104 protein-coding genes, 7 tRNA genes and 4 pseudogenes (2 of these 115 cut by a window edge) are annotated in these 115,343 nt (G+C 52.3%); 43 read left to right on the top strand and 72 right to left on the bottom strand.

Annotated features, from left to right (window positions below; translation table 11 throughout):
- A protein-coding gene (locus O1Q74_RS03240) for a D-threonate 4-phosphate dehydrogenase (protein ID WP_271876054.1) crosses the window boundary here: on the bottom strand, nucleotides 1-53 show its start. 928 nt of this gene lie to the left of the window's left edge; 53 of the gene's 981 nt are visible here — the first part of the coding sequence; its start codon is at nucleotides 51-53; its stop codon lies beyond the left edge, outside the window.
- Nucleotides 46-1,374 carry a D-threonate kinase gene (gene dtnK, locus O1Q74_RS03235; RefSeq protein WP_271876053.1) on the bottom strand — a complete coding sequence of 443 codons (1,329 nt, stop codon included), beginning with the start codon at nucleotides 1,372-1,374 and terminating at the stop codon, nucleotides 46-48. Before dtnK ends, O1Q74_RS03240 begins: the two co-directional genes overlap by 8 nt.
- Before the next feature lie 235 nt (nucleotides 1,375-1,609).
- On the opposite strand from dtnK, the gene O1Q74_RS03230 reads away from it, so the two are divergent.
- From O1Q74_RS03230 to O1Q74_RS03205, 6 genes are all read left to right on the top strand, one after another.
- Nucleotides 1,610-2,746: an iron-containing alcohol dehydrogenase gene (locus tag O1Q74_RS03230; RefSeq protein ID WP_271876052.1), complete on the top strand. Its 1,137-nt coding sequence runs from the start codon at nucleotides 1,610-1,612 to the stop codon at nucleotides 2,744-2,746.
- Between the two features lie 203 nt (nucleotides 2,747-2,949).
- Entirely contained in the window at nucleotides 2,950-3,834 is an 885-nt protein-coding gene (locus O1Q74_RS03225; RefSeq protein ID WP_110162421.1) for a dihydrodipicolinate synthase family protein, read from the top strand.
- A gap of 37 nt (nucleotides 3,835-3,871) precedes the next feature.
- Nucleotides 3,872-5,287: a sodium:solute symporter family protein gene (locus tag O1Q74_RS03220; RefSeq protein WP_271876051.1), complete on the top strand. Its 1,416-nt coding sequence runs from the start codon at nucleotides 3,872-3,874 to the stop codon at nucleotides 5,285-5,287.
- A gap of 3 nt (nucleotides 5,288-5,290) precedes the next feature.
- The gene (locus O1Q74_RS03215; RefSeq protein ID WP_271876050.1) at nucleotides 5,291-6,478 is read left to right on the top strand and encodes a sialidase family protein; all 1,188 of its coding nucleotides are present in this window, start codon (nucleotides 5,291-5,293) and stop codon (nucleotides 6,476-6,478) included.
- Between the two features lie 183 nt (nucleotides 6,479-6,661).
- The gene (locus tag O1Q74_RS03210; protein WP_271876049.1) at nucleotides 6,662-7,141 is read left to right on the top strand and encodes a YhcH/YjgK/YiaL family protein; all 480 of its coding nucleotides are present in this window, start codon (nucleotides 6,662-6,664) and stop codon (nucleotides 7,139-7,141) included.
- Between the two features lie 216 nt (nucleotides 7,142-7,357).
- Nucleotides 7,358-8,047, top strand: coding sequence for an SDR family NAD(P)-dependent oxidoreductase (locus O1Q74_RS03205; RefSeq protein WP_271876048.1), 690 nt, complete (start codon nucleotides 7,358-7,360; stop codon nucleotides 8,045-8,047).
- Between the two features lie 667 nt (nucleotides 8,048-8,714).
- On the opposite strand, the pseudogene O1Q74_RS03200 reads toward O1Q74_RS03205, so the two are convergent.
- The 11 genes and pseudogenes from O1Q74_RS03200 to xerD all read right to left on the bottom strand — a co-directional run.
- Nucleotides 8,715-9,194: pseudogene (locus tag O1Q74_RS03200) on the bottom strand (IS630 family transposase); the annotation flags it as partial.
- Between the two features lie 24 nt (nucleotides 9,195-9,218).
- A pseudogene (locus O1Q74_RS03195) lies at nucleotides 9,219-9,629 on the bottom strand (hypothetical protein).
- Between the two features lie 342 nt (nucleotides 9,630-9,971).
- Nucleotides 9,972-10,343: pseudogene (locus O1Q74_RS03190) on the bottom strand (Arm DNA-binding domain-containing protein); the annotation flags it as partial.
- Between the two features lie 208 nt (nucleotides 10,344-10,551).
- Nucleotides 10,552-10,625 (bottom strand) — tRNA-Gly (locus O1Q74_RS03185).
- Nucleotides 10,626-10,706: 81 nt separating this feature from the next.
- On the bottom strand, nucleotides 10,707-11,390 hold the full coding sequence (locus tag O1Q74_RS03180) for a LysE family translocator (RefSeq protein WP_271876047.1): 684 nt from the start codon (nucleotides 11,388-11,390) through the stop codon (nucleotides 10,707-10,709).
- 62 nt (nucleotides 11,391-11,452) lie between these two features.
- A complete protein-coding gene (locus tag O1Q74_RS03175) occupies nucleotides 11,453-12,208 on the bottom strand; it encodes a helix-turn-helix transcriptional regulator (protein WP_271876046.1) in 756 nt (251 codons plus the stop codon).
- A gap of 339 nt (nucleotides 12,209-12,547) precedes the next feature.
- Nucleotides 12,548-14,065: a lysine--tRNA ligase gene (gene lysS / locus O1Q74_RS03170; protein WP_271876045.1), complete on the bottom strand. Its 1,518-nt coding sequence runs from the start codon at nucleotides 14,063-14,065 to the stop codon at nucleotides 12,548-12,550.
- 8 nt (nucleotides 14,066-14,073) lie between these two features.
- Nucleotides 14,074-15,172 (bottom strand): peptide chain release factor 2 gene (gene prfB, locus O1Q74_RS03165; protein ID WP_271876044.1). Its coding sequence is split into 2 segments (ribosomal slippage): nucleotides 14,074-15,096 and nucleotides 15,098-15,172, totalling 1,098 coding nucleotides; the frame shifts between segments, so codons are not numbered across the junction.
- Between the two features lie 106 nt (nucleotides 15,173-15,278).
- A complete protein-coding gene (gene recJ / locus O1Q74_RS03160) occupies nucleotides 15,279-17,042 on the bottom strand; it encodes a single-stranded-DNA-specific exonuclease RecJ (protein WP_271876043.1) in 1,764 nt (587 codons plus the stop codon).
- Between the two features lie 6 nt (nucleotides 17,043-17,048).
- On the bottom strand, nucleotides 17,049-17,765 hold the full coding sequence (dsbC, locus tag O1Q74_RS03155; protein WP_263058772.1) for a bifunctional protein-disulfide isomerase/oxidoreductase DsbC: 717 nt from the start codon (nucleotides 17,763-17,765) through the stop codon (nucleotides 17,049-17,051).
- A gap of 140 nt (nucleotides 17,766-17,905) precedes the next feature.
- Nucleotides 17,906-18,805 (bottom strand): site-specific tyrosine recombinase XerD, encoded by a 900-nt coding sequence (gene xerD / locus O1Q74_RS03150; protein ID WP_271876042.1) that lies wholly within the window; start codon nucleotides 18,803-18,805, stop codon nucleotides 17,906-17,908.
- 311 nt (nucleotides 18,806-19,116) lie between these two features.
- Between xerD and O1Q74_RS03145 the strand changes: the two genes are divergently transcribed.
- The 3 genes from O1Q74_RS03145 (at nucleotide 19,117) to O1Q74_RS03135 (ending at nucleotide 21,474) form a co-directional block, all read left to right on the top strand.
- A complete protein-coding gene (locus O1Q74_RS03145; RefSeq protein ID WP_271876041.1) occupies nucleotides 19,117-20,442 on the top strand; it encodes an MFS transporter in 1,326 nt (441 codons plus the stop codon).
- Nucleotides 20,443-20,603: 161 nt separating this feature from the next.
- Nucleotides 20,604-21,122: a flavodoxin FldB gene (gene fldB / locus O1Q74_RS03140; RefSeq protein WP_271876040.1), complete on the top strand. Its 519-nt coding sequence runs from the start codon at nucleotides 20,604-20,606 to the stop codon at nucleotides 21,120-21,122.
- A 28-nt stretch (nucleotides 21,123-21,150) separates the two neighbouring features.
- Nucleotides 21,151-21,474, top strand: coding sequence for a hypothetical protein (locus tag O1Q74_RS03135; protein ID WP_271876039.1), 324 nt, complete (start codon nucleotides 21,151-21,153; stop codon nucleotides 21,472-21,474).
- Between the two features lie 49 nt (nucleotides 21,475-21,523).
- Here O1Q74_RS03135 and rlmF read toward each other — a convergent pair whose 3' ends face one another.
- The 3 genes from rlmF to sdhE form a co-directional block, all read right to left on the bottom strand.
- Nucleotides 21,524-22,459 carry a 23S rRNA (adenine(1618)-N(6))-methyltransferase RlmF gene (rlmF, locus tag O1Q74_RS03130; RefSeq protein WP_271876038.1) on the bottom strand — a complete coding sequence of 312 codons (936 nt, stop codon included), beginning with the start codon at nucleotides 22,457-22,459 and terminating at the stop codon, nucleotides 21,524-21,526.
- Nucleotides 22,460-22,527: 68 nt separating this feature from the next.
- The gene (locus tag O1Q74_RS03125) at nucleotides 22,528-22,902 is read right to left on the bottom strand and encodes a protein YgfX (protein WP_271876037.1); all 375 of its coding nucleotides are present in this window, start codon (nucleotides 22,900-22,902) and stop codon (nucleotides 22,528-22,530) included.
- A gap of 19 nt (nucleotides 22,903-22,921) precedes the next feature.
- On the bottom strand, nucleotides 22,922-23,188 hold the full coding sequence (gene sdhE / locus O1Q74_RS03120) for an FAD assembly factor SdhE (RefSeq protein ID WP_012773340.1): 267 nt from the start codon (nucleotides 23,186-23,188) through the stop codon (nucleotides 22,922-22,924).
- A 235-nt stretch (nucleotides 23,189-23,423) separates the two neighbouring features.
- Between sdhE and ygfZ the strand changes: the two genes are divergently transcribed.
- Nucleotides 23,424-24,425 carry a tRNA-modifying protein YgfZ gene (gene ygfZ / locus O1Q74_RS03115; protein WP_271876036.1) on the top strand — a complete coding sequence of 334 codons (1,002 nt, stop codon included), beginning with the start codon at nucleotides 23,424-23,426 and terminating at the stop codon, nucleotides 24,423-24,425.
- Nucleotides 24,426-24,478: 53 nt separating this feature from the next.
- On the opposite strand, the gene trhA is transcribed toward ygfZ, so the two are convergent.
- Entirely contained in the window at nucleotides 24,479-25,126 is a 648-nt protein-coding gene (gene trhA / locus O1Q74_RS03110; RefSeq protein WP_271876035.1) for a PAQR family membrane homeostasis protein TrhA, read from the bottom strand.
- Between the two features lie 378 nt (nucleotides 25,127-25,504).
- On the opposite strand from trhA, the gene O1Q74_RS03105 reads away from it, so the two are divergent.
- From O1Q74_RS03105 to O1Q74_RS03095, 3 genes are all read left to right on the top strand, one after another.
- Nucleotides 25,505-26,113, top strand: coding sequence for an HD domain-containing protein (locus O1Q74_RS03105; protein ID WP_271876034.1), 609 nt, complete (start codon nucleotides 25,505-25,507; stop codon nucleotides 26,111-26,113).
- A gap of 54 nt (nucleotides 26,114-26,167) precedes the next feature.
- Nucleotides 26,168-27,172, top strand: coding sequence for a LacI family DNA-binding transcriptional regulator (locus O1Q74_RS03100; protein WP_271876033.1), 1,005 nt, complete (start codon nucleotides 26,168-26,170; stop codon nucleotides 27,170-27,172).
- Nucleotides 27,173-27,401: 229 nt separating this feature from the next.
- A complete protein-coding gene (locus O1Q74_RS03095) occupies nucleotides 27,402-29,546 on the top strand; it encodes an alpha-galactosidase (RefSeq protein ID WP_271876032.1) in 2,145 nt (714 codons plus the stop codon).
- Nucleotides 29,547-29,591: 45 nt separating this feature from the next.
- On the opposite strand, the gene O1Q74_RS03090 is transcribed toward O1Q74_RS03095, so the two are convergent.
- Genes O1Q74_RS03090 through O1Q74_RS03070 form a run of 5 tightly spaced genes read right to left on the bottom strand, consistent with a single transcriptional unit; the run spans nucleotide 29,592 to nucleotide 34,601 of the window.
- Nucleotides 29,592-30,899: an ABC transporter substrate-binding protein gene (locus O1Q74_RS03090; protein ID WP_271876031.1), complete on the bottom strand. Its 1,308-nt coding sequence runs from the start codon at nucleotides 30,897-30,899 to the stop codon at nucleotides 29,592-29,594.
- The gene (locus tag O1Q74_RS03085; protein ID WP_271876030.1) at nucleotides 30,892-31,980 is read right to left on the bottom strand and encodes an ABC transporter ATP-binding protein; all 1,089 of its coding nucleotides are present in this window, start codon (nucleotides 31,978-31,980) and stop codon (nucleotides 30,892-30,894) included. Before O1Q74_RS03085 ends, O1Q74_RS03090 begins: the two co-directional genes overlap by 8 nt.
- Complete coding sequence (locus O1Q74_RS03080) at nucleotides 31,980-32,804, bottom strand: phosphodiesterase (RefSeq protein WP_271876029.1); 825 nt, start codon at nucleotides 32,802-32,804, stop codon at nucleotides 31,980-31,982. The genes O1Q74_RS03085 and O1Q74_RS03080 overlap by 1 nt, the downstream gene beginning before the upstream one ends.
- Before the next feature lie 35 nt (nucleotides 32,805-32,839).
- Nucleotides 32,840-33,739, bottom strand: a complete 900-nt coding sequence (locus O1Q74_RS03075; RefSeq protein ID WP_271876028.1) for a carbohydrate ABC transporter permease — start codon at nucleotides 33,737-33,739, stop codon at nucleotides 32,840-32,842.
- Nucleotides 33,729-34,601: a carbohydrate ABC transporter permease gene (locus O1Q74_RS03070; RefSeq protein ID WP_271876027.1), complete on the bottom strand. Its 873-nt coding sequence runs from the start codon at nucleotides 34,599-34,601 to the stop codon at nucleotides 33,729-33,731. The genes O1Q74_RS03075 and O1Q74_RS03070 overlap by 11 nt, the downstream gene beginning before the upstream one ends.
- Nucleotides 34,602-34,838: 237 nt before the next feature.
- Here O1Q74_RS03070 and O1Q74_RS03065 point away from each other — a divergent pair, with 237 nt between their 5' ends.
- Entirely contained in the window at nucleotides 34,839-35,438 is a 600-nt protein-coding gene (locus O1Q74_RS03065; protein WP_271876026.1) for a hypothetical protein, read from the top strand.
- The gene (locus tag O1Q74_RS03060; RefSeq protein ID WP_271876025.1) at nucleotides 35,423-35,842 is read left to right on the top strand and encodes a type II toxin-antitoxin system YafO family toxin; all 420 of its coding nucleotides are present in this window, start codon (nucleotides 35,423-35,425) and stop codon (nucleotides 35,840-35,842) included. Before O1Q74_RS03065 ends, O1Q74_RS03060 begins: the two co-directional genes overlap by 16 nt.
- 138 nt (nucleotides 35,843-35,980) lie before the next feature.
- Here O1Q74_RS03060 and gcvP read toward each other — a convergent pair whose 3' ends face one another.
- From gcvP to gcvT, 3 genes are all read right to left on the bottom strand, one after another.
- A complete protein-coding gene (gene gcvP, locus O1Q74_RS03055; RefSeq protein ID WP_271876024.1) occupies nucleotides 35,981-38,851 on the bottom strand; it encodes an aminomethyl-transferring glycine dehydrogenase in 2,871 nt (956 codons plus the stop codon).
- 133 nt (nucleotides 38,852-38,984) lie between these two features.
- On the bottom strand, nucleotides 38,985-39,377 hold the full coding sequence (gene gcvH, locus O1Q74_RS03050; protein ID WP_271876023.1) for a glycine cleavage system protein GcvH: 393 nt from the start codon (nucleotides 39,375-39,377) through the stop codon (nucleotides 38,985-38,987).
- A gap of 59 nt (nucleotides 39,378-39,436) precedes the next feature.
- Nucleotides 39,437-40,552 carry a glycine cleavage system aminomethyltransferase GcvT gene (gene gcvT / locus O1Q74_RS03045; protein WP_271876022.1) on the bottom strand — a complete coding sequence of 372 codons (1,116 nt, stop codon included), beginning with the start codon at nucleotides 40,550-40,552 and terminating at the stop codon, nucleotides 39,437-39,439.
- A gap of 770 nt (nucleotides 40,553-41,322) precedes the next feature.
- Between gcvT and O1Q74_RS03040 the strand changes: the two genes are divergently transcribed.
- Nucleotides 41,323-41,688: a hypothetical protein gene (locus tag O1Q74_RS03040; RefSeq protein WP_271876021.1), complete on the top strand. Its 366-nt coding sequence runs from the start codon at nucleotides 41,323-41,325 to the stop codon at nucleotides 41,686-41,688.
- A gap of 174 nt (nucleotides 41,689-41,862) precedes the next feature.
- On the opposite strand, the gene alsS is transcribed toward O1Q74_RS03040, so the two are convergent.
- Together alsS and budA are read right to left on the bottom strand one after the other, a co-directional pair.
- A complete protein-coding gene (alsS, locus tag O1Q74_RS03035; RefSeq protein WP_271876020.1) occupies nucleotides 41,863-43,542 on the bottom strand; it encodes an acetolactate synthase AlsS in 1,680 nt (559 codons plus the stop codon).
- 21 nt (nucleotides 43,543-43,563) lie between these two features.
- Nucleotides 43,564-44,346: an acetolactate decarboxylase gene (gene budA, locus O1Q74_RS03030; RefSeq protein WP_271876019.1), complete on the bottom strand. Its 783-nt coding sequence runs from the start codon at nucleotides 44,344-44,346 to the stop codon at nucleotides 43,564-43,566.
- Between the two features lie 129 nt (nucleotides 44,347-44,475).
- On the opposite strand from budA, the gene O1Q74_RS03025 reads away from it, so the two are divergent.
- Nucleotides 44,476-45,378, top strand: coding sequence for a LysR family transcriptional regulator (locus O1Q74_RS03025; protein ID WP_271876018.1), 903 nt, complete (start codon nucleotides 44,476-44,478; stop codon nucleotides 45,376-45,378).
- A gap of 106 nt (nucleotides 45,379-45,484) precedes the next feature.
- Complete coding sequence (locus O1Q74_RS03020) at nucleotides 45,485-45,775, top strand: DUF1435 domain-containing protein (protein ID WP_180743972.1); 291 nt, start codon at nucleotides 45,485-45,487, stop codon at nucleotides 45,773-45,775.
- A gap of 119 nt (nucleotides 45,776-45,894) precedes the next feature.
- Here the strand turns inward: O1Q74_RS03020 and O1Q74_RS03015 are convergent.
- The 4 genes from O1Q74_RS03015 to O1Q74_RS03000 all read right to left on the bottom strand — a co-directional run bounded on the left by O1Q74_RS03015 (nucleotide 45,895) and on the right by O1Q74_RS03000 (nucleotide 47,297).
- Nucleotides 45,895-45,981, bottom strand: a tRNA-Leu gene (locus O1Q74_RS03015).
- A 61-nt stretch (nucleotides 45,982-46,042) separates the two neighbouring features.
- Nucleotides 46,043-46,129 (bottom strand) — tRNA-Leu (locus O1Q74_RS03010).
- Nucleotides 46,130-46,201: 72 nt separating this feature from the next.
- Nucleotides 46,202-46,288: transfer RNA gene (locus O1Q74_RS03005), tRNA-Leu, on the bottom strand.
- 103 nt (nucleotides 46,289-46,391) lie between these two features.
- Nucleotides 46,392-47,297: a LysR family transcriptional regulator gene (locus O1Q74_RS03000; RefSeq protein WP_271876017.1), complete on the bottom strand. Its 906-nt coding sequence runs from the start codon at nucleotides 47,295-47,297 to the stop codon at nucleotides 46,392-46,394.
- 113 nt (nucleotides 47,298-47,410) lie between these two features.
- Between O1Q74_RS03000 and O1Q74_RS02995 the strand changes: the two genes are divergently transcribed.
- Nucleotides 47,411-48,403 (top strand): aldo/keto reductase, encoded by a 993-nt coding sequence (locus tag O1Q74_RS02995; protein WP_271876016.1) that lies wholly within the window; start codon nucleotides 47,411-47,413, stop codon nucleotides 48,401-48,403.
- 4 nt (nucleotides 48,404-48,407) lie between these two features.
- Here O1Q74_RS02995 and rsmC read toward each other — a convergent pair whose 3' ends face one another.
- Nucleotides 48,408-49,454, bottom strand: a complete 1,047-nt coding sequence (gene rsmC, locus O1Q74_RS02990) for a 16S rRNA (guanine(1207)-N(2))-methyltransferase RsmC (protein ID WP_271876015.1) — start codon at nucleotides 49,452-49,454, stop codon at nucleotides 48,408-48,410.
- Between the two features lie 159 nt (nucleotides 49,455-49,613).
- On the opposite strand from rsmC, the gene O1Q74_RS02985 reads away from it, so the two are divergent.
- The 7 genes from O1Q74_RS02985 (at nucleotide 49,614) to O1Q74_RS02955 (ending at nucleotide 57,289) form a co-directional block, all read left to right on the top strand.
- On the top strand, nucleotides 49,614-50,045 hold the full coding sequence (locus tag O1Q74_RS02985; RefSeq protein WP_271876014.1) for a DNA polymerase III subunit psi: 432 nt from the start codon (nucleotides 49,614-49,616) through the stop codon (nucleotides 50,043-50,045).
- Nucleotides 49,996-50,439 carry a ribosomal protein S18-alanine N-acetyltransferase gene (gene rimI, locus O1Q74_RS02980; protein ID WP_271876013.1) on the top strand — a complete coding sequence of 148 codons (444 nt, stop codon included), beginning with the start codon at nucleotides 49,996-49,998 and terminating at the stop codon, nucleotides 50,437-50,439. Before O1Q74_RS02985 ends, rimI begins: the two co-directional genes overlap by 50 nt.
- Nucleotides 50,440-50,642: 203 nt before the next feature.
- Complete coding sequence (locus O1Q74_RS02975; RefSeq protein ID WP_271876012.1) at nucleotides 50,643-51,122, top strand: discoidin domain-containing protein; 480 nt, start codon at nucleotides 50,643-50,645, stop codon at nucleotides 51,120-51,122.
- A gap of 207 nt (nucleotides 51,123-51,329) precedes the next feature.
- Nucleotides 51,330-51,872 (top strand): sigma-70 family RNA polymerase sigma factor, encoded by a 543-nt coding sequence (locus tag O1Q74_RS02970; RefSeq protein WP_271876011.1) that lies wholly within the window; start codon nucleotides 51,330-51,332, stop codon nucleotides 51,870-51,872.
- Nucleotides 51,869-52,846: a FecR domain-containing protein gene (locus O1Q74_RS02965; protein ID WP_271876010.1), complete on the top strand. Its 978-nt coding sequence runs from the start codon at nucleotides 51,869-51,871 to the stop codon at nucleotides 52,844-52,846. The genes O1Q74_RS02970 and O1Q74_RS02965 overlap by 4 nt, the downstream gene beginning before the upstream one ends.
- Before the next feature lie 150 nt (nucleotides 52,847-52,996).
- On the top strand, nucleotides 52,997-55,492 hold the full coding sequence (locus tag O1Q74_RS02960) for a TonB-dependent siderophore receptor (RefSeq protein WP_271876009.1): 2,496 nt from the start codon (nucleotides 52,997-52,999) through the stop codon (nucleotides 55,490-55,492).
- A 48-nt stretch (nucleotides 55,493-55,540) separates the two neighbouring features.
- Nucleotides 55,541-57,289, top strand: a complete 1,749-nt coding sequence (locus O1Q74_RS02955) for an ABC transporter ATP-binding protein/permease (protein WP_271876008.1) — start codon at nucleotides 55,541-55,543, stop codon at nucleotides 57,287-57,289.
- A gap of 79 nt (nucleotides 57,290-57,368) precedes the next feature.
- Here O1Q74_RS02955 and deoD read toward each other — a convergent pair whose 3' ends face one another.
- The 4 genes from deoD to deoC all read right to left on the bottom strand — a co-directional run bounded on the left by deoD (nucleotide 57,369) and on the right by deoC (nucleotide 61,682).
- On the bottom strand, nucleotides 57,369-58,088 hold the full coding sequence (gene deoD / locus O1Q74_RS02950) for a purine-nucleoside phosphorylase (protein WP_271876007.1): 720 nt from the start codon (nucleotides 58,086-58,088) through the stop codon (nucleotides 57,369-57,371).
- A 45-nt stretch (nucleotides 58,089-58,133) separates the two neighbouring features.
- Nucleotides 58,134-59,357, bottom strand: coding sequence for a phosphopentomutase (gene deoB, locus O1Q74_RS02945; RefSeq protein WP_271876006.1), 1,224 nt, complete (start codon nucleotides 59,355-59,357; stop codon nucleotides 58,134-58,136).
- Between the two features lie 88 nt (nucleotides 59,358-59,445).
- Nucleotides 59,446-60,774 carry a thymidine phosphorylase gene (gene deoA, locus O1Q74_RS02940; RefSeq protein ID WP_271876005.1) on the bottom strand — a complete coding sequence of 443 codons (1,329 nt, stop codon included), beginning with the start codon at nucleotides 60,772-60,774 and terminating at the stop codon, nucleotides 59,446-59,448.
- A 128-nt stretch (nucleotides 60,775-60,902) separates the two neighbouring features.
- Entirely contained in the window at nucleotides 60,903-61,682 is a 780-nt protein-coding gene (gene deoC, locus O1Q74_RS02935; RefSeq protein WP_271876004.1) for a deoxyribose-phosphate aldolase, read from the bottom strand.
- Nucleotides 61,683-62,194: 512 nt separating this feature from the next.
- On the opposite strand from deoC, the gene O1Q74_RS02930 reads away from it, so the two are divergent.
- Nucleotides 62,195-62,491: a GIY-YIG nuclease family protein gene (locus O1Q74_RS02930; protein WP_442953135.1), complete on the top strand. Its 297-nt coding sequence runs from the start codon at nucleotides 62,195-62,197 to the stop codon at nucleotides 62,489-62,491.
- Between the two features lie 11 nt (nucleotides 62,492-62,502).
- On the opposite strand, the gene O1Q74_RS02925 is transcribed toward O1Q74_RS02930, so the two are convergent.
- Nucleotides 62,503-63,045, bottom strand: coding sequence for a GNAT family N-acetyltransferase (locus O1Q74_RS02925; protein ID WP_263058741.1), 543 nt, complete (start codon nucleotides 63,043-63,045; stop codon nucleotides 62,503-62,505).
- Entirely contained in the window at nucleotides 63,039-63,563 is a 525-nt protein-coding gene (ubiT, locus tag O1Q74_RS02920; RefSeq protein WP_271876003.1) for a ubiquinone anaerobic biosynthesis accessory factor UbiT, read from the bottom strand. Before ubiT ends, O1Q74_RS02925 begins: the two co-directional genes overlap by 7 nt.
- 375 nt (nucleotides 63,564-63,938) lie before the next feature.
- Between ubiT and ubiU the strand changes: the two genes are divergently transcribed.
- From ubiU to O1Q74_RS02905, 3 genes are all read left to right on the top strand, one after another.
- The gene (ubiU, locus tag O1Q74_RS02915) at nucleotides 63,939-64,934 is read left to right on the top strand and encodes a ubiquinone anaerobic biosynthesis protein UbiU (RefSeq protein WP_039502133.1); all 996 of its coding nucleotides are present in this window, start codon (nucleotides 63,939-63,941) and stop codon (nucleotides 64,932-64,934) included.
- Nucleotides 64,935-64,945: 11 nt separating this feature from the next.
- Entirely contained in the window at nucleotides 64,946-65,824 is an 879-nt protein-coding gene (locus O1Q74_RS02910; protein WP_271876002.1) for a U32 family peptidase, read from the top strand.
- 164 nt (nucleotides 65,825-65,988) lie between these two features.
- Entirely contained in the window at nucleotides 65,989-66,996 is a 1,008-nt protein-coding gene (locus O1Q74_RS02905) for a luciferase-like monooxygenase (protein ID WP_271876001.1), read from the top strand.
- A gap of 111 nt (nucleotides 66,997-67,107) precedes the next feature.
- Here the strand turns inward: O1Q74_RS02905 and O1Q74_RS02900 are convergent, their stop codons facing one another.
- The 11 genes from O1Q74_RS02900 to O1Q74_RS02855 all read right to left on the bottom strand — a co-directional run bounded on the left by O1Q74_RS02900 (nucleotide 67,108) and on the right by O1Q74_RS02855 (nucleotide 79,397).
- Nucleotides 67,108-68,997, bottom strand: a complete 1,890-nt coding sequence (locus O1Q74_RS02900; protein ID WP_271876000.1) for a DEAD/DEAH family ATP-dependent RNA helicase — start codon at nucleotides 68,995-68,997, stop codon at nucleotides 67,108-67,110.
- On the bottom strand, nucleotides 68,990-69,061 hold the full coding sequence (yrbN, locus tag O1Q74_RS20330; protein ID WP_225088091.1) for a protein YrbN: 72 nt from the start codon (nucleotides 69,059-69,061) through the stop codon (nucleotides 68,990-68,992). Before yrbN ends, O1Q74_RS02900 begins: the two co-directional genes overlap by 8 nt.
- Before the next feature lie 110 nt (nucleotides 69,062-69,171).
- Nucleotides 69,172-70,056 (bottom strand): lipoprotein NlpI, encoded by an 885-nt coding sequence (gene nlpI / locus O1Q74_RS02895; protein ID WP_012773292.1) that lies wholly within the window; start codon nucleotides 70,054-70,056, stop codon nucleotides 69,172-69,174.
- A 140-nt stretch (nucleotides 70,057-70,196) separates the two neighbouring features.
- Nucleotides 70,197-72,317, bottom strand: coding sequence for a polyribonucleotide nucleotidyltransferase (gene pnp, locus O1Q74_RS02890; RefSeq protein WP_271875999.1), 2,121 nt, complete (start codon nucleotides 72,315-72,317; stop codon nucleotides 70,197-70,199).
- 249 nt (nucleotides 72,318-72,566) lie between these two features.
- A complete protein-coding gene (rpsO, locus tag O1Q74_RS02885) occupies nucleotides 72,567-72,836 on the bottom strand; it encodes a 30S ribosomal protein S15 (protein ID WP_010279698.1) in 270 nt (89 codons plus the stop codon).
- Between the two features lie 122 nt (nucleotides 72,837-72,958).
- Complete coding sequence (gene truB, locus O1Q74_RS02880; protein ID WP_271875998.1) at nucleotides 72,959-73,903, bottom strand: tRNA pseudouridine(55) synthase TruB; 945 nt, start codon at nucleotides 73,901-73,903, stop codon at nucleotides 72,959-72,961.
- The gene (rbfA, locus tag O1Q74_RS02875; RefSeq protein ID WP_180742916.1) at nucleotides 73,903-74,301 is read right to left on the bottom strand and encodes a 30S ribosome-binding factor RbfA; all 399 of its coding nucleotides are present in this window, start codon (nucleotides 74,299-74,301) and stop codon (nucleotides 73,903-73,905) included. The genes truB and rbfA overlap by 1 nt, the downstream gene beginning before the upstream one ends.
- A 74-nt stretch (nucleotides 74,302-74,375) precedes the next feature.
- A complete protein-coding gene (gene infB, locus O1Q74_RS02870; protein ID WP_271875997.1) occupies nucleotides 74,376-77,075 on the bottom strand; it encodes a translation initiation factor IF-2 in 2,700 nt (899 codons plus the stop codon).
- A gap of 25 nt (nucleotides 77,076-77,100) precedes the next feature.
- Nucleotides 77,101-78,630: a transcription termination factor NusA gene (gene nusA, locus O1Q74_RS02865; protein WP_271875996.1), complete on the bottom strand. Its 1,530-nt coding sequence runs from the start codon at nucleotides 78,628-78,630 to the stop codon at nucleotides 77,101-77,103.
- 21 nt (nucleotides 78,631-78,651) lie between these two features.
- Nucleotides 78,652-79,104, bottom strand: coding sequence for a ribosome maturation factor RimP (gene rimP, locus O1Q74_RS02860; protein WP_271875995.1), 453 nt, complete (start codon nucleotides 79,102-79,104; stop codon nucleotides 78,652-78,654).
- A 216-nt stretch (nucleotides 79,105-79,320) separates the two neighbouring features.
- Nucleotides 79,321-79,397, bottom strand: a tRNA-Met gene (locus tag O1Q74_RS02855).
- Nucleotides 79,398-80,184: 787 nt separating this feature from the next.
- Between O1Q74_RS02855 and O1Q74_RS02850 the strand changes: the two genes are divergently transcribed.
- Together O1Q74_RS02850 and O1Q74_RS02845 are read left to right on the top strand one after the other, a co-directional pair.
- The gene (locus O1Q74_RS02850; RefSeq protein WP_271875994.1) at nucleotides 80,185-80,670 is read left to right on the top strand and encodes an acyltransferase domain-containing protein; all 486 of its coding nucleotides are present in this window, start codon (nucleotides 80,185-80,187) and stop codon (nucleotides 80,668-80,670) included.
- Between the two features lie 49 nt (nucleotides 80,671-80,719).
- Nucleotides 80,720-81,265 carry a thioesterase II family protein gene (locus O1Q74_RS02845; protein ID WP_271875993.1) on the top strand — a complete coding sequence of 182 codons (546 nt, stop codon included), beginning with the start codon at nucleotides 80,720-80,722 and terminating at the stop codon, nucleotides 81,263-81,265.
- Nucleotides 81,266-81,303: 38 nt separating this feature from the next.
- Here the strand turns inward: O1Q74_RS02845 and O1Q74_RS02840 are convergent.
- The 7 genes and pseudogenes from O1Q74_RS02840 to rlmE all read right to left on the bottom strand — a co-directional run.
- Nucleotides 81,304-81,704, bottom strand: a pseudogene (locus tag O1Q74_RS02840) (Arm DNA-binding domain-containing protein); the annotation flags it as partial.
- Between the two features lie 274 nt (nucleotides 81,705-81,978).
- Nucleotides 81,979-82,065: transfer RNA gene (locus O1Q74_RS02835), tRNA-Leu, on the bottom strand.
- A gap of 24 nt (nucleotides 82,066-82,089) precedes the next feature.
- Nucleotides 82,090-82,422 carry a preprotein translocase subunit SecG gene (secG, locus tag O1Q74_RS02830; RefSeq protein ID WP_271875992.1) on the bottom strand — a complete coding sequence of 111 codons (333 nt, stop codon included), beginning with the start codon at nucleotides 82,420-82,422 and terminating at the stop codon, nucleotides 82,090-82,092.
- A gap of 250 nt (nucleotides 82,423-82,672) precedes the next feature.
- Nucleotides 82,673-84,010 (bottom strand): phosphoglucosamine mutase, encoded by a 1,338-nt coding sequence (glmM, locus tag O1Q74_RS02825; protein WP_271875991.1) that lies wholly within the window; start codon nucleotides 84,008-84,010, stop codon nucleotides 82,673-82,675.
- Nucleotides 84,011-84,017: 7 nt separating this feature from the next.
- Nucleotides 84,018-84,851, bottom strand: a complete 834-nt coding sequence (gene folP, locus O1Q74_RS02820) for a dihydropteroate synthase (protein WP_271875990.1) — start codon at nucleotides 84,849-84,851, stop codon at nucleotides 84,018-84,020.
- Nucleotides 84,852-84,968: 117 nt separating this feature from the next.
- Complete coding sequence (gene ftsH, locus O1Q74_RS02815) at nucleotides 84,969-86,909, bottom strand: ATP-dependent zinc metalloprotease FtsH (protein WP_181829698.1); 1,941 nt, start codon at nucleotides 86,907-86,909, stop codon at nucleotides 84,969-84,971.
- A 56-nt stretch (nucleotides 86,910-86,965) separates the two neighbouring features.
- On the bottom strand, nucleotides 86,966-87,595 hold the full coding sequence (rlmE, locus tag O1Q74_RS02810) for a 23S rRNA (uridine(2552)-2'-O)-methyltransferase RlmE (protein ID WP_271875989.1): 630 nt from the start codon (nucleotides 87,593-87,595) through the stop codon (nucleotides 86,966-86,968).
- 143 nt (nucleotides 87,596-87,738) lie between these two features.
- On the opposite strand from rlmE, the gene yhbY reads away from it, so the two are divergent.
- The gene (yhbY, locus tag O1Q74_RS02805; RefSeq protein WP_010283039.1) at nucleotides 87,739-88,032 is read left to right on the top strand and encodes a ribosome assembly RNA-binding protein YhbY; all 294 of its coding nucleotides are present in this window, start codon (nucleotides 87,739-87,741) and stop codon (nucleotides 88,030-88,032) included.
- Between the two features lie 128 nt (nucleotides 88,033-88,160).
- Here the strand turns inward: yhbY and greA are convergent, their stop codons facing one another.
- Nucleotides 88,161-88,637, bottom strand: a complete 477-nt coding sequence (gene greA, locus O1Q74_RS02800) for a transcription elongation factor GreA (protein WP_012773267.1) — start codon at nucleotides 88,635-88,637, stop codon at nucleotides 88,161-88,163.
- Nucleotides 88,638-88,905: 268 nt separating this feature from the next.
- Between greA and dacB the strand changes: the two genes are divergently transcribed.
- A complete protein-coding gene (gene dacB, locus O1Q74_RS02795) occupies nucleotides 88,906-90,339 on the top strand; it encodes a serine-type D-Ala-D-Ala carboxypeptidase (protein WP_271875988.1) in 1,434 nt (477 codons plus the stop codon).
- Nucleotides 90,340-90,409: 70 nt separating this feature from the next.
- On the opposite strand, the gene cgtA is transcribed toward dacB, so the two are convergent.
- From cgtA to rplU, 4 genes are all read right to left on the bottom strand, one after another.
- Nucleotides 90,410-91,582, bottom strand: a complete 1,173-nt coding sequence (gene cgtA, locus O1Q74_RS02790; RefSeq protein WP_012773265.1) for an Obg family GTPase CgtA — start codon at nucleotides 91,580-91,582, stop codon at nucleotides 90,410-90,412.
- Between the two features lie 261 nt (nucleotides 91,583-91,843).
- Complete coding sequence (locus tag O1Q74_RS02785; RefSeq protein WP_271875987.1) at nucleotides 91,844-92,806, bottom strand: DMT family transporter; 963 nt, start codon at nucleotides 92,804-92,806, stop codon at nucleotides 91,844-91,846.
- Nucleotides 92,807-92,895: 89 nt separating this feature from the next.
- Nucleotides 92,896-93,153 carry a 50S ribosomal protein L27 gene (rpmA, locus tag O1Q74_RS02780; RefSeq protein WP_012773263.1) on the bottom strand — a complete coding sequence of 86 codons (258 nt, stop codon included), beginning with the start codon at nucleotides 93,151-93,153 and terminating at the stop codon, nucleotides 92,896-92,898.
- A 19-nt stretch (nucleotides 93,154-93,172) separates the two neighbouring features.
- On the bottom strand, nucleotides 93,173-93,484 hold the full coding sequence (gene rplU / locus O1Q74_RS02775; protein ID WP_010283026.1) for a 50S ribosomal protein L21: 312 nt from the start codon (nucleotides 93,482-93,484) through the stop codon (nucleotides 93,173-93,175).
- A gap of 256 nt (nucleotides 93,485-93,740) precedes the next feature.
- Here rplU and ispB point away from each other — a divergent pair, with 256 nt between their 5' ends.
- Complete coding sequence (gene ispB / locus O1Q74_RS02770) at nucleotides 93,741-94,712, top strand: octaprenyl diphosphate synthase (protein WP_271875986.1); 972 nt, start codon at nucleotides 93,741-93,743, stop codon at nucleotides 94,710-94,712.
- Between the two features lie 87 nt (nucleotides 94,713-94,799).
- Here the strand turns inward: ispB and O1Q74_RS02765 are convergent, their stop codons facing one another.
- Nucleotides 94,800-95,174, bottom strand: a complete 375-nt coding sequence (locus O1Q74_RS02765) for a DNA-binding protein (RefSeq protein WP_271875985.1) — start codon at nucleotides 95,172-95,174, stop codon at nucleotides 94,800-94,802.
- 250 nt (nucleotides 95,175-95,424) lie between these two features.
- Entirely contained in the window at nucleotides 95,425-95,808 is a 384-nt protein-coding gene (locus O1Q74_RS02760; protein WP_271875984.1) for a DNA-binding protein, read from the bottom strand.
- Between the two features lie 187 nt (nucleotides 95,809-95,995).
- Between O1Q74_RS02760 and O1Q74_RS02755 the strand changes: the two genes are divergently transcribed.
- A complete protein-coding gene (locus O1Q74_RS02755) occupies nucleotides 95,996-96,259 on the top strand; it encodes a helix-turn-helix domain-containing protein (protein WP_012773260.1) in 264 nt (87 codons plus the stop codon).
- Between the two features lie 69 nt (nucleotides 96,260-96,328).
- Here the strand turns inward: O1Q74_RS02755 and mdh are convergent, their stop codons facing one another.
- On the bottom strand, nucleotides 96,329-97,267 hold the full coding sequence (gene mdh, locus O1Q74_RS02750; protein ID WP_271875983.1) for a malate dehydrogenase: 939 nt from the start codon (nucleotides 97,265-97,267) through the stop codon (nucleotides 96,329-96,331).
- 469 nt (nucleotides 97,268-97,736) lie between these two features.
- Here mdh and argR point away from each other — a divergent pair, with 469 nt between their 5' ends.
- Entirely contained in the window at nucleotides 97,737-98,207 is a 471-nt protein-coding gene (argR, locus tag O1Q74_RS02745; RefSeq protein ID WP_012773258.1) for a transcriptional regulator ArgR, read from the top strand.
- Between the two features lie 108 nt (nucleotides 98,208-98,315).
- On the opposite strand, the gene tsaD is transcribed toward argR, so the two are convergent.
- Nucleotides 98,316-99,329: a tRNA (adenosine(37)-N6)-threonylcarbamoyltransferase complex transferase subunit TsaD gene (gene tsaD / locus O1Q74_RS02740; RefSeq protein WP_271875982.1), complete on the bottom strand. Its 1,014-nt coding sequence runs from the start codon at nucleotides 99,327-99,329 to the stop codon at nucleotides 98,316-98,318.
- A gap of 227 nt (nucleotides 99,330-99,556) precedes the next feature.
- Here tsaD and rpsU point away from each other — a divergent pair, with 227 nt between their 5' ends.
- The 3 genes from rpsU (at nucleotide 99,557) to rpoD (ending at nucleotide 103,673) form a co-directional block, all read left to right on the top strand.
- Nucleotides 99,557-99,772, top strand: a complete 216-nt coding sequence (gene rpsU / locus O1Q74_RS02735; protein ID WP_001144069.1) for a 30S ribosomal protein S21 — start codon at nucleotides 99,557-99,559, stop codon at nucleotides 99,770-99,772.
- Nucleotides 99,773-99,925: 153 nt separating this feature from the next.
- On the top strand, nucleotides 99,926-101,680 hold the full coding sequence (dnaG, locus tag O1Q74_RS02730; protein WP_271875981.1) for a DNA primase: 1,755 nt from the start codon (nucleotides 99,926-99,928) through the stop codon (nucleotides 101,678-101,680).
- 154 nt (nucleotides 101,681-101,834) lie between these two features.
- Nucleotides 101,835-103,673, top strand: coding sequence for an RNA polymerase sigma factor RpoD (gene rpoD, locus O1Q74_RS02725; protein ID WP_180742888.1), 1,839 nt, complete (start codon nucleotides 101,835-101,837; stop codon nucleotides 103,671-103,673).
- Nucleotides 103,674-103,759: 86 nt separating this feature from the next.
- Here the strand turns inward: rpoD and mug are convergent, their stop codons facing one another.
- Nucleotides 103,760-104,263 carry a G/U mismatch-specific DNA glycosylase gene (gene mug, locus O1Q74_RS02720; RefSeq protein ID WP_271878713.1) on the bottom strand — a complete coding sequence of 168 codons (504 nt, stop codon included), beginning with the start codon at nucleotides 104,261-104,263 and terminating at the stop codon, nucleotides 103,760-103,762.
- 142 nt (nucleotides 104,264-104,405) lie between these two features.
- Here mug and O1Q74_RS02715 point away from each other — a divergent pair.
- Nucleotides 104,406-104,481 (top strand) — tRNA-Ile (locus tag O1Q74_RS02715).
- Nucleotides 104,482-104,974: 493 nt separating this feature from the next.
- Nucleotides 104,975-105,346, top strand: coding sequence for a type 1 glutamine amidotransferase domain-containing protein (locus O1Q74_RS02710; protein WP_271875980.1), 372 nt, complete (start codon nucleotides 104,975-104,977; stop codon nucleotides 105,344-105,346).
- A 94-nt stretch (nucleotides 105,347-105,440) separates the two neighbouring features.
- Here the strand turns inward: O1Q74_RS02710 and O1Q74_RS02705 are convergent, their stop codons facing one another.
- The 6 genes from O1Q74_RS02705 to O1Q74_RS02680 all read right to left on the bottom strand — a co-directional run bounded on the left by O1Q74_RS02705 (nucleotide 105,441) and on the right by O1Q74_RS02680 (nucleotide 113,697).
- Nucleotides 105,441-109,670: a sulfite reductase subunit alpha gene (locus O1Q74_RS02705; protein WP_271875979.1), complete on the bottom strand. Its 4,230-nt coding sequence runs from the start codon at nucleotides 109,668-109,670 to the stop codon at nucleotides 105,441-105,443.
- 190 nt (nucleotides 109,671-109,860) lie between these two features.
- Nucleotides 109,861-110,112, bottom strand: a complete 252-nt coding sequence (locus tag O1Q74_RS02700) for a hypothetical protein (RefSeq protein ID WP_271875978.1) — start codon at nucleotides 110,110-110,112, stop codon at nucleotides 109,861-109,863.
- Nucleotides 110,082-110,585, bottom strand: coding sequence for a DUF1543 domain-containing protein (locus O1Q74_RS02695; protein WP_271875977.1), 504 nt, complete (start codon nucleotides 110,583-110,585; stop codon nucleotides 110,082-110,084). The genes O1Q74_RS02700 and O1Q74_RS02695 overlap by 31 nt, the downstream gene beginning before the upstream one ends.
- A gap of 401 nt (nucleotides 110,586-110,986) precedes the next feature.
- On the bottom strand, nucleotides 110,987-112,450 hold the full coding sequence (locus O1Q74_RS02690) for a GGDEF domain-containing protein (RefSeq protein ID WP_271878711.1): 1,464 nt from the start codon (nucleotides 112,448-112,450) through the stop codon (nucleotides 110,987-110,989).
- A 209-nt stretch (nucleotides 112,451-112,659) separates the two neighbouring features.
- On the bottom strand, nucleotides 112,660-113,148 hold the full coding sequence (gene spy, locus O1Q74_RS02685; RefSeq protein ID WP_271875976.1) for an ATP-independent periplasmic protein-refolding chaperone Spy: 489 nt from the start codon (nucleotides 113,146-113,148) through the stop codon (nucleotides 112,660-112,662).
- Between the two features lie 252 nt (nucleotides 113,149-113,400).
- Nucleotides 113,401-113,697: a hypothetical protein gene (locus O1Q74_RS02680; RefSeq protein WP_271875975.1), complete on the bottom strand. Its 297-nt coding sequence runs from the start codon at nucleotides 113,695-113,697 to the stop codon at nucleotides 113,401-113,403.
- A 215-nt stretch (nucleotides 113,698-113,912) separates the two neighbouring features.
- Between O1Q74_RS02680 and O1Q74_RS02675 the strand changes: the two genes are divergently transcribed.
- Nucleotides 113,913-115,343, top strand: the 5' portion of a protein-coding gene (locus tag O1Q74_RS02675) for an NADPH-dependent 2,4-dienoyl-CoA reductase (protein WP_271875974.1). It continues 624 nt past the right edge of the window; only the first 1,431 of its 2,055 coding nucleotides appear in the window; its start codon is at nucleotides 113,913-113,915; its stop codon lies beyond the right edge, outside the window.

The following is a 115,343-nucleotide window of genomic DNA, read 5'->3' as shown; positions in this document are numbered from 1 at the left end:
TCCGGTCCAATCCCTGCCGGATCCCCCATCGTTACCGCAATAATTTTACTCACTGACCTTCTCCTCAATAAAACGTAAAACGTCGCGCAAAGTAGTTTCGTTGCCAAAACCCCCCGCTTTAGTCATCACAAGGGTCGTGCCGATAACGCTGTTCAGCAGGTATCCCCAGGGCACGCAGGATGCGATTTGCCCTTTAATCTGAAAGCCGGTCGCACCCAGTGCTGTTGCCACGGCAATCGCAATGTCACCACCGGATAAATACAACCCACCCGGCAAAAACCGGTTAGATTTGCCCACTCCCGGGCCATCGAGAGCCTGAACAATGCTGCGCGTAAGTTCCCCCAGATAGTGGCTGATCGTTTCGCCAAGCTGCTGTCGGCTAAGCCCAAGCTGCTGGCACCGCGCGTCGATCTCGAAGCGCTGATGTTCGTTATGACAGGTACGAATAATGCAATGCTGACCGTTCATCAATGCCTTCACCGCCTCCTCACATAGGGAAACCATGACAGTCGATGAATGGGGTGAAAATATCGCGTTGATATCGATCTCAACCAGCGTGACATCGCCGCGAAGTCTGGCGGCTGCAATCTGTTTTTGAGCGATATCGCTCATTGACCCAACGACAGCCAGTAGCGGCCTCTCCGTTTTGCGCGTAAAATCCTGCGCGTTCGCCAGCGCTTCACTCAGGCCTGCCGAACCGACCAGTAAAGGACGGAACGGTAACGCCCTGGCGGCGTCAACAATATGCGTCAGATCGTCCTGCACATCCGTATCAAGAATAATCAGACGTACGCCCTCATCCGCCAACTGCTGCAAACGGTGGGCTAAATTGGCCTGACGGACATCATCAAGGTGTATTTCCGCCACAGCTAAGGCAGTTTGCTCCGCCAGACGGGCTGCGATAGAAGCTGAGGCCACCGGTGTTTTGGGATCGCTGGCAAATTCCGTGTCGGTAAGCAAACGACCATTCACCCAGACCTCCCCTTTGCGGGTCACACGTCCCAGCGTCGGTGAAGCGGCGGCAATCAACGCAATGGGTATCCCTGTGGCAAAGAGAGCAGCGGTCACTTCTGCGCCCAGATTCCCACGCAGCGTCGAATCAATTTTCTTAACAATCCAGCCCTGACCACCGACGGTCAACCATGCTTCAACCGCTGCGGTAGTGCGCTGGAATGCTGTCTCTTCACTCGCCGCACGGCTATCGGTGTTAATCACCACCGCGTCACCCAGTAAATCTGCATGCAGTTTATTAACGTCAAAAACGACGCTAACCCGCGCGCCATGCTGCGCCAGACCGACACCCGCATCATTGGCACCCGTAAAGTCATCAGCGACCACTAATACCTGTTCTGCTGATTGCTGCACGTTCGACATACTCCATCCCCGGTTCATGATTGCCTGACAATGATTATATTGAATCACATTTGATTATATGTGAGCAATATCAAATTATTTAAAAGGAATTTCACCTATAAATTATCACCACGATGTGGCAAATGGCGTTTGGTTATGATGAAAACCGCACCATTTGACTGAAATTAATCACCATCGCAACCATTATCATCGCGATAACGCTCTGGCGAAGAAGAGAAAAGGCAAGGTAATAAGCATGAACATCAATAGCACTATCCTCAGCGGTTACCGGGTACTTCAGGACATTAGTCACCTGTTGACGGGGAAACAGCACGTTTTATTTGTCACCGACAAAAACATCGTCGGGCTGCCTGACGTTCAGGCGCTGATCGCACAAATTAAGCAAGCCGTTCCGCAGGTTCTGTTGGTTGATAATGTTCCTGCCGAGCCAAGCCAGCATGACGTAGCCCAGATACTGAGCCAACTCACGCAAACCCAGACCGATCTGGTGATCGGCGTCGGTGGCGGTAGCGTGCTGGATGTCGCCAAACTGCTTTCCGTACTGTGCGCGGGCGATGATACCGTCACGCTGGATAGCCTGCTGGCAGGAGAGAAGCCGACTCGCCGCACGACATCTCTGCTCATCCCGACCACCGCAGGAACCGGCTCAGAAGCCACGCCGAATGCCATTCTGGCGATCCCGGAAAAAGAGACCAAAGTCGGTATTATCACGCCAGTGATGCTGCCAGATTACGTTGCACTGGTGCCGGAGCTGACCATCAGCATGCCGTCACATATCGCCGCGTCAACGGGTATTGATGCGCTCTGCCACCTGATTGAGTGTTTCACTTCAACGATTGCCAACCCGGTCAGCGACAACTACGCACTGATTGGCCTGAAAAAGCTGTTCGCCAACCTCGAAACCTCCGTGCGCGAACCGAACAATATGGAAGCCAAGCTGAATATGCTGTGGGCGTCCTATTACGGCGGGGCTGCTATTGCCCACTCCGGTACGCATCTGGTTCACGCCATGTCTTACCCGCTGGGCGGCAAGTACCACATCCCACACGGCGTGGCGAACGCCATCCTGCTCGCCCCTTGCATGCGCTTCGTGCAGGACGCTGCACAGGACAAATTCGCACAGGCGTATGACCTGCTGCCGGATGCCGATCTGACGCTGAGTACCGCGGAAAAAGCACAGGCGCTGGTGACCTATTTCAGCGAGTTGGTCAAACGCCTCAACCTTCCCAACACCTTACAACAGCTCGGCGTGGAAAAAGATCACCTGCCTTATCTGGTTGATGCCGCGTTACAGGTTCAGCGCCTGATGAAAAACGTGCCGACACAGGTCAGTGCCGACGATGTGCGTGAGGTCTATCTGACCCTGTTTTAACCGCATGGCGCTAAATACTACCGATCGTTTAAGCATCGAGATACACGGGACGACCACAGGGGTGAGGCGTCCCTACGGGAACCTCCTCCGGTGTTTCCCCTAACAACGGACTTAAGTGTAAGTATTCGGTTTTAAATAATGTGGTTTTAAGTAGAACAGTTTTAAGTTTTCACCTTTTTGATTACGTGTCACGAGGAAGAACAATGAGTAAAAACATTACCGGCGTCCTGACCGCCATCGTCACGCCGTTTGATAACCAGGGCGAATTTAACCCCGCTGCCATGCGCCTTCAGGTGCAGCGCCAGATGCGCTACGGCAACGGTATTTTTTGTAACGGCACCAACGGTGAGTTTTTCGTCCTGCACACCGATGAGAAAGTCGCCGTCACTGAAACCTGCGTTGATGAAGTCGCCGGAAAAGTGCCGGTTGTCGGCCACATCGGTGAAATCTCCACGCGGGAAACCATCAAGCTCGGTAAGCGCATCGCCGCGCTGGGTGTTGATGCCGTTTCGGTCATCACCCCGTATTTCATCCCACTCAAACAGGAAGAACTGATTGCCCACTACACCGCCGTCGCCGATGCGCTGACTGTGCCGGTGTTTCTCTACAACATTCCTGCACGCACGGGGAATACGCTGGCGCCGGAAACCGTCCGCACGCTGGCGGATCACCCGAACATCATCGGCATCAAAGACAGCGCAGGCAGCTATGAAAGCCTGAGCGGTTATGTGCAAGCGGTGAAAGGTGTGCAGGGCTTTAACGTACTGAATGGCCCAGACTCGCTCATTCACCAGGGCTTTGTTGACGGCTGCTCCGCCTGTATTTCCGGGCTGGCTAACGTGGCACCGGAACCGATCAGCCAGATCTGGCATCGCTTCCATGCGGGTGACATTGAAGGCTCCCGTCAGGCACAAGAACAGGTTGCCGAACTGCGTAAGACACTGTACGCCATCGCGTTCTCACCGGCCGTGGTGAAGAAAGCGCTTGCGATCATGGGTGAAGATGTCGGCGTCAGCCGCTATCCGATCCAGTTTTCCGCACAGGATGAAGACAACATCCGTAACATCCTTAATCAATTCTCGCAGTAACAGAGAAATATCAATTTCCATTTAAGGCCGAGAAGATATGAACCATTTTAACTTTACCGATACCCTCATCATCATTGGGATGATTGTGTTTTATATCGCATTCACCTCATGGTTAACGCTCAAATTACGCAGTAAATCAAGTACTGAATTCATGGAAGGGTCACGCGCGCTACCGGCGTTTATCGTCGGTATCCTGCTGATGACCGAATTCATCGGCGCCAAATCAACGGTCGGTACGGCACAGTCGGCCTTTGAGAACGGCATCGCCGCTTCCTGGTCAGTCATTGGTGCCGCTATCGGTTTCCTGCTGTTTGGGATGATTCTGGTTAAGAAAATCTACAATACAGGAAAGGTCACCATCTCTGGCGCCATCGCCGAGAAATACGGTACGTCTACCAAGAACATCATTTCGATCATCATGATCTATGCCCTGCTGCTGGTAAACGTAGGTAACTACGTCAGCGGTGCGGCAGCCATCTCCACCGTACTGCACATCTCCCTGCCAGTTGCCGCGCTGATCACCGCGATCGTGAGTACCTTCTACTTCTACTTTGGTGGTTTAAAAGGCGTGGCTTATGTCACGTTGATCCACAGTGCCGTGAAGTACGTTGGCGTGATGATTATTCTGTACGTTGCATTGAAAATGACTGGCGGCTTCAAGCCAATGATCGAACAAATGCCGGATTACTACTGGACGTGGGACGGTAAAATCGGCGCCAGCACCATTTTCGCCTGGCTGATCGGGACTATCGGTTCTATCTTCTGTACCCAGTTCGTTATTCAGGCTATTTCTGCCACCAAAGATGCTACCTCTGCAAAACGTGCAACCTGGGTCGCCTTCCTCTTCTGTATGCCGATTGCCATCGCTATCGCGATTATCGGTGTGGCGGCGAAGTTTGCTCACCCTGAAATCAATAGCCTGTACGCCATGCCAATCTTCCTTCAGGATATGAATCCTTGGGTTGCGGGTCTGGTTACCACATCACTGGTTGCATCAATATTTATCAGTGTGAGTACCGTCGCACTGGCGATTGCCTCACTGATTGTTAAAGACTTTTATGTTCCGTATTACAACCCAACACCAGAAAAAGAGATGAAGATGACGCGCGTATTCTCGCTCATCATCGGATTCCTGCCGCTGGTCTTCGTTTTACTGGTACCTGAAGTTCTGAAATTGTCATTCTTTACCCGTGCCATCCGCCTTTCTATCTCGGTGGTCGCCATCATTGCCTTCTATTTGCCGTTCTTTAACAGCACTCGCGGTGCCAACGCCAGCCTGATATCAGCCTGTGTCGTCACCTCCGTCTGGTACATTCTCGGCAACCCGTACGGTATCGATAACATGTATGTCGCACTGGTAACCCCAGCTATCGTCATGGCGATCGATAGCATCATTCCGAACAAAGCGAAAAAAATCCAAACTTCTCCAACTGAAAATAAATCAGGAGCCTGAGTCATGAGTAGCGAAACCATTACCGTAGAACGTAGCGGAAAAATTCATCACGCAGAAGGCGATGCCGTGCGTCTGGATGCCTACATTCCATCGGAATGCCCGCAGAACCATGCCGCTAATCTGCTCCATCTGCCGAACGGCGATGTGCTGTGCGTCTGGTTTGGTGGCACTCAGGAAGGCATTGCAGATATCTCTATCTACATGTCCCGCCTGGTGAAAGGCAGCGATGGCTGGAGTAAAGCCGTTAAGTTGTCCGAAGACGCGACCCGTTCCGAGCAAAACCCGGTGCTGTTCCTCGCACCTGATAACGTGCTGTGGCTGCTGTATACCGCGCAGAAATCTGGTAATCAGGACACCGCTATTGTGCGCTACCGCCAGTCCACGGATTTCGGCGCTACCTGGGGCGAAATCGGCACGCTGCTCGATCAGCCGGGCACCTTCATCCGCCAGCCCATCACCGTGCTGGCAAACGGTGACTGGCTGTTGCCGGTGTTTTACTGCCGCGTTCAGCCGGGTGAGAAGTGGGTTGGTAACAACGATGACAGCGCCGTGAAAATCTCCAGCGATCAGGGCAAGACCTGGCGGGAATATCCGGTGCCAAACAGCACGGGCTGCGTACACATGAACATCACGCCGTTGCAGGACGGCACGCTGCTGGCGCTGTACCGCAGCCGCTGGGCGGATTTCATCTACCAAAGTCGTTCAACGGATGGCGGTAAAACCTGGTCAGACCCTGTGCCAACCGATTTGCCGAACAACAACTCCTCCATTCAGGTGACCACGCTGGAGAATGGCCATCTGGCGCTGGTGTTTAACCATATGAGCGCCGCCGATGCCACCGAACGCCGTCTGTCGCTGTACGATGAAATCGAGGATGAAGAGGACAAAGCCAGCAATGCCAAAATGCCGGAAGTGCAAGCAGGCAGCCGCAGCGCTTTCTGGGGTGCTCCGCGCGCGCCGATGACGCTCGCCATTTCGGAAGACGGCGGCAAGAGCTGGCCGTGGCAGCGTAATATCGAAGTGGGTGACGGCTACTGCATGACCAATAACTCCACAGAGAAGCTGAACCGCGAGTTCTCTTACCCCAGCGTCAAGCAGGCGCAGGACGGTAAGCTGCACGTCGCGTTCACCTACTTCCGTCAGGCGATCAAGCACGTCGTGGTGAGTGAGGAGTGGGTCAAGGCAGGTTAAGGCTGTAGATCGTTTAAAACCTGAGATACACGGAGCGACCACGGGGCGAGGCTTCCCTACGGGAACCTCATCCCGTGTTTCTCCTAAAAATTGTTTCTCCTAAAAATAGGCTTAAGGTGAAATCACGCGGCTTTTTCTCTTTGTCAGCGGGGGGATCTCCCCCGCTATACCCAGGACACGATAATGATTGCAGGAAACCTCACCACCCTCAAACTCGCCACGCTGCCCGATGCACTGTGGGCGATTCTGTCCGCGCCGGGCATGTCACTGGCTGAGTTGAATGCGCTACCTGAAGGCCGCTATCAGCCGGAAGGGGCCGAATGGTTCTACAACATCGGCACCGTGAACACCGCACCGCGCGCCACGCGACACACCGAATTTCACAGTAACTATCTCGATATCCAATTGATTCTGGAAGGCGAGGAAATTATCGGTTACGGTCTGAATGATGTACATGGCCAGCCCGCGACCGAGCGTAAACCGGATCTCTACATTTTGGATAACCCACAGGTGCCGCATCAGATCCATCTGCGGGCAGGCGACTTCGTCACGTTTTATCCGGGCGAAGCCCATCAGGCGCTGTGTGCGATTAACGACAGCCCTGCACCGGTCAAAAAAGCCGTGTTTAAAATCCCCGTTACGTTGTTAATGCCGATCGTTTAAAGATCGAGATACCGGGGGCTACCACGGTGCGAGGTATCCCTGCGGGAACCTCATCACCGTGTTTCCCCCTATAAAATGCAAACGCATTTTAAATGCCACTTGTGGCAGCCCGTCAGGGCGAGCGCAGGAACTGGGCGAGTAAATCCATATTTAAGTGAACAGCATTACGTCACGTTGTTGCAATAAGAACGGTTGAATATTAAGGAGACGTATTTCATGTCAGCTACAGCCCCTAAACACGCCCTGATTACCGGTAGCAGCTCAGGGATCGGTGCCGCCATCACACAAAAATTACTGGCGGAAGGCTGGCGGGTAACCGGCCTGTCACGCAAGCCGGGTGACTATTCACATCCATACTTTACCCACCGCGCGGTGGATATCATGGATACGCCCGCGCTGACGGCTATTCTGGACGACATTGCGCAGGTTGATGCCGTCATCCATGCCGCTGGCATTATGAAAGCGGCCCCGCTCGGCCAGCTTTCGCTGGAAGACGGTGAAACGCTATGGCGCTTGCATATTCAGGCAGCACAGGTGCTCGCCGACCGTCTGGTCGATAAGCTGCCGCAAGGGGGCCGCATCGTGTTGCTGGGCAGCCGCACCTCCAGCGGTTCAGCAGGACGCAGCCAATACGTCACGACAAAATCCGCGATGATCGGCATGGCAAGAAGCTGGGCAGCGGAACTGGCTCCGCGTGGCATTACGGTAAACATCGTCGCGCCGGGTGCCACAGAAACCCCGATGCTGACGATGCCGGGCCGCCAAAGCTCACCGCCGAAGCTGCCACCGATTGGGCGCTTCATCCAACCGCAGGAAGTGGCCGATCTGGTAGGTTACCTGCTCTCCCCTTCCGCTTCAGCCATTACTGGCCAGCAGTTGGTGATATGTGGCGGTGCTTCGCTGTAATGCGTCACGATTTCCATAACTCATTCTCATCACTCATCCTCATAACTACAGGCCAATATTCTTAAATGGAGATTGGCCTTAATTATTCCCCCGCTTCTTGCCCCCATGTCACTCGCATGATGTAGAGGGATATTATTCTTTTTCATTGCCGTGGATGCATCCGTTCGAAATAATTGATAAAAGAATAATACAAAAACCATCGTCTAATAAAATAGATTAACCTGATTTCAATCAATTTATTAACACTATTATTTAAATAGTACCCACACTATCTTTAACGTATAAAAACAGAAACTATAAAAACATTTTTAACTAATTATAATTCACAATCCTTATTTAAAGAAATAGGGGAATAAAAACAATACATTGATAATTAAAAATTAAATATATAAAAATCAAATAACCCAAAGAACACAGTAAAACCATGAATTGCCATACCAACATTCAGGGGCCGTATTCCCCTGCCTGTTACACCATTCAGACACGACATATCGAATTTACCCTATCGCTCTTTATTGGAGCAGACAAATAACAACAGGAGATTTTCGTATGGATAATGGTACGTTAGCTCCAGAAAAAAACTTTCCCGCTTAATAACAGCTTATTGAATGATGAAAAAATGATTACGCCAGATGGCCTAGAAAAATCATCTAAATAGCTTCGCATATTACCGCTCCACTTTAGCCAGACCATGCTGATTGCCGGGGAATGGTGAAGCGGCATTCATAAATAGCTTTACCTGTTCCAGTAACTGCCGCATATATCGGCACCGATGGTTACGCGTTATGGTTTCGTGTAACGACAACCAGAGCAACTCGATTGGATTCAGCCACGGCGAATTCGTGGGCAGGAACAACAACCGGAACTTCGTATTTTTTTCCAGCCACCGTTCCACCTTGCGGCTTTTATGAATGATGTAGTTATCAACGACCAGCGTAATGGTTTTCGCTCGCCGATATGTCCGTCGTAACGTCTCTAACAGATTGATAAATAAATCAGAACACTTTTTACTGCCGCCAACGTAATGGACCCGTCCCGTATCCGAATGCAGTGCTCCTGCCAGATAATACTTTTGATTATGTCCCGGCGTAGTAATACGTTTCTGTTGCCCTTTGAGCATCCAGTCTGCACCGATTTTTGGGTTCAGTCCACGAAACTACGGGCTTTTTCATCACATCCTACAACTACTTCTCTTAACGCTCGTTGAAGCTCTTATCAGCTTGTTGGCGTCATACTTCTTTTTCTCATGCACGTAGATCCGTTCGGTTCTTCCACCGTTGTTGGTGATGAAACTGATGATGGAAAGAAAGACTTTATTCAGACGGGCTTTATCAATCAAATCATCACTGATTTTTTCGATATGAGAATAGTAAGAGAGAAGTAAAAAACTTAGCACCACATCTCAGTTTGAAAATGTCAGATTTTCTATGTCCTGCTGATATTTAATATAAAATCCGGCACAAAAAAGATAAGACTGCTCAGTGATTTCTGCTTCTGAAAAGCCCGATTCATCGAGTTTGTCAACGAACCTGTCCAGCAACAGCAGATACCTTTCCATTAAACTCATATTTATTTTTTTCATAACTATGCATCCTTGCATTAAAATGATTAATTTTGTCATCCTGACAAAGTATAAATATCACCATTAAATTAAAAATCAAGCACTCCGTAAAAATATATTTACAGTGGAATATTAAATTTACATAAAATATATTCATTGAATAGTGATCAATTAAATGGCTCGTAATTTTGTTTTTATTAAAAAATTCATGAAATACTTTACAAAAAAGTATCGGTGTCACATATATTAAAAAACCGAGAATATACTTTACAAAATAAAAATCGTTAAAAACCAACTTAATCATTCTGATTCGGGCTGAACCAGCCTAAATAATTTACATTTAGGTATCAGGTGTGCATAATTCATCATTTCTGCGCCATAAGACTCAGACCAGCGATCTACCCGTTTTTGATACCATTCTCTGGTGATCACCTCAAAGGTGTTGCCAAGGCGTCCCTCCTTAGCCAGTTTTACCTCTTTACGCACTTCGCTGGGATTGATGCCTGCGGCAACCAGTTTCTTGGCCTCGTCGCGTTTCTGTCTGGCTTCAGCTAAAGAAATGGTGGGGTAAGTCCCAAGTGACAACAATTTTGCTTTGCCATCGAAACGGTAACGATAACACCATCCCTTCGATCCGTTAGGTTCAACCAGTAGTGAAAGACCATGACCATCGTTTTTGGTGTAGGACTTGTCTTCTGGCTTGGCACGGCGGATCTCAAGGTCTGTAAGCGGCATGTGTATAGTTTCCTACCTGTGTTGAGAGCAAATGTGTATAGGATTTCAGATTTCATCCTGCCCTATACACATTACTATACACATTGACCGGTAGATTTAGATAGACGCGGGTTTTCCCTGAACGACTGAGAAATCGACTGAGAAATCGTGGAAAGCCTTGTGGTTACTGGATTTATTGGATTTGGGTAGACATTGAGAGAAGTGTGTTTGGAGCGAGTGAAGGGAATCGAACCCTCGTATGCAGCTTGGGAAGCTGCCGTTCTACCATTGAACTACACTCGCACAGAGAAGCGAATGGCATTATAGCGCTATGCCGTTGCCGAGCAAGTAAAAAACCCGGCAACATGTTGATGTTTTAGCCAGTTATGCAGCCGTAGAGAGCGGCAGAAACAGCGTCTCATACCCATTGGAAATAACGTGCCAGGCAAAGTAGGCAAATAGCAGCGCGGAGAGCAGGCTGCAATAGAATGAGATACGCTCTTTCAGCAGTCGCTGACCGTACTTCACCAGCGCGGCAAGGAAGAACGTCCACAGCACGCCGCCCACGAAAAAGCCCAGCAGAAACAGGCTAATCATGAAGGCTGAGCCATCGGTAGACTGCGCGATAATGGTGCCACCAATCGCCGCAAACCACAGTAACGCCGTTGGTGACGCCAGCGCCATGCCGACGCCGCTGAAAAACTCGGTATAGCGGGCAGGTGGCGCAGTAAAATCCGCCCCGTTCGCTGTCGCAGAAAGGTCGGCGAAGCGTTTAACCTGATAGTCACGCCATGCTGCGCGCGCCATACTGAACGTCATCCAGATCAGAATCAGCCCGCCGCCAATCCACAGCACCCAGCGCACGGGAGTCAGATTAAAGACGACCGCCAGACCCAGTACCGACAGCGTGGCATAAAACAGATCGCCGAAACAGGATCCCAGCCCGATATAAAACGCCGAGCGCGGTCCATGCCGCAGCCCACGGTTAATAATCGCGGTATTGACCATCCCCAAATCGAGACACAGCGACAGGGATAGCAGCATCCCCGTAAACACAACCAACAGCATGGCATTCCCTTCGAACAATAAGCAATAACGCGAGTCTAGAGCTCAAAGGACACGCTGTATTGTCAAAAATTGATACGGCGGAACTGCCCCGGCGTCATGGCGTTATAGCGGTTGAAGGCTTTCGTGAAATGCGCCTGATCGGCAAACCCGACATCGCCCGCGACCTGACTAATCGCAGTCCCCTGCCGCAGCAGTTCCCGCGCTTTACACATGCGTCGCTGCATCAGCCATGCCAGCGGCGGCAAGCCAACCGCCTGATTAAACGAGCGTACCAGATGGGCGACTGACAGATTTTCCTGCTGCGCGAGTTGATCGAGTGTGGGAACATCGCTGAGATCGTTCAGCAACCCGTCTTTGATCCGCGTGATCCGCTCTGCTTCTTTGAGCTGCACCTGAGACGGCATAGGATGCTGGTTTTCCATCAACGCAGCCAACAACAGGATAATGCGTTCCTGACGTGTGCTGTCGTCCACATCAGAGATGACCAACTGTTTTAGCTCAGACGCCAATTGCGGCGATGGATTCCTGCCCCGTGAGAACCGAAAAGTTTGGTGAAAATAATGCTCGAACGCCTGCGGATGCACGTACAGCGATGCACACTGCCAACGGTCAAACGCATTATCACTGCCTTGTAGCTGATCGGGATTGTAGGTCGTCACCATATCATTAGTGACAACAAAGGTCTCTCCATCCAGCCAAACCGTCTCCAACCCGCTGAGATTGGCGCTGATGACGAACTCATCGTGCGTATGCCGTGGAAAACTGCGGCCGTTGGTTAACAGCGCCAGTTCGAACCAGGCATCGCGGTACGTTATCATGATAGTGTTCCGGCAGTGAATGAATGCCCGAAAATAGCATCTTCCCCCATCGGGCGACAATCACAGAATGACGGCAAGAATGCGGAAGTAAAACGTGGTTATGTCGTGCCTGATAGTTAGTAAACCCATTCGCCGAAAAAAAACGGTAGTAACGGAATAGAAGAGTAAAGCGTTTGCGCCATGGATGGCGCAAGCCGAGCGCACAGGGATGTGTTTACAGCGTCTTTACGATCTATCCGTTATTACCGCTCGACGACCTTTGTCGATAATAAAAAAAACCGGTGCAGTTGCACCGGTTCAATAAAGCATGACAACAATATCAGGCTGACTTTCTCTGCCTTACTTCTGTGGACGCATCGCCGGGAACAGGATCACGTCGCGGATGGTGTGGCTGTTAGTGAACAACATCACCATACGGTCAATACCGATACCCAAACCTGCTGTTGGCGGCAGGCCGTGCTCCAGTGCGGTCACGTAGTCTTCGTCGTAGAACATCGCTTCGTCATCGCCCGCGTCTTTCGCATTCACCTGCTGAGCAAAACGCTCTGCCTGATCTTCGGCATCATTCAGCTCGGAGAAGCCGTTACCGATTTCACGGCCGCCGATGAAGAACTCAAAGCGATCGGTGATTTCTGGGTTCTGATCGTTACGACGTGCCAGCGGCGACACTTCAGCTGGATATTCAGTGATGAAGGTCGGTTGGATCAGGCTGCTTTCTGCTGTTTCTTCGAAGATCTCGGTAACGATACGGCCCAGGCCCCAGCTTTTCTCGATCTTGATGCCCAGAGACTGTGCGATCGCGGTCGCTTTCTCCAGATCGTCAAGATCGGCAACGTTGGTTTCAGGACGGTATTTGCAGATCGCTTCGCGCATCGTCAGCTTCTCGAACGGCTTACCGAAGTCGAATGTCTGGTCGCCGTATTCCACCGTCGTCGAGCCCAGCACGTCCTGCGTCAGCGTACGGAACAGGTTTTCCGTCAACACAATCAGGTCTTTATAATCGGCATACGCCATATAAAGTTCCATCATGGTGAATTCAGGGTTGTGACGCGGGGAAACGCCTTCGTTACGGAAGTTACGGTTGATCTCGAACACACGCTCAAAACCACCCACAACCAGACGCTTCAGGTACAGTTCCGGCGCGATGCGCAGATACATGTCGATGTCCAGCGCATTATGGTGCGTGATGAACGGACGGGCAGACGCGCCGCCAGGGATCACCTGCATCATTGGCGTTTCGACTTCCATAAAGCCGTGATCGACCATGAAGCTACGGATCGCCGCCATCACTTTGGAACGAATGCGGAAGGTATTGCGTGACTCGTCGTTGGCAATCAGATCCAGATAGCGTTGACGATAGCGGGTTTCCTGATCGGCCAGACCGTGGAACTTATCCGGCAGCGGACGCAGCGCTTTGGTCAGCAGACGCAGTTCGGTACAGTGGATAGACAGCTCGCCAGTTTTGGTTTTGAACAGCTTACCGCGCGCGCCCAGGATATCGCCCAGATCCCATTTCTTGAACTGCTCGTTATAGATGCCTTCCGCCAGATCGTCGCGGGAAACATACAGCTGAATACGGCCACCGACGTCCTGCAAGGTCACAAAAGAGGCTTTACCCATGATGCGACGGGTCATCATACGGCCCGCAACGGTCACTTCGATGCCCAGTTCTTCCAGCTCTTCGTTCTCTTTGGCATCGAACTCAGCGTGCAGACGATCGGACGTGCTGTCACGGCGGAAATCATTCGGGAAGGCAATCCCGGTTTCACGCAGCGCCACCAGCTTCTCACGACGCGTTTTTAATTCGTTATTCAGATCCTGCGCCTGATCGGCACCCTGTGATTGTGATTCAGCCATGTGAATTCTTATAACCCCGCTTTTAAACTTGCTTCAATAAATTTGTCCAGATCGCCATCCAGTACGGCCTGAGTGTTACGTGTTTCCACTCCGGTACGTAAGTCTTTGATGCGCGAATCATCCAGAACATAGGAACGAATCTGGCTGCCCCAGCCGATATCAGATTTGTTGTCTTCCATCGCCTGTTTCTCAGCATTTTTCTTTTGCATCTCAAACTCGTACAGCTTGGCTTTCAGCTGTTTCATCGCCTGATCTTTGTTTTTATGCTGGGAACGGTCGTTCTGACACTGCGTGACAATACCGGTAGGCATGTGGGTAATACGCACCGCAGATTCTGTCCGGTTAACGTGCTGACCACCCGCACCGGATGCGCGGTAAACGTCAATACGCAGGTCTGCCGGATTGATTTCGATATCGATATCGTCCTCAACTTCCGGGTAGACGAACGCGGAGCTGAATGAGGTGTGGCGACGGCCGCCGGAATCGAACGGGCTCTTACGCACCAAACGGTGTACGCCGGTTTCGGTACGCAGCCAGCCAAATGCATAGTCACCGATGATCTTGATGGTGGCGGATTTCGTACCGGCCACGTCACCGTCTGACTCTTCAATAATTTCGGTTTTAAACCCTTTGGCTTCCGCCCAACGCAGGTACATACGCACCAGCATGCTGGCCCAGTCCTGCGCTTCCGTACCGCCAGAACCCGCCTGAATATCCAGGTAGCAATCCGCACTGTCGTACTGGCCGGAGAACATGCGGCGGAATTCGAGCTGGCCTAATTTATTTTCCAGCGCGTCCAGTTCTACCGACGTCTCATTAAAGGTGTCTTCGTCGTCTTCTTCCACCGCGAGCTCAAGCAGACCAGCCACATCTTCCAGACCCTGAGTCAGTTGATCGATAGTGTCTACGATGGCTTCCAGCGAGGAGCGTTCTTTTCCCAATGCCTGAGCACGTTCAGGCTCATTCCAGACATCAGGCTGTTCCAGTTCGGCGTTTACTTCTTCAAGGCGTTCTTTCTTGGCATCATAGTCAAAGATACCCCCTAAGAACGGCGCTACGTTCAGACAGATCCTGAATGCGGTTTTTTACCGGATTAATTTCAAACATGATTTTTTATATTCTTACGTTAAGTCGTTGACAACGGAATGATGTAACCCGCCATTCTAGCGGATAAAACGCCCAGTTTATAGACTTTCTGCCCACCGTATTCCGTTCACGCGCGCGGCCACAAATGTTGAATCATCAATTGCACCGAACGTTTACCGCGAAACTCGTTAATATCCAGCCGATACACCATTTCCACTTCTTTAATGCTCGGATCCGGCCAAATGGTGGTATCGACATTAAACGCGATGCCATCTAACAGCGGCACCTTCCCTGTTGCACCAATCGGTTCGAACATCGCTTTCAAATGGCGCTCTTTGAGTAGGCGAGGTTGCAGAATACGGAAGCAGCCATCGAACGTCGGTTCAGGGAATGACTGACCCCACGGCCCCGCGTAGCGCAGCATTTCTGCCGTTGAGAGCAAATCCAGTTCCGGCAGCAGCAGTTCACCATCAGACCAGACGACGCCTTCAAGCTGAGACGGATCGAGCCATTCGCCAACCAGTTCGCCGAAGCGCTGACGGAAATCCTCAAACCGATCTTCATGCAACGATAGTCCTGCTGCCATCGCATGCCCGCCGAATTTCTGTATCATTCCGGGATACAGCGTATCCAGCCGTTCCAGCGCATCGCGCAGATGCAAGCCAGCAATGGAACGCCCTGACCCTTTCAGCATGCCGTCGCCCGCGGGAGCAAAGGCAATCACTGGGCGATGGAAACGTTCTTTAATACGCGACGCCAAAATACCGACAACGCCCTGATGCCATTCCGGGTGGTACATCGCCAGGCCGTAAGGCAGTGAATCACGGGTGCGTTCCAGCGATTCACACAGGCGCAGCGCTTCTGCCTGCATCCCTTGTTCGATCTCCCGCCGGTCCTGATTCATGTCATTCAGTTCGTTGGCAAGGATACGTGCTTGTACGATGTCATCGCTGAGCAGCAACTCGACACCGATTTTCATGTCATGTAATCGCCCGGCGGCGTTCAGCCGTGGGCCTAACGCAAAGCCTAAATCGCTGGAGACCAGTTGACTGGCATCGCGGTTCGCCACTTCCAGCAGCGCCCGAATACCCGGACGACATTCGCCTGCACGAATGCGATTTAGCCCCTGCGCGACCAGAATCCGGTTGTTGGCATCCAGCGGCACCACGTCAGCGACCGTGCCCAGCGCCACTAAATCCAGTAATTCGGTGAGATTCGGTTTCGCCAGCCCCTGTTGAGTAAAAAAGGGTTGTGTAAACCAGTCACTATCACGCAGGCGCACGAACAACGCCATCATCAGGTAAAACGCGACGCCTACGCCAGCCAGTGCCTTGGAGGGAAACTGACAGTCGGGCAGATTGGGATTAATCATGGCGTCAGCGTCAGGCAGAATTTCACCCGGCAGGTGGTGATCGGTCACCAGCACGGCAATACCACGCCGATGAGCATCCTCGACCCCCGCGAGAGAAGAGATCCCGTTATCCACGGTCACAATCACTTCAGCACCCAGCGCGGCGGCCTGCGCCACCACTTCCGGGCTGAGCCCGTAGCCGTTTTCAAAACGGTTCGGCACCAGATATTTCACGTTCACGCCGCCCATACTGCGCAGCGCTAATACGGTGAGCGCGGTGCTGGTAGCACCATCGGCATCAAAATCGCCGACGATGACCATGCAGCGCTTCTCGGCCAGCGTCTGTTGCAGCAAATCGACCGCTTTATCAATCCCGCTTAACAACCGGTAATTGAGCAAACCGCTCAGGCTACGTTCCAGCTCCTGCGCACCTTTCACGCCGCGCTGTGCATAGAGGCGGCGCAGCAAAGGCGGAACGGTGTCGGGTAAATCAATGTCCTCCGCCAGCGGACGCCGACGGAGTTGGGTAATCATATCCACGTAGCATTAACCGCCGGTTTTCTTGGAGGCTTTATGTGCTTCCAGCATCGCCAGCATTTCTTTCGGCCCTTGGTATCCCGGCACAACCAAACCGTCTTGCAGCACAATGGCGGGAGTCCCCTGCACGCCAAACTGAATGCCCAGTTGATAATGCGCGGCGATATCGGTTTTACACGTTGCTGGCGAAATCGCGTCACCCTTCATCGCGCTATCAAACGCTTTATTGCGATCGGCCACGCACCAGATGGACTGCATATCTTTCGCGGCTGGCGATTTCATACCCTGACGCGGGAAAGCCAGATAGCGCACGGTAATGCCCAGCGCGTTGTAATCTTTCATCTGCTCATGCAATTTGTGGCAATAGCCGCAGGTAATGTCAGTGAAAACGGTAATAACGTGTTTTTCCTGTGCGGCTTTATACACAATCATCTGTTCCTGTAGCGCATCCATCTTGCCGATCAGGATCTTATTGGTGGTGTTGACTGGCATGGTGCCGCTCACGTCATAAAGCGGACCTTGCAGCAAATGCTTGCCGTCTTCACTGATGTACAGCACGCCGCTGTCGGTAATCACCGTTTTCATGCCCGCCATCGGCGAAGGCAGGATTTCCGCCCCCTGCATATCCAGACGCGTCAACGTCTGTTTGATCGCGGCATCATCGGCGTGGGCAAAATTGGTTGCCGTCGCGACCAGTAAAGAAAGCAGTAATAACCCTTTTTTCATTTCATCAATCCTGTGTTTTCGCAACATTGTCCGCAGCAAATCGCTTGTGACAACGATGCGCCGTGATAGTAAGCGGGAAATCCCGCCAGCCAGATAACATCCTGTTACTCTGTATAATGACTCGATTGGTTACGCTATCCCTACGCGCGCGGATGGTGCTGCTGATGCAGCTGCTTCAGCCGCTCCGTCGCCACATGGGTGTAAATCTGCGTCGTGGAAAGATCGCTATGCCCCAAGAGCATCTGTACGACCCGTAAATCCGCGCCGTGGTTCAATAAATGGGTAGCAAACGCGTGTCGTAAGACGTGCGGCGAGAGCTTTTCGCTATCAATCGACGCCAGTACCGCATAATACTTGATGCGGTGCCAGAACGTCTGGCGCGTCATTTGCCGGGCGCGGTTGCTGGGAAACAGCACATCCAGCGTTTGCCCATTCAGCAGCCACGGGCGACCATGTTCCAGATAATACTCGATCCAATACACCGCTTCTTCACCAAGCGGCACCAGTCGTTCTTTATTGCCTTTTCCCAGCACGCGTACCACGCCCTGCCGCAGGCTGACATCACTCATCGTCAAACCGACCAGTTCGGAAACACGCAGCCCCGTCGCATACAATACCTCAAGCATGGCCTTATCGCGTAATTCCAGCGGTTGTTCAATGCTTGGCGCGTTGAGCAACGCATCCACCTGCGCCTCGCTCAAATCTTTGGGCAAACGCTGCGGCAGTTTCGGGGACGATAGCACCGCGCTGGGATCGTCGCTGCGCCGCTTTTCCCGATAAAGGTACTGGAAGAAGCGACGCATCGCGCTCAACAAACGGGCTGAACTGGTCGCCTTGTAGCCGCCATCAACCCTATCGGCGAGAAATGCCTGAAGATCGAGCGCCTGCGCCTGCAATAAGCCGTTATCATGATGTGCAAGCCACTCCGCGAGCGTTCGCAAATCCAACCGATAAGACGCCAGCGTATTCTCGGCCAGATTTCTTTCCAGCCACAGCGCATCGAGAAACTGCTCGATAAGTGCCTGATCGTGTTCTTGCATCGCCGTGTCCCTCTTCACTGATTGGCAATATTATGCCGATGAAGCGGCGACTTTACATCTTCATCAAGACCGTATTCTCACGCAAACAGAATTGTGTGCGATCTCACATATTCCGTGAACTTCAACATCGCCATAACATTCTCCGGCAAAAATCAGGCTGTGGCACATTATATTTTATGTATCGATAATATATCGGAACAGGCTCCTTGAAGCCGCGTGCCGACTGGCATTGCCCTTACTCAATCAACGTTGAAAAGCCAATTTTTCTGTGCGTAGAATGGCTGTTCGTGTTGTTAAAATAAAGAAACATTATGCAAGCCACCGTCACTCCCACTCTCGATGCCGAAGCGGAAACCCCACCCGTAAACTCACGCAACAAAGTGATTGTTGCGTCACTCATTGGCACCGCTATCGAATTTTTCGATTTTTATATCTATGCCACTGCTGCGGTGTTGGTTTTCCCGCACATTTTCTTCCCACAGGGCGACCCGACGGCCGCGACGCTACAGTCGCTAGCGACCTTTGCGATTGCCTTTGTCGCCCGCCCTATCGGTTCGGCAGTCTTCGGTCACTTCGGTGACCGTGTCGGACGTAAAGTTACGCTGGTCGCTTCTCTGCTGACCATGGGGGTTTCAACCGTTCTGATTGGGCTGTTACCGACCTACGAAACCATTGGGATTTTTGCACCGATTCTGCTGGCACTGGCGCGCTTCGGTCAGGGGCTGGGGCTGGGTGGTGAATGGGGCGGCGCGGCGCTGCTGGCGACCGAAAATGCCCCCTCCCATAAACGTGCGCTGTACGGGTCGTTCCCCCAGCTTGGCGCACCGATTGGCTTCTTCTTCGCGAACGGTACCTTCCTGCTGTTGTCCTGGCTGCTGACGGAAGAGCAGTTCATGACCTGGGGCTGGCGCGTGCCGTTCGTCGCGTCCGCCGCACTGGTGCTGGTTGGCCTGTATGTCCGTATCTCTCTGCATGAAGCCCCAGTCTTTACCAAAGCGGTCAAAGCTGGCAAACAAGTGCGTATGCCGCTGGGAACGCTGCTTAGCAAGCATATGAAAGTCACAATCCTCGGCACCTTCATCATGCTGGCGACCTACACGCTGTTCTATATCATGACCGTTTACTCCATGACGTACGGAACGACGCCAGAACCTAAGGGGCTTGGCTTCTCGCGTAACAGCTTCCTATTGATGCTGATGATTGCGGTGATCGGCTTTGGTCTGATGGTGCCGGTCGCAGGCTATCTGGCTGATGCTTTTGGCCGCCGCAAGACCATGATTACCATCACCTGCCTCATGATCGTCTTCGCTATGCTGTTCCCTTACATGCTCGGCTCAGGTAATCAGGCGCTGGTAATGGGCTTTCTGGTGCTGGGTCTGAGCATCATGGGGCTGACGTTCGGCCCAATGGGCGCCCTGCTGCCAGAGCTGTTCCCGACGGAAGTGCGCTACACCGGCGCATCATTCTCCTATAACGTCTCGTCAATTCTGGGTGCATCGGTCGCCCCCTATATCGCAGCGTGGCTGACGGCTAACTACGGCCTGTTCTACGTCGGTGTTTATCTGGCCGCTATGGCGTCACTGACGCTGATTGCCCTGCTGGCGACCAGAGAAACACGTCACCAGTCTCTGGGATAAACGTCTCCTCAGTGAGGGCCTTGGCCCTCACTGCACCTTTCCTTACTCCTGTTCTCCTTTTAGAATACCGACATCCTGCGGCATCATTCGCCCGCCACGTTATCTCTGTGGCCTGAAGCGAACATGCCCTTACTGATAAAAATTGTTTATAAGCACTCACTATGAAAATCGGTCTGTTTTACGGCTCAAGCACCTGCTACACCGAAATGGCGGCGGAAAAAATTCGCGACATTCTGGGTGAAGAACTGGTAGATCTGCACAACATTAAGGATGTCGAACCTCAGCGTATGGAAGACTACAGTACGTTGATTCTCGGCATCCCAACCTGGGATTTCGGTGAGATTCAGGAAGACTGGGAGAACATCTGGGATCAATTAGCGACGCTAAACCTTAAAGGAAAAGTGGTGGCGCTCTACGGCATGGGCGACCAGCTTGGCTACAGCGAATGGTTCCTTGATGCGCTGGGCATGCTGCATGAACAACTGCTGCCGCTGGGTGTCACATTCATTGGGTACTGGCCGACAGAAGGCTATGATTTCATCAGCCCAAAGCCACTGGCCGCTGACGGAAAACACTTTGTCGGGCTGGCGCTGGACGAAGTGAACCAATACGATCTCAGCGATGAACGTCTGGAACAGTGGTGCGAACAGATCCTGCAAGAAATGGCGTCATTACTGTAAAAAGTACGACTCAACAGAGGTAAGCACGATGAAAAGGTTACTCATAGCGGTCGCGGGGTTGTTGCTTGCAGGTTGTACTCAAACAGGCACGCAGCAATACGCCAGAAATCTGGGCGGCAAATGCGATGTCCCACAATATTATGCTATCGATTTTTCAAGGTTTGATGAGACGGCACAGCAAATCGCACACGCAACGGGCTGTGGCATTATCACCGATACTGCGCTGACGGGCGCGATTAAACCGCATCCCGTCAAAGGCTATCTGACCCGACGGGAAGCGGTGTTTATGGCGATTCAGGGAACATCGTTGAAGGTGACCCAGCAGGAACCGGATACGGTTACCGTCGAATAACACGTGCGCGGATACCTTTGTTACGGGTATCCGCATTCGTTGAAGTGGCTTAGCGCTTTTGTAACCAGCGGGTACGCGCGGTAGTATCAAGGAAACTCCACGCGACAAATCGGCTTTGCTTCTGGCCTTGCGCCATCTCGATGGTTCTGACCTTTTCCGCATCAACCGCTTCCAGTGCGCGATAAATCTCCGGCAGGTTCTCTTTGCGCGACACCAGCGACGTAAACCACAGGCACTGACGGGCAAAACCGGCGCTCTCTTTGATCATCTGGCCAATAAACGCCGACTCGCCACCCTCACACCACAGCTCATCCTGCTGGCCGCCGAAATTCAGCGGTGAGCGCTTATCCAGCCCCAGATTATGCAGTTTGCGCTGCGTTCCCTGACGCGCATCCTCAGCGGAAGCGTGGAACGGTGGATTACACATGACCGCATCAAACGTGTCGTTCTTGTGAATAATACCCGCGAGTATCGCTTTGCTGCTTTTCTGACGACGCAGGCGAATCGCGCGATTCAAACCGGGATTCGCCTCAATCGTCTGATTGGCCGCTTTCATTGCGAGTGGATTAATTTCGCTGCCGGTAAAACGCCAGCCGTATTCGCGATACCCAATCAGCGGATAAATGCAGTTAGCGCCGCAGCCGATATCCAGCACGGAAGCCTCGCGTGGTACCACCGAGCGGTTATCTTCCGCCAGCAAGTCAGCCAGATGGTGAATATAGTCGGCACGGCCTGGAATCGGCGGGCACAGAAAACCGTACGGAATCGTCCAGTGTTCAATCTGATAAAAATGCTGCAACAGCGCCTGATTCAGCGCTTTCACCGCTTCGGGATTGGCAAAGTCCACTGACTCATCGCCGTAGGCATTCACCGTGACAAACGGAGTCAGCGCAGGATAGCTCTGTTTGAGCGCGGGAAAATCATAACGATCGCGATGGCGATTACGAGGATGCAGACCATTTTTTTGCACTGCGAGCTTAGTCATCAGTATATCCAATCAATTTCAAAGTACGGCCAGACGATGACCAAATAAAAAATATCTCTAACGCGCGACTATCTCGCCCAGTATTTCTGCTGCAAAAGAAGCTGACGCAGATGACGCCACTCGTCATTGCCCATACTGTCCGATGCCAGCCAAAGCTGTTGTCTGTCTTTACCGTTAACGGTCTGCAATGACAGCAACACGCCATTTTTCAGCAACCACGGTCGTTTGACGATCTGCCATTCCTGCTGCCGCCAGTTCAGGGTCGTTTCGCTGAGCAGAACGATTTCCCCCTGTCGGGATTTGATATTCCTTTGGCTACGGATAAAACCGAACATCACCATCGTGACCAGGCACAGCCACAGCCAAGCATAGCCGTCCGGCCACGGTGCCAGAAGAATGAGCAATACTAAGAGGCCATGCACAACCAATGACAACAGTTGCATGCGCCAGGAAACGCGAAGATCACATTGCCACTGGGCCACGATCTTTATTTCGCGTCTGAATAAGAGAAATCATGCGTTTCAGCTCTCCGTCTTTCGGCTCACCGTGGTTCATCAGCCAGTTAAATAAATCGGGATCGTCGCTTTGTAACAGGCGTACAAACGTGCGCTTATCGCTGTCACTGAGTGTGTCATAGTCATGCTCAAAAAACGGCATGATCGCGATATCCAGTTCGCGCATACCACGGCGGCATGCCCAATGAATGCGTGATTTATTATCGATCTCCATGTTTCATGTCCACCTTGTTATCGCAACGTGCCGCTAGTGTACTCCGATTCCGGTAGCGGGCATCAACTAATAGTAACATTTTGACATAGTTTACCAGCGTGCACCGCGCCGAGTGTGCCGAACAGCATCAGGGAGTGCTATGCAATAACGCTGCGTGAATAACCACTTGCAAACCCTGAGCGCTCTTTTACCATTAAGCCATTCGGGTATCGCCCTTAGCGCAGGATTGTACTATATGGTTAACCAACATACGGCTCATCAACGTCCTTTTGCCTCACAACCCCCATTGGCTTCAGACCAACTGGCCGCCACGCTCATCTCGTTGGATGACTGGGCGCTGGCCACGATGGTTGGGCCGGATACCGTCAAATACCTTCAGGGGCAGGTCACCGCTGATGTCAGCGCGCTTGCTGACGATCGGCATGTCCTTTGCGCGCACTGCGATGCGAAAGGGAAAATGTGGAGCAACCTGCGTCTGTTCCATCACGGCGAAGGCTTTGCTTTCATTGAGCGTCGTAACCTACGCGACACTCAGCTTAGCGAACTGAAAAAATACGCCGTTTTCTCGAAAACCACCATCGCACCGGACGACAACGCCGTACTGCTGGGCGCGGCAGGTGCAGGCATCCGTGAACTGCTGGCCTCTGCCTTTAGCCAGTTGCCAGACGCCGATCACCCTGTCGTGCAGCACGAAGGGGCAACCTTACTGCATTTTGCCCATCCCGCAGAACGTTTCCTGCTGGTGCTGTCGCCTGAGCAAAGCGCTTCGCTGCTTGAGCAGCTCGGCGATAAAGTCCGTCTGAACGACAGCCGCCAGTGGCTGACGCTGGATATAGAAGCAGGCCAACCCATCATTGACAACGCAAACAGTGCGCAGTTCATCCCGCAAGCGACTAATTTACAGGCATTAAATGGGATTAGCTTCAGCAAAGGGTGCTATGCCGGTCAGGAAATGGTGGCTCGTGCAAAATATCGTGGGGCGAACAAGCGTGCGCTTTACTGGCTGGCAGGTAAGGCCAATCAGCTCCCGCAAGCGGGGGACGATCTCGAATTACAGCTCGGCGAGAATTGGCGCCGTACCGGTACGGTACTGGCCGCCAGCCAATTGCAGAACGGAGAGGTGTGGGTACAGGCCGTGTTGAATAACGATCTCACCGCGGAGAACGTCCTGCGCGTACGCGAAGATGCCGACAGCCAACTCACAGTTCAACCTTTGCCGTATGAAATAACGGATTAATTCGAGAATGATACTGCGCATGAGCCAAACGGGTTCATGCGCTTTATGCAGGCTCAAATATAAAGATAAATCGCCAGAAAGTGGCAGACGCTGCCGCCCAACACGAACCCGTGCCAAATTGCGTGATTATAGGGAATACGCTTGCAGGCGTAGAAAATCACCCCTAGCGTGTACACCACGCCGCCCACCGCCAGCAGCGTCACGCTCCCTGCTGCCAGTTTTATCACCATCTGATAAATCACCACCAGCGACAGCCAGCCCATCACCAGATAGGTAATCAATGACAGCACTTCAAAACGGTGGGCAAACGCCAGTTTGAAGATCACACCCAACAGCGCCATTCCCCAGATAACGACCATCAGACCATGCGCCAACGGTGAATCCAGCCCCACCAGCAAAAACGGCGTATAGGTTCCGGCAATCAACAGGTAGATGGCACAGTGGTCGAATTTTTTCAGCCACGGCTTAATACGCTGAGAGGGAATCGCGTGATACAGCGTCGAGGCCAAAAACAGCAGGATAATGCTGCCGCCATACAGGCTGTAGCTGGTAATCGCCACGCTGCCGGCGTCATTGTTGACCGCCTGAACCAGTAATAAAACCAGACCCACAATCCCGAAAATCACACCGATTCCATGACTTATGCTGTTCGCAATTTCCTCTGCCAGAGAGTAATCCGGCATCTGTGCATTTTTTGACATCAATCGATTCCGCAGTATTCAACCGTACACGTCGCGTGCTGACCTTATCCGCCTTGCCTTTCCCATTTTCATGCAGGAGACGCTGGCGCAGGTGTTTAACCTTTGAGCAGAGTAACTGAGAATAGTTTCAGTGTACACGTGTAAGCTAAAATAATTATCCTCCCTGTTCTCTCTGATTCAGAGTGCAATCATACATGTCAATCTCGCGCGACATCCCCTACAATAATCGACCTCGATATCTCCCTGTTTTTTGAAGGGCTCTGCCGTTTTTACCGGTTATTCGCATGAGCGGCTATCCGGTTCTGACGCTCACAGCACCTTAATCTGTCGTTTTCACCACATATCGTTTTGGTTTTCACTGCAAGAGGTAAGCGTTTCATGTCATCTTCCCTATCCACGCTGAATTTCGGTTCCATGACCGATGTCTTCGGCTTTCTGATAGAAATCGATAAGTTAAAAAGCGTGCAGCGCCGTAACAAGATCATCGGTAGCGAACGTCACGAAGATTCTGCCGAACACAGTTGGCATTTTGCCGTCGCCGCGATGGCGCTGTCACCTTATGCAGGTGAAGGCGTAGATATCCAGCGCGTAATCCAAATGGCGCTGATTCACGACATCGTCGAAATCGATGCTGGCGATGTGATCGTTTACGATCTTTCCGCTCGTCTGGCGATTCACGATCAGGAAGTCGCTGCCGCCGCCCGCATCTTTGGCCTGCTGCCGGAGCCGCAGCGTCAACGATTCCACGATCTGTGGGAAGAGTACGAAGCCAACGAAACGCCCAGCGCCCAGTTCGCCATGATGCTCGATCGCGTCATGCCGATGCTGATGAATCTTTACAACGGCGGGCAAAGCTGGGTAGAAAACGGCATTCGTCTGGAACAGGTTCTTGAACGCGCCGAATTCATCGCCACGATCAACCCAGAGCTATGGCACTACCTGAAGCAGCATCTGGACGACGCCAAAGCCAAAGGCTGGTTGCTATAATTCGATTTTCCCGATAGACGCCCCGTCGCCGGGCATTCACGTCAGGAGAGGGTGATGTCGTTAAAAACAATCGCGAATAATCTGGGTTTGTCCGTGGCGGCGGTGAGCCGTGCGCTGAACGGTCATCGGGATATCTCCGACGCCACACGCCAACGTATTCAGGAAGAAGCAGAACGTATCGGTTATCGTCCCAATACCCACGCGCGTCGCCTGAAAATGGGTAAAAGCAACGCTGTCGGGCTGGTCTATCCCTACGCCTCCTCTCTGAGTAACGATATCTTTTTTGAGATGATTGGCGCGATCAGCCACAAGCTGGCACAGCATGAGGTCGATTTTCTCCTGCTGGCTGACGAGCAAGACGCCTGCCAAGGCGCAGCCCGACTGATCGCCAGCCACCGCATTGATGCGCTGATTGTGGCGCATACGTGCGAACAGGACGAGCGGCTGGCGCTCCTGCAACGCCACAACGTACCTTTTCTGGCGCTGGGGCGCAGTCAGCTCCCCCACCCATACGCCTGGTTCGATTTTGACAATCACGCGGGCATGGCGCTGGCGACCGAACACCTGATCGCGCTCGGCCATCGCCGTATCGCCATGTTAAGTGAAGATCATCCGCAGGCGTTCATCATGCAGCGTCGTCAGGGCTATCGCGATGCTCTGCAACGCCATGGCCTGCCGTTTCACGAAACCTATCTGCGTTGTGTCAACCCCACGCGTCGCACGGGATATCAGGCTATGCTCGACCTTCTGGCGCTGCCTGAACCGCCCACCGCGCTGGTGATCGATGGCAACGTCCACGGCGACGGCGCGGTTGCCGCATTACAGCAAGCGGGCCGGCTTTCTGATTCACACCCTATCGCGTTAGTGATGTATGACGGCTTGCCGCAGGATAGCCTGACCGACCTCAACGTGACCGCTATACAGCAGGAGACGCGTGAGCAGGTCGGTGAACAGATTGCCAACATGACGCAGGCGCTTATCGCAGGGGAAACCGTAGAAAATTTGCAGGTGTTATGGCAGCCGACGTTACGCGTGGGTAAAACAAGCTTTCCCGCTTAATCTATTCCCCCTCTGTCGCCTTTCACCGTTCTATCGGTAGAAATGCTATCGGTGGGTTTGTTGGCACCCGCCGCCAGCGAGACATCCTTCACATCTTCATCGCAACTGCTCTTCTTTCCGTAACGATTTTTTTAACAAAATCACATTTCTTAAACGTTTAAGTTGATGACTTAAACGTTTAAGATTTCACTAATAGGCACTAATCAGGTTGTAATTGGGAGCCTTCCTCATGGTGCGTGATATTGTTCAATTAACCAGCGCGCAGTGCGATGTCATCGTTCGCTGTGCTCCGGCGGCGGAAATTCTCTACTGGGGGCCACGGTTACGTGGTTTTTCGCCAGAAGATATCGTGTCGCTGCAACGCCCTGTTGCAAACGGTCGTCTGGATGTGGATCTTCCTCTGACGCTGGCGATGGAATACGGGCGTGGCCAGTTTGGTTCACCGGGTATTGAAGGGCACCGTTCAGGCTACGACGCCGCGCCGATTTTCACGACGACGCAGGCAGACGTTCAGGACAATACGCTCATCATCACGGCGGACGATGCGCAGGCCGGGCTGCGCCTGACCAGCGAACTGCGTCTGGATCTACAAACCGATGTCCTGCAACTGCGTCACACGCTACAGAACCTGCACGATGATGCCTGGCAAGTACAGCGCCTCGCCGTCACCCTGCCCATTCCGGAACGGGCAAGCGACGTCATGGCGTTTCACGGTCGCTGGCTGCGTGAATTTCAGACTCACCGCCTCACGTTACAGCACGGTGGTTTTATTCAGGAAAGCCGTCGCGGAAGAAGCTCCCACGAGTATTTCCCCGCGTTTATCCTCGGAGAATCCGCGTTCAACGAGCAGCATGGTGCAGTCTGGGGCGTGCATTTAGGCTGGAGCGGCAACCACCGTCTGCGTGCCGATATTAAAACGGACGGACGCCGCGTCGTGCAGGCTGAAGCCCTGTATTTGCCGGGCGAAATCACGCTGGCGCAGTCAGAATCCCTCACCACGCCGTGGGTCTACGCCGCCTTCTCCGATACCGGTTTGAACGGCATGAGCCAGCGTTATCACACCTTCTTGCGTCAGTCCCTGATCCAATTCAGCGGCGATAAACCGCGTCCGGTACACCTCAATACGTGGGAAGGGATCTATTTCGATCACAACCCTGACTACATCATGCAAATGGCAAGCAAGGCCGCCGACGTCGGCGTAGAGCGCTTCATTATCGACGACGGCTGGTTCCGCGGTCGCCATCACGACAGAGCCGCACTGGGCGACTGGTATCTGGACGAGGAAAAATACCCGAACGGGCTGATGCCAGTCATTGAGCATGTCAAAGCGCTAGGGATGGAATTCGGCATCTGGGTCGAACCGGAGATGATTAACCCCGATTCCGACCTGTTCCGCGCCCATCCCGATTGGGTACTGCAATTGCCCGGCTACGCGCAGCCAACGGGGCGCTACCAGTACGTGCTGAATTTAAATCATCCCGATGCCTTCGCTTATCTGCTGGAGCGACTGAGCTGGTTGTTAGGTGAACACCCTATCGATTATGTGAAATGGGATATGAACCGCGAACTAGTACAGCCCGCCCACGAAGGTCGTCTGGCCGCCGATGCGCAAACCCATCAGTTCTATCGTCTGCTCGATACCCTGCGCCAGCGTTTTCCCCATGTCGAATTTGAATCCTGCGCCTCCGGCGGCGGTCGCATCGACTACGGCGTGCTGGAGCGCACCCAGCGTTTCTGGGTGTCAGATAACAACGACGCGCTGGAGCGCCAGACGATCCAACGCGGTATGAGCTACTTCTTCCCACCGGAGGTAATGGGGCAGCACATCGGGCATGCCCGCTGCCACGCCACGTATCGGCGTCATACCCTTGCCTTTCGCGGGCTGACCGCGTTGTTCGGCCACATGGGCATCGAGCTGGATCCCGTAAAGGCCGATGACGACGAACTGGAAGGCTATCGCCACTATATTCAGTTGCATAAAACGCTGCGCTCGCTGCTGCATAGCGGTACCACCTGGCGAGTCGATATGCCGGACAATGCCACACAGGTCTCTGGCGTGGTCAGCCACGATCGGCAGCACGCCGTTTTTCAGATTGCCCAATTGCGTATGCCGAATTATTCTCTGGCGGGTACGCTGCGCTTCTCCGGTCTGCTATCCGACACGCGTTATGAAGTCAAACTGCTGGATGGCCCGGAAATCAAAACGGTACGCGAAGGCGGCAGCACCATGCGTGAACTCCCACCTTGGTTAAGTCAGCCGATTGTGGCTTCTGGCGACTGGCTGATGCAGGCCGGACTTGCTCTTCCCATTCTGACGCCGGAAACCGCCATTCTGGTCAGTCTGTCCGCAGTAAAGGAAAACGCAGGCAATTAACCTTTTCCCACCCCGTTGAGCCAGTATCAACGGGGTGGGATGTCCTTATTTCACGTCTCGCAACGCCGTTTTATCCACGTAAGGCTTCATGATGCCATCCGCCTCTTTTTGTGCAGCAGCGGCAGCGTCATCAACCTTTTTCGCCGGATCATTTAGCAGCGCCGCCAGTTGATTTTCCATCGCTTTACGCACCGCGACCGTTTCATAGGTGGCGTACCACGGATGGGCATACTGCAGTTGCGACAGTGCAATGGCTGCACGCGGATCTTTCGCCAGATAATCCTTCATTTCCGGCAGGTCGTAGGCTGCCATGCGCGGGGCGAAGTAGCCGGTAAAACGGCTCCAGTTGCCACTGACTTCTGGGCTAACCAGATAGTTCATGAATTGCCAGGCCGCTTTCTTCTGCGCTTCGGAAATCCCTTTGAAGCTCACCAGACTCGCCCCGCCGATGGTGACACCGCGGCGCTCTTTTTCCGGCATCATCGCCACACCAAGCTGGAAATCTTTGGTGTTTTCCCGCATAAAGCCCAGCGCACCGGTGCTCAGCATCGTCATGCCCAGCTTGCCGGAGAAAAATGCGGCGCTGATCTGTTTGGAATTCAGCACGCCAGCGGGCATGACTTTGTCGCGGTACACTAAATCGCGCCAGAACTGGAGCGCACCTTTAGTCGATGCCGTGTTGTAATACACTTCCCCCGGATAGTCGGCATTGTAATACGCCCCGCCGTTGGCACGCGTCAGCGCAGACAGCATCCAGCCGCCGTAATCATCATTCGTGGACGGAATCATGATGCCCCACTGCCCTTTCACCGGATCAGTCAGTTTCTTCGCGACGGCAACCACTTCATCCCAATTTTTCGGCGGTTCGTTAAAGCCAGCCTTCTTCAGCATGTCTTCATTGTAATAGAGGATCGGCGTCGAGTTGTGGAACGGGATCGCGTAAGTCACGCCCATCACCTGCGCATTCTGATGCAGCGCAGGCCAGAAGTTTTTAGTCAGGAAAGGCGTGGCTTTTTCATTGCCGTATTTAAACAACTCATCCATCGGCAGGATTTCATCTTTGATGACCAGATCGGCGGTGAAGTTTGCCGACATAATTACCAGCGCCGGAGGATCGCCCGCTTTGGCAGCCGCTTCTGCTTTCACTTTGGTCGTATCGTAATTGCCGGTGAAGATCCCACGCACGTCAACCTGATCCTGCGATTGGTTGTACTCTTTGATGATGCGTGTCATTTCCATCGTCAGCTTGCCATCAACCGGCGCGGGAAACATAAAATCGATACTCTCTTTCGCCAGCGCGGGGCCGGACATCAGCAAGGCTATCGCCAGCGCCATCATACGGGGCTTACGCATTTCTTTTCTCCTGGGATAAATTACGGGCGGTTTGCCCGGAAAACCAATGACAATCCTGCGGTGAAAAATGAAGCACAATGGGTGCGCCGACATCCGGCACGCCATCGCGATTGGGCCGACGGTAGCGAATATTTCCCAACGGCGTATCCACATGGATCAGATACTCCGCACCAAATAGCTCCCGTTGCTTCACCGTTCCCGACAATGACAAGTCGCCGTCTGACGCGGCGTGTTCGGTAATATGCTCAGGGCGGATCCCGAGCAGCACACTGGTTAATGAACGCGTTTCTTCACTGACGGGCAGCGCCACGGACAATGCCTGTAGAAATGCCTGCCCATCAGCACAAGGCAGCATCACCATATTCATCGCGGGTGTGCCGATAAATCCGGCGACAAAGACGTTAGCCGGGTGAGAATACAGCTGCTCCGGCGTGCCAACCTGTTGCAGCACGCCACGATCGAGCACGGCGATTCTGTCCGCCATCGTCATCGCTTCGATCTGATCGTGCGTGACGTAAACGGTGGTTGTTTTCAACTGCCGATGCAGATCCATAATGCCGTCCCGCACATCGCTGCGCAGACGGGCATCGAGATTCGATAGCGGCTCATCCATCAGAAATAAATGCGGATCGCGTACGATCGCCCGCGCCATCGCCACACGCTGCCGCTGACCGCCGGACAGTTTTCCCGGTTTGCGTTTCAGCAGTGGCTCAAGCTGAAGCAGGCTGGCAACGCGCTGCACACGCTGTGGATAGTCCGCTTTCGGCTCACCGCGCATCCGCATCCCGAACGTGATGTTCTGCTCGACCGTCAGGTGCGGAAACAACGCATAGTTCTGGAAAATCATCGAGAAATTACGCTGCTTCGGGCTCCATGTCGTAATGTCGTCATCACCCAGCAAGATTTGTCCGTCGCTGACATCTTCCAATCCGGCCAGCATACGCAGCAGCGTACTTTTGCCACAGCCGGACGGCCCGACCAGCACCAGAAATTCGCCATCAGCGATATCCAGCGACAGCGATGCCAGCGCCTGCGTGTGCTCAAAGCGTTTGCTGATATTTCGTAGTTGAATCACGGCCATTACGCATCCACCGGACAGCTGATACGCGGATCATAGAGGTAAGGCCCCGAGTTCGAGGCGATCGACTGGCTGTAGCTGACCAGCCCGGTGACCGGCACATAGCGGTGCATGACTACGCTGGCGGGTTCCAGGTTGTAGTACGACGTGTCGTCATAGTAGAAATACGGCACCTGATGGACAGTGCCCGGCACCGTGGCAATAATCGCCTGCCGATGCTGCGTCATAATCAAACGGTGCGTATGACCGCAGAAGATCCGCGTAAGCTGCGGGAAACGTTCGATCAGCGTCAGCAGCTCGCTCCCGTTTTCGCAGGCGATCCGATCCATGTGTGCCGATCCCAAAGGAAGCGGTGGATGGTGCATAAAGATCGCCGTTTCACGCGTGGCATAATCCTGCAATTGTTGCTCTAACCAGCCCAGCGTGGACGGCGTCAGCCAGCCTTTCGCCTGTCCGGCCAGACTGGTGTCAATGAACAGCAGGCGCATCGGGAAATCATCTACGGCATAGCGGATGTTCTCAGGATCATCGCCCAATTGCGGACAAAGCGGACGCATCGTGTTGAGGAAATGCTGCTTGTCATCGTGATTACCCGGAATCACGTACATCGGGTAATCCAGCATCTGTAACACACGTTGTGCCACCTGATACTCCTGCGGACTGCCGCAGTTGACGATATCGCCGCTAATCACTACCGCGTCCGGCCGCTCGCTCAGCGCGTTGAGCTGATTAATGACTTTGGCATTTTCCCCGTTAATATCAATAAATTCATAGAGCTTGCGTCCCTCACTGCGAAAATGCAGATCGGAAATCTGTGCCAGCAACATACAACCACCTCATCGTTATTTAGCCCGTTGGCGATTCACTTAATGCCCGAGAAGCCGAAGCTGCTCAGGAACTGCTTCTGGAACAACACGAAAGCCACCATCAACGGCAAGCACACCAGCAGTGTACCGGCGCAGATCAATCCCCACTGCCCGCCGGACTCCGCGCCCATAGCGAACGACACCAGCCCGATGGTCAGCACCTGTTTGTCGGGGTCGTTGAGCACCATCAGCGGCCAGAGATATTCGTTCCAGTGATAAGTAATGCTGACCGTGGCGAAAGCCAGAATCGACGGCCAGGTCATCGGGATCAGGACGTGGAACACCACCTGCCACCAGCGGCAGCCCTCCATCAACGCGGCTTCTTCGATCTCTTTGGCAATATTGAGAAATGCCTGACGCATCAAAAACACGCCAAACGCCGAGGCGAAATACGGCATCATCACACCAGTCAGGGTATTGAGCAGGCCGAGCTGTTTGAGCGTCATCATGTTTGGCACCATCATGACGACGGGCATGATCATCAGTTGAATCAGCAACAGGTAAAACAGCAGCGTTTTGCCGCGAAATTCGTGATAGGCAAAGATGTAGCCCGCCGTGGTGATCGTCACCAGTTGCACCAGAAACGTGCCGACCGCAAAAATCAGCGTATTGGTATAAAGCTGTAGCCAGTTAGCGCTGTCCCACGCCTCGCGGAAGTTATCGAGCGTGAGCGGGAGACGCGGCAGCAGTGAAGCCATGTCCACGCCGAAGCTGCTGGTGCTAACGGATGCAGACAGCATCCAGATAAACGGGCTGACCCACAGTAACGCGGCGCAAATCAGCAGCAGCGGCAGCGTGAAACGCGTCGTGATACGAAGCGGGTTGATCACGCTTCGGCTTTCAATGCGTGGACTTTTCACGTTCTGAACATCAACGATCTGATTTTCAGCGCTCATAATGTGCCCCCTTCTCCAGCACTTTCAGATTCATCATGGAAAAGACGAATAGCATCGCCAGCGTCAGGAAGGTGGCCGCGGAGGCTTTGCCCAGATCGTGCGTATCATTCGCCAGATCCTGGATGTAATAGAGCAGCACAGTCGTCGCGTTATTCGGCCCGCCGCGCGTCATCACGGCGACATGGTCGATCTGGGTAATGGCGTAGATAAAGGCGATAGTGACCACAAAAGCGATGGTTGGCCGCAGTAGCGGCAACGTAACGTAGAAAAATACCTGACGCTGTGAAGCGCCTTCCATCAGTGCTGCCTCACGGGCGGAAGCAGAAACGGCTTGCAGACCAGCGAGAAAAAACAGCATGTAGTAACCGGCGAATTTCCAGATACCGATGACGCTCACTGCCACCAGCGCGCTGTCGCTCATGCCGAGATAGTTGTTGTTCATCGGGCCGAACACCTTCGCCAGATAGTAATCCAGCAGCCCCAGCCCCGGCATAAAGATGAATAGCCACAGCGTTGCGGCGCTCACCAGCGGAATAATCATCGGAAAGAAGAAAGCAGTACGCAGCCAGCGGTTAACGCGTGTGTTTTCCCACAGCAGCACCGCGAGCAACAGCGCCAGCAGCACGCCGGGCACCACCGTCATCAGGATATACAGCATGTTGTTCAGCAAGGCCTGCCAGAACACCGCGTCCTGCACCAGACGCACAAAATTATCCATCCCGACGAACAGCGGCGTATCGGCATTCAGTCGGGTGTCATACAGGCTGTCGATAACCGAGCGCAGCAGGGGGAAATAGGTGAAGGCAAGCAAAAAAACCAGCGTCGGCAACAGCACAAGATAGGGAAAGCATTTTGCACGCATAACTCAAAGGCCGCTCAGTGTGAAACACAGAGGCCTTACCCTAGAACGCTAGCGTGTCAGTGGGGCGTCAGTTTAATGACAGTTTGTTTTCGGATAGGGAAAATATGCACGCGAAGGATTTATCTCTACGTTGGCAGACGATTTGCGGGAAGGCTCGAAGTTACTAAAAATACGGCTGGGAAGAGTGTTTAACTTTGCTGTATCATTTTTAACCTGTAAAATTATAAGGAATCAATCATGCTAGGGCTTGAAGCTATGGCTATCGTCAACCAAGGGCCGGATAAGATAGAGAGCGTTTTCAATAACGTGTCTCAGCCTATTGAGCGATCCATATCTGACTTTGACAGAAGTCACAGGGGTTCTATCTCCAAAAAACAAGCCGCCGATGCACTGAAAGTCATCTACAACGTCATGGCACCCGTTGAAAAAAACTGTGAAAAATATAAAGCGTTTATCGATACCCTTAGCAATGGAACCGATGAGGACATTGCAGCACTAGACATTCATCTCAGTGACATCGACAAGCTAAACGATCAGGCCAATCAGATAGATCATGGCATAACGAGGCTTCTTTATACCTTCTTTGTTGCCGAAAATAACAAAGCCTGGTTGCCACATCTCGCCACGCTTATGACAATGAAAAACCACGCGATCAACACGTTCATTGAATATAAGAAGCTGACAATGGGCGTAGCCACTCTCGGCGCTCAATTTATTCCTCTTGAGCATGAGGAAGCAGAAGAATTTAGTGATGAAGAATTAGCAGCTTTCAAGAAGTCAGTTGAAGACAGTCACAAAAGACTTGGCATGGAGCCGCCAACATGGAAAACCGCGTAAGCATTCTTGTTGATGCCGCCGCTGGTCAATTGGAAAACTTCTTTGCTAAAGCGTTAGCAAATTATAAAAACAACGGCAAAGTCTCTGCTTACCTTGGAAAAATGGGTGGCTTTGAACGCTCATCTCAATCTACCCTTTCTGGGATTTATAAATCTCACATTCGCATTCCAGGAGAAGATACTCCGTGGCCTGCATCACAGCTTCTTCACCACAGAGTAAGCGATAACTTTTTGGTGTTTGCGATACACAATATTCATCCCCTACATATTCAAGTTATTGCGATTATTAAGCCAGATGGTCATGAAAAAATTAAGAAGTTATTACCCACTATTATAAAAATAACGGAAAGCAAATTTCAGTCACTCAATGAAAGACAGCTTAATTCACTCTCTTATTATAAATAAGAGATGCTGAATATTGAGGAATGATTGAATAAACCAAAAGCTACTTCTGATATTAGTTTAAAATTCTCCGCAGAACCAAATAAATTTAGCCTCGCATGCGTTAAAACACATGCGAGGCCAATATTCACAACGAGCTTATTAATACTCGCTCATCGGCACACACGAGCAGAACAGATTACGGTCACCGTAAACGTCGTCCAGACGCTTCACGCTCGGCCAGTATTTGTGTTCGCTGCCGGCAGGGAATACTGCTAGCTCACGGCTGTACGGATGCGTCCAGTCAGCCACCAGCTCTGTCTGTGTGTGCGGCGCGTTCACTAGCGGGTTGTCATCCAGCGGCCATTCGCCCTGTGCAACACGGTTGATTTCGGCACGGATCGCCAGCATCGCGTCGACAAAGCGATCGATCTCTACCTGACTTTCCGATTCCGTTGGCTCCACCATCAGCGTGCCCGCGACTGGGAACGACATGGTCGGCGCATGGAAACCGTAGTCGATCAGGCGCTTGGCGATATCCATCTCGCTAATGCCGGTACTCTCTTTGAGCGGACGAATATCCAGAATGCACTCGTGCGCCACGCGACCGTCACGGCCAGTGTAAAGCACCGGATAGGCCTGCTGTAAGCGCGTCGCAATGTAGTTGGCGTTCAGGATCGCCATCTGGCTGGCCTGTTTGAGCCCTTCCGCCCCCATCATGCGGATGTACATCCAGCTAATCGGCAGAATTGAAGCACTACCGAACGGCGCCGCCGATACCGCGCCCTGCTCCATCAATACACCAGCCATTTTTACCACCTGATGACCCGGTACAAACGGCGCCAGATGCGCTTTCACGCCAATCGGCCCCATGCCCGGCCCGCCGCCGCCGTGCGGAATACAGAAGGTTTTATGCAGGTTCAGGTGCGATACATCTGCGCCAATGTAGCCCGGCGTCGTAATACCAACCTGCGCGTTCATGTTCGCGCCGTCCAGATACACCTGGCCGCCGTATTGATGCACGATCTGGCACACTTCGCGGATCGTCTCTTCATAGACGCCGTGAGTGGATGGATAGGTCACCATGATGCAGGAAAGCTGCTCGCCCGCTGCCTGCGCTTTCTCACGCAGATCGTGCAGATCGATATTGCCCTGCTTGTCACAGGCGACCACCACCACGTCCATCCCCGCCATCTGCGCCGATGCCGGGTTCGTACCGTGGGCAGAGCTAGGAATCAGACAGAAATGACGACCCGCTTCATTGCGGCTTTCATGATAGCGACGGATCGCCAGCAGCCCCGCGTATTCGCCCTGCGCACCCGAATTGGGCTGCATACAAATCGCGTCATAGCCCGTCAGTTGAACCAACCAGCCCGATAGCTGTTCGATCATCTGACGATAACCCAGCGCCTGTTCCGGCGGACAGAATGGATGCAGTTCGGCAAATTCCGGCCAGGTAATCGGCAGCATTTCCGCCGCCGCGTTGAGCTTCATGGTGCAGGAACCCAGCGGGATCATCGCCTGATTCAGCGCCAGATCCTTACGCGCCAGACGGTGCAGGTAGCGCATCATCTCGGTTTCACTGTGATAGCGGTTGAACACCGGATGCGACAGGATCGCGTCGTGACGTACCAGCCCGGCAGGGATCGTCGCAGCTTGCTGACCAACAGCCGCATCAAGCGCCTCGATATCCAACCCGTGATCGTCACCTAACAACACCGCAAACAGCGCCAGCACGTCTTCACGCGTGGTCGCTTCATCCAGCGTGATGCCCACGGCGCTTGCCAAATCAGCCCTGAGGTTGATGCCAAAACTTAATGCCCGACTCAGTACTGCGTCTTTGTCCGCAACTTCAATGGTCAGCGTGTCGAACCAGCTGCGATGGCGCAACAGCAGGCCACCCTGCATTAACCCCGCCGCCAGAATATCGGTCAGACGGTGGATGCGTCCTGCAATACGTTTGAGCCCTTCCGGCCCGTGGAATACCGCGTACATCCCAGCAATATTGGCCAGCAGCACCTGCGAGGTACAAATATTGGAATTCGCCTTCTCGCGGCGAATATGCTGTTCACGCGTCTGCATCGCCATGCGCAGCGCAGTATTGCCTGCCGCATCGCGCGACACGCCGATGATACGTCCCGGCATCGCACGTTTATGCTCGTCGCGACAGGCGAAGAAGGCCGCGTGTGGCCCGCCGTAACCCATCGGCACGCCAAAGCGCTGTGCGGAACCGAAGACAATGTCTGCACCTTGCTTGCCCGGCGCGGTTAGCAGCACCAGCGCCATGATGTCCGAGGCCACGCAGGTGACGACCTTACGTGCTTTCAGTGCGGCCATCAGGTCGCTGTAATCGTGCAGTTCGCCCGTCGTCCCCACCTGTTGCAGCAGTACGCCAAACACCGCATCGTCTTTCAGCGCCTCTTCAGCTTTACCGACGACAATCTCAAAACCAAAGGTTTCCGCGCGGGTACGCACTACATCCAGCGTTTGTGGATGCACGTCGTCTGCAACGAAGAAACGCTCAGCCTGCTTGAGTTTGCTGATGCGTTTTGCCATCGCCATCGCTTCCGCCGCCGCGGTCGCTTCATCTAGCAACGAGGCGGAGGCCAAGTCCAGACCCGTTAAATCCTGTGTGACCTGCTGAAAATTCAGCAGCGCTTCAAGACGCCCCTGAGAGACTTCCGGCTGATACGGCGTATAGGCGGTGTACCAGCCTGGATTTTCCAGCACGTTGCGCAAAATTACCGGTGGCATCAGCACCGCGCTGTAGCCCATACCGATATAGCTTTTATAACGTTGATTGCGTCCTGCAATGGCCTTCAGTTCAGCTAACGCTTCATGTTCCGTCACCGCCTCTCCTACCGCTGGCGGGCTGGGCAATTGAATATCCACCGGGACAATCTGGCGGATCAGCGCGTCCAGCGACGTTGCGCCCACCACCGACAGCATGTGCTGCTGTTGGCTGACGGAAGGGCCGATATGGCGCTCGATAAACGCGCCGTCATGTTCGAGTTGACTGAGTGTCTGGGTCATTACAGTACTTTCCTTGATCAATCGTGCCTGCATTAATCGTGCTCGCATCAATCGTGATCGCTGCCGCGCTGAAAGACGACGCGGGCGCATAAAACAAAACGCCCCCGGTTCAGCAAAACCGGGGGCGCGATAACTACTCGTCTTCTTCTAGCGACGCCTGATAGGCTTCGGCATCAAGCAGTTCGTCTAAATCAGACTCATCAGAAATTCTGATGCGGAACAGCCAGCCATCGGCATAAGGCGCGCTGTTGACCAGTTCAGGGGAGCTTTCCAGATCTTCGTTGATTTCCACGATCTCACCGCTGATGGGCGCATAAATATCCGACGCCGCTTTTACCGATTCCGCCACTGCGCAGTCATCGCCTGCGGCGACGACCGTACCCACTTCAGGTAAATCGATAAAAACCATGTCACCCAAAAGTTCCTGCGCGTGCTCGGTAATACCCACGCTGTAGATACCGCCGCCCTCGTGCAATACCCATTCATGCGACGTGGTGTATTTTAATTCTGCTGGTACATTGCTCATTGCGTCCCCTTTCCTAAAGTCGTTAATCCCGTGCGCTTATCTTTACAGGCAAGCTGCTATTAATACTGAACGATGGCTTTTCCGGCGCGAACAAAGCCGGGCTTGGTCACGTGGACGGGCAGTTCGCGGTTACGAATCTGCACAATTGCCTGTTCACCAATCCCCACCGGAACACGCGCCAGCGCGATGCTCACGCCAAGCGTTGGCGAGAACGATCCGCTGGTGATGACCCCTTCGCGCATCACGCCATCACTATCAGTAAAGCGCACAGGTAAATCATTGCGCAATACGCCTTTTTCCGTCAGCACCAAACCAACCAGTTGATCGGTCCCTTTTTCACGCTGATGCGTTAGTGCTTCACGCCCGATAAACTGGCGATCCTCCGGCTGCCAGGCGATCGTCCAGCCCATGTTGGCCGCCAGTGGCGAAATGCTCTCATCCATATCCTGACCATAGAGGTTCATTCCGGCTTCCAGCCGCAGCGTATCGCGTGCGCCCAGTCCGCATGGCTTCACGCCCGCGGCCAGCAGTTGCTGCCAGAAGTCGACCACCTGCTCACTCGGCAGCGCAATTTCATAACCGGCTTCGCCCGTGTAACCCGTCGTGGCTACGAAGAAATCCCCCGCCTGCTTGCCAAAAAACGGCTTCATGCTGGCTACCGCTGCCACGTCTGCATCATTCAAGCCTTTCGCCTTCAGGCATTCTTGCACTTTTTCCTGCGCCTGCGGACCTTGTACCGCGACCAGCGCCAGATCGTCGCGCTCACGGATTTCAACCCCGAACGGTGCGGCATGTTGCCCGATCCAGGCGAGATCTTTTTCTCGCGTTGCTGAATTCACGACCAGCCGGAAATCATCTTCCGTGAGAAAATAAACGATCAGATCGTCGATGACGCCACCGGAAGCATTCAGCATGCCGGTATAAAGCGCCTTGCCCGGCTGTGTCAGTTTGGCGACATCATTCGCCAGCAGGTAACGCAAGAATTCACGCGTTCTCACACCGTGCAAATCGACGATAGTCATGTGGGAGACGTCAAACATGCCAGCTTCTCGACGCACAATATGGTGCTCATCCAGTTGGGAACCGTAATGCAGCGGCATCATCCAGCCGTGAAAATCCACCATTTTGGCGCCATCGGCCAGATGTTGTTGGTACAACGGGGTCTGCTTTGCCATTCTTCATCCCTCTTCAGCGCACGGTGTTCAGGCGATAAAACACACTGCGCAAACGATATCTTCTGACTGAACTTACCACCGAAGCGCAGGTTAAACCACACCCTCAGGCATAAGATAAATTATATATAAGGCGAAGAAAGTCGAATCGTCCACAAAAAACAAAGCAGCGTAATATTCTTAATAATATACAAAATACAGCATATAATTTATTTAAATCAGCAAAAATCACAAATTAATGGCATTAAAGCTGGATAACTCAGGAAATGCCCCCCACGTAAGAACACCATTCAAATTAGATAATCTAATGATAAAAACAACGCTAAATTAGATTTTTTCAATCAAAATCCGGCAATGGCCCCCTGCTGTACTCTCTTCCTTATGTCGCCGTCATCACGATTTTGTGAGCCGTCTCTCAGGCGTCTTTTCTATGTGGCAGCACGCGCTAAAAGATCAAATTCGTCTGAAACGAATTTAATCGGCCAACGCACAGGCAACTTGAAGTATGACGAGGATTAAGGTGTAAAAAATATCGTCACGCAGCATTAAATTAATAATTACATGAAAAATTAATATTACTTAAAATGACGATCGAGATAATAGATTGGGTTATAAAGTTAAAGCTGCTATTTATTAGTAAACCAAGAAAATACAGTTAATAGAATCTGACTGCTAATTGCATAAACTCAGATGCTCATCTAGATTTTAAATGTGATTCTCCCTGTTAAAAATCACATAGGATAAAAACTATGTAAAAAAACATTAATACATTATTGCAACGTTCTATTGTTGCATCGGCATTTCTATTTTTGACGTTTACTGCCGACAACGCATTCGCGGCGGATGTCAAAGGAACGCTAAAAAACTACCAAAATAGTGGAGTTGATTTTACTTATGCAGAGCAAAAATATGGTACTAACCGTGGGATTCGTATCATGGCGGGTACACGTGATCAAACCTACAAATTCAGCCCCAACCCGCATGATGACCCTTGGTATAATAAAAACCAAGAAAAGTTTTACCAAACTGCGGCTAAAGCGTTAGCTGATAGTTATTTATCACAGCCACAGAGAACTTTTCCAAATCATGGATTCAAATCAACAATTCACAAGATTGAGTACACTTATGGAGAAAGGTAGCACACTGTTTAATAACTATTGAATGAGCTTTTTTTCATAAAAAACAGAAAAATGTTAGCCCTTAACATGAATACTTTCCTGGATATTACTCTTTTACTGTCTGTCCAGACTCCTCTGGGCAGACAGTGTAAATAATATTAATAGATACCAGCGTACAGCCGCGATCCCGACATATCAAATCAGCACGCTAATATTTAGATTCTCCATCAACCAGTGGTTATCGGAATAATCAACCGGAATCGCAATCACGGCAGGGCCGTCAACATCCATCGCCTGACGAAGTTTGCTGACCAGTTCATCCGCGGATTCCACCGCAAACCCTTTCGCGCCAAACGCTTCCGCATACGCCTTGAAATCAATCGGCCCAAATGCCACGCCTGCTGGGCGATGGTATTTATGGATTTGCTGGATTTCCACCATGTTATAGCCGTTATCCACCCAGATGATATGCAGAAGATTGCTTTTCAGGCGCACCGCTGTTTCCAACTCCATACTGGACTGCATAAACCCACCATCGCCGGAAACGGATACCACTTTCTTGCCAGGCTGCACCAGTGATGCCGCTATCGCCCACGGTAGCGCCACGCCCATGGTCTGCTGGCCATTGGTCATCAGAATCTGTCGCGCCCGGAAACTATACAAGTAACGCGCCAGCCAGATGTGGAAACTCCCCATATCGACACACAGCGTGACATCCTCGTTGACAATATCCTGCATCGCCCGCACCAGACGCAGAGGGTGGATCGCAAATCCTGCCATGTTGATAGCGCGCGTACTGAGATCGTGACGCTGGCGCTGACGATCTTGTAATACGGCCTGCGTGCCCGCCGATAAGATCACTGGCTCGCTGATACACGCATTCAACGCATCCACCGTCATCGCGATATTCCCGAGCAGCTCGATATCAGGGTGATAGGCGCTGTCGATCTCAGCCCGCAGCACGTCAATGTGGATCAGCGTTGCTTTGCCGCTATTCCATAACACCGGATCGTACTCAATCGGGCTGTAGCCTACGGTAACGATCACGTCTGCCTGTTGCAGCAACTTATCCCCGGCCTGATTGTTGAACAACCCAACGCGTCCGGCAAAGTGATCGAACTGCTGCTGGTCGATCACGCCAGCAGCCTGATACGTGCTGGTAACCGGCAGTTGGCTGCGGTGTAAAAAACGACGCAGCGCCTGTGCATTTTCCTGCTGGCTGGCCATTAATCCGAGCAGCAACACCGGATTTTTAGCCTGCCGCAGCCGTTTAGCCGCCTCGGCAACGTCACTATGCGGTGCACCATTTAACAGCGGTAAATGTGGGCAGGCCAGCACCGGGCTGCTAGCCGGTTCATTGACGATATCCTGCGGCAGGCTGACAAATGCCGCCCCTGGACGGCCGCTTTCCGCTGCCCGGAAAGCATTCGCCAGCACTTCAGAAATCGCGCTGGATGCCGTAATTTCCGCACTGAATTTACTGACCGGTTGAAACAGGCTAACGGTGTCCAGACTCTGGTGTGTCAGCTTGAGCTTATCCGCCCGCTTAACCGCCCCGCCCAATGCCACGACCGCATCACCTTCTGCGGTTGCCGTTGCCAGCCCGGTGACCAGATTGGAACAGCCGGGGCCGGATGTCACCAGCGTCACTCCCGCTTTTCCCGTGAGACGGCCTATCGCCGCCGCCATAAACGCGCCGTTCGCCTCATGACGTACCGGGATCGTTTGAATTGTCGAGTCTTCCAGCTCATCAAACACGCGATCGATTTTAGCGCCGGGAATACCAAAAATATGCTTTACGCCCTGCGCTTCCAGGTGTTTTACAATCAGCTCGGCTCCGCTACTCCAGCTTTGCTGTTCGGTGGACTTTTCCATGACATGACTCCGATGAAATGACTAGCTCTCTACTGACTTGATGACGCTATTGAGGTTTTCTGAGGACAGATCGGCATTGAGAAATTCCCGATCCTGAGGCAGATCGATGATCAGTTTGGCAACCACACCAAACGTTAGCGTGCCGTGTTCGACGTCATAATTCAGAATATGGCCGCCGCCCTGGCGATCGTCAGTAATGAAATGTTCGTGATAACCCGCAACATTAATTCCCTGGGTATAAGCTGGGCTACGAAAACCGATAACGCTGCCATTACGGTGTTCAAAATGAAATGTCGGTTGTCCTTCAATGGCCTCCTGCATCGGTTTATAAGGCCGGCACTGACGAGGAACGGTGCGGGTTTCAACGCAGCGAAAATTCCCGTCAATCCGCAACGCGCAGAACAAGTTATCCGTTCCCACAATTTCGTCGATCTGGCGATGTATCTCTTCGCGCGACGTCCAATGATCAAAGCGGATCGTTTCCGTCGGACGAAAGAACGTCATGACCGCAAACGGCGTTTTCTGATCCGGCTTCGCTGCCCGTGCACTGCCGTCGGATAACAGTTGGAAAATCTGGCTATTTAATGCAATCAGTTCCCCATCCAAACTATTAAATGTTCCTAATCCAAAATCACCATGCTCCAGCAGTTCGGCCATCGTTCGGCTACCTTCATAGACACCATTTATTAGCCCACTCATTAATGAGGTCTGATAAATAACGCTGTCTGCATACTGCTGCCGAAAATCATAAGCATAGCTGGCAAAGGCTTCCTCACAGGATTGTTCACTGACATTCGTTTTCATACCTTCCTTCTCACCGCACCAATTACTTAAACATTACTAATATTTAGATAAAGATTGACGCGGGAGAGAACAAAATTCCAATATGCAATTAAGGCTATTTCAAGATCGGAAACATATGGAGTTACGTAAATGGAGCTACGTTATCTGCGCTATTTTGTCGCCGTTGCCCAGGCACGACATTTCACGCGTGCAGCAGAAAGTCTGGGGATGTCACAGCCACCTCTCAGCCAGCAAATCAAGAAATTCGAACAGGAGATCGGGACACCACTGTTCAAACGGCTGACACGCGGTGTAGAAATGACGGAGGCGGGACAGGCGTTCTATGAAGATGCATGTCGGATTCTGCAACTCACCGATTCGGCGATCGCGCGGACAAGAAGCATTGCGCGAGGTGAAAAAGGTAGCCTGAGCGTAGGCTTCTCCCCGTCTGCCATGTTCCACCCAACAGTGCTTACCCTGCTGCACTGTTACTGTAAACAGTATCCGAATGTGCAACCGCTACCGAAGGAAGAAAATCCGGCAACGCTTATTACTTCACTGCAAGAACGCCATATTGACATCGCCTTTCTGCGCTTACCTTGCGACCTCAGTGATGAGATTAATGGGGAGATTTTGGCAAAAGAGTCCATGAAATTGGTATTACCCGCAGGGCATGCACTTAGCCATAAAACGCAGGTCTCGCTCAGCGAACTACGTCAGGAGCCACTGATTATTTTCCCACGCGAGGTGTGTCCAGGGCTGCACGATATGATTATCCGCACCTGCTATCTGTCAGGCTATGGCCCCAGACCCAGTCCCTTTGCCCCGCAGCTCACGGCAACGGTAGGAATGGTCGCCGCAGGCTTCGGCGTCACGCTCGTACCAGAATCACTTGCCTGCATTAAGGCCGATAACGTGACCTATCATGACATCGGCATGCCCGAAATCCATACACAAATTGCGGCTATCTGGCGTAAACATGAACGATCGCCCACTATCGTGAATATGATCCACCTGATACGCCAGTATCTGAGCAACCCCTATCCCAATTAATGCCTTGATGAAGAAAATTCCGCCAATCTGCTCGTCAAAAAACTAGTAATTGATATAAATTCTTATATGATATTAGTTATCATTATCACTTTTGACGGGTGGAAAAATGCTGACAGCAATGATCACAGCCTGCGGGCTATGGAGCGTGAGTTGGTGTATGGGGAAGCATTTGTCGAGCGCCTGGGGCGTGCTGTTGCCTTGTGCCATCATGCCGCTATTAGCACTACTCGATCTTAACCTGACGCACCTGAAAGTGATTATCGCCATCGCGCTACTGGCGACGCTTGTCATGCTGTTTCATCAACGCTTACGCCACTATTTATTGCTGCCATCCTGCATTGCGCTGGCTGGCGGACTGGCAGCACTCTCCGTCACGTTTAATATGACGACGATGTAAACCAATACGGAACGGTGAACTGACTCAGAAAGATCAATAAACGCGGAAAAGGCCGATAGAGAGAAAAGAAAGAACAGAATAAGCAGGAAAGAAAATCAGGAAGATACAGAAAAAATCTGTGGTGCGAAGAGAGGGACTTGAACCCTCACGTCCGTAAGGACACTAACACCTGAAGCTAGCGCGTCTACCAATTCCGCCACCTTCGCACTGAAAACGTTGTTTGTCTTATGCGGTAAACCAGCTTTATTCGCTAAATTCATCATGACATGGTGCGAAGAGAGGGACTTGAACCCTCACGTCCGTAAGAACACTAACACCTGAAGCTAGCGCGTCTACCAATTCCGCCACCTTCGCAATGTTGTCATGCTGCTTATGCAATACTGATGACTGCTGTGGTTCGACAAACCAGAACCGTCGTAGTGATGTTGGTGCGAAGAGAGGGACTTGAACCCTCACGTCCGTAAGAACACTAACACCTGAAGCTAGCGCGTCTACCAATTCCGCCACCTTCGCAACACTGCTTTACGCAATATCACTACGGGGGCGAATTCTAGAGGTTTTCGCGTTCACGTCAATGATTATTTCCTCTGGAATGCGGGGTTTGCTGCAAAAATCATCATCTCGCTGCGGCGTGGCGCGTAAAGAGTTCATCAAGCCATTCTATAAACACCCGAATCCGCGGTGCGAGAAAACGGCCGGGCGCATACATCACATAAAGCGGCATCGCGGGCGGCGGCATTTCCGGCAGGATCTCAACCAGCTCCCCGCTTTCCAGAAATGGGCGTAAACCGCGACGCGGTGCCTGAATAATCCCCAATCCGGCACAGGCGCTGGCAATGTAGGCATCGGTGCCGTTAACCTGAAACGGACTGGGCAACATACGCGTAATGCACTCGTCACCCGACATGAATTCCAGCGGATAAAGATATTCAGTGCGCAGGGAGAAATACCCGACCATGCGATGTCCCGCTAGCTCATCGAGCGAACGCGGCACGCCATAGCGCGCCAAATAGTCGGCCGACGCACAGGTAATCTGCGGCATTGACGGTAAATGGCGGGTCGCCAGCGTCTCGTCGTCCGTCTGCCAAGCTCGCAACACACAGTCAACGCCTTCACGCAGCACATTAATCGCCGCATCGTTGGCGCTCAGCATCAGCGTCACCTGCGGATAACGCGCGTAGAATTCTCCCAGCGCTGGCACGACAATCTCCCGCGCCAGCGAATGCGGCATATCCACCCGTACTTTACCCACGGGCTGCTGCTTTTGCTGCGTGAACAGCATGTCGATCTCTTCAATTTCCGCCAGCAATTGCAAACAGCGGTCGTAATAAATACGCCCTTCATCGGTGATCTGTACCTGACGGGTCGTGCGTTGCAGCAAACGAACCCCCAGCCGCCCTTCAAGCTGTTTGATGGTGTTGCTCACCGTCGCACGCGGTAGCGTCAGTCGCTCCGCCGCCCGGCTGAAGCTACCCAATTCGACAATTCGCACAAAAACCCGCATCGCCTGAATATGATCCATCGCGGCCACCATTGTTGGTTATTTTTGAATAGTGTTGCATAAAAAGCGGTATTTATCTTTTCTGGATAAACAACCAGACTGCTCCCACTGCCAACGAGATGAGGAAGATGACAATGCAACAACGCAAATTAGGCGCGAACGGTCCACAGGTTTCGGCTATTGGGCTAGGCTGCATGGGGATGAGCGATTTCTACTCCACCGCGCAGGATGAAAAAGAATCCATCGCCACGCTGCATCGCGCATTGGAATTGGGCGTGACCTTGCTGGATACCGCCGACATGTATGGCCCCCATACCAATGAACAGTTGCTCGGTAAAGCGATAAAAGGCAAGCGTGAGCAGGTCTTTCTGGCGACCAAATTCGGCATCATCCGCGACCCGGCGAATCCCCACGCTCGCGGCATCTGCGGTAAACCGGATTATATCCGCCGTTCGGTAGAAGGCAGCCTGACGCGCCTCGGTACGGATGTCATCGATTTGTACTATCAGCACCGCATCGACCCGACAGTGCCCATTGAAGAGACGGTCGGCACACTGGCGGAGCTAGTACAGGAAGGCAAGATTCGCTACATCGGCCTGAGTGAAGCCTCGACCACCACGCTGGAACGCGCGCATCGCGTGCATCCGATCACCGCGTTACAGAGTGAATACTCACTGTGGACACGCGACATGGAAGCCGAGATTCTGCCAACCTGTGAGCGTCTGGGGATCGGATTTGTGCCTTACAGCCCGCTGGGGCGCGGCTTTCTGACCGGCGCGATTCGCAGCCCGGACGATCTGGCCGCCGACGATTTCCGTCGTACCAATCCACGTTTCTCGGGGGAAAATTTCGGCAAGAATCTGCTGCTGGTCGAGAAAATTAACCAACTGGCGCAGGAAAAGCAGGTGACGCCATCACAGTTAGCACTGGCGTGGGTCCTGGCACAGGGCGAGCATATCGTGCCGATTCCGGGCACCAAGCGCCGCCGCTATCTGGAAGAGAACGTCGCGGCGCTGGAGATCACACTGACGCAAGCCGAGTTGGCCGCCATTAATGCCATCTTCCCACCCGATGCCGCAGCGGGCGAACGCTACGGCAAGGAGAGTATGGCGGCTCTTAATCAGTAGAATATTACCGACGACCTTTACTGCCTGTACGCGGCGGGCGACCCACGGTAGCCTGATACACCTTGAAGCGTCCGGTTTGCGCCAGCACTTCATGGCTACCAAACGCCGCATCAAGCAGCGCGGGATAAGGCAGGAAGGCGTTAGCGACGATACGTAGCTGCCCGCCAACCGGTAGATGGGATACCGCACCACGAATCAGCATTTCCGCGGCTTGCAGGCTAGTCTGTAAGCCGTCGTGGAATGGCGGATTGGAGACAATCATATCGAAGCGGCCATTAATGTCGGAATAGACGTTGCTCGCAATCACCTCGCCTTCTAACGCATTCGCCGCCAGCGTAGCTTTGCTGGACTCCACCGCCGCCGCGCTGACATCGCTCAGCGTCAGACGGATTTTCGGCGACTGCTTCGCCAGCACCGATGCCAGCACGCCCGCCCCGCAGGCGATATCCAGCACTTTGCCTTTCATGTGCGGCTCAAACGTAGACAGCAGCAGTCGACTGCCCGGATCCAGATCATCACGGCTGAAGACGCCCGGAAGCGTTTTGACGATCACGCCATCCGTCACATACTCATCCCACCAGTCATCCAGCGTGAAGCTGGACTGCTTATCGATTCGACCATGGTAAAGCCCGCAGCGGCGTGCACTGTCGATTTTCACCAACTCGACGAAGTCAGACAGCACGGTTTCGGCGCTGCGCACGCCGCTGCGGTTTTCCCCAACCACGAAGATTTCCGCGCCAACCGGCAGCAGGGACAGCAGGTTACGCAACTGGAATTCCGCTTCCTGTTTGCTCTTCGGCCAATAATAAATCAGCGTGTCGCTATCCGCCACCAGCGCCGTATCCGCCACCAGACCGTATTGAGCATTCTCCCCAAGTGGCTTTGCCATCTGCTGCCAGTGGTGATATTGGTTGCAGTGGACACGCACCGACGCCGCCTCAAATTGCGCAGGCAGGGTATCCTGCAAATCACCGGCAAACAGAACACGGCGTGAAAGAAATTCGTCACTGTGGCGCAGTATGACTTCACTGGCGGGGGTTAATGCGGACATCGGGCTACGGCTCCTTAATCATTGAGCGGGGGATTATATACGCTTCGCCCCCGAAGTTGCAGCGCGGAGAGGAAATAACCGCACCGACGTTGGCGCAGTCTGACGGGGTTTGTTAGCATAGGCACGACACATTTTCTCGCCCGCCAGACAGGATAACGCATGGAATCAAGACGTGACAGGCTGCTACAGCAACTGGGAATTACGCAGTGGACGCTGCGTCGCCCGACTGTGCTGCAAGGCGAAATCGCCGTCAGTCTGCCCGTACAGGTGCGTCTGGTGATTGTCTCCGCCGAGCCGCTGGCCGATGATGAACCGCTGCTGGCCGATGTCCTGCACAGTCTGGCGCTGACCCCTGCACAAGCCTATCGGCTGACGCCGCAGCAGCTCGAGATGCTGCCCGCCGACGCACGCTGCCATAGCTGGCGGTTAGGCATCGCAGCCCCCATTGCGCTACAGGGTATTCAGCTTTCCAGCCCTAAGCTTTCCGAACTTTATCAAAATGCCGACGCCAAACGGGCGTTATGGCAGCAGATCTGTGAACATGAACACGATATCTTCTCTGACGCCAGCCGATCTGGCACAAGCCTTTAAAATTGAACAAGCCAGCCACGCCTTTCCCTGGACGGAAAAAACGTTTGTCAGCAATCAGGGGGAACGTTATTTCAACATCAAGCTGAGCCATGACGGGCAACTTGCCTCCTACGCCATCACGCAGGTCGTGCTGGATGAAGCGACGCTGTTCAACATCGCCGTGCATCCCGATTATCAGCGTCAGGGCTTGGGTCGCCAGCTGTTGGAATACCTGATCGACGAAATGGAGCGACGTGGCATTCTGACGCTGTGGCTGGAAGTACGCGAGTCAAACGCACGCGCCATTGCGCTTTATGAAAGTCTGGGCTTTAACGAAGTCTCCGTGCGCCGCGATTATTACCCCACGGCACAAGGCAGGGAAGACGCGATTCTCATGGCGCTGCCGCTCGGCTAACACCTTTTGCCTACGGCATTCGCCACTCGGCGGGTGCCATAATGTGCGCCCCATCCCGCTCTGCGTTTTTTTTCGACAAAAAGATCCCTACAACGTGATCCTCGTAAATAAACCTTTGTTTCTTTTTTATTACAATCACGTTCCATTTCATGTTTCTGGTTTGCAGGCATGGCATGGTTTATCCGTTATCTACGAGGAATAATATGAAAAAATACACTCTGGCTACGACGCTCCTGTGCGGCTTATTCTCTCTTTCCGCTTATGCGGTACAAGTAACGGCGGTAACCGCCTCCTCTTATGATTCAGACAAAGGCCACAAGCCTGCCAACATTGCCGATGGCGACGTCAAAACACGCTGGGCGGCAAACGGTGAGAGCTGGGTTCAATTAGAACTGGATAAAGAACAATCAGTTGAGAACTTTGTTCTTGTTCCTTTCAAAGCGGACGAGCGTAAACTGAAGTTCTCCGTCTCCTACTCCACCGACGGTAAAACCTGGAAAAAGCTGGCTGACAATCTGGTCACCTCCAGCAATGCCAAAGACGGTGAAAAATTCACCTTTCCAGCCGTTAAAGCCAAATTCTTCAAACTGGATACGTTTGGCACCGATGTGAACAAATGGAGCGCGATAAACGAGATCAGCTTTAATAGCGCTGCGCAGGTTCCTGCTCAAGCGATTAAGTAACGTTATCGCGAGAGGCCGGCATTAAGGCCGGCCTCTTCTGATATCGTTGAACCGCACCACGCCCTGCCGCCCACACATTGCGAAACACTCCCTCACCTTTCCCCTTCCAGCAGTACCCACATTTTCCTTAGCATTGAAATAAAAATCATTCTCAATTAAAATCTGCCTGAAATTTGACCTCCTATCGTTTCATTTCAGGCATCAGACATGTCATCAGCCAATATCGATACCTCAGCAGATATGCATCAGCTCTATTGTCAGCATCATGGCTGGTTGCAGGGGCTATTGCGCAAACGGCTGGGAAATCTGTGCGATGCGGCCGATCTGGCGCAGGATGTGTTTGTACGCCTGCTGTTAAAGCCACGCCAGTTCGACAACCACGCGGGAGCGCGGGCTTATCTGAGCGTGATGGCACAGGGCATGTGTGTCGACCTCTGGCGCAAACGGGAAATTGAGCGCGCCTGGCTCGCCTCGCTTGCCGAACAGCCGGAGCCGGTTGCGCTGTCAGCGGAAGACAGCAACATCATTCTCGAAACGCTGTATCAGGTCGATGCCATGCTGCGCGCGCTGCCCGAGAAGGTGCGCGCCGCGTTCATCATGGCGCAGGTACAGGGATTACCCTATCGGGAGATTGCCGAGGCGCTGGGCGTTTCCGAACGCATGGTGAAAAAATACATGGCGCAGGCTATGTTGCACTGTGTGCTGCTGGAGGCAGAGATAGGCGCGGACTGCCGGGCCGTTCATTCATGAATAACCCCAGCCTGAACAAACCCAGCTTTATTGCCTTGCAGCAGGCATCAGAGTGGTACGCTCAACTGTGCGATCGGGAACCTGGCGATGAGTACTACCACCATTGGCAGCGCTGGATGGAGGAAAGCGAGGAACATCGCCATGCCTGGGAATACGTGCTCACGGTCAGCCAACGCTTCCAGCCGCTGCGTGGTGAAGGTCAGCAACCCGCGCTGAATGCGCTGCTACACCAATCTGAGCCGATGACGCGCCGCCGCGCGCTCAAACTCGCAGCCCTACTCAGCACGGGTTCACTGCTGTCTTGGCTGACTTACCGCCATACGCCGCTAAAAAATTCGCTGCTGGCGATGACGGCCGATCATCACAGCGCAGTGGGTGAAATCAAATCGCTGATCTTACCGGACAACACCCGGCTATGGCTGAACACCGCCAGCGCGATTGATATCCGTTACAGCGACCAGCGTCGGGAAATCGCCCTGCTAGCGGGGGACATTCTGATTGATACCGCCGCCGACCCCCGTCCTTTCTTTGTCACCACCGCGCAAGGACGCTTGCAGGCGCTGGGTACGCGTTTCAGCGTCGCGCAGGCATCGGATACCACCACGCTTACCGTGTACCAACACGCCGTCGACGTCAGCGCCAGATACGCTGCCGCCGCACGTCGGGTCAACGCAGGCTATCACCTGCGCTTTAACACCAACGGTCAGGGGGACATCGAGCCCAATCAGCAGAACGATGCCGGCTGGGCACACGGCGTACTACAGGCAGACAACATGCCGCTGGGCGAGGTCGTAGCGCAACTGTCTCGCTACCGCCACGGCTATCTGGCATGCCAGCCCGCCATCGCTGATTTACGCGTGATGGGCACCTTCCCCTTAACTGACACCGACATGGCACTGAACATGCTGGAACAGACTTTCCCGGTTCGCATCCATCAGCGTTTTCCGTGGTGGGTGACCGTCGAGCCGCGCTGATATCCCCGCCTTTTTTGGATACCACTTTTTTGAATACCGTTTTTGGGGATACAGCCAAAAAATTTTCTCTTTTGAGTTCCCCTTTCTCCGCTGCCGTTCGATTCACAGTAAAACCACCCATTTTTACTCTGAGTCAGAAGGCGAATTTTCATGGCATTGATTCCATTTTTCTCTACACCGCGCGCTCCTTCCAAACTGGCAATCGCCGTTCACCTGCTGCTGTGCGGCGCACCGTTGCTCACTCATTCCACCGCAGTCGCAGCGGAAACGACAGCCGCGGCAGCAACCAAAACCTACGCAGTTCCTGCCGGACCGCTTAACCAGCAGCTAAACCAGTTTGCTGCCCAGTCAGGCGTGTATCTGGTCGGCGATGCACAACTGGCGACAGGAAAAGCCGGGCCGTCACTGCAAGGAAACTACAGCGTGGATGGCGGGTTTTCGGCATTGCTCGCCGGAAGCGGGCTTCAGGTGATTCCGCAGCCTAACGGCGTCTGGCGCTTGCAGAGAATAGCGCAGGGAGATGAAATGCTGGTGGTTGCGGGCGTCAACCGCAATGGCGTGACCGAAAGCACTCAGTCCTACACCACGCGCAGCATGAACACCGCAACGCAGTTGAATCTGTCACCGCGAGAAACACCGCAGTCGGTGAGCATTGTGACGCGCCAGCGCATGGATGATCAGAATATGACCTCTCTGGATGAGGCCATGAAGCAAACCACCGGCATTAACGTGGTCAATCAGAACAGCTTTCAGGTGAAATACGAGTCACGTGCTTTCGCGATGGATAATATCAAAGAGAATGGTGTCAGTCTGTCATCACAAAACAGCGTGATGAATGCCAGCCAGTCGACAAGTGAATCACCCGATCTGGCTATTTATGACCGTGTTGAAGTGCTACGCGGTGCTTCTGGTCTCACACAGGGTAGCGGTGAACCTGGCGGCACAGTCAATCTGGTTCGTAAAAAACCTACCTATGATTTTCAGGCATCTGCGAGTACTAGCGTCGGAAGTTGGGATAACTACCGTAATGAAATAGACGTTTCTGGCCCACTCAATGACGACGCCAGCGTACGTGGTCGTCTGGTTAGCGTTTATCAGGATAAACAGAGCTTCACCGATTACGTTGGCAGCGAGCGCAAAGTGCTATTTGGCACACTTGCATGGGACATCACGCCCAATACTACCTTCACTACAGGAATTAATTGGCAAAAAACCGATGTGGTACCCGATCTTTATGGTGTTCCATTTGGCACTGATAAACGTAATTTAAACCTACCTCGCTCAACCTTTCTGGGTGCCAGTTGGAACCGAATTAACTTTGAAAAGATCAATCCATTTGCTGAATTCGAACATAACTTTGAGAACAACTGGGCTATCAAGAGCGCGCTTAACTATACACACGGCACGTCTAAAGAACGTTATATCGGTATTATGAATGGAACAGCAGGCGTCGATCCCACTACGGGTGTCAGTCGATTAAACAATGCTCTGCACTATGACAACAAGAGCGATCAATGGGGCTATAACCTCAGTGTAAGTGGTCCGTTTGAGTTATTGGGACGTAGCCACGAACTGGTGTTCGGCGGTGACTATCAGAAAGAGAACTTCGACAACGCCATTGGCCGTATTGCGAACACCACCAGTGCCAATATCTATAATTGGGATCCCAACTCAGTCGCAGAGCCCGATTGGTCGAACCTTAGTCTCTACAGTGCCCGTTATAGAGAACAATATAATATTTATCAGCGTGGGCTGTTTACCACCACACGTTGGGAGTTGGCCGATGACTGGAAACTGATCCTCGGCGGCCGCTACAGCGCTTATAGCTACGACTATTATTACGATAACCAGCGCAATACTAGCGACAAGGAATACAGTAGCCTGCACGTTCGCGATCAATTTGTACCTTATAGCGGCCTACTGTGGGACTTTGCTGACAACTACACTTGGTATCTGAGCTATGCTGAAATCTATAAACCTCAGAGTGCACGTGACAAAAACAACAATTTGCTGCCCGCCATTACCGGCACCAACTATGAAACCGGCGTGAAGGGCGAGTTTTTTGACGGCGATCTGAATGCTTCACTGGCACTGTTCCGCATTATTCAGTCCAACCGTGCGCTCGCCGAAGCAGACAGTTCCGTTTGCCGAGATCCCAATAGCGGTTGTTCCCGTGCTGAAGGTAAGGTACGCAGCCAAGGGGTAGAACTGGATGTCACGGGGAAACTGGCTGAAGGTTGGCAGATTCAGACGGGTTACACCCTGACCAACAGTAAATATCTTGAAGGCAGCGCCAGTGAAAGAGCCGCACAGTTCAGCCCACGTACGCCGCAGCATATGTTCAAGCTCTACACCTCATACAATCTGCCTGGTCATCTGAATCAATGGACGGTTGGCGCTGGGATGACGGCACAGAGCGATACGCAAACCTATCCAAACCGCGTTTTTGGCCTGCATCAGGGCGGCTATACGCTGTTTAACGCCAATGTCCGCTATCAGTACAGCAAGAACCTGAGCTTCAATCTGGTGGGCAATAACCTGACAGATAAAACTTACTTCTTAAACCTGAACAACCGCCATCGTAGCGGCAACAACTATTACGGCGACCCACGCAATTTCATGCTGACCGCGAAGTGGGATTTCTAAGCGAATGCGCCTGCCAACCTCGGCTGGCAGGCCATCGCCCAATCCATTATGCAAACACTTAAACGCTTTTATACGCTGGTCGCGCCTTTCTGGCTGACCACGCGTGCAACCTTGCTCTGGCTGTTACTGCTGCTGATTATGAGCCTGACGCTCTCCGTCGTGTGGATCAGCGTGCAGTACAACAACTGGAGTCGGGACTTTTACGACGCGCTGGCCGACTACTTTCAGCACGCCTCAATCTACGATATGGCCGTGCGCTATCTGGCCTATACGCTACTGTTCGTGCTGGTGATCATCTGCGGCAACTGGCTCAAGAAACAGCTAATTATCCGCTGGCGCGATACCATGACCCACCAGTATGAACAGAACTGGCTGCGCAATCACGCCCACTATCGGCTCAGCGCAGGGCTAGATAACCCCGACCAGCGTATCGCGGAGGATATTCGCCTGCTGATAGAGCAAAGCCTCGAACTCCTCCTCTCGTTGCTGAAAAATACCGCCCGCTTTTTCTCCTTCATCGCCATTCTTTGGCAACTGTCCGGCGTCCATACCTTCACATTAGGCGGCTACAGCATCACGATACACGGCTATCTGGTGTGGATCGCACTGATTTACGCCGTACTGGCGAGCGTGATAACACACCTGCTAGGCCACCGTCTGCACAAGCTGAACATTGAGCGTCAGCGGACGGAGGCCGACTATCGGGCCACGCTGCTGCGGGTACGGGATAACAGCGAGCAAATTGCGTTTTATCAGGGGAGCGACGCTGAGCAACAGCGAATGCGGCAACACTTCCTGCCCATTGTGCAAAACTGGCAGCGCCTAATGGCACGGGAATTCCGTCTGGAAAGCTTTACGACCAGCTATTTCCGCTTCAGCCTGATTATCCCGGTTTTCGCTACCCTGCCGCTGTTTCTCGCTCGTCAGGTTAGCCTCGGGGCGATTATGCAGGCGCGATCGGCCTTCGGCTATGTACTGGATGCTTTTGGCTGGTTTATCGATGCCTATCGCCAACTGGTTCAATGGTCTTCCACGATTGAGCGACTGTGGGAATTCCAGCACCGCTTACAGCAATTACCTGTACCAGAGGCACCACGTCATGAAGGCCATGCTCTGCACATCAACGCGCTGTCCGTACCGCGCCCCGATGGTTCGCCGTATTTCGCGCCGCTGACGCTCAGGCTTCAGTCTGGCGAATGGGCGGCATTCAGCGCAGCCAGCGGCACGGGGAAAACCACGCTGCTGCGTGCTCTGGCGGGATTGTGGCCAGTTTCGCAAGGAGACTGGCATTTCCCTGTAGGCCGCACACTGTTTTTGCCGCAAAAAGCCTATTTGCCGCAGGACACGCTACGTCAGGTGCTGTGTTACCCGCAGGCACCGCTAGCGGATACCGCGCAGACGATCGCGGTGCTGGAACAAACCGGACTGACCGCGTTAATTCCGCGTCTGGACGACAAAGCAAACTGGAGCAGGAAACTATCAGGCGGCGAACAACAGCGCCTGTCACTCGCCCGTGCACTACTGCTGCGCCCGGCGCTACTTTGTCTGGATGAAGCCACCAGCCAGCTCGATGACGCAGCGGCAATTCAGTTGTTAGAGCAAATCAGGATTGTGCTACCGCACACTATTGTGCTGGCCGTCAGCCATCAGCCTGCGGTATTGGCCTGCTTCACACATCAGATACGCTTAACGCCACTCGCGCCAGAGAAAATAGAGGAAGCCGAGAGCTACGCGATCGATCATTCGATTACGCCACCAGAGACAGACATCTCACAGGTATCTTACGGAAAGAGTTGAAGGGAACCGTTTGAAAGAAACGATGTGAGTAAACAACAGGAAAATACAGCCCGGAGTGAATGTCCGGGCTCGTGTGATATTACTCGTTATCGCCCAGCAGAACGGATTCCAGCGCGATTTCGATCATCTCGTTGAACGTGTTTTGACGCTCTTCCGAGGTAGTCTGTGCGCCGGTACGAATGTGGTCAGAAACGGTACAGATGGCCAACGCTTTCGCACCGAACTCTGCCGCGACGCCGTAGATGCCAGCCGCTTCCATTTCCACACCCAGGATGCCGTATTTTTCCATCACGTCGAACATCTGCGGGTCTGGCGTGTAGAACAAATCGGCGGAGAAGAGGTTACCTACGCGCACAGAAACATCACGCGCTTTGGCAGCATCAACGGCATTGCGCACCATGTCGAAATCGGCAATCGCCGCGTAGTCGTGATCTTTGAAACGCATGCGGTTCACTTTGGAATCCGTACAGGCGCCCATACCGATCACCACGTCGCGCAGTTGTACATCTTCACGTACCGCGCCGCAGGAACCCACGCGAATGATCTTCTTCACGCCGAATTCGGTGATCAGTTCTTTCGCATAGATTGAGCAGGATGGGATACCCATACCGTGGCCCATTACTGAAATTTTACGGCCTTTGTAGGTCCCCGTGAACCCTAACATGCCACGCACGTTGTTCACTTCGCGGGCATTTTCCAGAAAGGTTTCTGCAATGTACTTAGCACGCAGCGGGTCACCCGGCATCAGTACTACGTCAGCGAAATCACCCATTTCTGCATTAATATGTGGCGTAGCCATGCGTTTATTCCTTAATTAATCAAGTTCACGTAAAAACGGTGTGTTTTACAGTATCGATTTACCGTAGTCCATAGGCGACAGGCCAAAGTAGGCCGCAACCGTCTGCCCGATATCGGCGAAGGTTTCACGGTGGCCGTATGAACCCGGCTTCACGTTCGGGCCATAGATCAACACCGGGACGTTCTCGCGGGTGTGATCGGTGCCGTGCCAGCTTGGGTCACAGCCGTGGTCAGCCGTCAGAATCAGGATGTCGTCGCCTTTCACGCGGGACAGCATTTCTGGCAGGCGACGGTCAAGCAGCTCCAGCGCAGCAGCATAGCCCGGAATATCGCGACGGTGGCCGTAGGCGGAATCAAAATCAACAAAGTTGGTAAACACGATAGTGTTGTCGCCCGCGCTATCCATCTCTTTCAGCGTGGCGTCAAACAGCGCATCGATGCCGGTCGCCTTCACTTTCTTCGTGATACCGACCTGCGCGTAGATATCCGCAATTTTACCGACCGAAACCACTTCACCGCCTTTTTCCTCCACCATCTTTTTCAGAATGGTCGGCGCTGGCGGTTCAACGGCCAGATCGTGACGGTTGCCAGTACGCTCGAAGTTGCCGGGTTTGTCGCCGATAAACGGACGTGCGATCACGCGCCCGATGTTGTAATTCCCTTCGGTCAGCTCTTCGCGGGCGATTTCACACAGCTCGTACAGCTTATCCAGACCGAACGTTTCTTCATGGCAGGCAATCTGGAACACGGAATCCGCAGAGGTGTAGAAAATCGGTTTGCCGGTTTTCATGTGCTCTTCGGCCAGTTGATCCAGAATCACCGTACCGGAAGAGTGGCAGTTGCCCAGATAGCCCGGCAGATTGGCGCGTTTTACCAGTTTATCCAGCAGCTCCTGCGGAAAACTGTTTTCTTCATCTTTAAAATAGCCCCAGTCGAACAGGACAGGCACACCGGCAATTTCCCAGTGACCTGACGGCGTATCTTTACCCGAAGAGATTTCACTGGCGTGCGCGTAAGCACCGATGATGTCCGCGTTTTCATCCAATCCTGCCGGGAACGTTCCCGTTGAGGCCTCAGCGGCTTTCCCCAGCCCCAGACGGCTCAGGTTCGGCAAATGCAGCGGGCCGCTGCGCCCTTTATCCGCCGTTCCTGCCGCACACGCCTGAGCGATATGGCCCAGCGTATCCGAACCCACATCGCCAAAACGCTCTGCATCAGCACTGCTGCCGATACCAAACGAGTCAAGAACCATAATATATGCACGTTTCATTCTTTTTCTCCCGCGCAGCTCTGCGCTAACGCCCTGCCTACAGGCAGGGGAACATCAATTCAAAACAATCACTAACCCACTCTGGCGATCACGCTTCTGCACTCACCCGACGATAGACCCTTGGGGTCTTTTCTGGCGCCGTGTCGCCCAGTTGGATCGCGGCGCGAACCTCATTCGCTGCCTGCTGCCATTGCGCTTCCGTATTGGCATGGATCACCGCCAGCGGGCGCTGCGCGTCAACGCGCTCACCCAGACTGATCATGCTATCCAAGCCGACGCTGTAATCGATCGTATCGGTAGCCTGACGACGGCCGCCGCCCAGCGATACAACCGCCATTCCCAACGCGCGGGTATCCATTGCGGTCACGATGCCTTCACGCGTCGCGAACACCGGTTTACTTAATGTCGCCACTGGCAGATAACGATCATAGCGTTCGACAAAATCGCCCGGACCGTGCTGTGCGGCAACCATGCGGCCAAAGATTTCAGCCGCCTTTCCATTATCCAACACGGCCTGTAGACGTGAATGTGCCTCGTCCGCCGAGTTTGCCAACCCGCCCGCCAGCAGCATCTCGCCACAGAGCGCCATAGTAACATCATACAGACGCGGATTGCGGCACTCACCCGTCAGGAAACGCACGGCTTCCCGCACTTCCAGCGCGTTGCCTGCGCTAGAGGCCAGCACCTGATTCATGTCAGTCAGCAACGCGCTGGTGCGGCACCCCGCGTTATTCGCGACGCCGACAATCGCCTGCGCCAGTTGTTCGGACAATTCATAGGTCGGCATAAACGCCCCGGACCCCACTTTAACGTCCATCACTAGCGCATCCAGCCCTTCAGCCAGCTTCTTCGCCAGAATCGACGCGGTGATCAGCGGGATTGAATCGACCGTGGCGGTAATATCACGCGTGGCATAAAAGCGTTTATCCGCCGGAGCCAGCGAGGAGGTCTGCCCAATAATCGCAACGCCAACCTGCTGGATGATGTGACGAAAATCGTCATCGTTAGGGAAGATATCCAGTCCCGGAATCGCTTCGAGCTTATCCAGCGTGCCGCCGGTATGGCCTAAACCACGCCCAGAGATCATCGGGACGTAGCCCCCGCAGGCAGCGACCATCGGCCCCAGCATCAGCGACGTGACATCCCCCACGCCGCCAGTAGAGTGTTTGTCCACCAGCGGGCCGTTCAGGTTCAGACTTTTCCAGTCCAGCACCGTGCCAGAGTCACGCATCGCCAGCGTCAGCGCCACGCGTTCATCCATCGACATGTCATGAAAATAAATGGTCATCGCCAGAGCCGCAATCTGGCCTTCGGAGACGGTATTGTCACGAATACCGTTGATAAAGAAGCGAAGCTCTTCTTCACTCAGTGCTTTGCCGTCACGCTTCTTACGAATAATTTCCTGAATCAGAAACAAGGTCTGTACTCCTGATGAATTCAGATATGGCTCCGCAGCCTATCGCTGCGAATGCCTGTGCTGTTGTGAAAAATATTTTTATAAACAAAAGGTTGTCACGAATAAAATCGTGCACCGTCTGCACGTGATTAGTAACTGCCCTGTGGAGCGGTAGCGGCATGGCCAAGCGTGGTCAGCAGGCTGGCCAGTAAACTGGAGGCACCAAAGCGAAAATGCTGCGCCGTCACCCATTCAGCGCCCATGATATCGTCCGCCAGTTGCAGATAAATAGCGGCATCTTCCGCGTTACGCACACCGCCAGCCGCTTTAAAACCAACGCGCTCGCCTACGCCTTTATCGCGGATCGTTTTCAACATGATCGCCGCGCTCTCTGGCGTCGCATTCACGGGCACTTTACCGGTTGAGGTTTTAATGAAGTCCGCACCCGCATCAATGGCAATTTCACTCGCCTGACGAATCAGCGCATCCTGTTTCAATTCGCCCGTTTCGATGATCACTTTCAACAGCACATGGGCATCCTGACACACCGTTTTGCACGCCTGCACCAGCTCAAAACCGATTTGCGCGTTGCCTGCGAGCAGTGCACGGTAAGGGAACACGACATCGACTTCATCGGCACCGTAGGCGATCGCCGCTCTGGTTTCTGCAACCGCAATCTCAACATCATCATTGCCGTGCGGGAAATTGGTCACCGTCGCGATACGGATATCTGGCGTACCCTGCTCACGCAGGAGCTTTTTCACCAGGGGGATAAAACGTGGATAGATACAGATAGCAGCCGTTTTTCCTGCCGGGCTGTTTGCCTGACGGCAGAGTGCCGTCACTTTTTCATCCGTATCGTCCTCATTCAGCGTGGTTAAATCCATCAGCGTCAGCGCGCGCTGCGCGGCCATGATCAGCTTGGTCATACAACTCTCCAACTCGTCAGCCGGTCTAACCGGCCCTGAACATTAACTGGTGTAAACCAGCACGTTTGGCGAGCGGACTTGGTTCCTTGAAGATAGCGCTCAGGAGAAACAACCTGTAGCGGCACCGAGATCCTTCTCACCGCAATCAGCCTTCCTCTACCCTTCATCCTGTGATGATTTCAACACCGAAAGAAACGGCTTAAAAACGTGAACCCGTCAGACATTTGAACACGCCATGCCGGACTATTTTGTGCATTCATTCACACTTGATGTAAGAGAAATGCAATAGATAGTGATTATATGTGATTTTTGTCACTCAAAGTAATTCATCCTATCGACCACTCTGAGCTAATCATAGTGTGTTATCGCATTCTGAATGGGGACTCCACATCAATACGTTACCCTGTGCTTACTTTTCTCTGCACCGATCGTTATGATAAATATATGGCTATCGCACTCTTACATGTAGGGCGACTATCGTGATTAATATCTCCCCCGAACCAGACCTCATGATGAAATATTCCAACCCTCCTCACTGGTATGTGTACATACTGCGCACGGTCGCTGGGGCGCTGTACACGGGTATTACGACGGATGTCAGCCGCCGCCTGAATCAACATCAAACGGGAAAAGGGGCGAAAGCGCTACGGGGCAAAGGGGAGCTGACGCTGGTGTTTCACTGTCTGGCGGGCGATCGCTCAGACGCACTCAAGCTGGAATATCGCATTAAGCAGTTGAGCAAAAGCCAAAAAGAAAGGCTGGTACAAGACCAGCCTCAGACGCTATGCATTTCAGACACGATGTATTGATATGCTATCAACTAGAGAAAGCGGTTAAACGGTTCGGCGTATTCAACCAACCCGCTCGCGCTTTCAAAGCCGCTTTCGCTCTCAGAGTGCCCTTCGCCGACAACATGGTTATCCGCCAGTGGGTAGACCTGAAAAGCAGACTCACTGTCTGGCCAGCGACAATGCAGTTGGTGCTCTGTCGCCGGAACGAAACCAAAGCGAGAGTAGTACGCTGGCTCGCCCAGTACGACGACAGCGGTGTAGCTAAATTCATTCAGCGCATCCAACCCTTCGTAAACCAGCTTCTCTCCCACGCCCTGTCGGCGCAGGCTCTCTTCTACCGCCAGCGGCGCAAGCGCCACCCACTGTCGATCTTCACCGTCGATCAGCACCGGGCTGAATGCCGCGTAGCCCACTACGCCGCCTTCATCATCGGTTGCCACGACGCCGAGCGTCAATAAGCCGTCTTCACGCAGTTGGTGAACCAGATCCGCTTCCGCTCCCGTTGGAAAAGCACGGCGCAATAAGCTGTCGATCCCTGCGGCATCGACGGGGATTTCCACCCGAACTAACATGATACTGGCGCGTGATTCGTCGTTTGCACTGCGCCCTCCTGTAAACCGGCTTCCACAAAATTAGCCAGTTGCAGCAAGCCAATACGCAGCGGCGCGGGCATGGCTTCCAGCTCAATGGCATCCATCAGGTTCTTCACATACAAACCTAACTCGGTGTCACCCTCAATGCGCAGACGACGCTGGAAAAAGAGCGTATCGGGATCTTCTTTACGCGCGGCGATCAAAATCAGATCGTTCGCGTCTGCACTGAAGCTGACATCGGGCGTCTCGTCATGGCTCACCACCAGACGACCATCGCGCAGCGTCATAAACCATTGCAGGCCAACGTCGCGCACCTCAATTTTCAGCCAGCGGCTTTCGAGAAATGCCAGATCGCCCTCTTCCAGCGCCTGACGGAACTGCCAGCCCAACATCTGTTCCAAAACCTGACGCTGTAGCGCAAAGGGAGTGAACTTGAGTGGCTTACCTAATAAGCTCGGTCCCTGACGCACAATCTGCGCTCGTAGTTTTTCCAACACTGGCGTACTCCTCTTAAAGCAATCTGACTGTTCAGATAATCTGCAAACATTTTGCCACATCCACCGCGAGCGGAAGAGGTCTATGTCAATAATTTAGTCGGTTATCCGATTATGCCCAACAGATTTTGTCCTTGCGCGACGATTAGCACCATAAACTGCCTTAAATCAAAGTCCTTACCTGATGGGTTAATTAAGATTCCCAATCGTTAACAACATTCATCGACTGATAAAAATCGTCGTAAACGATTTTCAGCATCGCTCGTGACAGCCCGTAGGGGTGATGGCAGAACGCCGTCATCAACAGCGATCGTCAGTCTAAACATCATTGATCGTACGAGCCGCGACGGCACCGAAGGGATTAATGAAGGATTGTGTATGGAATTGCTTTGCCCCGCCGGCAACCTGCCGGCACTGAAAGCGGCCATCGATAATGGCGCAGATGCGGTCTATATCGGCCTGAAGGACGACACCAACGCACGTCATTTTGCCGGGCTGAATTTTACCGATAAGAAACTCCAGGAAGCACGCGAATACGTGCACCGCCATCGGCGTAAACTGCATATCGCCATCAATACGTTTGCTCACCCGGACGGCTACCAGCGCTGGCAACGTGCTGTGGACATGGCGGCACAAATCGGAGCCGACGTGCTGATCCTCGCCGATCTCGCCATGCTGGAGTATGCCGCCGAGCGCTACCCCCACATCGAGCGTCACGTGTCGGTTCAGGCTTCTGCAACAAACACCGAAGCAATCCGTTTTTATCATCGTCATTTTGATGTTTCACGTATTGTTCTGCCACGCGTGCTGTCCATCCATCAGGTGAAGCAAATCGCCCGCACCAGCCCAGTGCCGCTCGAAGTGTTCGCCTTCGGTAGCCTGTGCATCATGGCGGAAGGCCGCTGTTATCTCTCGTCTTATCTGACCGGTGAATCACCGAATACCGTGGGTGCTTGCTCGCCAGCGCGATTTGTACGCTGGCAGCAGACGGAAAACGGCATGGAATCGCGCCTGAACAACATTCTGATCGACCGCTATCAGGATGATGAAAACGCCGGTTATCCCACGCTGTGTAAAGGCCGCTACCTCGTTGATGGGCAGCGCTATCACGCGCTGGAAGAACCCACCAGCCTGAACACGCTGGAGCTGCTGCCTGAGTTGATGGCCGCCAATATTGCTTCCGTGAAGATAGAGGGTCGCCAGCGTAGTCCGGCCTATGTTAGCCAAATTACGCAAGTATGGCGGCAGGCTATCGATCGCTGCCGCGCCAATCCTGAGACATTCGTGCCAACGCAGGCCTGGATGGACGCGTTAGGTGCGGTGGCCGAAGGCACGCAGACCACGCTCGGCGCTTATCACCGTAAATGGCAGTAGCGGGAGAACATATGAAATACGCATTAGGGAATATTCTCTACTATTGGCCGAAAGAGGACGTCGAGGCATTTTATCAGGCTGCGATAAGCAGCAGCGCCGATATCGTCTATCTCGGCGAAACCGTGTGCAGCAAGCGCCGACTGATGAAAGTGGCAGACTGGTTCAACGTGGCCCGTGAAGTCGCCAGCAGCGGCAAACAGGTGGTGATCTCGACACTCGCGCTCTTACAAGCTCCGTCTGAACTTACGGAACTGAAGCGCTATGTGGAAAACGGCGAGTTCTTGCTGGAAGCGAACGATCTGGGTGCAGTTAACATCGCAGCCGAGCGCAACCTGCCGTTTGTCGCCGGACACGCGCTCAACTGCTACAACGCATACACCCTACGTGTGCTGCATAAACAAGGTATGGTGCGCTGGTGCATGCCAGTCGAGCTTTCCCGTGACTGGCTGCAAAACCTGCTGAATCAGTGTGACGAGCTTGGCTTTCGCCATCAGTTTGAAGTGGAAGTGCTCAGCTACGGCCATTTGCCGTTAGCCTATTCCGCCCGCTGCTTCACCGCGCGTTCAGAAGATCGGCCAAAAGACGAATGTGAAACCTGCTGCCTTAGTTACCCGCAAGGCAGAAAAATGCTGTCGCAGGAGAACCAACAGGTCTTTGTCCTGAATGGTATCCAGACGCAAAGCGGCTATTGCTACAATCTCGGCAACGAGCTGACGTCGATGCGGGATCTGGTCGATATTGTCCGGCTGTCGCCGAACGATATCAGCACGCTGGCGATGCTGGATAAATTCCGCGCCAACGAACAAGGCACTGCACCGTTAGCGCTGGAAAATCAGGCCGATTGTAACGGCTACTGGCGCCGCGTCGCTGGCCTTGAGCTTGTCCCGTAACCCACATTCTATCTGGGCGGTCTGCCGCCCTTTTCCCTCAACCGCACCTTTGCATTACGCATAACATCGACATTCCCGCATACTGATCTGACTTTCACCATTGACTGACGGCATTAGCATCCACTGAATGGGTGGAGTCAGTGAACAACAAAGTGAGTCATATTATGTCCACACCTTCCCAAGCTGCCGTGTTTTCCGTCCTCGATCTTGCGCCTATTCCGCAAGGTGCGACAGCACGTGACGCCTTCCATCGCTCGCTGGATCTGGCGCAACATACAGAAAAATGGGGCTATCACCGCTATTGGCTGGCGGAACACCACAGCATGACCGGTATCGCCAGTGCAGCAACATCCGTGCTGCTCGGCTACCTTGCCTCGGGAACGGCGCGCATCCGTCTCGGTTCTGGCGGCGTGATGCTGCCAAACCACTCGCCGCTCGTCATTGCAGAGCAATTTGGTACGCTGGAGTCGCTGTATCCCGGCCGTATCGATTTGGGATTAGGCCGTGCTCCCGGCACCGACCAGCGCACCATGATGGCGCTGCGCCGTCACCTGAATGCCGATATTGAAGATTTCCCACGCGATGTGCAGGAATTGCAACGCTACTTCGCCGATGCACAGCCGGGCCAGCCAGTACAAGCCGTTCCGGGACAAGGTTTACACGTACCGATCTGGCTATTGGGTTCCAGCCTGTACAGCGCGCAGTTGGCCGCAAGACTGGGATTACCTTTTGCCTTCGCCGCCCATTTCGCGCCCGATATGTTGCTGGAAGCGTTCCGGCTCTATCGCGAGCACTTTATTCCTTCAGCCACCCACGCCAAACCTTACGCGATGGTATGCGTCAATGTAGTTGCGGCAGAGAGCGATCGGGATGCGCGTTTCCTCTTTACCTCGATGCAGCAGCAGTTCATCAACCTGCGCCGTGGTACACCGGGCCCGCTCCCCGCTCCGGTAGAAAACATCGACACGGTCGGATCGCCTGCCGAGCAGTTTGGCGCGGATCAAGCATTACGGTTGTCCATTGTTGGCGATCGCACCAAGGTGCGTCATGGATTGCAGAGTCTTCTGCGAGAAACACGGGCGGATGAAGTGATGATCAATGGCCAAATATTTGACCATCAGGCACGCCTGCAATCTTTTGAAATTGCGATGGATGTCCGGCAAACGCTGTAACACACGTTGATGGATTGGCTTTAGCCAAAAAAAACGACCCTGAAACGGGTCGTTTTGCATTGAAGCTGATGTTGTGACAACGGCCTGTATTACAACAAGCCGAAGTGAAGCTTACGCGTCAGCAGGACGACGACGTGGAGCGCGTGAAGCACCATCACGGTTATCACGGTTGAAAGAACGCTCGCGACGCTCACCACCGTTACCTTCACGACGTTCACCACCGCCGAAAGAGCGGCGTGGAGCGGCGCCATCACGGCGTTCGCCACCAGGACGGCCACCGCCACGACGTTCATGCGGCTGAGCATCACCCAGCAATTGCATGTTCATCGGTTTGTTCAGAATACGCGTGCGGGTAAAGTGTGATAACAGGTCACCCGGCATACCTTTCGGCAGTTCAATCGTCGAGTGAGACGCGAACAGCTTGATGTTACCGATATAGCGGCTGCTGATATCACCTTCGTTAGCAATGGCACCAACGATGTGACGAACTTCAACACCGTCATCACGGCCCACTTCGATGCGATACAGCTCCATCTCACCTGCATCACGACGCTCACGACGTTGCGGACGATCACCGTCACGGCTGTCACGAGAATCGCGCGGATCGCGGCGACGATCGCCACGTGAATCACTACGGGAATCATCACGATCGCGGAATTCGCGACGAGGACGGAACACAGGATCCGGTGGTAGAATCAGAGGACGTTCGCCCTGCGCCATTTTCAGCAGCGCAGCAGCCAGCGTTTCGATATCCAGTTCTTCCTGCGGTTGCAGCTTAGTCAGCAGCGCGCGGTACATATCCAGATCGCTACTTTCAAGCTGCTGCTGTACTTTAGCGGCAAACTTGGCCAGACGACGTTGACCCAGCAATTCAGCATTCGGCAATTCCACTTCAGGAATAGTCAGCTTCATTGTGCGCTCAACGTTGCGCAGCAGGCGACGTTCACGGTTTTCAACAAACAGCAGAGCGCGACCCGCACGACCCGCACGGCCAGTACGACCAATACGGTGAACGTAAGACTCGGCATCCATCGGGATATCGTAGTTAACAACCAGGCTGATACGCTCAACGTCCAGACCACGCGCCGCAACGTCGGTCGCGATCAGAATATCAAGACGGCCATCTTTCAGGCGCTCCAGCGTTTGCTCACGCAGCGCCTGGTTCATGTCACCATTCAGCGCGGCACTGTTGTAACCGCTACGCTCCAGAGCTTCAGCCACTTCCAGCGTCGCATTCTTGGTACGAACGAAAATAATCGCCGCATCAAAATCTTCCGCTTCCAGGAAGCGTACCAGCGCTTCATTTTTACGCATACCCTGCACAGTCCAGTAGCTCTGGCTGATGTCTGGACGCGTGGTAATGCTGGATTGAATGCGAACTTCCTGCGGATCTTTCATGAAGCGGCGCGTAATGCGGCGGATCGCTTCTGGCATGGTCGCAGAGAACAGCGCAGTCTGATGTTCAGCAGGGATCTGCGCCATGATGTTTTCAACATCTTCGATGAAGCCCATACGCAGCATTTCATCGGCTTCGTCCAGCACCAGACCACTCAGGTTGGACAGATCCAGCGTACCGCGTTTCAGGTGATCCAGCAGACGACCCGGCGTACCCACGACAATCTGCGCACCCTGACGCAGCGCGCGCAGTTGCACGTCATAGCGTTGGCCGCCGTACAGTGCGACAACGTTCACGCCGTGCATGTGTTTGGAGAAATCATTGCAGGCCTCTGCTACCTGCACCGCCAGCTCACGGGTCGGTGCCAGCACCAGAATCTGTGGTGCTTTAAGCTCAGGTTTCAGGTTGTTCAGTAATGGCAGAGAGAACGCTGCAGTTTTACCGCTACCGGTCTGTGCCATACCCAGCACATCGCGACCATTCAGCAGGTGAGGAATACATTCCGCCTGAATCGGAGACGGTTTTTCATAGCCCAAATCAGTCAGGGCATTAAGGATAGAGGTGTTCAACCCCAAATCGGCAAAAGAAGTTACTAAATCAGTCATGTACACGTGCCTCATTACACATGGCGGCCAGTCTACATAACTCGTCGTGAAAATTTTCAGTCATTTTCATTGAAAAGTGTGAACCGGCTCAAATTGGATTAAAAAGCGAACAAAAAAGCCCTCACCCGTGAAGGTGATAACCGAAGTTTTTCAGGCTGATTACGTGTTCGTCAGCTATTGCTGGTCCGATCCTGATAGGTCGTCTTGCTCTTGGCCTAATAGCGCCAATTCCAACAATGCATAGCGGTGCTCAACAAAGTTATGGACGTTGTTGGCAACCGTCAGCTTGAACAGCGCCAAGGCGGTGTTCTTGTCCCCCAGACTTAGGTAGTGCTTACCTAAATAGAAGTCAGTTTCACTGAGATGCTCAGCGAGCGAAGTGTTATCCGTAGCTTCTTCCTGTAAACGCTGCATCAGTGTTTTTTCACTGATACCACCCAAGTAGAATTCGACAATATTCCATCCCCAAGGCCCTTTCTTGGCGTCGTCATAGCGTTTCTTCAACGCAACTTTGGCCGTCTCTGGATTGATTTCTCGCTCCACAAGATACAGCCACAACGAACGGAAAGGATCATTCGGATCGTCTCGATAAAACGCCAGCAGATCATCCTGCGCTAACAGGTAGCGACCGCCGTAATACAAAGCGATGCCCCGGTTTAAACGCGCGTAATTGTAAGTTGGATCAAGCTCTAGTACAGAATCAAACGCTTCATAGGCAGCATCAAAATTGCCTGCCTGCGTTAAATAGATACCCAAATAGTTAAAAACTTCTGGAATATCAGGGCGGATCGTCAGCGCTTGTGAAAAATCATTCCGCGCCAATGCCCGTAACCCGAGACTATCATACAGCACTCCGCGCTCATATAATAGCTGTGCTCGCTCATCATCGGTTAATGCCCGGCTTGCAAGGATTTGTTCCATGCGTGCCAGAATCACTTCCTGCTGTAAAGTAGGCTGTAACGGAATCGCCAATACTGCGTCTTTACGCCAATCCGTGTTGCTGCATCCTGCCAGCATGAGTGCTGTTGCAACATAACACCAGCGCAAGAAAGGCTTCATTTCCCACTCCCGAAGACAAACATTGGATGAACATCCTGTCCCGGACCGCTCAACGCAAGGACATCCATACCCTTACGATAGACGTGGCACCTTGCCATGATAATCAGACAAGGTGCCATAAGACCGTTTTCTAACAGTCGTTATTCCTCAGAAGACGGGGCTGCCGCTTCCTGAGTTTGCGCTGTTGCTTCTTTGATGCTTAAGCGCACGCGGCCCTGACGATCAACTTCCAGAACCTTGACCGGCACTTCCTGACCCATTTGCAGGTAGTCAGTCACTTTCTCTACGCGCTTGTCGGCGATCTGAGAAATATGCACCAGGCCTTCTTTGCCGCCACCAATAGCGACGAAAGCACCAAAGTCAACGATGCGGGTAACTTTACCCTGATACACGCGGCCAACTTCGATTTCGGCAGTTATCTCTTCAATACGACGAATCGCATGTTTCGCTTTTTCGCCGTCGGTTGAAGCGATCTTCACAGTACCATCGTCTTCGATTTCAATCGTGGTGCCGGTTTCTTCCGTCAGCGCACGAATCACAGAGCCACCTTTACCGATAACATCTTTGATCTTATCGGTGCTGATCTTGATGGTGTGAATACGTGGTGCAAATTCAGAGATATCGCCACGCGGCGTGCGGATTGCCTGTTCCATCACGCCCAGAATATGCAAACGTGCACCTTTGGCCTGATTCAAAGCAACCTGCATGATCTCACGGGTAATCCCTTCGATCTTGATATCCATCTGCAGCGCGGTGATACCTTCACGGCTACCGGCAACTTTGAAGTCCATATCGCCCAGGTGGTCTTCGTCACCCAGAATGTCGGACAGAACAACAAAGTTGTCGCCTTCTTTCACCAGACCCATCGCGATACCCGCAACGGCTGATTTGATCGGCACACCCGCATCCATCAGTGCCAGAGAGGCACCACAGACAGACGCCATGGAGGAAGAACCGTTGGATTCCGTGATTTCAGACACCACACGTACGGTGTACGGGAACTCGCTCGCCTTCGGCATAACGGCCAATACGCCGCGCTTAGCCAGACGACCGTGACCGATTTCACGACGCTTAGGCGAACCCACCATACCGGTTTCACCAACAGAGTACGGAGGGAAGTTATAGTGCAGCAGGAAGCGATCGGTACGTTCACCCGTCAGTTCGTCGATGGTCTGCGCGTCACGCTCGGTACCCAGCGTAGCGGTTACCAACGCCTGCGTTTCACCACGGGTGAACAGCGCAGAGCCGTGGGTACGCGGCAGTACGCCAGTGCGCACATCCAGACCACGAATCATGTCTTTTTCACGGCCATCGATACGCGGTTCGCCAGCCAGTACGCGGCTACGCACCACGTTTTTCTCGACGTTGCCCAGGATTTCCTGGATTTCACCCGCGTTCAGCGTGTCATCTTCTGCCAGCAGAGCGGCTTCAACGTCAGCTTTGATGACGTCAACTTGCGCATAACGCTCTTGTTTTTCAGTGATGCGGTAAGCGTCACCCAAACGTGCTTCAGACAGAGCCTGTACGCGCTGCTCTAAAGAAACATTCACTTCTGGCGCATGCCATTCCCACTTCGGTTTGCCCGCTTCGGCAACCAGCGCGTTGATGTTTTCAATCACAACTTGTTGTTGATCGTGACCAAATACCACTGCGCCCAGCATCTGATCTTCACTCAGCAGATCGGCTTCGGATTCCACCATCAGAACCGCGCCTTCTGTACCTGCAACCACCAGATCCAGACGGCTCTCTTTCAGCTCGTCCGTCGTTGGGTTCAGGACATACTGATCGTTCAGGTAACCAACGCGGGCCGCACCGATAGGGCCGCTGAACGGGATACCGGACAGGCTCAGCGCCGCAGAAGCACCAATCATGGCAACGATGTCAGGGTTAACCTGTGGGTTAACAGAAACCACGGTCGCAATCACCTGAACTTCATTCAGGAAACCTTCCGGGAACAGAGGGCGGATTGGACGGTCGATCAGGCGAGAAATCAGCGTTTCGCCTTCGCTTGGACGGCCTTCACGGCGGAAAAAACCACCAGGGAAACGTCCAGCAGCGTAGGTACGCTCCTGATAGTTAACCGTTAATGGGAAGAAACTTTGGCCGGGTTTGGCATTTTTAGCGCCGACAACGGTAACGAAGACCGCGGTGTCATCCATGCTTACCATCACAGCGGCGGTAGCCTGGCGTGCCATCATACCGGTCTCTAACGTAACGGTATGCTGACCATATTGAAACTTACGAACGATCGGATTCAGCAAAATAATATCCTTAGCTGGGGCGCGCTACACGTATTCAAGATAAACGCGCCAGTGAACTCCCGACCTTTACACTACATCCTCACGACTAATGACAACCCTTATCTTGCTCATGCAGATAAAGCCTCTCATTAGCCGCGCGAACCTCTGTAATGAAAGATCATATTAACAACAATACACTACTCTGTTTTGCTAACGCTTCCTAGAAGAAAGGGGCCAAAAGAGGCCCCTTCCTACTGAAACTCAGAAGACTTAGCGACGCAGACCCAGACGTTCGATCAGGCTGGTGTAACGTGCTACATCTTTACGCTTCAGGTAGTCCAGCAGCTTACGACGCTGAGAAACCATACGCAGCAGACCACGACGGCTGTGGTGATCTTTTTTGTGCTCAGAAAAGTGGCCTTGCAGATGGTTGATCTGCGCAGTCAGCAAAGCAACCTGAACTTCAGTAGAACCACTATCGTTAGTGCCACGACCGAAGTCTGCTACGATTTTAGCTTTAGCTTCAACACTTAGAGACATTGTAATACTCCAAACATTATAGATAAAAAAACAGGCGCCGATCTCTAATTCAGCCACCCAATAGTCAAGCCGCGCTATTCTACCCTCAGCGTTCTGCGATAGCAAGGCAGCAACAGGCGGGTTTACACCGGAAACTCAACAACCAGACGCCGTGGCGCAACGCGGCCATCACCGTCAATTTCACCCATACCGATAAACTTGTGCGCGTCACCTTCGGTGATTCTCACCATGCCGTTCAGCGGCGCATTCGCGGCCTGAACAGGCTGTCCCAGCTTCAAATAACCCGCGACAACGGGTGTCAAATTCACTTCAGGAAAATCCATGACCGGGCTTTCCATCGGCATAAGCAGAGGATCGAGACTCAGTGAAGGCGAGAGTTCTTGCGCCTGAGCCTGCTCGACCAATGCGGCTAACTGCTCCAGCGTCACCATTCTTTCGATAGGATAGGTGGCAACCTGCAAGCGTCGCAGGTAAATCACATGTGCGCCACAGCCCAGCTTTTCGCCCAAATCGTCAATAATGGTGCGGATGTACGTCCCTTTCGAACAGTGGATCTCCAGTTCCAGTTCATCGCCTTCCCAGCGAATGAACTGCAGTTCGTACACGGTGATGTCACGCGCTTCGCGCGGAACCGTCAGCCCCTGGCGAGCATACTCATACAGCTTACGCCCCTGATACTTCAGCGCAGAGTACATGGATGGCACTTGCTGCGTGTTACCGCGAAAGCCTTCCAGCGCCTGCTCCAGTTCCGTTGCAGAAAAACCAATCGCACGTTCTTCAATCACGTTACCGTCGGCATCGGAGGTGTCGGTTCGTTGCCCAAAGCGAGCAATAACGCGGTAGCGCTTATCTGAATCCAGCAGGTATTGGGAAAATTTCGTCGCTTCCCCAAGGCAAATCGGCAACATACCGGTGGCTAATGGATCCAGCGCCCCCGTATGACCCGCTCTGTTGGCGTTAAAAATCCGTTTTACCTTCTGTAAAACATCATTAGACGACACGCCTTGCGGCTTATCTACGAGCAATACGCCGTGTATATCACGGCCGCGACGACGAGGACGACTCATTAATCCTCCTGATCTTCGCCCGTCACAGAACGACGTTCCGTATCGTTTCTGACCACATTGGTCACCAGATTGGACATCCTCATCCCTTCAACCAACGAATTGTCGTAGGAGAAGGTCAGGGCCGGAACAACACGCAGACGCATTGCCTTGCCAACCAGGGTACGAATAAAGCCAGACGCATCCTGAAGTGCTTTTATTGCCGTTTTAACTTGTTCTGGCTCGTTATCATTCAGGAAGGTCACAAAAACTTTGGCATACGCCAGATCGCGAGAAACTTCCACACCGGATACGGTCGCCATGCCGATACGCGGATCTTTCACTTCACGCTGAATGATAATGGCGATTTCTTTTTGCATTTCCTGCGCAACGCGCTGGGTGCGGCTGAATTCTTTTGCCATGATAAATTCTCCAGTAAAAATCGGGGGGCACTAGGCCCCCCTTACGAATCACTTACGTCGTCGCTGCAAAAGGATTACGCGATCGTACGTTTGATCTCAATCGTTTCAAAGACTTCGATCATGTCGCCAGGGCGAACGTCGTTGTAGTTCTTCACGCCGATACCACATTCCATGCCGTTACGAACTTCGTTAACGTCATCTTTGAAGCGGCGCAGAGATTCCAGTTCACCTTCGTAGATCACCACGTTGTCACGCAGTACGCGGATCTTGTTGTGACGCTTCACGATACCTTCCGTCACCATACAACCAGCGATAGCGCCAAATTTCGGTGATTTAAAGACATCACGGACTTCGGCCAGACCGATAATCTCTTGCTTGTATTCCGGCGCCAACATACCGCTCATCGCCTGTTTTACTTCGTCCAGCAAATCATAAATGACGGAGTAATAACGCAGATCCAGGCTTTCTGATTCAACAATGCGGCGTGCTGATGCATCTGCACGAACGTTAAAGCCAAGGATAATCGCATTCGAAGCGGCTGCCAGCGTGGCGTCCGTTTCTGTGATACCGCCCACACCGGAACCCACGATCTTCACTTTCACTTCATCAGTAGACAGTTTCTGCAGTGAATCGGAAATCGCTTCACAAGAACCCTGAACGTCAGATTTCAATACGATATTCAGTTCAGAAACTTCACCTTCTGTCATGTTGGCAAACATGTTTTCTAGTTTAGATTTCTGCTGACGAGCCAGTTTGACTTCACGGAATTTACCCTGACGATACAAGGCCACTTCACGCGCTTTCTTCTCGTCACGAACAACCGTCGCTTCATCACCTGCGGCAGGCACACCGGACATACCGAGAATTTCGACAGGAATAGAAGGACCCGCTGACGTAATTTCACGCCCTAATTCATCACGCATCGCACGGACACGGCCATATTCAAAGCCGCACAGAACGATGTCGCCTTTATTCAGCGTACCTTCGCGAACCAGTACGGTTGCAACCGGGCCACGACCTTTATCCAGGAAGGATTCGATCACTACACCGTTTGCCATGCCGCTACGGACGGCTTTCAGTTCCAGAACCTCGGCCTGCAACAGAATCGCATCCAGCAGTTCGTCGATGCCCGTACCGGCTTTAGCAGATACGTGGACAAACTGAGATTCGCCGCCCCACTCTTCCGGCATGACGCCGTACTGAGACAGTTCGGTTTTCACACGATCAGGATCGGCTTCAGGCTTATCGATTTTGTTGACTGCAACAACAACCGGAACCTGAGCGGCTTTCGCGTGCTGGATAGCTTCGATGGTCTGAGGCATCACACCATCATCCGCCGCCACAACCAGTACCACGATATCCGTTGCCTGAGCACCACGAGCACGCATTGCGGTAAACGCGGCGTGTCCCGGTGTATCCAGGAACGTAATCATACCGTTGTCGGTTTCAACGTGGTAAGCACCGATGTGCTGGGTAATACCACCCGCTTCACCCGCCGCAACCTTGGTTGAACGAATATAGTCAAGCAGAGAGGTTTTACCGTGGTCAACGTGACCCATGATAGTCACGACCGGTGCGCGCGCTTCCGCTGCAACCCCCGTATCACGGTCACTCATTACCGCTTCTTCCAGCTCGTTCTCACGACGCAGGATGACTTTATGACCCATCTCTTCCGCAACAAGTTGCGCGGTTTCCTGGTCGATAACCTGGTTGATCGTTGCCATCGCACCCAGTTTCATCATCACTTTGATGACCTGAGAACCTTTAACGGCCATTTTGTTAGCCAGTTCAGCAACGGTAACCGTTTCACCGATCACAACATCACGGTTAACTGCCTGAACAGGCTTATTGAAGCTTTGTTGCAGTGAGCTTGGCTTACGCTTGCCTTTACCGCCACGGGTAACGGCACGCGCTTCTTCGCGGTCAGCTTTGGACTCAGACTGGCGATTGCCTTTCTTCTGTTTGGTCACTTTGCCAGCGCGGCTGCGGCTGCGGCGTTCGCCCTCAACCTGACGGTCATTCTCATCTTCCGCTTCACGGGCATGATGAGACGTCGTCACATGATAATCGGCAGACTCTTCAGGTTTAGCGCTTTCCGCTTCCCAACGCCCGGCATTCTCTTCGGCCATACGACGGGCTTCTTCAGCAATGCGACGGGCTTCTTCTTCAACTTTCAGACGTGCCGCTTCTTCCGCTTTACGCTTAAGTTCGGCAGCTTCCGCTTCGCGCTTCGCTTTCTCGGCCTGAGCCGGCTTGGTCATATTTTCGTTTTGTTGGTTCGTCACTTTTTCTTTTTCCGCTACATCACGCTTAGCTTTTTCAGCGGCTTCACGTTTGGCTTGCTCGTCGGCAGCACGTTTCGCTTTCTCAGCAGCTTCACGCAGTTCGGCCTCGCGTTTAGCTTGCTCTTCAGCGGCACGTTGTGCCTGTTCTTCCGCTTCACGCCGTGCCTGCTCTTCCTCTTCCGCCTGTTGGGCATCAATCGGATCGCGTTTTACATAAGTGCGTGTCTTGCGGACTTCGATCTGCACCGACTTACTTTTACCGCCAGTGCTAGGGACATTTAACGTGCTGCGTGTTTTACGTTGCAGCGTCAGTTTACCCTGCGCATTACCGCGATCGCGGTTCAAATGCGCCAATAATGTTTCTTTTTCATGCTGGGTCACAGAGTCCGATGCAGACTTGGTCATTCCCGCGTCAGCAAACTGCTGTATCAGGCGGTCAACCGGAGTTTGAATCTCTGCGGCCAGCGATTTTACGGTTACATCTGTCATGCTGTTCCTTTCCTGCTACAGTTCGTTATTCGTTGTCGTCGCCAAACCAACAGATATTACGCGCGGCCATAATCAATTCGCCCGCTTGCTCATCATTGAGCCCTTCAATATCTGTCAGGTCGTCAACACCCTGTTCAGCAAGATCTTCCAGCGTACAAACACCGATCGCAGCAAGTTTGAACGCCAACTCACGCGACAGCCCAGGCAAGCTAAGCAAGTCTTCAGCAGGTTGACCGTCACCCAGGCTTTCTTCATGCGCCAGTGCCAGCGTGGTTAATGCGGCTTTCGCACGCTCACGCAATGCTTCAACGGTTTCTTCATCAAGGCCTTCGATAGCCAGCAGTTCCTTGATTGGCACGTAGGCCAGTTCTTCAAGTGAGGAGAAACCTTCTTCAACCAGCACAGTGGCAAATTCGTCATCAATATCAAGGTGCCTGGTAAAGACATCGATTGCAGCATGTGCTTCAGCCTGATGCTTGGCTTGAAGATCTTCCACTGTCATCACGTTCAGTTCCCAACGATCGTCTGAACGGTGCTGTTTCAATAGCTGGGAAGCCAAACGTACGTTTTGCCCGTTTCGACCAATCGCCTGAGCCAGATTGCTCGATTCAACGGCGATATCCATCGTGCAGGTATCTTCATCAACCACAATCGATACCACATCGGCAGGCGCCATTGCATTGATCACAAACTGAGCAGGATTATCATCCCACAGAATGATATCAATACGCTCGCCGCCCAGCTCACTGGAAACCGCCTGCACACGTGCGCCACGCATACCCACACACGCACCGACAGGATCGATACGCTTGTCGTTCGTCTTCACTGCAATTTTCGCACGTGAACCCGGATCGCGGGCTGCGGCCTTAATCTCGATGACTTCTTCACCGATTTCTGGCACTTCAATGCGGAAGAGTTCAACCAGCATTTCCGGACGGGAACGGCTGACAAACAGTTGAGCACCGCGAGCTTCAGGACGAACAGAATACAGTACGCCACGAATACGGTCGCCAGGGCGGAAATTCTCACGGGGCAGCATATCTTCACGGCCGATTACCGCTTCTGCGCTGGTGTTAGAGCCATCGATTGGTCTGACTTCAAGCGAAATATTATCACGGTTCACCTTCTTCACGACACCGGTGATAATCTCGCCTTCCTGCTCACGGAACTGATCAACAACCATCGCACGTTCGGCTTCACGAACTTTCTGTACGATAACCTGTTTTGCCGTTTGCGTTGTAATACGGTCAAAGGTTACAGATTCGATCTGGTCTTCAACGTAACCGCCAACATCAAGGGCAGGATCTTCGAACTGCGCGGCTTCAAGCGTGATTTCGCGCGTTGGCTGAGTGACTTCATTCACCACTAACCAACGACGGAAGGTATCAAAATCGCCCGTTTTGCGATCGATACTGACGCGAACATCAATTTCCTGCTCGTATTTTTTCTTGGTCGCTGTCGCCAGTGCGGTTTCCAACGCTTCAAAAATCTTCTCGCGTGGGACGGCTTTCTCATTGGAAACTGCTTCAACAACAGCCAGAATCTCTTTGTTCATCCTAGTTGCCTCATCCAAACTTTAAAAGTGGGGTACAAGATTCGCTTTCTGGATGTTGCTCAGCGCGAATACTTCATCTTTGCCTTCCACTGTTATGGTGATCATTTCGCCGTCAACAGCGTTGATTACACCCAACCATTTACGGCGATTCTGGACTGCCATACGCAGCACCACTGTCACCTCTTCACCGATGAAACGCAGATAGTGTTCTGCCGTGAATAAGGGACGCTCAAGCCCTGGAGACGACACTTCCAGGTTATAGGCGACAGTGATTGGATCTTCGACGTCCAATACCGCACTGACCTGGTGGCTGACATCAGCACAATCATCAACAGTGATGCCATCTTCACTATCAATATAGATACGCAGTGTCGATTGGCGACTGCGGATGAACTCAATCCCAACTAATTCGTAGCCTAATGCGGCAACGGGTGCTGAAATCATCTCTGTTAATTTTTGCTCTAATGTGGACAAGCCCACCCCCAAGACATAAAAAAAGGGCCTAATAGCCCAGTTGTTTGTTGCCAAATAACAAAAAACCCCGAAAAATCGGGGTTTTATGCAACTGGACCCTAATACCGCAAACCAGCGCAGCAACTTCCGGTAAAAAATTTTTTCAAAAATCACTGCAAAAAGAGATAAAAATTGAGTGAAAAACCTATTTGAAAAAATACTTTACTAGAAGTTAAGTGGTTGCGGGGGCCGGATTTGAACCGACGACCTTCGGGTTATGAGCCCGACGAGCTACCAAGCTGCTCCACCCCGCGTCCGAAAACGTGGCAAATACTACGCTGACAACTGCATAAATGCAAGTTATCCATAAAATTGGTTCGAAGGTGGTTTTTATACGCGCGGGGCCCCTTTTTGTCAAGTATCATCGGCCGTTGGGTGTAGAGGAATGCCCACAAAATCACCGCTAATACACCGGCCCCCGCTTCGGTAGGCGCTGGCCTGCGGGACTAAAACCCTCTCTAGCTTTATCAGACTAACTATTTACGGTGAATGTCGTAACACATTGTCCGCCAATGTCAAAAACGACATCGCCTGTGAATTTTAATGCTGCCTGCCTGATAGTGAAGCTGAAGCTATATTATTATCAAAATGATAGCCAAAAAACCAGATCGCCATGGACGCCAGTGTTGTCAGCAGGTTTAGCCCCAACGTCGCTCCTCGTTCTTGCTCCCACTGGCTCGTAGTCCAAAACCGAATCGCTCATTTTTTCATCACGAAAGTTTTGTTCAGTCTGCATTCGCTTACTGTATAGCTTCATGATTAAATTCATCTGTGCTGGTAAAATCAGCCACAGCTATCTAGCTGATGTCCATTGATCTTTTTCTACGGAGGGATAACCCAACTCCTCCTGTGAATCGTTTACTTTTTTCGGCGTTTTTTGTGAAGGTATAATGAAAGAAATATAAGATAAGTCACTGATTAGATGCCCTGTTTGACAGGCACAGAGCAGGCCACTGGAACCACCGTTTGCAGGTTTAAGAGCGATTGTTTTGGAAAAGCGCTAAAACCGTGGCCAGTTTTTGTCGACCACTTCACTGGGGGATGGCTCAGCAACTCTGTCAGACGTTACCAACGTTTCGTGATGAAATCAGCCACTGTTTCAGCATATTACGAGAACAATGTGGCCTTGACCTACACTCTCTGATGGCGCAAAGCACACCAGATGATGTGCAACTGGCATGGTTAAACAGCACGGCGGTGACGCAACCTGCGCTGTTCTGTATTGAGTATGCGATGGCGCTCAGCATACAGGCGCAAGGGGTGAAGGTCAGCCATATGCTGGGACACAGTGTAGGCGAGCTGGTGGCAGCGACGCTATGTGGTGTGTTCACCCTTGATGCGGCTCTGACTCTGGTGGCAACACGTGGTCAATTAATGCAACAGGCAGAGCCGGGGAGAATGTTATCCATATCGCTGGCGGAAGCGCCGCTTACTGCTTTGCTGCGCGACTGGCCAGTACTTTCACTGGCGGCGGTTAATGGACCTGAGTTGTCGGTAGTCGCGGGCCCTGAAGAGGAGATTAGCTGAAGTTGTTGAGGCGTTACGGCAGCACATTCCGCTTGATAAACCGTGGTTATTGTTCGGTCACAGCCTGGGATGCCGTTTGGGTATGTCATTAATGCAGGCATTACAGGAACACGGGCAGCGTTTGCCTCTCCATTTTATTGCTTCAGGCTGTCGACCACTGCATCTGATTCGTGACATATCGCCGATGTCATCGCTTTCAGACGCTGCATTTATCCAGCATCTGCAAGGGTATGGGGGGACGCCGCCGGAATTGCTGGCTCATCAAGAACTGATGGCGTTGGTTTTGCCTATGCTACGTGCTGATTTCCGCTTGGTAGAGGATTACCACTTATCCTCTGTCACACCATTACCACTACCCGTTACGATAATGGGGGGACGCCAGGATCAGAATGTTCCCGTGATGGAGCTGCCACAGTGGCAGAGGTTGTTTACCGATCCTGCGACGGTACTGTTATTTGACGGTGGGCACTTTTTTATTCAGCAGCAGAGGCAAGCGGTGCTCGAGGCGCTTATGCAAATTTTGCAGCGCTATCATGTTGACGAGATAATTGAAGATACTTCCTGTATACGAGGATCACCCCGTTCGTCGAACTGAATGATCCACAAATTCCCCGATACAAAGGGATAAATCACAACGCATCGGAAAAAATTTTGTTCAATTAATCCCTTCAGGATGCGTTCACTGTGCAGTTCCGACCATTTCTTGTTATCCGCGTGCCAGGCTCTGGCTATCGCTTCAAACGTTCTGGATCCATCCTGCTACTCAGCCTGCACTGTTTTCTTGTGTTCACTAGGATCGATATCCGCAGCCACTAATTTTCTGGCCTCATCACGCTTCTGGTGAGCATCTGATAAAGAAACATCAGGATAGACACCAAGAGCTAGCATCTTTTCTTTACCACCAAAGCGATAGCGAAAACGCCAGTATTTGAAGCCATTGGGATGAACCAGAAGAAACATGCCACTGCCATCTGTCAGCTTATACACCTTCTCTTCAGGTTTCGCTGAACGTACTTTTTATCCGTCAATGCCATCGTGCTTTCCTTTAAAAAGCGTCATTGCGGGTACAAGATTTTTGCCTGCGGGAATATACCCGCAAGTGTCCCCACATAAACAAGTTGAGTTGAGTTGAGTTGAGTTGAGTTGAGTTGAGTTGAGTTGAGTTGAGTTGAGTTGAGTTGAGTTGAGTTGAGTTGAGTTGAGTTGAGTTGAGTCTACATCGGGAGAGTAAGAACAGAAGGGAAAAGCTGTAAATTCGAGGGATTCAGATAAAAAAAATAGACGCTCATTGACGTCTACTTTTTATGTTGGTACCGAGGACGGGACTTGAACCCGTAAGCCCAATCGGGCACTACCACCTCAAGGTAGCGTGTCTACCAATTCCACCACCACGGCATCACCATTACTACTTTAAAACGCTTACTTAGGAATGTCACTCACCGGCGTTGAAGGCGCAGCAGGCGTTGTTGTCTGTTCGGCTTTTTCAGGCTGGCTTAGGTTGTCCCAAGCGCCGCCTTTTTTCTGCAGCGAACTCAGGTTGCCCAAAATGAGACTGATAATGAAGAACAGGGTCGCCAGTATCGCCGTCATGCGGGTCATGAAATTACCAGAGCCGCTCGAACCGAACAAAGTGGCAGAAGCACCTGCTCCGAACGACGCTCCCATATCAGCACCTTTACCCTGTTGAAGCATGATCAAGGCAACCAGCCCGATCGATACTAACAGGAAAATCACTAATAGAGCTTCGTACATAGTCGTACCTGTTAACCGTTTCCCCATATTTTATGGAGAATGCTATATTTTGGCGGTAAACCGCGTGTTATTCCGCAAGTCAGATGTCTCGAACATCCCCTATCAAGCGGGTCTGAATACTAACCAAAGGAGGTAACGTACGCAAGGGTAATTTGATCACCGCGGGTTGATTGCAGAAAAAAACAGCGGCTTTCGACACAAGATGCCTATCGAAAGCCTTATCTACCTGATTGGTGAATCAAAAAAGCCCTCAACTAACAGCTTTCACCGCATCGGCAATACGGTTTGCCAGCGCGATTACGGTCTCTTCGTGTTCACCCTCAACCATGACGCGGATAAGCGGCTCAGTACCGGATTTACGCAGCAGCACACGCCCGCGTCCGGCCAATTCTTTTTCCACATCCTGCGTAATCTGCTGCACATTTTTGTCTTCCAGCGGATCGTTTTCACCTGTAAACCGTACGTTGACCAGTATCTGTGGAAACAGCTTCATACCGCTGCATAAATCATGCAGGCTCATATGGTTTCTCACTATCGCGGTAAGTACTTGCAAACCAGCAATCACACCGTCGCCCGTCGTCGTTTTGTCGAGCAGGATCACATGGCCGGAGTTTTCTGCACCAATGCGCCACCCTTTTGCCTGCATCATTTCTAATACATAGCGATCGCCCACCTTGGCGCGAGCAAACGGGATGCCCAGTTGCTTTAACGCCACCTCAAGCCCCATGTTACTCATCAGCGTGCCTACCGCACCACCGCGCAGTTGCCCTTGACGTAAGCCTTCACGGGCGATGATATACAGAATCTGGTCGCCATCGACTTTGTTGCCCAAATGGTCGACCATGATGAGCCGATCGCCATCGCCGTCAAAGGCCAGCCCGACATCCGCTTTTTCAGCCAGCACGCGTGCCTGTAGCAGCCTGACGTCGGTCGCTCCGCACTCTTCATTGATATTCATACCATCCGGTTCACAACCAATCGCGATGACTTTAGCACCAAGCTCACGCAATACGCTGGGGGCGATATGATAGGTAGCGCCATTAGCACAATCGACGACAATCTTTAAACCATTGAGGCTCAGTTCGCTCGGGAACGTCCCCTTACAAAACTCGATGTAGCGACCCGCGGCGTCAACAATACGGCTGGCTTTGCCTAATTCAGCAGACTCAACACACGTCAGCGGTTTTTCCAGTTCAGCTTCTATTGCTTCTTCTACGTCATCCGGCAACTTGGTGCCGTCAATTGAGAAGAATTTAATACCATTGTCGTAATACGGGTTATGAGACGCAGAAATAACGATACCCGCTTCTGCACGGAACGTGCGGGTGAGATAAGCAACCGCCGGCGTCGGCATCGGGCCAGTAAAAGAAGCCGACAAACCCGCAGCTGCCAGCCCAGCTTCCAGCGCAGACTCCAGCATGTAGCCTGAAATGCGGGTATCTTTGCCGATAATAATCTTACGAGAACCATGTCGTGCGAGCACTTTCCCCGCGGCCCAACCCAGTTTAAGCACAAAATCAGGGGTAATCGGCGTATCGCCAACCTTGCCACGTACGCCATCGGTACCAAAATATTTGCGGTTACTCATCTCGTTTTTATTCCTTCGCAGAAAGGGTGGCCTCAACAATGCGCATGGCATCAGCCGTTTCTTTAACATCGTGCACGCGAATAATCTGTGCTCCCTGCATCGCCGCGATCACTGCGCAGGCGACACTGCCATGAACACGCTGCGCAGGCGGCACATTGAGGAGTTGTCCAATCATGGATTTCCTCGACATCCCCACCAGAAGAGGTAGTTCAAAACGATGTAACTCGCTCAGGCGGGCCAGAAGCGCATAATTATGGGCAAGATTCTTACCGAATCCGAACCCAGGATCCAGCAATAGCTTACTTTTCGGAATATTGGCGTTCACGCAGCGATCTATTTGCTGTTGCAAGAAATTCCCGATGTCCTGCATCAGGTCATCATAATGCGGTTTGTGCTGCATCGTTCGCGGCATACCCTGCATGTGCATCAGGCACACGGGCAACCCTGTTGCCGCAGCAGCTTCCAGAGCGCCAGGTTCTTGCAAAGCGCGAATATCATTAATCAGATGTGCGCCTGCCAGCGCTGATGCCGTCATGACTTCCGGTTTTGAGGTATCAACAGAGATCCAGACGTCAAAACGCTGAGCAATGGCTTCAACAACGGGCACCACACGCTCCAGTTCTTCTTCCGTACTCACCTCATCCGCCCCAGGACGCGTTGATTCACCACCAATATCGATCAGGGTCGCGCCAGCGGTAACCATCTCCTGAACGTGCAACAGGGCAGCATCGAGCTTGTTGTGTTTGCCACCATCGGAAAAAGAGTCCGGCGTGACGTTAAGAATCCCCATGACGTGTGGGCAGGAAAGATCCAGCGTTGAGTTTCTGGCAACCAGTTGCATGATTTACCTCCGCATTCTGGTGTGGTTAGCATGAAATGTGATTCAAAGAATATTCCCAGTAAAAAACCCCAGCCTGAGCTGGGGTTTCATAAGTTACCGATATCAATCGCAGGCGAATTATTTGTCGTCCGCTTGCTCTGACATGGTGTTACCGGGATTCGGCGTCTGCGGCTCATCCACTGGCGTAGGGGCTTTAGGTGTCCCACCGCCGTTGCCGGAATCGTTGTCAGAACGAGACTCTTCCCAACCCGCAGGCGGGCGAACCTCTTTCTTACGCCCCATCAGGTCATCAATCTGCGGCGCATCGATGGTCTCATACTTCATCAAGGCATCTTTCATCGAGTGAAGGATATCCATATTGGCCATCAACAGCTCACGAGCACGCACGTAGTTGCGTTCAATCAGTGATTTCACTTCCTGATCGATGATACGCGCCGTTTCATCTGACATGTGCTTGGCTTTTGCTACAGAACGGCCGAGGAATACTTCACCCTCTTCTTCCGCATAGAGCAATGGACCCAGTTTTTCAGAGAAGCCCCACTGCGTGACCATGTTACGAGCAATCGACGTTGCGACTTTGATGTCATTGGACGCACCGGTAGAAACATGCTCCACGCCGTAAATGATTTCTTCGGCCAGTCGACCGCCGTACAGCGTAGAGATCTGGCTTTCCAGTTTCTGACGGCTGGCGCTGATCGCATCACCTTCAGGCAGGAAGAACGTCACGCCCAGCGCACGACCACGTGGAATGATCGTCACTTTATGGACCGGATCGTGCTCTGGCACCAGACGCCCGATGATAGCGTGCCCCGCTTCATGATATGCCGTCGATTCTTTCTGCTTTTCAGTCATAACCATGGAACGGCGCTCGGCACCCATCATGATTTTGTCTTTCGCTTTCTCAAACTCAACCATCGAAACAACGCGTTTGTTGCCACGAGCAGAGAACAATGCGGCTTCGTTAACCAAGTTAGCCAAGTCCGCACCAGAGAAACCGGGTGTACCACGCGCGATAACTGACGCATCGATATCGGGAGATAGCGGTACGCGACGCATATGCACTTTCAGAATCTGTTCACGACCGCGAACATCCGGCAGACCAACCACAACCTGGCGGTCAAAACGACCGGGACGCAGCAAAGCAGGGTCAAGGACATCGGGACGGTTCGTCGCCGCGATAACGATAATGCCTTCATTACCCTCAAAGCCGTCCATCTCAACCAGCATTTGGTTCAGCGTTTGTTCACGTTCATCGTGACCACCGCCCAAACCTGCACCACGCTGACGGCCAACGGCGTCGATTTCATCGATAAAGATGATACAAGGTGCCGCTTTCTTCGCCTGTTCGAACATGTCACGGACGCGAGAAGCACCGACACCCACAAACATTTCAACGAAGTCAGAACCGGAAATCGTAAAGAAAGGCACTTTCGCTTCACCGGCAATCGCTTTCGCCAGCAGCGTTTTACCTGTCCCCGGCGGGCCGACCATCAGAATGCCTTTCGGAATCTTACCGCCCAGTTTCTGGAAACGGCTAGGTTCACGTAGGTACTCGACCAGTTCGCTAACCTCTTCCTTCGCTTCGTCACAACCAGCTACATCCGCAAACGTCGTCTTGATCTGATCTTCAGTCAACATACGCGCTTTGCTCTTGCCGAAGGACATGGCACCTTTACCGCCGCCGCCTTGCATTTGGCGCATGAAGAAGATCCAGACACCAATCAGTAACAGCATCGGGAACCAGGAAATAAAGATAGAAGCCAACAGGCTTGGCTCTTCCGGTGGCTCACCAACGACTTTCACATTCTTCGTTAGCAGGTTATCCAGTAGCTTGGGGTCATTGACAGGAATGTAAGTCGTGTATCTGTTGCTGTCTTTTTTGATAACACTGATCTCACGCCCGTTAATACGTGCTTCACGGACTTGATCCTGATTCACTTCAGTCAAGAAGGTTGAATAATCCACCCTACGGCCATTCGACTCGCTGGGCCCAAAGCTCTGGAAAACAGACATCAGCACCACTGCGATGACTAACCAGAGAATTAGGTTTTTCGCCATGTCACTCAAGGGATTAACCTCATATTACAACTGTGTTAAAAAACAGCGTTAGGGTACTACAGTTTCCGCCCTGTCGCTACAATATACACTTCACGAGACCGGGCACGTGAGGCGTCTGGTTTACGAATTTTCACTTTCGTAAACAGGGAGCGAATTTCCCGCAGGTATTCATCAAAGCCTTCTCCCTGAAACACTTTCACCAGGAAACTTCCGTCTGGCGCTAATACATCCCGACACATACCAAGTGCTAATTCAACCAGATACATCGACTTCGGAATATCAACGGCTGGTGTACCACTCATGTTAGGGGCCATGTCAGACATCACCACCTGAACTTTGCTATCGCCAACCCTTTCGAGCAAGGCTTTGAGGACCAGTTCATCACGAAAGTCCCCTTGCAGGAAATCGACGCCGACAATCGGATCCATTGGTAAAATATCGCACGCGATAATTCGACCATTTCCACCAATTTGCGTGACCACATACTGTGACCAACCGCCGGGTGCAGCGCCTAAATCCACAACCGTCATACCGGGTTTAAACAGTTTGTCGCTCTGTTGTATTTCGTCAAGTTTAAACCAAGCACGTGAGCGCAGCCCTTTTTTCTGGGCCTGCTGCACATATTTATCGCTAAAGTGTTCCTGCAACCAGCGACTGGAACTTGCAGAACGCTTTTTATTCGCCATCGATTTTCCAACTATTCTCAGTAACACGCTCGTGGTGGGGAGAAACTTCTCACATATTACCAATCAGAACAGTCAAATTGGTTATAATCATGAGATGGCGGTAGAATGACCCGTTTTCAATCCCAACCTAAGTAAAAAAGACAATGAACCTAAGTAATAAACAAAAACAACACCTGAAAGGCTTGGCACATCCGCTAAAACCGGTTGTCATGCTGGGCAATAACGGTCTCACCGAAGGTGTTTTGGCTGAGATCGAACAAGCATTGGCGCATCACGAACTGATCAAGATAAAAGTAGCGACAGAAGACCGCGAAACCAAAGCCTTGATTGTCGAGGCCATTGTTCGTGAAACGGGGGCCGCGAACGTTCAGGTCATCGGCCACACGCTGGTGCTGTACCGTCCTGCGAAAGAACGTAAAATTGTGTTACCACGATAACACTTTTTATTTCAGGATACTCAGTTTTAACGGAAAGGTGCCATGCCTCTCGGTTAGAGAAAAGGCCGCAAGCGGCCTTTTTCTTTTCTTTACAATTTTTGCTGTTTTAATCAACAACCCAGCAAAATTTATAGATATTCGACCTTCAGGATCTCATATTCCACATCGCCGCCCGGCGTACGGATGACCACAACGTCATCTTCCTCTTTGCCGATCAGACCACGCGCAATCGGAGAATTCACAGAGATCAGATTCTGCTTAAAATCCGCCTCATCATCGCCAACAATCCGGTAGGTTTGTTCTTCTTCGTTATCCAGGTTCATGACCGTTACCGTTGCGCCAAAAATAACACGCCCGTTCGCCGTCATTTTCGTGACATCAATAACCTGTGCGTTAGACAGTTTCGCTTCAATGTCTTGAATGCGTCCTTCACAAAAGCCCTGCTGCTCACGTGCAGCGTGGTATTCTGCATTTTCTTTCAGATCGCCGTGCTCACGCGCTTCGGCAATGGCCGCAATAATCTCAGGTCGACGCACAGATTTCAGGTGGTCAAGCTCTTCGCGCAATTTTTCAGCACCACGCAAGGTCATCGGAAATTGTTTCATATTGTCTATACCTCTAAAAAAGTCCGTAAGACTCAAATAATCGTCATCCTGACGCGCTAAAAATCAAAGGCGACAGAGTCTCTGCAACGTGCAAGTCCTCACTGGACACAAAACAAAAGCAACCAGCCCCAGAACAAAATTTCCAGGCTAGCAGCGGTTTTGCATTTTGATACGTATTTTACCCCAGAGTTCAATGAGGGTCATCGTTTACTTTAGGCCTTGTTGCGCCGTAGTATGACCACATGTTACCCCGTTATTAGCTGAGATTATGCGTTTTTCATCGATTGTTACCGGACTTGCCTGCGCTTTTGTTCTGCATGCGAATGCAGCTTCTGTTGAGGATCATCGCCAATATTTACCAGACGGGGCCAATCTGGCGCTATTGGTACAAAAAGTTGGCTCAACAACACCCAGCATGGCCTTCAATAGCCAGCAAATGGCGCTTCCCGCCAGTACACAAAAGGTGATAACTGCATTAGCTGCATTACTGCAATTAGGTCCAGACTATCGATTCATCACTACGATGGAAAGCCATGGCCCTGTCACTAGCGGTATTCTGAACAGTAACCTCATAGTACGATTTAGCGGCGATCCAACGCTTAAGCGCCAGCAAATACGGAACATGGTGCAAGAATTAAGAAAGCGCGGGATACAGGAAATCGCAGGGGATGTGCTAATCGATACCTCGGTATTCGCCAGTCACGATAAAGCGCCAGGCTGGCCCTGGAACGACATGACGCAGTGCTTCAGCGCCCCACCGGGCGCCGCGATTGTCGATCGTAACTGCTTCTCTGTCTCACTCTACAGCGCGCCTAAAGCGGGTGACAATGCGTTTATCCGCGTTGCATCCTATTATCCGGTGCAAATGTTCAGCGAGGTCCGTACGCTGGCTAAAGGCTCGTCTGATGCGCAATATTGCGAACTGGATGTGGTCCCTGGGGAACTGAATCGTTTTACGCTTACAGGCTGTTTGACTCAACGCACAGAGCCGCTTCCGCTGGCGTTCGCCATTCAGGATGGGGCCAGCTATGCCGGCGCGATTGTTAAAGATGAGCTACAGCAGGCAGATATTCGCATCAAGGGCAGCCTTCGTCGTCAGACGCAGCCAGGAGCAGCGGGGAGCGTGCTGGCTCAGACACAATCCGCGCCACTGCACGATCTGCTCACCATCATGCTGAAAAAATCAGACAACATGATTGCCGATACGGTTTTTCGTACCATTGGACATGAGCGTTTTAGCGTGCCGGGTACATGGCGCGCTGGCGCTGATGCCGTGCGCCAAATTTTGCGCCAGAAAGCCGGTGTAGATTTAGGAAACAGCATCGTTGTTGATGGTTCAGGCCTGTCACGACACAACCTGATCTCGCCAGAAACGATGATGCAGGTATTGCAGTACATCGCACAACACGATAATGAGTTGAATTACATCACCATGCTTCCACTTTCCGGCTATGACGGCACGCTGCGCTATCGTGGCGGCCTGCATGAAGCTGGCGTTGATGGCAAGGTTTCGGCGAAAACAGGGGCACTACAGGGCGTATATAATCTGGCAGGCTTCATCACCACCGCGAGTGGCCAGCGCATGGCATTCGTTCAGTTCCTGTCCGGTTATGCCGTGCCGCCAGAAGACCAACGCGCACGCCGTGTCCCTCTGGTGCGATTTGAGAGTCGCCTCTACAAAGACATTTATCAGAACAATTAAAATAAGAATGCGGCCTTACCCTGATGGGGTAAGGCCGCAATAAACGAGCATTAACTAGCAGAAGAACGCATCACTTTTGATAGATAATCTCAACGCCTTCGTCATCTTCATCGTCCCAATCATCATCCCACTCTTCTTCAGCTTCTTTTTCTATTTCAGCCAGTTGTTGACGATGGTAATCGTCCCACATGAATTCAACTTTTTCCGGTGCGCTTTCAGCAATCGCCGTCACTTTCGGATTGGCTTTCAGGAAGCTCATCACATCCCAGCAAAGTGGCGTGACGCCTTCACGGTTCGCCGCAGAAATCAGGTAATATTTCCCTTCCCAGCCAAGCGCAGTCGCAATCTCTTTAGCTCGTTTTTCCGCTTCAGCTTTGTCGATCAAATCAACTTTGTTGAAAACCAGCCAACGCGGTTTTTCTGCCAAACCTGCGCCGTACTGCTCTAGCTCGTTGATAATGATTTTGGCATTTTCAACCGGGTCAGACTCATCAATCGGAGCCAGATCAACCAAGTGCAACAGAACACGGCAGCGCTCCAGGTGCTTCAGGAAACGAATCCCTAACCCAGCGCCTTCGGATGCTCCTTCAATCAAACCAGGAATATCCGCCACAACAAAGCTCTGTTCGCTATCCATACGAACCACGCCAAGGCTCGGCACCAGTGTGGTAAACGGATAGTCGGCGACTTTTGGTTTTGCCGCTGATACCGCACGGATGAAAGTCGATTTACCTGCGTTGGGCAGCCCCAGCATTCCCACGTCAGCCAGCAACAGCAGTTCCAGTGTCAGCTCACGTTCTTCACCTTTCGTGCCGCTGGTCTTCTGGCGAGGAGCACGGTTGACGGATGATTTAAAACGCGTGTTACCTAAACCATGCCAGCCGCCTTTCGCTACCATCAGGCTCTGCTGATGACGCGTCATATCACCCAGCACTTCGCCAGTTCCCTGATCGAGAACACGCGTACCAACCGGGACTTTAATCGTAATATCTTTGCCGCGCTTACCCGTACAGTCACGGCTTTGCCCGTTTTGTCCACGCTCAGCGCGGAAAGATTTTTCAAAACGGTAATCGATCAGTGTGTTCAGGTTTTCGTCAGCCAGCAGATATACGTCGCCACCATCACCACCGTCACCGCCATCTGGGCCGCCGTTAGGAATATATTTTTCACGACGAAAGCTAACACAACCGTTACCGCCATCGCCTGCCACAACAAGAATTGTGGCTTCATCTACAAACTTCATTGATTCTCTCCGCAAAAAACCAATAGAGAATATCTACGTGTTTTAGGCTTGTTATTGGTTCTCTTTGGCGTAACTTTTTGATTTTATGGCATGTAGCGTAGTTCTACTCACCATTAAAAAAACTGACGCACCAGAACGTATTCTAGCAAAGGAGCGGATTGTACCTGCCTGCTCCAATAATTTCATCTGTATTAAAAATAAGCAACACATGCAAAATGCCAAAAGTCGACGGTGCCCCTCTGCAATACGTGTTCTTTCAGGCTACTTCTGCACCAGCAATGGCGGCACACGTTCTTTCTTACCGGGGAAGAAACGATGTCCGATAGCAGAAAACATCGCACCGGCAACCACGACAAAAGCGCCCAGGTAACCAACCCAGTTCAGCACTGGCGCAGCAAAGAAAGTCGGCCAGCCTAACGCCAGTAGATCGGAAAAAAACAGCGTAAACAGCGGCGTCAGCGTAATGACGGCACTAACCTGCGATGCCTGCCAGCGCGCCATGGCCTCCGCAAGCGCACCATACCCAATTAATGTATTCGCACCGCAGAATAGCAGGCAGATAAGCTGCCAGTTGCTTAGTTGGAAAATAGCCTCAAGCTTGGTAAAAGGCGTAATAAACATAACGCAAAGCACATATAGCAGAAACAGAATTTGCTGTGATGTCAGACGCCGCAGCAGCACCTTCTGCGCTACGCCATAGGAGACCCACACCGCAGCCGCGCAGACGCCTAACAGCACGCCCAGCGTGTAGTCCGTCAGCCGGGTAAAAATCTCAATCAGGCTGGTATTAAAGAACAGGATCAGGCCGCAGATCAGCATGATCGCGCCAATGACCTGCGTGCCACGCATCTTTTCCTTTAAGATAAGTACGCTGGCGAACATCATACCAACAGGAGAAAGCTGCCCGATAACCTGAGACGCCGTCGGGCTCAGATATTGCAGAGACGAGCTAAAGAAAACAAAATTGCCTAATAATCCAGCGGTTGCAATCAGTAGCAGAACCCACCAACGCCGATGCAAGAAAACTCGCATTGGCGGTAAATTCTTACGGTATGACAGAATAATGCCGAGTCCAATCGACGCGATAAAAAAGCGATACCAAACAATCGTATAAGGTTCCATTACCACCAGAACCTGTTTCATGGCTATCGGTAACGCGCCCCAGCAAACTGCCGTAGTCAGCGCCAGACAAAGACCGATACCCGTCTGCTGTTTAGTATTCATACTTACCCAGATGGTTTACTCAGAATCAGAATGTAAAAAGCCCCGCAAAGAATTGCGGGGCTTGAATCCGTAAGACCTAACGCGAAAAATTATTCAGCAACGATGCTGATATATTTGCGGTTTTTTGGGCCTTTAACTTCAAACTGAACTTTACCATCAGTCAAAGCAAACAGAGTGTGGTCTTTCCCGCAGCCAACGTTAGTTCCTGCGTGGAATTTGGTGCCACGTTGACGAACGATGATGTTACCAGCCAGTACACTTTCACCGCCAAAACGTTTTACGCCCAGACGTTGTGCATTAGAGTCACGACCGTTACGGGTTGAACCGCCAGCTTTTTTGTGTGCCATTTAATCCGCTCTCCTAATCTTAAGCGCTGATGCCGGTAATTTTCACGTCAGTGAACCACTGACGGTGGCCTGCTTGCTTACGGTAGTGTTTACGGCGACGGAACTTAACGATCTTCACTTTTTCGCCACGACCATGAGCAACAACTTCAGCTTTGATTTTACCGCCATCGACGAAAGGAACGCCGATTTTGATTTCTTCACCGTTGGCAACCATCAGAACCTGGTCAAACTCAACGGCTTCACCAGTTGCGATGTCCAGCTTTTCCAAGCGAACGGTTTGACCTTCGCTTACTCGGTGTTGTTTACCACCACTTTGGAAAACTGCGTACATATAAAACTCCGCTTTCCGCGCACCCGTTAATAGGTTTCAGAGCACGCTATAAATATTCATAATAGGGCGCGAATTCTACGCAAAAATACTGCGGATGACAAGTGCATAATCAAAGGATGTGAAGAAAAAGAATACAACGTATGAACTGCCGTTTATCTCTCTCATTTTTCAAGTACAATCGGCGCAATAAGTTCCGTCTTGCCGATATGCAACAGCAATCTTACGGCAGTGTTGAAGACATACGTTGGCATAAACCATGAATCTAGAACAAATTACAACATTAACCGCGCAGGATATGGCAGCTGTTAATAACGTCATTCTTGAACAACTGAATTCCGACGTCGTTTTGATCAACCAGCTTGGGCATTACATCATCAGCGGCGGAGGAAAACGTATACGCCCAATGATTGCTGTTCTGGCCGCCAGAGCCCTCGACTATAACGGTGATAAACATGTCACTGTTGCTGCACTGATCGAGTTTATCCATACCGCAACGCTGCTGCATGATGACGTGGTAGACGAATCTGACATGCGCCGGGGTAAAGCAACGGCCAACGCCGCCTTTGGCAACGCCGCGAGTGTGCTGGTTGGGGATTTCATTTATACCCGCGCCTTCCAGATGATGACCAGCCTCGAATCGTTACGCGTGCTGGCGCTGATGTCAGAAGCAGTAAACGTTATTGCTGAAGGCGAAGTCTTGCAGTTAATGAACTGCAACGACCCGGATATTACTGAAGAAAGCTATATGCGCGTCATTTACAGCAAAACGGCACGTTTATTTGAAGCCGCCGCGCAATCTTCATCCATCCTTGCAGGCGCAACGCCAGAGCAAGAAAAAGCGCTTCAGGACTATGGCCGCTACCTGGGCACCGCGTTCCAGTTAATTGACGATCTGCTTGATTACAGTGCAGACGGCAAAACACTGGGCAAAAACACGGGCGACGACCTCAATGAGGGCAAACCAACGCTGCCGCTGCTGCACGCCATGCGTAATGGTAATGCAGAACAGAGTTCGCTGATTCGTCAGGCAATTGAAGAAGGAAACGGGCGCCATCTTCTGGAACCGGTGCTTGCCGCCATGCAACAATGTGGTTCGCTTGATTACACACGTCAGCGTGCAGAAGAAGAGGCAGATAAAGCGATTAGCGCATTGCAGCAGTTGCCAGAAACGCCATACCGTATGGCGCTCGAAGGCCTTGCCCACTTAGCCGTACAGCGCGATTTCTAATCGTGGTGTGAGGTACTTGCCTGATAACGTAATCACCGTTAACTCAATCGTAAGTAGCGCTGCCTTGCAGCGCTACTCGTTCGCAGACTAGGCAGTCTGGTCGATGGTGACATCATCCAGCCGAGACAACATCGCTATCGTCCCTTCACGCAAGATGAAATTAATCAGTCGGGTTCGTTCATCAACGGAAAGTTGATGGAAAATATGCACCCACGATGACATCAGCGTTGGCTCATTATCGATACGATAATATTCTGTTGGCGGATTCTCTTTTACTAGCAGAGAGTTCCTGACCTCGTTCGGCAAACTGCGAATAGAATATTCGACACCACGCCCTTGAACCCCTTTCCTTCTGCGCTTTTCCCAACCGTCGTCTCGCGCCCGTTTATTCAGCCCCTGCGGTGACTTCGGCAATCCACCTACGCCAACCAGCTCACTTGTTGCAAACCATTCTTTGTCCATACTCGTCACTCCCTTGTTTGTTTTGAACAGGCATTACGTCAACTCGCCCAAAAGTTTCCATATAATAGACTATAATTACCTAAACCGCTAACTTTTACACGTTACCGGCACACCTAAGTAATAAAGAAATGATTAAATCCCGTGCAATACTGAAACATCGCAGCCAGAGCAATACGGCAAATCAAAATAAAATGCAGGCCCCTTCTTCAGCACAGATTGGCAATCGAAAAACCTGCTCTCCATGATTCAGTCAATCATCCATTGATAAGATCGGTTCTTCATCCGACGGTGTAATACCCAACTGGCTCAGCGTAGTTGACACGCCGACTCGAAGGATATAAGCAATCAGATCATCTCTTTCTTTTTCAGACAGTTGTTGATAAATCTGCATCCATACCGCCAAGGCCGCGGGCTGTTTCGTCGAGTAGTCAGAAGGCTCGATTTCGAGTAATAGGGATTTTTTTACTATATCCGGTAAGCTGTGAATTGAGTACTCCACTCCTCTTCCCTGGACGCCTTTACGGCGACGCTTCTCCCATCCATCCTCACGGGCGCGCTTATTCAATCCTTGTCTTGATTTCGGAAGGCCGCCGACTCCAACCAATTCGCTGGTAGCAAACCACTCTTTTTTCATTGCCTTTCATCCTGATAGTGCCATCCCTAACAAAAACGCGCTTATTTGGAAATTAATTGAGAATTTTAAGGAAAATTAATGCTATATTATTTCCAAATAGTAATGTCATGTTAGCTCGGCATATAACTAACATCCGTTATTTATACCACTAATCTACAGTCGTCTTATAGCAAATAAGGGAAGGAATATGATTTTAAGGAAACAAGACTGGCATCCCGCTGATATCATTGCTGCACTGCGCAAGAAAAACACGACGCTGGCGGCAGTATCGCGAGCGGCCGGATTAAGCTCATCAACGTTAGCTAACGCCCTCTCACGCCCCTGGCCCAAGGGGGAATGGCTTATTGCTGATGCGTTAAATATTCACCCCTCAGAGATTTGGCCAAGCCGATACTACGATCCGGAAACCAATGAGCTTATCGACAGAAAAAAACTCATCCGCCCCGATTAAAAAAGAAAAGCCGGAGATCACTATCTCCGGCTTTTTATTCAACGTCACGTATTACAAGAATTTCAATGATTAATTCTTGATGAACGTCTCGCCTAGCTCAATATCCTGCTTCAACGTATCCAGCATGCTGCTAAGCGCGTTTTGCTCAAAAGCACTTAATGTGCCGATGTCTTTACGCTCTACGACGCCGTCTTTGCCCAATAGCACCGGCTGAGCGAAGAAGCGGGCATATTTGCCATCGCTTTCAACGTATGCACATTCCACCACACCGCTTTCGCCTTGCAGTGCACGAACCAGAGACAAACCAAAGCGTGCAGCAGCCTGACCCATAGACAAAGTGGCCGATCCGCCACCTGCTTTGGCCTCAACAACCTCGGTGCCCGCATTCTGAATACGCTTGGTCAGATCGGCCACTTCCTGCTCACTGAAGCTGATACCAGGAACCTGAGACAGCAGTGGAAGAATCGTCACACCAGAGTGTCCGCCGATAACTGGCACATTAATATCCTGTGGCTGTTTGCCTTTCAGCTCAGCAACGAAGGTATTGGAACGGATGATATCCAGCGTGGTAACGCCGAACAGTTTGTTTTTGTCATACACTCCAGCTTTTTTCAGCACTTCAGCAGCGATGGCAACGGTCGTGTTCACTGGGTTAGTGATAATACCGATGCAGGCTTTCGGGCAGGTAACCGCAATTTGCTCAACCAGATTACGCACAATTCCCGCATTGACGTTGAACAGATCGGAACGATCCATACCAGGTTTACGTGCCACACCAGCAGAGATCAGCACGATATCCGCGCCAGCAAGCGCAGGTTTAGCATCTTCACCGCTATAGCCTTTGATCTTCACTGCTGTAGGAATGTGGCTCAGATCGACAGCAACACCCGGCGTGACCGGAGCAATATCGTAAAGGGATAGTTCTGAACCTGAAGGAAGCTGGGTTTTGAGGAGGAGTGCGAGTGCCTGACCGATACCACCTGCTGCTCCGAGAACTGCAACTTTCATCCTAAACTCCTTATTATCGTAAAATAAAAAAGTGCCGTGAATTCATTTGGTTATAAACAGAATATAAAAAATGGGGATAAGATCAGTCTACTCACCTTTCTGCAAATGACATGAGAGACAAAAATACGCTATGTCTCTAATAATAAATCAAAAACAACCATTCGTTTGAAAGGTAAGTAAAGTTAATAAGCTATTGAGCTATAACGCGGTGTTCATTCACGTGCAATTAACCGGTGCGCTACATTACACCGATCAATGGCGTCCAAACAACATCATTCTGATAACATTTAATTTACTTTTATGTGACGCAGGACGCATTTCTCGGACTACTCACGGACCGAATTTTTGTGAAAACAGCGACTAGCACATATCTGAGGAAATAGACTGGAATTATAGGCGATTTAATTGCATAAAAATTCACACAACTGCATAATAGAAGGATTAACCATAACAATTAATCCGGTGCAGAATGCGAAATTCGACAAAACAAGAAGACCTCGTTAAAGCGTTCAAAGCGCTGTTAAAGGAAGAGAAGTTCAGTTCCCAAAGCGAAATTGTTCAGGCATTGCAAGACGAAGGATTTGAAAACATCAACCAATCCAAGGTGTCACGCATGCTAACGAAATTTGGCGCCGTGCGCACACGCAATGCAAAAATGGAGATGGTGTATTGTCTCCCAGCCGAACTCGGCGTTCCTACTACCTCCAGCCCGTTGAAGAATCTTGTGCTAGACGTGGACTATAACGATGCGGTCATCGTCATCCATACCAGCCCAGGAGCCGCGCAGCTCATCGCCCGTCTGTTGGATTCACTCGGGAAGTCAGAGGGAATCCTCGGCACCATCGCGGGGGATGACACGATCTTCACCACCCCGGCAAGAGGCTTCAGCGTCAAACAGCTTTACGAAGCTATTCTGGTGCTCTTCGAACAAGAGCTGTAACTCACTCGCCCGCTACCGTTTTTATTACTCGTTTTTTACTGGGTATTTTCGCTACGTTTTCTTTGCTACGTGTAGGATCGCTACACGTAGCAATTATTGCCAAAACGCTTACACCGCGGGCAGTTCAGCCAATGGCCAACGTGGTCGAACGGATACCCCCAGCGTCTGACTGGCGCCATGCATCAGACGTACACTGCCCGCATAGGCAATCATCGCACCATTATCCGTACAGAATTCAGGACGCGCATAAAACACTTCGCCGCCACGTTTTGCCATCACTTCACCTAAGCGCTGGCGTAGCGTCCGGTTTGCACTCACGCCCCCCGCCATGACCAGTCGCTTAAAGCCCGTTTCATCCAGCGCACGACGACACTTGATCGCCAGTGTATCCACAACGGCATCTTCAAATGCACGAGCAATGTCGGCACGCGTTTGATCATCATCGCCGTTGCTACGAATCGTATTGGCTGCAAACGTTTTTAGCCCAGAGAAGCTGAAATCCAGACCGGGACGATCGGTCATTGGGCGAGGAAACGTAAAGCGCTGCGGATCACCCGCCTGCGCCATTTTCGACAACATCGGGCCACCGGGGTAATCCAGCCCCAGCAGTTTCGCCGTCTTATCAAATGCTTCGCCCGCCGCGTCATCAATCGATTCGCCCAGCAAACGGTATTCACCAATGGCCGTCACGCTGATGAGCTGCGTATGTCCACCAGAAACCAGCAGCGCCACGAAGGGAAACGCCGGTGGATTATCTTCCAGCATCGGTGCCAGTAAATGCCCTTCCATATGGTGCACAGGAATCGCCGGCACACCCCAGGCAAACGCCAGAGAGCGGCCGACTGTCGCCCCCACCAATAACGCGCCAACCAAACCAGGGCCGGCGGTATAAGCCACGCCATCGATATCACTCGCCTGCAACCCGGCTTCACGCAGCGCCGCCTGAATTAACGGGACCGTTTTACGCACGTGATCGCGTGAGGCAAGCTCAGGCACTACGCCGCCGTAATCCGCATGTAATTTGACCTGGCTGTATAACTGATTGGCGAGCAAACCGGTTTCTGTGTCATAAATAGCCACGCCGGTTTCATCACAGGATGTTTCGATACCCAATACGCGCATTGCTGTTCCTACTTTGATGACGATACAAGCGCTCGTTGAATGCCGCTTGCTTCAAACTGTGGATAGTCTACCATAAGCGCCCTGATTTCTGCGCTGGCCGTGGTTGGGTGTTTTATGATCACCACAATGCTTTACAAAGGCGTCACGTTTGCAGTAGAATTCCGCACCATTTTGAAAAGGCTGGCACAAGGCCAGCGGCAAACCGAATTTATTGAGGTGAGAGGCACATGCCGGTAATTAAAGTACGTGAAAACGAGCCGTTCGACGTAGCTCTGCGTCGCTTCAAGCGTTCCTGTGAAAAAGCAGGTGTTCTGGCTGAAGTTCGTCGTCGTGAGTTTTATGAAAAACCAACGACCGAACGTAAGCGCGCTAAAGCTTCTGCCGTGAAACGTCACGCGAAGAAACTGGCTCGAGAAAACGCACGCCGCACTCGTCTGTATTAATTTTCAGGAGGGTTTCCCTCCAACGCGTGATTAATCCGCAGACTTAGCAGTTGCATACGAAGGCCGTGCTTTCCGAAAGGAAGCGCGGCTTGTTGTCGTTTATAAGCTATATCTAATGTAACCACCTTACAGAAAGATATACATCAGGGGCTTATGGCTGGACGAATCCCACGCGTATTTATTAATGACCTGCTGGCTCGCACCGACATCGTCGATCTCATTGACGCGCGCGTCAAACTGAAAAAGCAGGGCAAAAACTTCCATGCGTGCTGTCCATTCCATCACGAAAAAACCCCCTCATTCACCGTAAACGGTGACAAACAGTTCTACCACTGTTTTGGTTGTGGCGCACACGGCAACGCCATTGACTTTTTGATGAATTACGATCGTCTCGAATTCGTTGAAACCATTGAAGAACTGGCCACCCAATACGGCCTCGAAGTGCCTTATGAAAGCGGCACTGGCCCAACCCAGTTAGAGCGTCATCAGCGGCAAAGTCTGTACGAATTGATGGGACAGCTCAGCGGGTTCTATCAACAAGCACTAAGCCAGTCAGTCGGTACGCCAGCGTTGCAGTATCTGCAACAGCGCGGTTTAAGCGCAGAGGTTATCAGCCATTTTGCGATCGGCTTCGCCCCGCCCGGCTGGGATAACGTCTTAAAGCGCTTTGGCCGCAATAATGATGACCGCAGCACATTGAACGATGCCGGCATGCTGGTGACTAACGATCAGGGCCGAACGTACGACCGCTTCCGCGAGCGAGTGATGTTCCCCATTCGCGACAAACGGGGGCGAGTGATTGCTTTCGGCGGACGCGTATTAGGCGACGGTACGCCAAAGTACCTTAACTCGCCGGAAACAGAGATTTTTCATAAAGGTCGCCAGCTGTACGGCCTGTATGAAGCGCAGCAAAGCCACGCGGAGCTAAAGCGACTTTTGGTTGTTGAAGGCTATATGGATGTGGTGGCGCTGGCGCAGTTTGGTATTGATTATGCGGTGGCGTCGCTGGGTACTTCGACGACCGCCGATCACATTCAGTTACTCTTTCGCGCCACCGATCTAGTGGTGTGTTGTTATGACGGAGACCGTGCCGGCCGCGAAGCGGCATGGCGCGCACTGGAAACTGCGCTACCCTATTTGAACGATGGTCGTCAGCTACGCTTTATGTTTCTGCCGGACGGTGAAGATCCCGACACGCTGGTACGTAAAGAAGGCAAAGCCGCCTTTGAACAGCGCATGGAACACGCTCTGCCGCTGTCGCAGTTTCTGTTTGAAACGCTGCAACAGCAGGTGGATATGAGTTCGCCCGATGGCCGTACCAAGCTCAGCACGCTGGCGCTACCGCTAATAGGCCAGGTACCGGGAGAAACGCTGCGGCTGTATTTACGCCAGCAGCTCGGCAACAAGCTGGGCATTTTGGACGACAGCCAGTTGGACAGGCTACTGCCGAAAGTGGCAGAGCAGGCGCAGTCTTACCAACCGCCGCAACTAAAAGTCACAACTATGCGTATACTTATAGGACTTTTAGTACAAAACCCCAGGCTGGCGGCAGAGGTTCCTGACCTCGCGCTGGAAGGGATTGAAGAAGACAAAGTGGCTGGTTTATCGCTGTTTCAGGATTTGGTGAAAACCTGTAACGCCAGCCCGGGAATGAACATGGGTCTGCTGTTGGAAAAATATCGTGACAGCAAATACCGCAAGCAACTTGAAACCATGGCTTCATGGAACCATATGATCGTAGAGGAAGAGCTCGACGAGAAGTTCAGAATCAGTCTGGCAGAGCTCTACGATCAGCTGTTGAAACAGCGACAAGAAACATTGATTGCCCGTGACAGAACGCACGGGCTCAACGCCAAAGAAAAAAAAGAGCTTTGGTCGTTGCAACTGGCGTTGACCAGAAAACACTGATACAGAGGCTTAATTGCCGATAAATAGCAGGGTTGAGCCCTGCAAAGAGCCGCTACAGGGGCCGCGGCGATAAGAAAAATACCCCTAATGCTATTGTTAGCGAACTACGCTGACCGACACCAACCCAAATACTCTGAAGTGTGGATACCGTCTTATGGAGCAAAACCCGCAGTCACAGCTGAAGCTGCTTGTCACCCGTGGTAAGGAGCAAGGCTACCTGACCTATGCTGAGGTCAATGACCATCTGCCGGAAGATATCATCGACTCGGATCAGATCGAAGATATCATCCAGATGATTAACGACATGGGCATCCAGGTGATGGAAGAAGCACCGGATGCAGACGATCTGTTGCTGGCCGAAAACACCAATGATGCCGATGAAGATGCGGCAGAGGCTGCTGCGCAGGTTCTATCCAGCGTTGAATCGGAAATTGGTCGCACTACCGATCCGGTTCGCATGTACATGCGTGAAATGGGTACCGTTGAGCTGTTGACGCGTGAAGGCGAGATCGATATCGCCAAACGTATCGAAGACGGTATCAACCAGGTTCAGTGCTCTGTCGCCGAGTATCCTGAAGCCATTACTTACCTGCTGGAACAATACGATCGCGTTGAAGCGGGCGAAAGCCGCCTGTCCGACCTGATCACCGGCTTCGTCGATCCTAATGCGGAAGAGGACATCGCCCCTACCGCAACGCACGTGGGCTCCGAGCTGTCGAGCGAAGAAATGGACGATGACGACGAAGAGTCTGAAGATGACGAAGATTCCGAAGACGATAACAGCATCGATCCGGAACTGGCGCGTGAGAAGTTCACCGAACTGCGTGAGCAATATGAAACGACCCGTCAGGCCATCAAAGCCCACGGTCGTAGCCATGCGCTGGCAGCACAGGAAATCCTGAACCTGTCTGAAGTCTTCAAACAGTTCCGCCTCGTGCCAAAACAGTTTGATTTCCTGGTTAACAGCATGCGTTCCATGATGGATCGCGTCCGTACTCAGGAACGTTTGATCATCAAATTGTGCGTTGAACAGTGCAAAATGCCGAAGAAAAACTTCGTCACCATGTTCACTGGCAATGAAACTAACAGCACCTGGTTTGCCGCAGCCGTCGCCATGGGCAAGCCGTGGTCTGAAAAGCTGAATGATGTAGAAGAAGACGTCACTCGCAGCCTGCAAAAACTGCAACAGATCGAAGAAGAAACCGGTCTGACAATCGAGCAGGTGAAAGACATCAACCGCCGTATGTCGATTGGTGAAGCAAAAGCACGTCGCGCCAAGAAAGAAATGGTGGAAGCCAACCTGCGTCTGGTTATTTCTATCGCGAAGAAATACACCAACCGCGGTTTGCAGTTCCTCGATCTGATTCAGGAAGGCAACATCGGTCTGATGAAAGCGGTAGATAAGTTTGAATATCGCCGTGGCTACAAATTCTCGACCTATGCGACCTGGTGGATCCGTCAGGCGATCACTCGTTCTATCGCCGATCAGGCGCGTACCATCCGTATTCCGGTACACATGATTGAGACGATCAACAAACTGAACCGTATCTCTCGTCAGATGTTGCAGGAAATGGGTCGTGAACCGACGCCGGAAGAGCTGGCTGAACGTATGCTGATGCCGGAAGACAAGATCCGTAAAGTGCTGAAAATCGCGAAAGAGCCGATTTCAATGGAAACCCCGATTGGTGATGATGAAGATTCACATTTGGGCGATTTCATTGAAGATACGACGCTGGAGCTGCCGCTGGATTCTGCAACGTCAGAAAGCCTGCGTTCTGCGACACACGACGTACTGGCTGGCCTGACCGCACGTGAAGCGAAAGTCCTGCGTATGCGTTTCGGTATCGATATGAACACCGATCATACGCTGGAAGAAGTGGGCAAACAGTTTGACGTTACGCGTGAACGTATTCGTCAGATCGAAGCGAAAGCGCTGCGTAAACTGCGCCATCCAAGCCGTTCCGAAGTGCTCCGTAGCTTCCTGGATGATTAATTCGGTTCTCAGCTAATCCACACGACATGATAAATAACCCCGGTTCGCCGGGGTTATTTTTGCCTGTCAGAACGCTCAGATTGAATTTATACGTTATCCTGCAATGCCTGATGCAATTCCTGATACGACGCTACCAGTGACTCCAGCGTCGCACGATTCAGCCCACTTGGGTTCGGCAGCACCCAAACCTGCGTCTCGCCAATACGCAACGCCTGACGCCCCCACGACACTTTCTTGATACCAAACGCCTGACTGAACGCCTGCTTCCCCAACACAGCCAACGCACGCGGCTGATAGCGCTCCATTTTCTCAACAATCGCGTTCCCGCCTTGCAGCAGCTCATCTCGCCCTAGCTCGGTGGCTTCAACCGTGGGGCGATCCACCAGCATGGTGATGCCGCATCCGGTGTCCAGCAGATGCTGTTCTTCCGCAGGAGCCAGCAAACGTTCAGTAAAGCCTGCCTGATGAATGACTTTCCAGAAGCGATTACTGGGGTTCGCGAAGTGGTAACCGTGATGGGCCGTCGACAGCCCGGGGTTAATACCGCAGAAAACCACCTGAAGATTCATGGCCAGAATATCGGTAATCATGTCTTTCCCTACTTCCATTGACTACAACCATCGTAAATTCTGATAAGAATAACAACAAGCTATCTTAAGTACATAAAAGCACCACCCGACAGATAGGCTATAGACCTCCCCCCAGACATTACCGTATAATCATCACCCATTCGGCCCCTTAGCTCAGTGGTTAGAGCAGGCGACTCATAATCGCTTGGTCGCTGGTTCAAGTCCAGCAGGGGCCACCAAATTCAAGGAGTTACGTTAATAACGTGACTCCTTTGTTTTTTCGGGGATACCTGTAGGATTCTGGCTCACGCTATCCATAATGAACCAAGCAGATAAAAAATTAATATTTTTCATACTATTATAGAATACCTCCAGACTTTCTTCGCCGTCCCAATGCTCCTTTCCTTATACTGTTTAAATGTTCAGTTATGCGATAAAAGAGAGTATGCAACGACGAAAAAATTTCCCGGATGGCCCCAAATGTGGCGGATGGATACAAGCATGACCTTAGATGGCAATGTGCGCAGAATCTCCCGCATATACCCCCTTGTTACAGTGCTTATTAGGGACACCACGCACGGCTTTGTGCCCATAAACTAAAGGCGAGAGCCACGTTTAAGCTGCTTTTTAGGTCGCTTATCACAAACGACTGGTTAACCCGACACTCAGACGACATCTGGATAACGTACTGGAAATTCCACCGCGATCCTGCTGGTTGGTGGACATGGACCGATGTGGGATTTTGCCAACAATCCTGAGTTGATCAGCATCGTACGTACCATGTACGAGAAAAACGACATCATCAGTGCCGTTTGCCACGGCCCGGCAGGCTTACTGAATGTGAAGCTCAGCAATGGTGAACTGTTGATTAAAGGCCGTCACCTCACCGGTTTTACCGCGGAAGAAGAAGCGTTCCGTCATTACGACAAGATTGTCCCGTTTGAACTCGAAGCCGCGCTGAAAAAGGATGGCGCAACATTCGAAGAGGCCCCAATCTTTGAAAACAAAGTCGTCGTAGATGGCAGACTGATCACCGGTCAAAATCCGGCATCAGCCAAAGCGCTGGGCGAAGCGGTTGTCAACGCTCTGCAAACGAAAGCGTAATCATCACCTTATCAGACACGTTAGGTGGTAAAACACCTAACGCATCGACCTCAGAAATAATGGCCGCCTGATACCAGCAAAAACCACAGTGGACTCAGTACACATCGCGGACATAGCGTTTGTCCTGCGCCATTTTGGCAATATAGGCTGCCGCGTCCTCACTGCTCATGCCTCCATTCACTTGCGCAACCTGACGGAGCGCCGAGTCCACATCTTTCGCCATGCGGCTGGCGTCGCCACACACGTAGAAATGCGCCCCCTCCTCCAGCCAGCGCCATAGCTCAGCCCCCTGCTCACCCATGCGGTGCTGAACATAAATTTTCTCGCGTTGGTCACGCGAAAAAGCCGTATCCAACCGATGCAGATAACCATCGCGCCGCAACGTCTCCAGCTCCTCACGATAGTAGAAATCGGTCGCCGCACGCTGTTCGCCAAAGAACAGCCAGTTTTTACCTTGTGCCCCTGTCGCCCGACGTTCTTGCAAAAAAGCCCGGAAAGGTGCGATACCCGTGCCCGCCCCCACCATGATAATTGGCGTATCCGGATTTTTAGGCGTGCGGAAATGGGCTGACTTTTGAATGAAGATCGGCACCGCAATCGACTCTGCCGCGCGGTCAGCCAGAAAAGTTGAACACACGCCGCCACGCGGTTTACCCTCAGCCCCATAGCGCACCATCGAGACAGTCAGGTGGATCTGATGCGGGGTGACTGTTGGACTGGATGAAATCGAGTATAAGCGCGGTTGAATACGCTTAAGCACGCTTAGTAATTCGTCAGCCTGAACCTGAATTGGAAACGCCTGTAGCACATCGACAATCTGCCGTCCCCACAGCCACTGTTTGAGTTCCTCTTTACGTTCCTCTTTCAACAGTTCGGCAAGTTCAGCATGATCTGAACGTTGACTCACAAACTGCAAGAACTCCGGCGTGATACGGGCAATTTCGACATGCTGGGATAACGCCTCAGCCAGCGTCATGTCGCCTTTATCCTTGACGGTCACCACGGTAGCAGGCGAAAGCTTGAGTGCCGAGAGCATCTCGCTCACCAGCTCAGGGCTGTTCGTCGGCCAGATGCCGAGTGCATCGCCCGCTTCGTAGCTCACATTGCTGCCTGAAATATCAAAGGCGAATTGTCGCGTTTCCTTTTCTGCGCCCGGCGCATTAAGCAGTTGGTTATGTACCAGGTGTGCAGGCAAAGGTGCATTTCTACTGAAGATGGGAGCCGAAACCGCGGCAGGTGCTACCGTATCCGCGCCATCCTCATCAGCCACTGTCGCCGCTGCGGCAGTAGACACTCGACTCACTGCTGGCGTAGGTGTTCCAGCGAGCACGTTGACCATGCTGTCCAGCCAGACTGTTGCCGTCTCCTGATAGTCAGGTTCGCAGTCGATTCGCGCTGACAGACGCGTCGCGCCCAGCGCCTCCAGCCGTGCATCAAGCCGACGGCCAAAACCGCAAAACTGATCGTAGCTTGAATCCCCCAATGCCAGCACGGCGAACGCCATTCCCGCCAGACTGGGGACTGCCTCCGCCTGCAATGCCGCCCAGAAATTCATGCCATTATCAGGAGGGTCGCCGTCGCCAAACGTGCTGGCGATAAAGAGTACACGCGACGTTGCAGGCAAATCGGCAATCTTGACGCTGTCCATCTCAGACAGCATCACAGAATGCCCCTCTGCTTTCAGACATTCAGCGCACTGCGCTGCAAAACTCTCCGCATTGCCGGTCGATGATGCCCATAAAACCCAAATGGGCGAGGGTGATGATGTGGTCGCCGCAGACGTGACAGGAGACATCACTGGCAGAGAAGCGCCACCGCCATCAGGCACCCAGGTACGTGCAAAAAGCCCTGCCAGCATGCCGTCGAGCATCAGGCGTCGGGAAGGTTCCAATGGTGCCGTGGCAGGCAGCACGGGTACGCCGCCAGCCAGTCGTGATGCATCAGTACGCAACGCGGCGATATACCCTTGCAGATAATGCTGTTCGGGTGCGCTCAGCGTTAGCGTCGGAGGAGCCTCCAGGCCAAGTAGCGTGGCCAGCGCATCAATGTGTTTCATGTCGAGCTCCTTGATGTCGTTGTTCGGCGTACCCGCCTGTACCGGTTCCGATACCGGTACAGGAGCCGCATCGCTCTCCTGCGCTGGGGAAATAGACGCGGATGGTTCAGCAATCCGAGCCAGTGCTACGGCGCAAAACTTGAATTCAGGCTGCTGGGAAATAGGATCAATGGCATCACTGGTGACCGCGTTAATCGCCAGATCGTCACCAAAGACATCATTCCAGTGGAAAGGCGCAAAGCAGTTTCCGGGACGCACGCGATCGGTCACAACGGCAGGGAGTACCGCACGCCCCCGGCGTGAACGAACCTCCACTCGATCCTTATCCTGAATGCCAAGTGCACTGGCATCCTCAGGGTGTACTTCAATGAAAGGCCCCGGATTGAGCTTATTGAGCGTCGGAATCTTTCCGGTTTTCGTCATCGTGTGCCACTGGTGCTGCAAGCGACCGGTATTCAACACAAACTGAAAGTCATCATCCGGCATCTCGGCGGGTGACATATGCGGTCGGGGGAGGAATATCCCTTTACCGCTGTCGGTCGCAAAAACAAGCCGTGGCCGCGTGCCGTCTGGTAACGCTTTGAGCGTTTGACTCACACCGTCGTTGAGGTAGCGAACGGGATGGCGATGGCTGTCATCATCTGGCGGACAAGGCCATTGCAACGGCACCTGCCGTAAGCGTTCATAGCTGGCACCACGAATGTCATAACCGGTTTTTGGGTTCCAGGCCTGCTTGATTTCTTCAAACACGTCAGAGGCCGAACCGTAACTAAATCCCTGCGCATAGCCCATCTCGCAGGCGACGTTGGCAATGATTTGCCAGTCGGCCATCGCCTCGCCGGGTGGCTCAACGGCCTTTTGCATCAGCGTCAAATTCCGCTCGGAGTTAATCATCACACCTTCCGCTTCCGCCCACAGTGCGCCGGGCAGCAAAATATCGGCATAACGATTGGTCTCAGTATCGAGGAAGGCATCCTGCGTGATGACCAACTCGGCGGCCTGCAACCCGGCAATCACGTTCTTGCGATTAGGGACCGTCGCCACCGGATTCGTACAAATGATCCAGCATGCCTTGATCTTGCCTGCCATCATGTCTTCAAACATGGCGACGGTGCCCCCGCCCAGATCGGTGCGTAAGGTACCAGCAGGGACGTTCCAGAGGGCTTCAATAGCAGCGCGATCCTTTTCTACCAATACCGAACGTTGCCCTGGTAACCCCATCCCCATGTAGCCCATTTCGCGTCCCCCCATCGCGTTGGGTTGTCCCGTCAGAGAAAACGGGCCGCTGCCGGGGCGGCAAATCGCCCCCGTGGCTAAATGCAGGTTGCATATCGCATTGGTATTCCAGGTGCCATGCGTGCTTTGGTTAAGCCCCATCGTCCAGCAACTCATCCACGCCGACGCGCTGCCGATCCACTCCGCCGCCTTACGGATGTCGGCCTCTGGCAACCCGGTGATCTCCGCCACCGTCTCTGGGTGGTAGTCTTCAAGGAATTCAGGCATCGCTTCCCACCCTTCGGTGAACTCGGCGATAAAATCGGGATCGGTGTGCCCATTCTGGACAAGCAGATAGAGCAGGCCATTGAGCAAGGCCAAATCTGTGCCAGGTTTAATGTGTAGGAACAGGTTCGCTTTGTCCGCCGTGGCATTACGGCGTGGGTCGACCACGATGAGCTTAGCCCCTGCTTTAACGCGATCCATCATCCGCAGGAAAAGAATGGGGTGACAATCGGCCATGTTCGCACCGGTGACAAAAAAGACATCGGCATGTTCAAAATCCTGATAGGAACCCGGTGGCCCATCTGCCCCCAGAGAGAGCTTGTAGCCGCTCCCCGCACTCGCCATACAAAGGCGTGAGTTTGACTCAATGTTATTGGTACCGATAAAGCCCTTGGCAAGCTTATTGGCCAGATATTGCGATTCCAGCGACATCTGACCGGAGACATAGAGCGATACGGCATCAGGGCCGTGGGTATCAATGATCGTCCGCAGTCGTCGCGCGGTTTCCTTAATCGCCTTATCCAGATCAACCCTGACGGATTCGTGCTGGCGATCCCCCCGCAGGTAGGCATGTTCCAGCCGCCCTGATTCAACAAGCGCCTGACCACTCGTATTTCCCTTCGTGCACAGTCGCCCGAAGTTGGTGGGGTGCGTCTTATCGCCTGATACCTTGATCACGCGATTGTCTTTTACCTCCATCACCACACCGCAACCGACCCCACAGTAGGGACAGACGCTCTTCACACACGTTGAGGATTTGGCATTCATGGTGGGCTCCCATCGGATCGCGCTGTCACAGCCCCGCGAAAGCCGTGCTGCAACGGGCGAATCCAGACATAAAAAAACGTCCACATCCCCTTGCTCTCGCCGTAATGCGAAAAGCATGAAGATGTGGACGCCGTTGTCCTGACCGAGGCTTCACTCACCGTTGAGGTAAGCCTGCGGAATTGCTATGAGCTTAAGAAGCAAATTGCATGCCATCGCTGTGTATCACCAGATATAGCGAGGGTAAGCGTGAAATGATCGAGATCCGTATGGCCTGCTGCATCACGGTGGTGCAGGTTAAGAGGGCAATCGTGCCTTTCTGGTTCATTCGTCGCCAGGCGACGGTACGGCAGTGAAGAAGAACCGGTACGCCACGAAGCTGGCTTACCGGTTTAATGCGGGAGACAGGATAAATCAGCGCCCGATCGGCTGGTAGCCCTGCCATTCCGGTGTGAAAGGAATGCCGGATGCACAAGGTGTCAGATGGATATACAGATCGCCGATTTTCTCAAGCAGCAGGCAGTCATCGACATCCTTAAGGTTGTCTTTATGCTGATGCAGCGCACCATTAAGCAGTGATGCCAGTCCTTTCGATTTTGCTTCTTGCGCACTCTTCGCCACAAAGAGATCGAAGGCATGTAGCTCCGCTAGCGTTGAGGAATGGTAAGCGCCAGCGTTGACAAAAAAGAGCCGGTTGTCGTCCGCAGGTCGCGTATCCGAAAGGGTAACGGTATAACCATCAGCCCATATCACGCGCGCATATCCATCAATATGCACTTTATCAGGGTCGCCAAACCACGCTTCCCGGAGCGCGGGCCACGCATCCTCTGGCTTCTCAGCCGCCACAAACTGGATATCGTGAACTTCAATATTGGACTTCCCCGCGTTCCCTCCCAGGTAAAACATATACAGATGCACGGTATTTTTCTCCTTATATGACGTCAGGCATCGGCCGCATTGTCTCACACTCGTTATATTTTTTTATATATAGCGATGAATCGGGCAATATCCCTAATGCTGATCGTTTAAAGATCGAGATACCAGGGCGACCACGATGCGAAGTAGCCCCACGGGAACCTTATCACCGAGTTTCCTCTCTAAGCGAACGGTATTTCTCGCCCCAGTCTTGTGCCAATGTGGTGTAAACAGAGATGCCGTAAGCCCCGGCAATATCGGGTTGAATTCATAAATACTGACGAACACCGACGCAATGAGCTTACTGGCCGGAATATCAATCGGCCTAGATGGTAAACCTCTCAGACAGTACTGTCTGAGAGAAGACCTTCCCGTAAATGGAAGGTCAAGGAAAGGTGCCAGGTCTACTCGAACAGACGCAAACAAACGCGATTGCGCCCCTGCGCCTTCGCTTTGTACAATTGCTCGTCCGCCAACCCGATAAGATCGTAAATATTGCCGCCCTCATACTGGGTAAACACGGCAACACCAATGCTAACCGTAAAATGGATTTCCCGACCATCGGACAATGTTAACGTCGTGGATTCCGTAAGATACCGCAACACTTCGGCCATGGCTTCAGATTGCTCAGCCGTCAGGTCATACGCCGCAATGACGAACTCTTCCCCCCCCCAGCGGCAAAGAATGTCGCTTGGCCGGATAGTGGCACTCAGCATACGGGAAAAATTGGCGATTAATTCATCACCGCAGGCATGGCCGTACGTATCATTGACCCGCTTAAAGTAATCGATATCCAGAAATAGCAGCGTCAACGAGCGCTTTTTCTTATACACCAGCGAACTCTGTCTGCCATTCAGCATACTGAGAAACGCCCGACGATTGAAAGTATTCGTGAGCGCATCCTTCAGGCTGTTGCTTTCAATAATTTTAATCAGCCGTCGGTTCATTGAGACAAAATGAGAGACGCTTAACATCGCCATAATTAACATCGCGATATTCAACTGCGCCGTAGTAAGAAACGAATTAATGTACGCTTCGGAATTTGAATTGATGAGTATACCGACCTGATTAATATAGAGATAATTCAGTATTATGCCCGTAATCGCACAAAGCAACGACATGATCGGGAAAGAGTAGGTGAACGCACACAGCGTGAGTGGAATAGCAGACAGCGTAATCAGACTGGTGTCCAGAAAAAACAGGCTCACCAATAAAAAAATAATAAAGACCAGAAAGGGGAAGATATTCTCTCTGATGTGCTTAGAGCAGAGCGGAATATTCCGCAGCGCACGCAGGATATTCTTACCTCTCAGGAAAAAAAATGCGAGAATAATACCGGTTCCGAGTTGCTCACTGAACCAGTCCATAAACTCAGCATAGCGATTTCCTGCACCGTAAACATAGGCATAAAACTCATATGCCACACCGGATAAAAACGCGCCTACAAACGTCGAAGCGAAAATAATATAGACGTAATATTTGCTGAATTTTTCAAATGTCGACCACTTTCCGGTAAAACGACATATCAGGTAAAAGGCGCACCAGGCCATCACCACGAAGACCATATTGCATAAACACAACAGCACCTTGGTTTTTAATGGTGAGCTATTGTCTACCAGTAGCGCTGCCGACAGCATCGCTGCATAACTCACCAAAAATCCCATACAGATAGAGAAGGTTTTACCTGTTATCGTCCCTTTTCTGGCTCTGAAATTAATCATGAGACAAAAAACCAAAATATTGGCAGGCCAGAATAATGACAGTTCATCTAACACTCGAAACCAAAATCCCAGACAGCTTACTATTAGGGTAGTCAGAAAAAGAAACGGCATGGATTTTATAGTTTTCAACATCAAATCGTTATTCATCTGTCCTTTACCGCCCACTGTACGATAGTTACACCCGCGTTCTCCGCGTGAGAATAACATTAATCATTTCCTGACTCACGGCGTGATGGTTGAGAGAAATAAATAAAAAAACCACCGAACTGAAACATTACCAGGGGGGTAATATGTCAATCCGATGGTCTTACTGAACGAGGTATTTTAGCTATCGTGCCACTTCATAAAATAAGGCGTTATTCCGCAGGAACGGGCTTGCCGTCAGGTCTTGGCGGTTGGGTCAGCCGCTTTTCAAAGTTGTCGTTGTACTGCTTTTTCTGCTCTGGCGTCAGAATGTTGTAGATTTTATTTTTGGTTTCCAGCCCGTTAAGCATTCTGGCCTTGTGTGCCGCGTCCGCTTTATCCAACTGCGTCTGTGCTTTTGCGGCATCAAACGTCTCTGATGCGATCAGGCTATGCATCTCACGACGGTCTTCCTGCATCGCGTTGTGCATTTTCTCGCGGGATGCTTTCATGATGTCTTTAATTTGCTGCTTCTGCGCTTCCGTCAAATTCAGTTCTCTAAACATCGCATCAGGCCCCATCATGCCGCCCTGCTCCCGCCCCTCTTTCATCATCATCTTATGTTCCGGGCCAGGCCCTTTCGGCGCTTCATTCGCATGCGCGATACCTGCCGCGCCCAATGCCAAAGAAGAAGCAACCAGCATTGCAGTGAGTTTACGCATATTTCATTCCTCTCTCTGAATTGATTTGTCGACGGCGAATGCCGTGCTGCGAGAGAAAGTATAGGCCCGACACCTTCAGTTAATTAGAGCAAGGGTAAATCTCTGCAAGTGTCGACTCCACATTTGCGGCAATTATGGAGAATGAGGAGGAATTGTGTAAGGAAGCGGAAGCATTACGTTAACGAAATAGGGCGTTAACGACATACCGTATTAACACGGCAGCACGATATGGCTGAAAAATACCTGATACGATTACCGCAGTGAACGTCTAAAGGCACTGGCTTCTTGTGCCAGCACATCAAGGTGGGCATGAATGACCTTCATTTTCTGAAGCAGCGGATTTCGCTCCGGCGAACTATCCATCGCACTCAACTGCGCAGAGAGCCGTTCAATCTGCATACAAAGGTAAGCGTCACGCTCTTTCGCCTGAAGCAACTGTTGCTGGAGGGACTGATGTTCCTGCCGCCACGTCTGCTGCTGACGCTGAACGCTTTGCTCTAACGCACGGAGTGCGCTATCCAGACGATATTCCAACTCTTCCACCCGCATAACGATACCTTTGCCCGATAAACCCGCGGATTATAATGTCACACGCCCCCGACAACAAACACTCCGGTACACGATCCCTTGCCTGCGCACGCTTCCCCCTACGATTCGCAATGACATCAATCACAATAAATAAACATAAATTTCACAACTCTCTCAATTACCGCTAGATTGAATACATCAACTCATCAGACCAGTTAACTTCACCGGAGAGTGCAATGACGGCCTACCCCACGCTGCTTTCCCCGCTCGATCTTGGCTTCACGACGTTAAAGAACCGCGTGGTGATGGGATCCATGCATACCGGTCTGGAAGAACACCCGGGCGGCACCGAAAGGCTGGCGGCATTTTACCGTGAGCGAGCGCAGGGCGGCGTTGGCTTGATTGTCACGGGCGGTATCGCGCCAAACCCCAAAGGTGCCGTTACCAAAGGCGGTGCGACCCTGCATGACGAGGCGCAGCTCGCGCATCATCAGGTGTTGACGCAGGCCGTACATGAAGCCGGCGGGAAAATTGCGCTGCAAATTCTCCACGCCGGACGCTACAGCTATCAGCGCGATCCGGTCGCGCCATCGGCCATTCAAGCACCGATTAACCGCTTTGCACCACGGGAAATGAGTACGCAGGATATTGTGCAAACCATCGACGACTTTGCCCATTGCGCAGCGCTGGCGCAGCAGGCGGGTTACGATGGCGTGGAAATTATGGGGTCAGAAGGCTACCTGATTAATCAGTTTCTGGTCACGCATACCAACCGCCGTGATGACGAATGGGGCGGCGACTTCCAGCACCGTAGCCGCTTTGCGCTTGAGATCGTTCGCGCCGTGCGGGAACGAACGGGGCCGGACTTCATCCTGATTTACCGTTTATCCATGCTAGACCTGATAGAAGAAGGCTCAAGCTGGCAGGAAATTGTGCAGTTGGCGCAGGCCATTGAACAGGCGGGTGCGACGCTCATCAATACGGGTATTGGCTGGCATGAAGCGCGCATTCCGACTATCGCCACGCTGGTGCCGCGCGGCGCATTCGGCTGGGTAACGCAGAAGCTGATGGGGAAAGTCCGCATCCCGCTGATTACCACTAACCGCATCAACGATCCCGGTGTGGCGGAACAACTGCTGGCCGAAGGCTGTGCTGACATGGTGTCGATGGCTCGCCCTTTTCTCGCCGATGCCGATCTGGTGGCAAAAGCGCAGTCGGGACGTGCCGATGAAATCAATACCTGCATCGGCTGCAATCAAGCCTGCCTCGATCAGATTTTTGCCGGAAAAATCACGTCCTGTCTGGTCAACCCACGAGCCTGCCACGAAACCGAACTGCCGATCCAGCCCGCCAGAGTCGGCAAACGCTTTGCGGTGGTCGGTGCTGGTCCTGCTGGCATGGCCTTTGCCGTCAACGCTGCCGCACGCGGCCATCAGGTTACGCTGTTTGAATCGTCTTCCTCTATCGGCGGACAGTTCAATATTGCCAAACAGATACCCGGCAAAGCGGAATTTTATGAAACGCTGCGCTACTACCGTCGACAGCTAGAATTACTTGGCGTCACGCTGCGCCTGAGCACGCAGGCAACCGCCGCCGATTTACTCGGTTTTGATGATGTGATTCTGGCCTGTGGCATCGTGCCGCGTACCCCCGCGATTACAGGCATC

Origin of the sequence: Pectobacterium sp. A5351 (assembly GCF_028335745.1) — a bacterium.
Taxonomy (GTDB): Bacteria; Pseudomonadota; Gammaproteobacteria; order Enterobacterales; family Enterobacteriaceae; genus Pectobacterium.
This window is presented reverse-complemented; position numbering and strand designations above follow the sequence as displayed.

Bases quoted from the DNA above. Each gene is read 5' to 3' on its own strand.
- dtnK (WP_271876053.1), bottom strand. From the start codon at position 1,374: ATGTCGAACGTGCAGCAATCAGCAGAACAGGTATTAGTGGTCGCTGAT.
- O1Q74_RS03230 (WP_271876052.1), top strand. From the start codon at position 1,610: ATGAACATCAATAGCACTATCCTCAGCGGTTACCGGGTACTTCAGGAC.
- O1Q74_RS03225 (WP_110162421.1), top strand. From the start codon at position 2,950: ATGAGTAAAAACATTACCGGCGTCCTGACCGCCATCGTCACGCCGTTT.
- O1Q74_RS03220 (WP_271876051.1), top strand. From the start codon at position 3,872: ATGAACCATTTTAACTTTACCGATACCCTCATCATCATTGGGATGATT.
- O1Q74_RS03215 (WP_271876050.1), top strand. From the start codon at position 5,291: ATGAGTAGCGAAACCATTACCGTAGAACGTAGCGGAAAAATTCATCAC.
- O1Q74_RS03210 (WP_271876049.1), top strand. From the start codon at position 6,662: ATGATTGCAGGAAACCTCACCACCCTCAAACTCGCCACGCTGCCCGAT.
- O1Q74_RS03205 (WP_271876048.1), top strand. From the start codon at position 7,358: ATGTCAGCTACAGCCCCTAAACACGCCCTGATTACCGGTAGCAGCTCA.
- O1Q74_RS03180 (WP_271876047.1), bottom strand. From the start codon at position 11,390: ATGCTGTTGGTTGTGTTTACGGGGATGCTGCTATCCCTGTCGCTGTGT.
- O1Q74_RS03175 (WP_271876046.1), bottom strand. From the start codon at position 12,208: ATGATAACGTACCGCGATGCCTGGTTCGAACTGGCGCTGTTAACCAAC.
- lysS (WP_271876045.1), bottom strand. From the start codon at position 14,065: ATGGCTGAATCACAATCACAGGGTGCCGATCAGGCGCAGGATCTGAAT.
- dsbC (WP_263058772.1), bottom strand. From the start codon at position 17,765: ATGAAAAAAGGGTTATTACTGCTTTCTTTACTGGTCGCGACGGCAACC.
- xerD (WP_271876042.1), bottom strand. From the start codon at position 18,805: ATGCAAGAACACGATCAGGCACTTATCGAGCAGTTTCTCGATGCGCTG.
- O1Q74_RS03145 (WP_271876041.1), top strand. From the start codon at position 19,117: ATGCAAGCCACCGTCACTCCCACTCTCGATGCCGAAGCGGAAACCCCA.
- fldB (WP_271876040.1), top strand. From the start codon at position 20,604: ATGAAAATCGGTCTGTTTTACGGCTCAAGCACCTGCTACACCGAAATG.
- O1Q74_RS03135 (WP_271876039.1), top strand. From the start codon at position 21,151: ATGAAAAGGTTACTCATAGCGGTCGCGGGGTTGTTGCTTGCAGGTTGT.
- rlmF (WP_271876038.1), bottom strand. From the start codon at position 22,459: ATGACTAAGCTCGCAGTGCAAAAAAATGGTCTGCATCCTCGTAATCGC.
- O1Q74_RS03125 (WP_271876037.1), bottom strand. From the start codon at position 22,902: ATGCAACTGTTGTCATTGGTTGTGCATGGCCTCTTAGTATTGCTCATT.
- sdhE (WP_012773340.1), bottom strand. From the start codon at position 23,188: ATGGAGATCGATAATAAATCACGCATTCATTGGGCATGCCGCCGTGGT.
- ygfZ (WP_271876036.1), top strand. From the start codon at position 23,424: ATGGTTAACCAACATACGGCTCATCAACGTCCTTTTGCCTCACAACCC.
- trhA (WP_271876035.1), bottom strand. From the start codon at position 25,126: ATGTCAAAAAATGCACAGATGCCGGATTACTCTCTGGCAGAGGAAATT.
- O1Q74_RS03105 (WP_271876034.1), top strand. From the start codon at position 25,505: ATGTCATCTTCCCTATCCACGCTGAATTTCGGTTCCATGACCGATGTC.
- O1Q74_RS03100 (WP_271876033.1), top strand. From the start codon at position 26,168: ATGTCGTTAAAAACAATCGCGAATAATCTGGGTTTGTCCGTGGCGGCG.
- O1Q74_RS03095 (WP_271876032.1), top strand. From the start codon at position 27,402: ATGGTGCGTGATATTGTTCAATTAACCAGCGCGCAGTGCGATGTCATC.
- O1Q74_RS03090 (WP_271876031.1), bottom strand. From the start codon at position 30,899: ATGCGTAAGCCCCGTATGATGGCGCTGGCGATAGCCTTGCTGATGTCC.
- O1Q74_RS03085 (WP_271876030.1), bottom strand. From the start codon at position 31,980: ATGGCCGTGATTCAACTACGAAATATCAGCAAACGCTTTGAGCACACG.
- O1Q74_RS03080 (WP_271876029.1), bottom strand. From the start codon at position 32,804: ATGTTGCTGGCACAGATTTCCGATCTGCATTTTCGCAGTGAGGGACGC.
- O1Q74_RS03075 (WP_271876028.1), bottom strand. From the start codon at position 33,739: ATGAGCGCTGAAAATCAGATCGTTGATGTTCAGAACGTGAAAAGTCCA.
- O1Q74_RS03070 (WP_271876027.1), bottom strand. From the start codon at position 34,601: ATGCGTGCAAAATGCTTTCCCTATCTTGTGCTGTTGCCGACGCTGGTT.
- O1Q74_RS03065 (WP_271876026.1), top strand. From the start codon at position 34,839: ATGCTAGGGCTTGAAGCTATGGCTATCGTCAACCAAGGGCCGGATAAG.
- O1Q74_RS03060 (WP_271876025.1), top strand. From the start codon at position 35,423: ATGGAAAACCGCGTAAGCATTCTTGTTGATGCCGCCGCTGGTCAATTG.
- gcvP (WP_271876024.1), bottom strand. From the start codon at position 38,851: ATGACCCAGACACTCAGTCAACTCGAACATGACGGCGCGTTTATCGAG.
- gcvH (WP_271876023.1), bottom strand. From the start codon at position 39,377: ATGAGCAATGTACCAGCAGAATTAAAATACACCACGTCGCATGAATGG.
- gcvT (WP_271876022.1), bottom strand. From the start codon at position 40,552: ATGGCAAAGCAGACCCCGTTGTACCAACAACATCTGGCCGATGGCGCC.
- alsS (WP_271876020.1), bottom strand. From the start codon at position 43,542: ATGGAAAAGTCCACCGAACAGCAAAGCTGGAGTAGCGGAGCCGAGCTG.
- budA (WP_271876019.1), bottom strand. From the start codon at position 44,346: ATGAAAACGAATGTCAGTGAACAATCCTGTGAGGAAGCCTTTGCCAGC.
- O1Q74_RS03025 (WP_271876018.1), top strand. From the start codon at position 44,476: ATGGAGCTACGTTATCTGCGCTATTTTGTCGCCGTTGCCCAGGCACGA.
- O1Q74_RS03020 (WP_180743972.1), top strand. From the start codon at position 45,485: ATGCTGACAGCAATGATCACAGCCTGCGGGCTATGGAGCGTGAGTTGG.
- O1Q74_RS03000 (WP_271876017.1), bottom strand. From the start codon at position 47,297: ATGGATCATATTCAGGCGATGCGGGTTTTTGTGCGAATTGTCGAATTG.
- O1Q74_RS02995 (WP_271876016.1), top strand. From the start codon at position 47,411: ATGCAACAACGCAAATTAGGCGCGAACGGTCCACAGGTTTCGGCTATT.
- rsmC (WP_271876015.1), bottom strand. From the start codon at position 49,454: ATGTCCGCATTAACCCCCGCCAGTGAAGTCATACTGCGCCACAGTGAC.
- O1Q74_RS02985 (WP_271876014.1), top strand. From the start codon at position 49,614: ATGGAATCAAGACGTGACAGGCTGCTACAGCAACTGGGAATTACGCAG.
- rimI (WP_271876013.1), top strand. From the start codon at position 49,996: ATGAACACGATATCTTCTCTGACGCCAGCCGATCTGGCACAAGCCTTT.
- O1Q74_RS02975 (WP_271876012.1), top strand. From the start codon at position 50,643: ATGAAAAAATACACTCTGGCTACGACGCTCCTGTGCGGCTTATTCTCT.
- O1Q74_RS02970 (WP_271876011.1), top strand. From the start codon at position 51,330: ATGTCATCAGCCAATATCGATACCTCAGCAGATATGCATCAGCTCTAT.
- O1Q74_RS02965 (WP_271876010.1), top strand. From the start codon at position 51,869: ATGAATAACCCCAGCCTGAACAAACCCAGCTTTATTGCCTTGCAGCAG.
- O1Q74_RS02960 (WP_271876009.1), top strand. From the start codon at position 52,997: ATGGCATTGATTCCATTTTTCTCTACACCGCGCGCTCCTTCCAAACTG.
- O1Q74_RS02955 (WP_271876008.1), top strand. From the start codon at position 55,541: ATGCAAACACTTAAACGCTTTTATACGCTGGTCGCGCCTTTCTGGCTG.
- deoD (WP_271876007.1), bottom strand. From the start codon at position 58,088: ATGGCTACGCCACATATTAATGCAGAAATGGGTGATTTCGCTGACGTA.
- deoB (WP_271876006.1), bottom strand. From the start codon at position 59,357: ATGAAACGTGCATATATTATGGTTCTTGACTCGTTTGGTATCGGCAGC.
- deoC (WP_271876004.1), bottom strand. From the start codon at position 61,682: ATGACCAAGCTGATCATGGCCGCGCAGCGCGCGCTGACGCTGATGGAT.
- O1Q74_RS02930 (WP_442953135.1), top strand. From the start codon at position 62,195: ATGAAATATTCCAACCCTCCTCACTGGTATGTGTACATACTGCGCACG.
- O1Q74_RS02925 (WP_263058741.1), bottom strand. From the start codon at position 63,045: ATGTTAGTTCGGGTGGAAATCCCCGTCGATGCCGCAGGGATCGACAGC.
- ubiU (WP_039502133.1), top strand. From the start codon at position 63,939: ATGGAATTGCTTTGCCCCGCCGGCAACCTGCCGGCACTGAAAGCGGCC.
- O1Q74_RS02910 (WP_271876002.1), top strand. From the start codon at position 64,946: ATGAAATACGCATTAGGGAATATTCTCTACTATTGGCCGAAAGAGGAC.
- O1Q74_RS02905 (WP_271876001.1), top strand. From the start codon at position 65,989: ATGTCCACACCTTCCCAAGCTGCCGTGTTTTCCGTCCTCGATCTTGCG.
- O1Q74_RS02900 (WP_271876000.1), bottom strand. From the start codon at position 68,997: ATGACTGATTTAGTAACTTCTTTTGCCGATTTGGGGTTGAACACCTCT.
- nlpI (WP_012773292.1), bottom strand. From the start codon at position 70,056: ATGAAGCCTTTCTTGCGCTGGTGTTATGTTGCAACAGCACTCATGCTG.
- rpsO (WP_010279698.1), bottom strand. From the start codon at position 72,836: ATGTCTCTAAGTGTTGAAGCTAAAGCTAAAATCGTAGCAGACTTCGGT.
- truB (WP_271875998.1), bottom strand. From the start codon at position 73,903: ATGAGTCGTCCTCGTCGTCGCGGCCGTGATATACACGGCGTATTGCTC.
- rbfA (WP_180742916.1), bottom strand. From the start codon at position 74,301: ATGGCAAAAGAATTCAGCCGCACCCAGCGCGTTGCGCAGGAAATGCAA.
- infB (WP_271875997.1), bottom strand. From the start codon at position 77,075: ATGACAGATGTAACCGTAAAATCGCTGGCCGCAGAGATTCAAACTCCG.
- nusA (WP_271875996.1), bottom strand. From the start codon at position 78,630: ATGAACAAAGAGATTCTGGCTGTTGTTGAAGCAGTTTCCAATGAGAAA.
- O1Q74_RS02850 (WP_271875994.1), top strand. From the start codon at position 80,185: ATGGCTCAGCAACTCTGTCAGACGTTACCAACGTTTCGTGATGAAATC.
- secG (WP_271875992.1), bottom strand. From the start codon at position 82,422: ATGTACGAAGCTCTATTAGTGATTTTCCTGTTAGTATCGATCGGGCTG.
- glmM (WP_271875991.1), bottom strand. From the start codon at position 84,010: ATGAGTAACCGCAAATATTTTGGTACCGATGGCGTACGTGGCAAGGTT.
- folP (WP_271875990.1), bottom strand. From the start codon at position 84,851: ATGCAACTGGTTGCCAGAAACTCAACGCTGGATCTTTCCTGCCCACAC.
- ftsH (WP_181829698.1), bottom strand. From the start codon at position 86,909: ATGGCGAAAAACCTAATTCTCTGGTTAGTCATCGCAGTGGTGCTGATG.
- rlmE (WP_271875989.1), bottom strand. From the start codon at position 87,595: ATGGCGAATAAAAAGCGTTCTGCAAGTTCCAGTCGCTGGTTGCAGGAA.
- yhbY (WP_010283039.1), top strand. From the start codon at position 87,739: ATGAACCTAAGTAATAAACAAAAACAACACCTGAAAGGCTTGGCACAT.
- greA (WP_012773267.1), bottom strand. From the start codon at position 88,637: ATGAAACAATTTCCGATGACCTTGCGTGGTGCTGAAAAATTGCGCGAA.
- dacB (WP_271875988.1), top strand. From the start codon at position 88,906: ATGCGTTTTTCATCGATTGTTACCGGACTTGCCTGCGCTTTTGTTCTG.
- cgtA (WP_012773265.1), bottom strand. From the start codon at position 91,582: ATGAAGTTTGTAGATGAAGCCACAATTCTTGTTGTGGCAGGCGATGGC.
- O1Q74_RS02785 (WP_271875987.1), bottom strand. From the start codon at position 92,806: ATGAATACTAAACAGCAGACGGGTATCGGTCTTTGTCTGGCGCTGACT.
- rpmA (WP_012773263.1), bottom strand. From the start codon at position 93,153: ATGGCACACAAAAAAGCTGGCGGTTCAACCCGTAACGGTCGTGACTCT.
- rplU (WP_010283026.1), bottom strand. From the start codon at position 93,484: ATGTACGCAGTTTTCCAAAGTGGTGGTAAACAACACCGAGTAAGCGAA.
- ispB (WP_271875986.1), top strand. From the start codon at position 93,741: ATGAATCTAGAACAAATTACAACATTAACCGCGCAGGATATGGCAGCT.
- O1Q74_RS02765 (WP_271875985.1), bottom strand. From the start codon at position 95,174: ATGGACAAAGAATGGTTTGCAACAAGTGAGCTGGTTGGCGTAGGTGGA.
- O1Q74_RS02760 (WP_271875984.1), bottom strand. From the start codon at position 95,808: ATGAAAAAAGAGTGGTTTGCTACCAGCGAATTGGTTGGAGTCGGCGGC.
- O1Q74_RS02755 (WP_012773260.1), top strand. From the start codon at position 95,996: ATGATTTTAAGGAAACAAGACTGGCATCCCGCTGATATCATTGCTGCA.
- mdh (WP_271875983.1), bottom strand. From the start codon at position 97,267: ATGAAAGTTGCAGTTCTCGGAGCAGCAGGTGGTATCGGTCAGGCACTC.
- argR (WP_012773258.1), top strand. From the start codon at position 97,737: ATGCGAAATTCGACAAAACAAGAAGACCTCGTTAAAGCGTTCAAAGCG.
- tsaD (WP_271875982.1), bottom strand. From the start codon at position 99,329: ATGCGCGTATTGGGTATCGAAACATCCTGTGATGAAACCGGCGTGGCT.
- rpsU (WP_001144069.1), top strand. From the start codon at position 99,557: ATGCCGGTAATTAAAGTACGTGAAAACGAGCCGTTCGACGTAGCTCTG.
- dnaG (WP_271875981.1), top strand. From the start codon at position 99,926: ATGGCTGGACGAATCCCACGCGTATTTATTAATGACCTGCTGGCTCGC.
- rpoD (WP_180742888.1), top strand. From the start codon at position 101,835: ATGGAGCAAAACCCGCAGTCACAGCTGAAGCTGCTTGTCACCCGTGGT.
- mug (WP_271878713.1), bottom strand. From the start codon at position 104,263: ATGATTACCGATATTCTGGCCATGAATCTTCAGGTGGTTTTCTGCGGT.
- O1Q74_RS02710 (WP_271875980.1), top strand. From the start codon at position 104,975: ATGTGGGATTTTGCCAACAATCCTGAGTTGATCAGCATCGTACGTACC.
- O1Q74_RS02705 (WP_271875979.1), bottom strand. From the start codon at position 109,670: ATGAATGCCAAATCCTCAACGTGTGTGAAGAGCGTCTGTCCCTACTGT.
- O1Q74_RS02700 (WP_271875978.1), bottom strand. From the start codon at position 110,112: ATGGCAGGGCTACCAGCCGATCGGGCGCTGATTTATCCTGTCTCCCGC.
- O1Q74_RS02690 (WP_271878711.1), bottom strand. From the start codon at position 112,450: ATGAATAACGATTTGATGTTGAAAACTATAAAATCCATGCCGTTTCTT.
- spy (WP_271875976.1), bottom strand. From the start codon at position 113,148: ATGCGTAAACTCACTGCAATGCTGGTTGCTTCTTCTTTGGCATTGGGC.
- O1Q74_RS02680 (WP_271875975.1), bottom strand. From the start codon at position 113,697: ATGCGGGTGGAAGAGTTGGAATATCGTCTGGATAGCGCACTCCGTGCG.